This is a genomic window from Corynebacterium senegalense (assembly GCF_900411315.1).
Taxonomy (GTDB): domain Bacteria; phylum Actinomycetota; class Actinomycetes; order Mycobacteriales; family Mycobacteriaceae; genus Corynebacterium; species Corynebacterium senegalense.
Genome location: NZ_LS990887.1, coordinates 1,796,408 through 1,898,256, shown reverse-complemented (window position 1 = coordinate 1,898,256; position 101,849 = coordinate 1,796,408). Strand labels below are relative to the sequence as shown.

The 101,849-nt window shown below is 67.2% G+C and carries 107 protein-coding genes, 11 tRNA genes, 3 rRNA genes and 4 pseudogenes (1 of these 125 cut by a window edge); 62 read left to right on the top strand and 63 right to left on the bottom strand.

Annotation, left to right across the window (positions count from 1 at the left end; translation table 11 throughout):
- Nucleotides 1-53: 53 nt before the first annotated feature.
- Together DYZ02_RS09275 and DYZ02_RS09270 are read left to right on the top strand one after the other, a co-directional pair.
- A pseudogene (locus DYZ02_RS09275) lies at nucleotides 54-266 on the top strand (amino acid deaminase/aldolase); the annotation flags it as partial.
- The gene (locus DYZ02_RS09270; RefSeq protein ID WP_115685979.1) at nucleotides 263-1,564 is read left to right on the top strand and encodes a D-arabinono-1,4-lactone oxidase; all 1,302 of its coding nucleotides are present in this window, start codon (nucleotides 263-265) and stop codon (nucleotides 1,562-1,564) included. The pseudogene DYZ02_RS09275 and the gene DYZ02_RS09270, both read left to right, overlap by 4 nt.
- On the opposite strand, the gene DYZ02_RS09265 is transcribed toward DYZ02_RS09270, so the two are convergent.
- From DYZ02_RS09265 to DYZ02_RS09245, 5 genes are all read right to left on the bottom strand, one after another.
- Complete coding sequence (locus DYZ02_RS09265) at nucleotides 1,561-2,193, bottom strand: DUF8185 domain-containing protein (RefSeq protein ID WP_115685978.1); 633 nt, start codon at nucleotides 2,191-2,193, stop codon at nucleotides 1,561-1,563. The genes DYZ02_RS09270 and DYZ02_RS09265 overlap by 4 nt on opposite strands.
- Nucleotides 2,190-2,612, bottom strand: a complete 423-nt coding sequence (locus DYZ02_RS09260) for an acyl-CoA thioesterase (protein ID WP_115685977.1) — start codon at nucleotides 2,610-2,612, stop codon at nucleotides 2,190-2,192. Before DYZ02_RS09260 ends, DYZ02_RS09265 begins: the two co-directional genes overlap by 4 nt.
- 11 nt (nucleotides 2,613-2,623) lie before the next feature.
- The gene (gene ettA, locus DYZ02_RS09255; protein ID WP_115685976.1) at nucleotides 2,624-4,294 is read right to left on the bottom strand and encodes an energy-dependent translational throttle protein EttA; all 1,671 of its coding nucleotides are present in this window, start codon (nucleotides 4,292-4,294) and stop codon (nucleotides 2,624-2,626) included.
- A gap of 67 nt (nucleotides 4,295-4,361) precedes the next feature.
- Complete coding sequence (locus DYZ02_RS09250) at nucleotides 4,362-4,946, bottom strand: single-stranded DNA-binding protein (RefSeq protein ID WP_115685975.1); 585 nt, start codon at nucleotides 4,944-4,946, stop codon at nucleotides 4,362-4,364.
- Nucleotides 4,947-5,136: 190 nt separating this feature from the next.
- Complete coding sequence (locus tag DYZ02_RS09245) at nucleotides 5,137-7,155, bottom strand: bifunctional copper resistance protein CopD/cytochrome c oxidase assembly protein (protein WP_115685974.1); 2,019 nt, start codon at nucleotides 7,153-7,155, stop codon at nucleotides 5,137-5,139.
- A 112-nt stretch (nucleotides 7,156-7,267) separates the two neighbouring features.
- Here DYZ02_RS09245 and DYZ02_RS09240 point away from each other — a divergent pair.
- The 12 genes from DYZ02_RS09240 to DYZ02_RS09195 all read left to right on the top strand — a co-directional run bounded on the left by DYZ02_RS09240 (nucleotide 7,268) and on the right by DYZ02_RS09195 (nucleotide 13,074).
- Nucleotides 7,268-7,341, top strand: a tRNA-Arg gene (locus DYZ02_RS09240).
- Nucleotides 7,342-7,463: 122 nt separating this feature from the next.
- Complete coding sequence (locus DYZ02_RS09235; protein WP_115685973.1) at nucleotides 7,464-7,943, top strand: hypothetical protein; 480 nt, start codon at nucleotides 7,464-7,466, stop codon at nucleotides 7,941-7,943.
- A 76-nt stretch (nucleotides 7,944-8,019) separates the two neighbouring features.
- On the top strand, nucleotides 8,020-8,151 hold the full coding sequence (locus DYZ02_RS11685; protein WP_281268991.1) for a hypothetical protein: 132 nt from the start codon (nucleotides 8,020-8,022) through the stop codon (nucleotides 8,149-8,151).
- Nucleotides 8,152-8,153: 2 nt separating this feature from the next.
- On the top strand, nucleotides 8,154-8,288 hold the full coding sequence (locus DYZ02_RS11680) for a hypothetical protein (RefSeq protein WP_281268990.1): 135 nt from the start codon (nucleotides 8,154-8,156) through the stop codon (nucleotides 8,286-8,288).
- Nucleotides 8,289-8,436: 148 nt separating this feature from the next.
- Entirely contained in the window at nucleotides 8,437-9,819 is a 1,383-nt protein-coding gene (locus DYZ02_RS09230) for an MFS transporter (protein ID WP_425451019.1), read from the top strand.
- A 21-nt stretch (nucleotides 9,820-9,840) separates the two neighbouring features.
- Nucleotides 9,841-10,248, top strand: coding sequence for a hypothetical protein (locus tag DYZ02_RS09225; protein ID WP_147291503.1), 408 nt, complete (start codon nucleotides 9,841-9,843; stop codon nucleotides 10,246-10,248).
- Nucleotides 10,245-10,553 (top strand): transcriptional regulator, encoded by a 309-nt coding sequence (locus DYZ02_RS09220; protein WP_115685970.1) that lies wholly within the window; start codon nucleotides 10,245-10,247, stop codon nucleotides 10,551-10,553. Before DYZ02_RS09225 ends, DYZ02_RS09220 begins: the two co-directional genes overlap by 4 nt.
- 174 nt (nucleotides 10,554-10,727) lie before the next feature.
- A complete protein-coding gene (locus DYZ02_RS09215) occupies nucleotides 10,728-11,264 on the top strand; it encodes a hypothetical protein (RefSeq protein ID WP_115685969.1) in 537 nt (178 codons plus the stop codon).
- A 10-nt stretch (nucleotides 11,265-11,274) separates the two neighbouring features.
- Nucleotides 11,275-11,502: a helix-turn-helix domain-containing protein gene (locus DYZ02_RS09210; protein ID WP_181896990.1), complete on the top strand. Its 228-nt coding sequence runs from the start codon at nucleotides 11,275-11,277 to the stop codon at nucleotides 11,500-11,502.
- 13 nt (nucleotides 11,503-11,515) lie between these two features.
- Nucleotides 11,516-12,322, top strand: coding sequence for a mycolate reductase (gene cmrA / locus DYZ02_RS09205; protein WP_115685967.1), 807 nt, complete (start codon nucleotides 11,516-11,518; stop codon nucleotides 12,320-12,322).
- Nucleotides 12,323-12,952 carry an oligoribonuclease gene (orn, locus tag DYZ02_RS09200; RefSeq protein WP_425451018.1) on the top strand — a complete coding sequence of 210 codons (630 nt, stop codon included), beginning with the start codon at nucleotides 12,323-12,325 and terminating at the stop codon, nucleotides 12,950-12,952.
- Between the two features lie 49 nt (nucleotides 12,953-13,001).
- A tRNA-His gene (locus DYZ02_RS09195) sits at nucleotides 13,002-13,074 on the top strand.
- Between the two features lie 110 nt (nucleotides 13,075-13,184).
- On the opposite strand, the gene DYZ02_RS11675 is transcribed toward DYZ02_RS09195, so the two are convergent.
- The gene (locus DYZ02_RS11675; RefSeq protein WP_281268988.1) at nucleotides 13,185-13,688 is read right to left on the bottom strand and encodes an MFS transporter; all 504 of its coding nucleotides are present in this window, start codon (nucleotides 13,686-13,688) and stop codon (nucleotides 13,185-13,187) included.
- A gap of 236 nt (nucleotides 13,689-13,924) precedes the next feature.
- Nucleotides 13,925-15,073 (bottom strand): L,D-transpeptidase, encoded by a 1,149-nt coding sequence (locus DYZ02_RS09185; protein ID WP_115685966.1) that lies wholly within the window; start codon nucleotides 15,071-15,073, stop codon nucleotides 13,925-13,927.
- A gap of 316 nt (nucleotides 15,074-15,389) precedes the next feature.
- On the opposite strand from DYZ02_RS09185, the gene DYZ02_RS09180 reads away from it, so the two are divergent.
- Nucleotides 15,390-15,462, top strand: a tRNA-Lys gene (locus DYZ02_RS09180).
- Here DYZ02_RS09180 and DYZ02_RS09175 read toward each other — a convergent pair.
- The gene (locus DYZ02_RS09175) at nucleotides 15,428-15,730 is read right to left on the bottom strand and encodes a helix-turn-helix domain-containing protein (RefSeq protein ID WP_115686450.1); all 303 of its coding nucleotides are present in this window, start codon (nucleotides 15,728-15,730) and stop codon (nucleotides 15,428-15,430) included. The two genes, DYZ02_RS09180 and DYZ02_RS09175, sit on opposite strands and share 35 nt — an antisense overlap.
- Before the next feature lie 102 nt (nucleotides 15,731-15,832).
- Between DYZ02_RS09175 and DYZ02_RS11730 the strand changes: the two genes are divergently transcribed.
- From DYZ02_RS11730 to DYZ02_RS09075, 19 genes are all read left to right on the top strand, one after another.
- Nucleotides 15,833-16,027, top strand: coding sequence for a helix-turn-helix domain-containing protein (locus DYZ02_RS11730; RefSeq protein WP_115685965.1), 195 nt, complete (start codon nucleotides 15,833-15,835; stop codon nucleotides 16,025-16,027).
- The gene (locus DYZ02_RS09165; RefSeq protein WP_115685964.1) at nucleotides 16,024-16,332 is read left to right on the top strand and encodes a hypothetical protein; all 309 of its coding nucleotides are present in this window, start codon (nucleotides 16,024-16,026) and stop codon (nucleotides 16,330-16,332) included. The genes DYZ02_RS11730 and DYZ02_RS09165 overlap by 4 nt, the downstream gene beginning before the upstream one ends.
- Nucleotides 16,329-16,580 carry a hypothetical protein gene (locus DYZ02_RS09160; protein ID WP_115685963.1) on the top strand — a complete coding sequence of 84 codons (252 nt, stop codon included), beginning with the start codon at nucleotides 16,329-16,331 and terminating at the stop codon, nucleotides 16,578-16,580. The genes DYZ02_RS09165 and DYZ02_RS09160 overlap by 4 nt, the downstream gene beginning before the upstream one ends.
- A 634-nt stretch (nucleotides 16,581-17,214) precedes the next feature.
- The gene (locus tag DYZ02_RS09155; RefSeq protein ID WP_115685962.1) at nucleotides 17,215-17,505 is read left to right on the top strand and encodes a WhiB family transcriptional regulator; all 291 of its coding nucleotides are present in this window, start codon (nucleotides 17,215-17,217) and stop codon (nucleotides 17,503-17,505) included.
- The gene (locus DYZ02_RS11725) at nucleotides 17,450-17,773 is read left to right on the top strand and encodes an HNH endonuclease (RefSeq protein ID WP_425451017.1); all 324 of its coding nucleotides are present in this window, start codon (nucleotides 17,450-17,452) and stop codon (nucleotides 17,771-17,773) included. The genes DYZ02_RS09155 and DYZ02_RS11725 overlap by 56 nt, the downstream gene beginning before the upstream one ends.
- A 189-nt stretch (nucleotides 17,774-17,962) precedes the next feature.
- A complete protein-coding gene (locus tag DYZ02_RS09145; protein WP_147291502.1) occupies nucleotides 17,963-18,301 on the top strand; it encodes a hypothetical protein in 339 nt (112 codons plus the stop codon).
- Nucleotides 18,302-18,320: 19 nt separating this feature from the next.
- Nucleotides 18,321-19,685, top strand: a complete 1,365-nt coding sequence (locus DYZ02_RS09140) for a phage terminase family protein (RefSeq protein WP_245945755.1) — start codon at nucleotides 18,321-18,323, stop codon at nucleotides 19,683-19,685.
- 229 nt (nucleotides 19,686-19,914) lie between these two features.
- Nucleotides 19,915-20,979 carry a phage portal protein gene (locus DYZ02_RS09135; RefSeq protein WP_115685959.1) on the top strand — a complete coding sequence of 355 codons (1,065 nt, stop codon included), beginning with the start codon at nucleotides 19,915-19,917 and terminating at the stop codon, nucleotides 20,977-20,979.
- Nucleotides 20,976-21,707, top strand: coding sequence for a peptidoglycan recognition protein family protein (locus tag DYZ02_RS09130; RefSeq protein WP_115685958.1), 732 nt, complete (start codon nucleotides 20,976-20,978; stop codon nucleotides 21,705-21,707). Before DYZ02_RS09135 ends, DYZ02_RS09130 begins: the two co-directional genes overlap by 4 nt.
- A gap of 116 nt (nucleotides 21,708-21,823) precedes the next feature.
- The gene (locus tag DYZ02_RS09125; protein ID WP_115685957.1) at nucleotides 21,824-22,096 is read left to right on the top strand and encodes a hypothetical protein; all 273 of its coding nucleotides are present in this window, start codon (nucleotides 21,824-21,826) and stop codon (nucleotides 22,094-22,096) included.
- 903 nt (nucleotides 22,097-22,999) lie between these two features.
- Nucleotides 23,000-23,758, top strand: a complete 759-nt coding sequence (locus DYZ02_RS09115; RefSeq protein WP_147291500.1) for a hypothetical protein — start codon at nucleotides 23,000-23,002, stop codon at nucleotides 23,756-23,758.
- Between the two features lie 2 nt (nucleotides 23,759-23,760).
- Nucleotides 23,761-24,078, top strand: coding sequence for a hypothetical protein (locus DYZ02_RS09110; RefSeq protein WP_115685954.1), 318 nt, complete (start codon nucleotides 23,761-23,763; stop codon nucleotides 24,076-24,078).
- On the top strand, nucleotides 24,078-24,428 hold the full coding sequence (locus DYZ02_RS09105; protein WP_115685953.1) for a hypothetical protein: 351 nt from the start codon (nucleotides 24,078-24,080) through the stop codon (nucleotides 24,426-24,428). The genes DYZ02_RS09110 and DYZ02_RS09105 overlap by 1 nt, the downstream gene beginning before the upstream one ends.
- 5 nt (nucleotides 24,429-24,433) lie before the next feature.
- Nucleotides 24,434-24,904: a hypothetical protein gene (locus tag DYZ02_RS09100; protein WP_115685952.1), complete on the top strand. Its 471-nt coding sequence runs from the start codon at nucleotides 24,434-24,436 to the stop codon at nucleotides 24,902-24,904.
- Nucleotides 24,905-24,967: 63 nt separating this feature from the next.
- Nucleotides 24,968-25,315: an HK97 gp10 family phage protein gene (locus DYZ02_RS09095; RefSeq protein ID WP_245945753.1), complete on the top strand. Its 348-nt coding sequence runs from the start codon at nucleotides 24,968-24,970 to the stop codon at nucleotides 25,313-25,315.
- A gap of 1 nt (nucleotide 25,316) precedes the next feature.
- Nucleotides 25,317-25,583, top strand: a complete 267-nt coding sequence (locus tag DYZ02_RS09090) for a hypothetical protein (RefSeq protein ID WP_115685950.1) — start codon at nucleotides 25,317-25,319, stop codon at nucleotides 25,581-25,583.
- A 132-nt stretch (nucleotides 25,584-25,715) separates the two neighbouring features.
- Nucleotides 25,716-27,509, top strand: coding sequence for a phage tail family protein (locus tag DYZ02_RS09085; RefSeq protein ID WP_147291499.1), 1,794 nt, complete (start codon nucleotides 25,716-25,718; stop codon nucleotides 27,507-27,509).
- Nucleotides 27,500-29,026, top strand: a complete 1,527-nt coding sequence (locus DYZ02_RS09080; RefSeq protein ID WP_115685948.1) for a hypothetical protein — start codon at nucleotides 27,500-27,502, stop codon at nucleotides 29,024-29,026. Before DYZ02_RS09085 ends, DYZ02_RS09080 begins: the two co-directional genes overlap by 10 nt.
- A gap of 9 nt (nucleotides 29,027-29,035) precedes the next feature.
- Complete coding sequence (locus tag DYZ02_RS09075) at nucleotides 29,036-30,130, top strand: collagen-like domain-containing protein (protein WP_115685947.1); 1,095 nt, start codon at nucleotides 29,036-29,038, stop codon at nucleotides 30,128-30,130.
- Here the strand turns inward: DYZ02_RS09075 and DYZ02_RS11610 are convergent.
- On the bottom strand, nucleotides 30,127-30,555 hold the full coding sequence (locus DYZ02_RS11610; RefSeq protein WP_245945875.1) for a tyrosine-type recombinase/integrase: 429 nt from the start codon (nucleotides 30,553-30,555) through the stop codon (nucleotides 30,127-30,129). The genes DYZ02_RS09075 and DYZ02_RS11610 overlap by 4 nt on opposite strands.
- Between DYZ02_RS11610 and DYZ02_RS11605 the strand changes: the two genes are divergently transcribed.
- Both DYZ02_RS11605 and DYZ02_RS09065 read left to right on the top strand, forming a co-directional pair.
- Nucleotides 30,554-30,808, top strand: a complete 255-nt coding sequence (locus DYZ02_RS11605) for a hypothetical protein (RefSeq protein ID WP_245945898.1) — start codon at nucleotides 30,554-30,556, stop codon at nucleotides 30,806-30,808. The genes DYZ02_RS11610 and DYZ02_RS11605 overlap by 2 nt on opposite strands.
- A 341-nt stretch (nucleotides 30,809-31,149) precedes the next feature.
- Nucleotides 31,150-31,713 carry a nicotinamidase gene (locus DYZ02_RS09065; RefSeq protein ID WP_115685945.1) on the top strand — a complete coding sequence of 188 codons (564 nt, stop codon included), beginning with the start codon at nucleotides 31,150-31,152 and terminating at the stop codon, nucleotides 31,711-31,713.
- 73 nt (nucleotides 31,714-31,786) lie between these two features.
- On the opposite strand, the gene DYZ02_RS09060 is transcribed toward DYZ02_RS09065, so the two are convergent.
- The gene (locus DYZ02_RS09060; protein WP_115685944.1) at nucleotides 31,787-32,062 is read right to left on the bottom strand and encodes a DUF3618 domain-containing protein; all 276 of its coding nucleotides are present in this window, start codon (nucleotides 32,060-32,062) and stop codon (nucleotides 31,787-31,789) included.
- A 70-nt stretch (nucleotides 32,063-32,132) separates the two neighbouring features.
- On the opposite strand from DYZ02_RS09060, the gene bcp reads away from it, so the two are divergent.
- Nucleotides 32,133-32,606, top strand: coding sequence for a thioredoxin-dependent thiol peroxidase (gene bcp / locus DYZ02_RS09055; RefSeq protein WP_115685943.1), 474 nt, complete (start codon nucleotides 32,133-32,135; stop codon nucleotides 32,604-32,606).
- A gap of 9 nt (nucleotides 32,607-32,615) precedes the next feature.
- Here the strand turns inward: bcp and DYZ02_RS11415 are convergent, their stop codons facing one another.
- Nucleotides 32,616-32,756: a hypothetical protein gene (locus tag DYZ02_RS11415; RefSeq protein ID WP_181896941.1), complete on the bottom strand. Its 141-nt coding sequence runs from the start codon at nucleotides 32,754-32,756 to the stop codon at nucleotides 32,616-32,618.
- Between the two features lie 45 nt (nucleotides 32,757-32,801).
- On the opposite strand from DYZ02_RS11415, the gene DYZ02_RS11670 reads away from it, so the two are divergent.
- Complete coding sequence (locus DYZ02_RS11670; RefSeq protein ID WP_281268987.1) at nucleotides 32,802-32,933, top strand: hypothetical protein; 132 nt, start codon at nucleotides 32,802-32,804, stop codon at nucleotides 32,931-32,933.
- A 41-nt stretch (nucleotides 32,934-32,974) separates the two neighbouring features.
- Here the strand turns inward: DYZ02_RS11670 and DYZ02_RS09050 are convergent.
- A tRNA-Leu gene (locus DYZ02_RS09050) sits at nucleotides 32,975-33,056 on the bottom strand.
- A gap of 142 nt (nucleotides 33,057-33,198) precedes the next feature.
- On the opposite strand from DYZ02_RS09050, the gene DYZ02_RS09045 reads away from it, so the two are divergent.
- Both DYZ02_RS09045 and DYZ02_RS09040 read left to right on the top strand, forming a co-directional pair.
- On the top strand, nucleotides 33,199-33,627 hold the full coding sequence (locus DYZ02_RS09045; RefSeq protein ID WP_115685942.1) for a hypothetical protein: 429 nt from the start codon (nucleotides 33,199-33,201) through the stop codon (nucleotides 33,625-33,627).
- Nucleotides 33,628-33,641: 14 nt separating this feature from the next.
- A complete protein-coding gene (locus DYZ02_RS09040; RefSeq protein ID WP_115685941.1) occupies nucleotides 33,642-34,013 on the top strand; it encodes a DUF3817 domain-containing protein in 372 nt (123 codons plus the stop codon).
- A 44-nt stretch (nucleotides 34,014-34,057) separates the two neighbouring features.
- On the opposite strand, the gene DYZ02_RS09035 is transcribed toward DYZ02_RS09040, so the two are convergent.
- The 7 genes from DYZ02_RS09035 to DYZ02_RS09005 all read right to left on the bottom strand — a co-directional run bounded on the left by DYZ02_RS09035 (nucleotide 34,058) and on the right by DYZ02_RS09005 (nucleotide 39,263).
- Complete coding sequence (locus DYZ02_RS09035; protein ID WP_115685940.1) at nucleotides 34,058-34,435, bottom strand: hypothetical protein; 378 nt, start codon at nucleotides 34,433-34,435, stop codon at nucleotides 34,058-34,060.
- A gap of 9 nt (nucleotides 34,436-34,444) precedes the next feature.
- A complete protein-coding gene (gene rdgB / locus DYZ02_RS09030; RefSeq protein WP_115685939.1) occupies nucleotides 34,445-35,062 on the bottom strand; it encodes an RdgB/HAM1 family non-canonical purine NTP pyrophosphatase in 618 nt (205 codons plus the stop codon).
- Nucleotides 35,056-35,790, bottom strand: a complete 735-nt coding sequence (gene rph / locus DYZ02_RS09025; protein WP_115685938.1) for a ribonuclease PH — start codon at nucleotides 35,788-35,790, stop codon at nucleotides 35,056-35,058. Before rph ends, rdgB begins: the two co-directional genes overlap by 7 nt.
- Nucleotides 35,791-35,805: 15 nt before the next feature.
- Nucleotides 35,806-36,585, bottom strand: a complete 780-nt coding sequence (locus tag DYZ02_RS09020; RefSeq protein WP_115685937.1) for an MBL fold metallo-hydrolase — start codon at nucleotides 36,583-36,585, stop codon at nucleotides 35,806-35,808.
- Nucleotides 36,586-36,699: 114 nt separating this feature from the next.
- On the bottom strand, nucleotides 36,700-37,533 hold the full coding sequence (murI, locus tag DYZ02_RS09015) for a glutamate racemase (RefSeq protein WP_115685936.1): 834 nt from the start codon (nucleotides 37,531-37,533) through the stop codon (nucleotides 36,700-36,702).
- A gap of 7 nt (nucleotides 37,534-37,540) precedes the next feature.
- Complete coding sequence (locus DYZ02_RS09010; RefSeq protein ID WP_425451016.1) at nucleotides 37,541-38,290, bottom strand: rhomboid family intramembrane serine protease; 750 nt, start codon at nucleotides 38,288-38,290, stop codon at nucleotides 37,541-37,543.
- A gap of 10 nt (nucleotides 38,291-38,300) precedes the next feature.
- Complete coding sequence (locus DYZ02_RS09005) at nucleotides 38,301-39,263, bottom strand: P1 family peptidase (protein WP_115685935.1); 963 nt, start codon at nucleotides 39,261-39,263, stop codon at nucleotides 38,301-38,303.
- 190 nt (nucleotides 39,264-39,453) lie between these two features.
- On the opposite strand from DYZ02_RS09005, the gene DYZ02_RS09000 reads away from it, so the two are divergent.
- Nucleotides 39,454-41,073, top strand: coding sequence for an inorganic phosphate transporter (locus DYZ02_RS09000; protein ID WP_115685934.1), 1,620 nt, complete (start codon nucleotides 39,454-39,456; stop codon nucleotides 41,071-41,073).
- Nucleotides 41,074-41,777: 704 nt separating this feature from the next.
- On the opposite strand, the gene DYZ02_RS08995 is transcribed toward DYZ02_RS09000, so the two are convergent.
- On the bottom strand, nucleotides 41,778-42,317 hold the full coding sequence (locus DYZ02_RS08995; protein WP_115685933.1) for a DUF2017 domain-containing protein: 540 nt from the start codon (nucleotides 42,315-42,317) through the stop codon (nucleotides 41,778-41,780).
- Between the two features lie 15 nt (nucleotides 42,318-42,332).
- Nucleotides 42,333-42,620, bottom strand: coding sequence for an ATP-dependent Clp protease adapter ClpS (gene clpS, locus DYZ02_RS08990; RefSeq protein WP_115686447.1), 288 nt, complete (start codon nucleotides 42,618-42,620; stop codon nucleotides 42,333-42,335).
- A gap of 168 nt (nucleotides 42,621-42,788) precedes the next feature.
- On the opposite strand from clpS, the gene DYZ02_RS08985 reads away from it, so the two are divergent.
- Together DYZ02_RS08985 and DYZ02_RS08980 are read left to right on the top strand one after the other, a co-directional pair.
- Nucleotides 42,789-44,126: a nicotinate phosphoribosyltransferase gene (locus tag DYZ02_RS08985; RefSeq protein ID WP_115685932.1), complete on the top strand. Its 1,338-nt coding sequence runs from the start codon at nucleotides 42,789-42,791 to the stop codon at nucleotides 44,124-44,126.
- Nucleotides 44,127-44,159: 33 nt separating this feature from the next.
- The gene (locus DYZ02_RS08980; protein WP_115685931.1) at nucleotides 44,160-46,118 is read left to right on the top strand and encodes an ATP-dependent DNA helicase; all 1,959 of its coding nucleotides are present in this window, start codon (nucleotides 44,160-44,162) and stop codon (nucleotides 46,116-46,118) included.
- Here the strand turns inward: DYZ02_RS08980 and DYZ02_RS08975 are convergent.
- The 4 genes from DYZ02_RS08975 to nrdF form a co-directional block, all read right to left on the bottom strand.
- Nucleotides 46,096-46,836, bottom strand: a complete 741-nt coding sequence (locus DYZ02_RS08975; RefSeq protein WP_115685930.1) for an aminoacyl-tRNA hydrolase — start codon at nucleotides 46,834-46,836, stop codon at nucleotides 46,096-46,098. The two genes, DYZ02_RS08980 and DYZ02_RS08975, sit on opposite strands and share 23 nt — an antisense overlap.
- Complete coding sequence (serB, locus tag DYZ02_RS08970; protein WP_115685929.1) at nucleotides 46,836-48,089, bottom strand: phosphoserine phosphatase SerB; 1,254 nt, start codon at nucleotides 48,087-48,089, stop codon at nucleotides 46,836-46,838. The genes DYZ02_RS08975 and serB overlap by 1 nt, the downstream gene beginning before the upstream one ends.
- Nucleotides 48,090-48,240: 151 nt before the next feature.
- Entirely contained in the window at nucleotides 48,241-50,031 is a 1,791-nt protein-coding gene (gene ctaD, locus DYZ02_RS08965; RefSeq protein WP_115685928.1) for an aa3-type cytochrome oxidase subunit I, read from the bottom strand.
- A 284-nt stretch (nucleotides 50,032-50,315) separates the two neighbouring features.
- Complete coding sequence (nrdF, locus tag DYZ02_RS08960) at nucleotides 50,316-51,317, bottom strand: class 1b ribonucleoside-diphosphate reductase subunit beta (protein WP_115685927.1); 1,002 nt, start codon at nucleotides 51,315-51,317, stop codon at nucleotides 50,316-50,318.
- Nucleotides 51,318-51,449: 132 nt separating this feature from the next.
- On the opposite strand from nrdF, the gene DYZ02_RS08955 reads away from it, so the two are divergent.
- On the top strand, nucleotides 51,450-52,187 hold the full coding sequence (locus DYZ02_RS08955) for a FadR/GntR family transcriptional regulator (protein WP_115685926.1): 738 nt from the start codon (nucleotides 51,450-51,452) through the stop codon (nucleotides 52,185-52,187).
- A 33-nt stretch (nucleotides 52,188-52,220) separates the two neighbouring features.
- Here the strand turns inward: DYZ02_RS08955 and nrdE are convergent, their stop codons facing one another.
- The 4 genes and pseudogenes from nrdE to ykgO all read right to left on the bottom strand — a co-directional run bounded on the left by nrdE (nucleotide 52,221) and on the right by ykgO (nucleotide 55,724).
- The gene (gene nrdE / locus DYZ02_RS08950; protein ID WP_115685925.1) at nucleotides 52,221-54,395 is read right to left on the bottom strand and encodes a class 1b ribonucleoside-diphosphate reductase subunit alpha; all 2,175 of its coding nucleotides are present in this window, start codon (nucleotides 54,393-54,395) and stop codon (nucleotides 52,221-52,223) included.
- Between the two features lie 127 nt (nucleotides 54,396-54,522).
- Nucleotides 54,523-54,945 (bottom strand): annotated as a pseudogene (gene nrdI / locus DYZ02_RS08945) (class Ib ribonucleoside-diphosphate reductase assembly flavoprotein NrdI); the annotation flags it as partial.
- A gap of 88 nt (nucleotides 54,946-55,033) precedes the next feature.
- The gene (gene nrdH, locus DYZ02_RS08940; protein ID WP_115685923.1) at nucleotides 55,034-55,264 is read right to left on the bottom strand and encodes a glutaredoxin-like protein NrdH; all 231 of its coding nucleotides are present in this window, start codon (nucleotides 55,262-55,264) and stop codon (nucleotides 55,034-55,036) included.
- Nucleotides 55,265-55,601: 337 nt separating this feature from the next.
- Nucleotides 55,602-55,724: a type B 50S ribosomal protein L36 gene (gene ykgO, locus DYZ02_RS08935; protein ID WP_012732041.1), complete on the bottom strand. Its 123-nt coding sequence runs from the start codon at nucleotides 55,722-55,724 to the stop codon at nucleotides 55,602-55,604.
- Nucleotides 55,725-55,873: 149 nt separating this feature from the next.
- Between ykgO and nadE the strand changes: the two genes are divergently transcribed.
- Nucleotides 55,874-56,719: an ammonia-dependent NAD(+) synthetase gene (gene nadE, locus DYZ02_RS08930; RefSeq protein ID WP_115685922.1), complete on the top strand. Its 846-nt coding sequence runs from the start codon at nucleotides 55,874-55,876 to the stop codon at nucleotides 56,717-56,719.
- Here the strand turns inward: nadE and DYZ02_RS08925 are convergent.
- The 8 genes and pseudogenes from DYZ02_RS08925 to pgm all read right to left on the bottom strand — a co-directional run.
- Nucleotides 56,716-57,066 (bottom strand): annotated as a pseudogene (locus DYZ02_RS08925) (fructosamine kinase family protein); the annotation flags it as partial. The gene nadE and the pseudogene DYZ02_RS08925 sit on opposite strands and share 4 nt — an antisense overlap.
- Nucleotides 57,067-57,283: 217 nt before the next feature.
- Nucleotides 57,284-57,673: pseudogene (locus DYZ02_RS08920) on the bottom strand (fructosamine kinase family protein); the annotation flags it as partial.
- A 101-nt stretch (nucleotides 57,674-57,774) separates the two neighbouring features.
- Nucleotides 57,775-58,242, bottom strand: a complete 468-nt coding sequence (locus tag DYZ02_RS08915; protein WP_115685920.1) for a methylated-DNA--[protein]-cysteine S-methyltransferase — start codon at nucleotides 58,240-58,242, stop codon at nucleotides 57,775-57,777.
- A 57-nt stretch (nucleotides 58,243-58,299) separates the two neighbouring features.
- Nucleotides 58,300-58,375: transfer RNA gene (locus DYZ02_RS08910), tRNA-Ala, on the bottom strand.
- A 28-nt stretch (nucleotides 58,376-58,403) separates the two neighbouring features.
- A tRNA-Ala gene (locus DYZ02_RS08905) sits at nucleotides 58,404-58,476 on the bottom strand.
- Between the two features lie 114 nt (nucleotides 58,477-58,590).
- Nucleotides 58,591-59,340 carry a DsbA family protein gene (locus DYZ02_RS08900; RefSeq protein WP_115685919.1) on the bottom strand — a complete coding sequence of 250 codons (750 nt, stop codon included), beginning with the start codon at nucleotides 59,338-59,340 and terminating at the stop codon, nucleotides 58,591-58,593.
- A gap of 46 nt (nucleotides 59,341-59,386) precedes the next feature.
- Nucleotides 59,387-59,821: a MauE/DoxX family redox-associated membrane protein gene (locus tag DYZ02_RS08895; RefSeq protein WP_115685918.1), complete on the bottom strand. Its 435-nt coding sequence runs from the start codon at nucleotides 59,819-59,821 to the stop codon at nucleotides 59,387-59,389.
- Nucleotides 59,822-59,936: 115 nt separating this feature from the next.
- Entirely contained in the window at nucleotides 59,937-61,577 is a 1,641-nt protein-coding gene (pgm, locus tag DYZ02_RS08890) for a phosphoglucomutase (alpha-D-glucose-1,6-bisphosphate-dependent) (protein WP_115685917.1), read from the bottom strand.
- Nucleotides 61,578-61,683: 106 nt separating this feature from the next.
- Between pgm and DYZ02_RS08885 the strand changes: the two genes are divergently transcribed.
- The gene (locus DYZ02_RS08885; RefSeq protein WP_115685916.1) at nucleotides 61,684-62,013 is read left to right on the top strand and encodes a CrcB family protein; all 330 of its coding nucleotides are present in this window, start codon (nucleotides 61,684-61,686) and stop codon (nucleotides 62,011-62,013) included.
- Nucleotides 62,010-62,369, top strand: coding sequence for a FluC/FEX family fluoride channel (locus DYZ02_RS08880; RefSeq protein WP_245945744.1), 360 nt, complete (start codon nucleotides 62,010-62,012; stop codon nucleotides 62,367-62,369). The genes DYZ02_RS08885 and DYZ02_RS08880 overlap by 4 nt, the downstream gene beginning before the upstream one ends.
- A 24-nt stretch (nucleotides 62,370-62,393) precedes the next feature.
- Here DYZ02_RS08880 and DYZ02_RS08875 read toward each other — a convergent pair whose 3' ends face one another.
- The 7 genes from DYZ02_RS08875 to ramA form a co-directional block, all read right to left on the bottom strand.
- Complete coding sequence (locus DYZ02_RS08875) at nucleotides 62,394-64,937, bottom strand: ABC transporter permease (protein WP_115685915.1); 2,544 nt, start codon at nucleotides 64,935-64,937, stop codon at nucleotides 62,394-62,396.
- A 13-nt stretch (nucleotides 64,938-64,950) separates the two neighbouring features.
- Nucleotides 64,951-65,715, bottom strand: coding sequence for an ABC transporter ATP-binding protein (locus DYZ02_RS08870; protein WP_115685914.1), 765 nt, complete (start codon nucleotides 65,713-65,715; stop codon nucleotides 64,951-64,953).
- A gap of 135 nt (nucleotides 65,716-65,850) precedes the next feature.
- Nucleotides 65,851-65,968, bottom strand: a 5S ribosomal RNA gene (gene rrf, locus DYZ02_RS08865).
- 130 nt (nucleotides 65,969-66,098) lie between these two features.
- Nucleotides 66,099-69,175, bottom strand: a 23S ribosomal RNA gene (locus DYZ02_RS08860).
- Between the two features lie 367 nt (nucleotides 69,176-69,542).
- Nucleotides 69,543-71,061 (bottom strand): 16S ribosomal RNA (locus tag DYZ02_RS08855).
- Together the 16S, 23S and 5S rRNA genes form the textbook arrangement of a ribosomal RNA operon.
- Before the next feature lie 602 nt (nucleotides 71,062-71,663).
- A complete protein-coding gene (gene murA, locus DYZ02_RS08850) occupies nucleotides 71,664-72,914 on the bottom strand; it encodes a UDP-N-acetylglucosamine 1-carboxyvinyltransferase (RefSeq protein ID WP_115686445.1) in 1,251 nt (416 codons plus the stop codon).
- A gap of 24 nt (nucleotides 72,915-72,938) precedes the next feature.
- The gene (gene ramA / locus DYZ02_RS08845) at nucleotides 72,939-73,778 is read right to left on the bottom strand and encodes an acetate metabolism transcriptional regulator RamA (protein WP_115686444.1); all 840 of its coding nucleotides are present in this window, start codon (nucleotides 73,776-73,778) and stop codon (nucleotides 72,939-72,941) included.
- Nucleotides 73,779-74,130: 352 nt separating this feature from the next.
- On the opposite strand from ramA, the gene cysK reads away from it, so the two are divergent.
- Nucleotides 74,131-75,066, top strand: a complete 936-nt coding sequence (gene cysK, locus DYZ02_RS08840) for a cysteine synthase A (protein WP_115685913.1) — start codon at nucleotides 74,131-74,133, stop codon at nucleotides 75,064-75,066.
- An 87-nt stretch (nucleotides 75,067-75,153) separates the two neighbouring features.
- A complete protein-coding gene (gene epsC / locus DYZ02_RS08835; protein ID WP_115685912.1) occupies nucleotides 75,154-75,741 on the top strand; it encodes a serine O-acetyltransferase EpsC in 588 nt (195 codons plus the stop codon).
- 20 nt (nucleotides 75,742-75,761) lie between these two features.
- On the opposite strand, the gene DYZ02_RS08830 is transcribed toward epsC, so the two are convergent.
- The 5 genes from DYZ02_RS08830 to DYZ02_RS08810 form a co-directional block, all read right to left on the bottom strand.
- On the bottom strand, nucleotides 75,762-76,052 hold the full coding sequence (locus tag DYZ02_RS08830; protein WP_115685911.1) for a GNAT family N-acetyltransferase: 291 nt from the start codon (nucleotides 76,050-76,052) through the stop codon (nucleotides 75,762-75,764).
- A gap of 111 nt (nucleotides 76,053-76,163) precedes the next feature.
- Nucleotides 76,164-76,236, bottom strand: a tRNA-Phe gene (locus DYZ02_RS08825).
- A 25-nt stretch (nucleotides 76,237-76,261) separates the two neighbouring features.
- Nucleotides 76,262-76,335 (bottom strand) — tRNA-Asp (locus DYZ02_RS08820).
- A 250-nt stretch (nucleotides 76,336-76,585) separates the two neighbouring features.
- Nucleotides 76,586-76,659 (bottom strand) — tRNA-Asp (locus DYZ02_RS08815).
- Nucleotides 76,660-76,701: 42 nt separating this feature from the next.
- Nucleotides 76,702-76,774: transfer RNA gene (locus DYZ02_RS08810), tRNA-Glu, on the bottom strand.
- A 136-nt stretch (nucleotides 76,775-76,910) separates the two neighbouring features.
- Between DYZ02_RS08810 and DYZ02_RS08805 the strand changes: the two genes are divergently transcribed.
- Together DYZ02_RS08805 and DYZ02_RS08800 are read left to right on the top strand one after the other, a co-directional pair.
- Nucleotides 76,911-77,231, top strand: coding sequence for a metal-sensitive transcriptional regulator (locus DYZ02_RS08805; RefSeq protein ID WP_115685910.1), 321 nt, complete (start codon nucleotides 76,911-76,913; stop codon nucleotides 77,229-77,231).
- A complete protein-coding gene (locus tag DYZ02_RS08800) occupies nucleotides 77,231-77,815 on the top strand; it encodes a CG0192 family protein (protein WP_115685909.1) in 585 nt (194 codons plus the stop codon). Before DYZ02_RS08805 ends, DYZ02_RS08800 begins: the two co-directional genes overlap by 1 nt.
- A gap of 45 nt (nucleotides 77,816-77,860) precedes the next feature.
- On the opposite strand, the gene DYZ02_RS08795 is transcribed toward DYZ02_RS08800, so the two are convergent.
- A complete protein-coding gene (locus tag DYZ02_RS08795; RefSeq protein WP_147291498.1) occupies nucleotides 77,861-78,466 on the bottom strand; it encodes a hypothetical protein in 606 nt (201 codons plus the stop codon).
- 344 nt (nucleotides 78,467-78,810) lie between these two features.
- Nucleotides 78,811-78,883, bottom strand: a tRNA-Lys gene (locus DYZ02_RS08790).
- A gap of 151 nt (nucleotides 78,884-79,034) precedes the next feature.
- Between DYZ02_RS08790 and DYZ02_RS08780 the strand changes: the two genes are divergently transcribed.
- Nucleotides 79,035-79,643, top strand: a complete 609-nt coding sequence (locus DYZ02_RS08780) for an ABC transporter substrate-binding protein (RefSeq protein WP_147291497.1) — start codon at nucleotides 79,035-79,037, stop codon at nucleotides 79,641-79,643.
- A 59-nt stretch (nucleotides 79,644-79,702) separates the two neighbouring features.
- Here DYZ02_RS08780 and scpC read toward each other — a convergent pair whose 3' ends face one another.
- Entirely contained in the window at nucleotides 79,703-81,205 is a 1,503-nt protein-coding gene (scpC, locus tag DYZ02_RS08775) for a succinyl-CoA:acetate CoA-transferase ScpC (RefSeq protein ID WP_115685906.1), read from the bottom strand.
- A gap of 391 nt (nucleotides 81,206-81,596) precedes the next feature.
- Here scpC and dusB point away from each other — a divergent pair, with 391 nt between their 5' ends.
- Both dusB and DYZ02_RS08765 read left to right on the top strand, forming a co-directional pair.
- A complete protein-coding gene (dusB, locus tag DYZ02_RS08770; protein ID WP_115685905.1) occupies nucleotides 81,597-82,772 on the top strand; it encodes a tRNA dihydrouridine synthase DusB in 1,176 nt (391 codons plus the stop codon).
- Between the two features lie 82 nt (nucleotides 82,773-82,854).
- Nucleotides 82,855-83,550: a phosphate signaling complex PhoU family protein gene (locus DYZ02_RS08765; RefSeq protein ID WP_245945873.1), complete on the top strand. Its 696-nt coding sequence runs from the start codon at nucleotides 82,855-82,857 to the stop codon at nucleotides 83,548-83,550.
- A gap of 40 nt (nucleotides 83,551-83,590) precedes the next feature.
- Here the strand turns inward: DYZ02_RS08765 and pstB are convergent, their stop codons facing one another.
- The 5 genes from pstB to mshD all read right to left on the bottom strand — a co-directional run bounded on the left by pstB (nucleotide 83,591) and on the right by mshD (nucleotide 88,875).
- On the bottom strand, nucleotides 83,591-84,364 hold the full coding sequence (gene pstB, locus DYZ02_RS08760) for a phosphate ABC transporter ATP-binding protein PstB (protein WP_115685903.1): 774 nt from the start codon (nucleotides 84,362-84,364) through the stop codon (nucleotides 83,591-83,593).
- A gap of 43 nt (nucleotides 84,365-84,407) precedes the next feature.
- The gene (pstA, locus tag DYZ02_RS08755; protein WP_245945872.1) at nucleotides 84,408-85,238 is read right to left on the bottom strand and encodes a phosphate ABC transporter permease PstA; all 831 of its coding nucleotides are present in this window, start codon (nucleotides 85,236-85,238) and stop codon (nucleotides 84,408-84,410) included.
- A 148-nt stretch (nucleotides 85,239-85,386) separates the two neighbouring features.
- Entirely contained in the window at nucleotides 85,387-86,490 is a 1,104-nt protein-coding gene (gene pstC / locus DYZ02_RS08750) for a phosphate ABC transporter permease subunit PstC (protein WP_115685901.1), read from the bottom strand.
- 179 nt (nucleotides 86,491-86,669) lie between these two features.
- Complete coding sequence (gene pstS, locus DYZ02_RS08745; RefSeq protein WP_181896940.1) at nucleotides 86,670-87,833, bottom strand: phosphate ABC transporter substrate-binding protein PstS; 1,164 nt, start codon at nucleotides 87,831-87,833, stop codon at nucleotides 86,670-86,672.
- A gap of 172 nt (nucleotides 87,834-88,005) precedes the next feature.
- Entirely contained in the window at nucleotides 88,006-88,875 is an 870-nt protein-coding gene (gene mshD, locus DYZ02_RS08740; RefSeq protein WP_115685899.1) for a mycothiol synthase, read from the bottom strand.
- A 34-nt stretch (nucleotides 88,876-88,909) separates the two neighbouring features.
- Between mshD and DYZ02_RS08735 the strand changes: the two genes are divergently transcribed.
- Nucleotides 88,910-89,683 carry an LmeA family phospholipid-binding protein gene (locus tag DYZ02_RS08735; RefSeq protein WP_245945742.1) on the top strand — a complete coding sequence of 258 codons (774 nt, stop codon included), beginning with the start codon at nucleotides 88,910-88,912 and terminating at the stop codon, nucleotides 89,681-89,683.
- A 28-nt stretch (nucleotides 89,684-89,711) separates the two neighbouring features.
- Nucleotides 89,712-90,386, top strand: a complete 675-nt coding sequence (locus tag DYZ02_RS08730) for a heme-binding beta-barrel domain-containing protein (protein ID WP_115685897.1) — start codon at nucleotides 89,712-89,714, stop codon at nucleotides 90,384-90,386.
- 15 nt (nucleotides 90,387-90,401) lie between these two features.
- Here the strand turns inward: DYZ02_RS08730 and DYZ02_RS08725 are convergent, their stop codons facing one another.
- Nucleotides 90,402-91,325, bottom strand: a complete 924-nt coding sequence (locus tag DYZ02_RS08725) for an aminodeoxychorismate lyase (protein ID WP_115685896.1) — start codon at nucleotides 91,323-91,325, stop codon at nucleotides 90,402-90,404.
- A gap of 19 nt (nucleotides 91,326-91,344) precedes the next feature.
- On the opposite strand from DYZ02_RS08725, the gene ygfZ reads away from it, so the two are divergent.
- Nucleotides 91,345-92,457 carry a CAF17-like 4Fe-4S cluster assembly/insertion protein YgfZ gene (ygfZ, locus tag DYZ02_RS08720; protein ID WP_115685895.1) on the top strand — a complete coding sequence of 371 codons (1,113 nt, stop codon included), beginning with the start codon at nucleotides 91,345-91,347 and terminating at the stop codon, nucleotides 92,455-92,457.
- Nucleotides 92,458-92,603: 146 nt separating this feature from the next.
- Nucleotides 92,604-92,792 (top strand): DUF3073 domain-containing protein, encoded by a 189-nt coding sequence (locus DYZ02_RS08715; RefSeq protein WP_115685894.1) that lies wholly within the window; start codon nucleotides 92,604-92,606, stop codon nucleotides 92,790-92,792.
- Nucleotides 92,793-92,886: 94 nt separating this feature from the next.
- On the opposite strand, the gene purM is transcribed toward DYZ02_RS08715, so the two are convergent.
- From purM to DYZ02_RS08700, 3 genes are all read right to left on the bottom strand, one after another.
- Complete coding sequence (purM, locus tag DYZ02_RS08710; RefSeq protein WP_115685893.1) at nucleotides 92,887-93,963, bottom strand: phosphoribosylformylglycinamidine cyclo-ligase; 1,077 nt, start codon at nucleotides 93,961-93,963, stop codon at nucleotides 92,887-92,889.
- A 3-nt stretch (nucleotides 93,964-93,966) separates the two neighbouring features.
- Nucleotides 93,967-95,472 carry an amidophosphoribosyltransferase gene (gene purF, locus DYZ02_RS08705; RefSeq protein WP_245945869.1) on the bottom strand — a complete coding sequence of 502 codons (1,506 nt, stop codon included), beginning with the start codon at nucleotides 95,470-95,472 and terminating at the stop codon, nucleotides 93,967-93,969.
- Nucleotides 95,473-95,541: 69 nt separating this feature from the next.
- Nucleotides 95,542-95,931 (bottom strand): sterol carrier family protein, encoded by a 390-nt coding sequence (locus DYZ02_RS08700; RefSeq protein WP_115685891.1) that lies wholly within the window; start codon nucleotides 95,929-95,931, stop codon nucleotides 95,542-95,544.
- A 52-nt stretch (nucleotides 95,932-95,983) separates the two neighbouring features.
- Here DYZ02_RS08700 and DYZ02_RS08695 point away from each other — a divergent pair, with 52 nt between their 5' ends.
- Entirely contained in the window at nucleotides 95,984-96,988 is a 1,005-nt protein-coding gene (locus tag DYZ02_RS08695) for an acyl-CoA thioesterase (protein WP_115685890.1), read from the top strand.
- A gap of 89 nt (nucleotides 96,989-97,077) precedes the next feature.
- On the opposite strand, the gene DYZ02_RS08690 is transcribed toward DYZ02_RS08695, so the two are convergent.
- A complete protein-coding gene (locus DYZ02_RS08690) occupies nucleotides 97,078-97,761 on the bottom strand; it encodes a LysE family translocator (protein WP_115685889.1) in 684 nt (227 codons plus the stop codon).
- A gap of 96 nt (nucleotides 97,762-97,857) precedes the next feature.
- Here DYZ02_RS08690 and DYZ02_RS08685 point away from each other — a divergent pair, with 96 nt between their 5' ends.
- Entirely contained in the window at nucleotides 97,858-98,310 is a 453-nt protein-coding gene (locus DYZ02_RS08685) for an Lrp/AsnC family transcriptional regulator (protein WP_115685888.1), read from the top strand.
- On the opposite strand, the gene trhA is transcribed toward DYZ02_RS08685, so the two are convergent.
- Nucleotides 98,311-98,994, bottom strand: coding sequence for a PAQR family membrane homeostasis protein TrhA (gene trhA, locus DYZ02_RS08680; protein ID WP_115685887.1), 684 nt, complete (start codon nucleotides 98,992-98,994; stop codon nucleotides 98,311-98,313).
- A gap of 167 nt (nucleotides 98,995-99,161) precedes the next feature.
- Between trhA and DYZ02_RS08675 the strand changes: the two genes are divergently transcribed.
- Both DYZ02_RS08675 and DYZ02_RS08670 read left to right on the top strand, forming a co-directional pair.
- Nucleotides 99,162-100,112, top strand: a complete 951-nt coding sequence (locus tag DYZ02_RS08675; protein ID WP_115685886.1) for an NAD-dependent epimerase/dehydratase family protein — start codon at nucleotides 99,162-99,164, stop codon at nucleotides 100,110-100,112.
- On the top strand, nucleotides 100,109-101,849 hold the 5' portion of the coding sequence (locus DYZ02_RS08670) for a glycosyltransferase family 2 protein (RefSeq protein WP_115685885.1). The gene runs 122 nt beyond the window's last position; 1,741 of the gene's 1,863 nt are visible here — the first part of the coding sequence; it begins with the start codon at nucleotides 100,109-100,111; the stop codon falls past the right edge of the window. Before DYZ02_RS08675 ends, DYZ02_RS08670 begins: the two co-directional genes overlap by 4 nt.

Below are 101,849 nucleotides of genomic sequence, written 5' to 3'. Positions count from 1 at the left end.
CCACCGAGTCGCTCGTCGCCAGCGTCAGGTGTGTCTAAGAGCCGGCCGCCCCCCCGCCCGGCCTGCGCCACTCGGCCACCGAGGGCGCCGGCGAAGTGCAGACCCCGCTTCGGGGCGGGGACCTCCGCATCGGCGACCTAGTCTGGTTCCGCCACGCCAAGGCGGGCGAGATGACCGAGCACGTCGACCGGCTCACCGCCGTCCACCCGGACGGCACCCACGAAACGTGGGACACCTACCGAGGCCAAGGATGGACCTTCCGATGACCCGCACCCGCTTCCGCAACTGGTCCGGCTCCGTCACCACGAACCCGGCGGCCTTCCACTACCCCGCCACCGTCGAGGAGGTCAGCGCGCTGGTGCGCTCCCTCGCGCCCGGCGAGAGCATCCGCCCCGTCGGCGGCGGGCACTCGTTCACCCCCTGCGCCGCCGGCGAGCAGCACATGCTGAGCCTGGACAGGCTCTCGGGGGTGGTCAGCGTCGACCGCGGGCGCAAGCGCGTGCGCTTCCTCGCGGGGACGCGGCTGCGGGACGTCGCGAAGCTGCTCGCCCCCTTCGGCCTGGCCCTGGCGAACCAGGGCGACATCGACGTTCAATCGGTCGCGGGCGCCGTGTCCACCTCCACCCACGGCACGGGCATCGCCTGGACGGGCTTCGCCGGCACCGTCACCGCGCTCACGCTTGTCGACGCCACCGGCACCCTCCGGGAGTACTCCCTCGACGACGACCCGGACACGCTGCACCTGGTCACCGTCGCCCTCGGCTCCCTCGGCATCGTCGTGGAGGTGGAGATGGCCTGCGTCGATGCCTTCGACCTGCTGGCCGAGGAGGGCACCGACAACATCGACGACGTGCTGGATTCGTGGGACGAGCGCACGCGCGCCGTCGACCACTTCGAGGCCTTCTGGTTCCCCCACACCGACCTCGCGATGGTGAAGAACAACACCCGCCTCGAGCCCGACCCGGAGCAGAAGGGCCGCGGCTGGCTGACCCGCGTCTTCGAGGAGGAGGTGGTGGGCAACGGCGCCTTCGCCGCCGCCCTCGCGGTGGGACGGGTGGCGCCCCGGGCGGTGCCCTTCCTCAACGGCGTGGCCGTCGGGGCGATGGGCGCGTCGACCTACCGCTCGCGCGCCCACGAGGTCTTCGCCACGCCGCGGCGCGTGCGCTTCCACGAGATGGAGTTCGCCGTTCCGCTCCAGGCCGGCCCGGACGCCGTCCGCGAGGTCCGGGCGGAGATCGAGCGCCGCGGCTGGCTCATCCCCTTCCCCCTCGAGCTGCGCTCCACCGCCGCGGACGACGTCGCCTTGTCGACGTCCACCGGGCGCGAATCCATGTACATCGCCATCCACGTGCCCAAGGCCATGAACCCGGCGACCTACTTCCCCACCTTCGAGGCGATCCTGCGCGCCGCCGACGGGCGGCCGCACTGGGGCAAGATGCACACGATGGAGCGCGAGGACTTCTCCCCGGCATACCCGCGCTTCGACGAGTTCTGCGCGCTGCGCGAGCAGATGGACCCGCAGCGCCGCTTCGGCTCGCCGTACCTGCGCGGCCTGTTCGGCTAGGCGAACAGGCCGAGCGAGGTGGAGCGGTAGACGCTGCCGAAGGGGGCGTCGACGCGCACCCACCGCCCCGCGGTGGCGACGCGCAGGTGGCGCGGCACCTCCACGGGCGCGGCGAAGCCGGGGATGAGCCCGAGCGCGGTGCAGGTGAAGATCATCCGCATGGGGATCTCGACCGGGTCGGCGGAGTCGGCATCCGCCGTCACAACGGTCTGGTTGAGCAGGGAGGACGGCGGGCCGAGGGGCCCGGAGAACTGGCGGGCCAGGGCGCGGCCTTCGTCGGCCAGCTGGCGCACCCCGCCGACGGGGATGGTGTCGCGCTCGACAAATCCGCTCTTCGGCGGCAGCGCGCCGGGCCAGTTCGGGTCGCGCGGGGTGCCCACCTCCGCGCTGTTGCTGTTCAGCGCCTCCAGCAGGTCGGAGGCGGCCACGACCGCGCCGTCGCGGGAGGCGACGGCCTCGACGCGCCGTGAGGCGACGCACTCGAAGGGCGTGGTGACGAAGACGTCGACGAACTTGTCCCCCAGCACGGAAAAGCGCGCCGACGCCGCCGCGTCGAGGCCGGTGGCGCGGCCGACCAGAGAGGTCAGCCCCGCCCCGCCGCGGTAAACACGCAGGCTCTCGGTTCTCACTGCCCGTCCTCGGCTGCGCTGCGGGTGAGGATGCCGATCTCCTTCTTCGTGATCGCGCGCGGCGTGGCCGTCGCCATATCCACCACAACGAGGACGCTGGTGACCGTGCAGCAGACGCTGCCGTGGCGGTCGAGGATCTCCTGGCGGGTGGTGAACGAGGTGTTCCCCACGCTGACCACCTCGGTGCGCACGGTGACCTCGGTGGTGTCCGGCATGATCGGGCGGTGGTAGTCCGCCTCGATGTGCCGGACGAAGACGGGCAGGCCCGTGCCGCCGCCGAAGTGCTTCACCCCGAAGGCGATGCGCGCCTCCTGCGAGTACTCGATGTAGGTGATGTTGTTGACGTGGCCGAACCTGTCAACGTCGCCCCAGCGGACGGGCAGGGTGACCTCGTCGGTCAGGTTGGTGGTGTCAGTCACGGGCGCTCCTCCTAGCGGGTCAGGCGGCGGTGGGTGACGCGCGACGGCTTCGCGGCTTCCTCACCGAGGCGCTCGACCTTGTTCTTCTCGTAGTCGCCGAAGTTGCCCTCGAACCAGAACCACTTACCTTCTTCCACGTTGCCCTCCCAGGCGAGGATGTGGGTGCAGGTGCGGTCCAGGAACCAGCGGTCGTGCGAGATGACCACGGCGCAGCCGGGGAACTTCTGCAGCGCGTTCTCCAGCGAGCCGAGGGTCTCCACGTCGAGGTCGTTAGTCGGCTCGTCGAGGAGGATGAGGTTGCCGCCCTGCTTGAGCGTCAGCGCCAAGTTGAGGCGGTTGCGCTCGCCGCCGGAGAGGACCTTCGAGGGCTTCTGCTGGTCCGGGCCCTTGAAGCCGAAGGCGGAGAGGTAGGCGCGCGAGGGCATCTCGTTCTGGCCCACGTGGATGTAGTCCAGGCCGTCCGAGACGACCTCCCACACCGTCTTCTCCGGGTCGATGTTGGCGCGGTTCTGGTCCACGTAGCTCAGCTTGACCGTCTCACCGATGCTCACGGTGCCGGCGTCCGGCTCCTCCAGCCCGACGATGGTCTTGAACAGGGTGGTCTTGCCCACGCCGTTCGGGCCGATGACGCCCACGATGCCGTTGCGCGGCAGGGTGAAGGAGAGGTCCTTGATCAGCACGCGATCGTCGAAGCCCTTCTGCAGGTGATCCACCTCGACGACCTTGTTGCCCAGGCGCGGCGGGGTCGGGATCTGGATCTCCTCGAAGTCGAGCTTGCGGTACTGCTCCGCCTCGGCGGCCATCTCCTCGTAGCGCTCGAGGCGGGCCTTGTTCTTCGCCTGGCGCGCCTTCGGGGAGGAGCGGACCCAGTCCAGCTCGTTCTTCAGGCGCTTCTGCAGCTTCTGGTCCTTCTTACCCGCCACCTCGAGGCGCTCGGCCTTCTTCTCCAGGTAGGTGGAGTAGTTGCCCTCGTAGGGGTAGAGCTTGCCGCGGTCGACCTCGCAGATCCACTCGGCGACGTTGTCGAGGAAGTAACGGTCGTGGGTGATAGCCAGCACGGCGCCCTTGTAGCTCTGCAGGTGGCGCTCCAGCCACAGGACGGACTCTGCGTCAAGGTGGTTGGTCGGCTCGTCGAGGAGCAGCAGGTCGGGCTCCTGCAACAGCAGCTTCGCCAGGGCGACGCGGCGGCGCTCGCCGCCGGAGAGGTGGGTGACGGGCTCGTCGGCGGGCGGGCAGCGCAGGGCGTCGAGCGCCTGGTCGATCTTGGAGTCGACCTCCCAGGCGTCGGCCGCGTCGAGCTCCTCTTGGAGCTTGCCCATCTCCTCCATGAGCTCGTCGGAGTAGTTGGTGGCCATCTCCTCGGCGATCTGCTCGAAGCGCTGCTTCTTCTCGAAGATGTCGCCGAGGCCCTCCTCCACGTTCTGACGGACGGTCTTGTCCTCGTTCAGCGGCGGCTCCTGCAGCAGGATGCCCACGGAGGCGCCCGGGTCGAGGAAAGCCTCGCCGTTGTTCGGCTGGTCGATTCCCGCCATGATCTTGAGCAACGACGACTTACCCGCGCCGTTGGGGCCCACGACACCGATCTTGGCGCCGGGGTAGAAGGCCATGGTGACGTTGTCCAGAATGACCTTGTCACCGATGGCCCTGCGAACGTTCTTCATCGTGTAGATGAACTCAGCCACGTGTAATCCCCTTTAGAGTCGAAAGAATTCTCCACTCAGGGTACATCACCTGCGCACGGTGCGATTTTTAGAACGGCGGCGTCTCCTCGTCCTGCCCGCTGCCCGCGTGACCTGCGGCGTTGGCCGCGGCGGGCGCAGGGGACAGCGCCCCGTCCTCGGCGCTGACGCGGGCCTCGGCGGTCTCCACCGCGAGGTCCTCCGCGGTCTTCAACGCCACCGGCTCCTGGCCCTGGAGCGTGTTGCCGGCCGAGTTGGTGCGCGCCGAGGAAACCTGGAAGTTGCTCAGCTCGAAGGCCACCTTGCTCGCCCTGATCTTGGTGCTGTAGCGCGAGGTGGTGGCCATCTCTCCGTTCTCGCCGGGCGTCTCCTGGTCCCACACGTCCGTGACCAGGTAGCCGGAGACGAGAACGGGGAAGCCGCGGCGCAGGGACGCGGCGGCGTTGACGGCGAGCTGCCCCCAGCACTCGACGTCGATGTAGAGGTTGTCGGTGTCCTGCCAGACGGTGTTGTTCTTGGCGTCCTTCTCGTTCGTCGGGTAGCGGCGGGACGTGGCAACGCGCAGCTTGCACAGTTGGGCGCCGCTGGCGTCGAAGCGCCGGAACTCCGGGTTGGCGGTGAGGTTGCCGCTGATGGTGATGGGCATCTGGGTCATGGAAGTAAGCCCCCCTTATGTCGGTGAATCCATGTGCCGTTGTGTTTCGGTGTTGCGGTGGTGACGTGCCGCGGGCGAGGTGCCGTGGCGGTTTCCAGGGTGGCGTCGAGAAGCGAAAAGCGAAAGGGGGACGAAAAAAGCCTGTGGACAACGCGGAAAGCTGTCCACAGGCGGGAGGAATTTGGCGGTTTTACTTGCCTTGGCCGCCGGCCTGGCTGTATTGGGCGAGCATCTCGTTGTAGCGGCGCCACTCCTCGTCGTCGTCCTCGTCGGCGCGGCGGTCGATCTCCCGCGTCTCCGCCTTGTCCTCGGACAGCCAGAACCAGAAGAGGTAGCCGAAGACGATGACCAGCGGGAAGGAACCGGAGGCCCAGGCGATGCCGCCGCCGTTCTTCTGGTCGTCGAGCAGGTCCGGGTTCCACGGCAGGGCGAGCGAGCGGTAGAACTCCTCCCCCATCACCACGTTGAGCTGCATCAGGTAGACGCCCATGAACAGGTGGATCGGCATGGACACCCACAGCCACGCCAGGCGCACCTTCGCCGAGGAACGGCCCTCGATGTGGTCGGGTCCGATGAGCTCCCAGAAGTAGAAGTACCCGGACAGCAGGAACACCGCGTTCATGATCACGTGCCCGGCGTGCTCGGAGATCATCAGCTCGTAGAGGGGGATGACCAGGTACATGATGTAGAAGAAGAACACGAACTGGGCCAGGGACACCGGCGGCCAGGTGATGATGCGGAGGAAGCGGGAGCGCTCGAAGGACTCCGCCCACAGCCGGGGGTTGAACTCGCCGGCCGGGTAGGCCCGCTTGACCAGGCTCAACGGCGCGCCCAGCACGAGCGCCACCGGAACACCCATGGACAGGATCATGTGCACCACCATGTGCGCCGAGTACGCCGCCGGCATGTGCATGCCGATGCCCGAGGACATCGTCGCCACCACCGTCGCGCAGCCGACCAGCCACCAGACGGTCCTGCCCACCGGCCAGTTGTCCACCCGCCGCAGGAGGTGGAGGTAGTACCCGGCGAGCAGCACGGCGATCGCGCTGTAGAGCAGCTCGGGGCGCCACAGGCCCAGCCAGTTCCAGGTGGTCAGCGGCTCGGTGAGGTTGTAGCCCATCTGCACCTGCATCTGGGACAGGTCGGTGTCGCGCGGAGGCGGCGGCGGGGTCCGGCCGAGCGTGACGGCCAGGCCGCTGATGGCGGCCATGAGCAGGACCTCGGCCGTCGCCAAGCGTGTGAAGGCCCTGCGGTCGCGGCGGATCTGCGGGATGACCACCTGCCTGTGGGCGAAGCCGAACAGGCCGAGGGCGAGCAGGCCGACGAACTTGCCCACGAGCACCCAGCCGTAGCTGTAGGTGGTCAGGTCCTCCGGGCGCACGCGGATCGCCGCGTTGACCACGCCGGAGACGAGCATCACGAGGAAGGCGAACAGGGCGATGCGCGAGTAGCGCTCCACGGCGAGCGGCAGGCCTGGGCCGAGCCTGCGGCCGTGCGCGACGAGCGCCATGAGCGCCCCGACCCAGACCAGCATGAACACGAGGTGCCAGATGTAGGAGTTGGTGCCGAAGTCGTGGTCGCCGCCGGCCGCGGAGTGCCCGGTGAGCCCCAGCGGCATGATCGAGACCACCGCGCCAAGAAACAGCGCGACCTGCGACCACCACGAATGGACCACCAGCGCCGCCACCCCCACGACCAGCGAGATCCCCGCGACGATGAGCCACACCCGCGCGTCAGAGACCTGGCTCAGCGCGAGCTGCCACGACGCCGGCTGCAGCACGACTTTGCTGAAGGGGGTGCCCGAGACGTCGGAAAGCACCAGCGGGATCATGAGCAGCGAAATGAGGGCCACGCCTAACGACGCCCACCCACCCGTCCGGGACGCAATATGCCCGTCAACGGTGAGCCGCGCACCGTTGAGGTCCTCCCCGGTCTGGCGGGGAGGGATGAGGAAGGCCGAGAACATGAACGACCCCGCCGCCAGCGCGGTGAGCACCCACGCCGTGCCCCGGAGGGCCGGCAGGCCGAACGTGGTCGTCGCCCCCGGGTCGGGGATGCCCAGAGCGGCGAGCGACTCGGAGAGGAACATCTCGGAGATGGCACCCGCGACAAGCGCGGCGATCGCCACGGCCGCGACATAGATGGGCCACGCGGAGCGCACTTTGCCCGAAGGACTGGCAGGGCGGGGCCTGGTCACCGTTTCTGACATGCCTTCACCCTACTTTCGTTGGACATGACGGCATAACCGGCGCGAAGCGGGGTGCCCGGAGGCCGTGCGCTACACTGTCTGCGCTGCCCCGGCTTGTTTTGCGGGGCAGCATGCCTCCGTAGCTCAGTGGATTAGAGCAACCGGTTTCTACCCGGCTGGTCGCGGGTTCGAATCCTGCCGGGGGCGCTTTTTCATCATTTCGGCAGGTAGGACACCCTAACCTCACGCAGCATCACGGGGGCGAACTCGGGGCTTTTTGACGGTTTCCTGTCAGCCCCCTGACCGCCGAGTCCGTCACACTGATCCGCATGACCATGTATATCGGCGGCGTGCCCGCCCACCCGCTTGTCGTTCACCTCGCCGCCGTTGCCATCCCCCTCGCCGCCGTCATGTGCCTAGTGTGGGCGCTTCGCCCGGGGCGCTTCTCCCCGTCGTGGCGCCTGGCCACCGTCGCCACCACGACCGTGGCGGCCGTCTCCCTCCTGCTCGCCCGGTGGACGGGCGAGGGCCTGCTGGCGCCCATGGGGCTGAGCGAGGAGAACTTGGGCGACGTGGCCCAGCACGCCCAGTACGCCAACGCCTCCACCGTGGCAACGCTCGCCCTGTTCGTTGTTGCGGTGCTGCTCTACGCCGTCGGCCTGCCCCGGTTCTCGGCGAAGGCGCCCGCGTGGGCGCCGGCTGCCCTGAGGGCCCTGGTGGCCGTGGCGGCGGTCGCGGCGATCGTCGCGGCGGTTCTCGTGGGGCACGCCGGAGCGCAGCTGGCCTGGGCGGATTTCCCGCGGGGCTAGAAATTCCGGGGGCGGCGGGGGAAACGTCGCTAAGCTTGCTTGCATAAGAACCCGACAATCTAAGGAGGCCACGACGATGACCACCCCGCACAAAGACAAGGACAGCTCGCCGGTCCGCGAGGACAGCATCAACGACCTGGGCGATCCGGACGCCGACGGCCAGTTCCAGCGCGAGGTGTCCGCCGAGGACGACAGCGAGGAGGAGTAGGCATGACTGAACCCAACAGCGAGCTCGACAAGCTTCTCGACGCCAGCACCCACCGCATCGGCAACGAGCCGGGCGACCCGAATTCTCTGGCGGAAAGCGAAGAAAAGCACCCGGACCCGGAGGCCGAGGAGGAATAATCCCCCGGTCGCCTGCCCCGCACCGACTAGCGCCACGCGCTGTCCGGAGCGGGGCGTTTTTCTGTTTCGACCCCTTTTCGCCCGCCCCGCGTCCCACTGTGCAAGAATGTTGTTCCATTCACTGAAACAGCGATTCCACAGAGAGGACGTGACAACGGTGGCCACACCCGTGCAGAAGCAGCAGACCACCCCGCAGGATGCCCCGCGGCACACCACCCCGGAGGAGCGCCGCCGCGTGCGCTTCGCCTCCACTATCGGCACGACGATCGAGTTCTACGACTTCTACGCCTACGCCACTGCGGCCGTGGCGGTCTTCCCCTTCCTCTTCTTCCCGAAGGCGGAGAGCTCGACCGTCGCGCTGCTGCAGTCGTTCGCCACCTTCGGCTTGGCGTTCATCGCCCGCCCGCTGGGCTCCGTCGTCTTCGGCCACTTCGGCGACCGCATCGGCCGCAAGGCCACCCTGGTCGGCGCCCTGCTGACCATGGGCATCGCCACCTTCATCATCGGCCTTTTGCCCACCTACGCGCAGGTGGGCATCTGGGCGCCCGCACTGCTGGCGCTGATGCGCTTCTGCCAGGGCCTCGGCCTCGGCGGCGAGTGGTCCGGTGCCGCCCTGCTGTCCACCGAGACTGCCGCGAAGGGCCGCCGCGCATGGGCCGCGATGTGGCCGCAGCTCGGCGCCCCCTTCGGGTTCCTGCTGGCCAACGGCCTGTTCCTCATCCTGGTCACCTGGCTGGGCCACACCCGCGGCGATGTCGAGGGCGCCTTCATGACGTGGGGCTGGCGCATCCCCTTCCTGATGTCCGCCGTCATGGTCGCGGTCGGCCTGTGGGTCCGCCTCCAGGTGGAGGAGACCCCGGTCTTCCAGCAGGTTCTGGAGAACGACCAGAAGGTGTCCTCCCCGCTGTCCGAGGTCTTCGCCAAGGCGTGGCGCCCGCTCGTGCAGGGCACGCTGATCATGGTCAGCTGCTACACCCTGTTCTACATCGTGACCACGTGGTTCCTCTCCTACGGCATCGGCAACGCCGCCGAGGGCGTCGGCCTGGGCATCCCCTACGTTGACTTCCTCAAGCTGCAGCTGATCTGCATCTTCGGCTTCATGATCGGCATCCCCGTCGCCTGCCATCTGGCCGACACCCACGGCCGCCGCCCGGTGCTCGCCTGGACCTCCGTGGCGATGATCGCCTACGGCGTCAGCTTCCGCTGGCTGCTCAACCCCGAAACCTTCACGATGGTCTCCCTGGGCATCTTCCTCTTCATCGGCATGGTGCTCATGGGCCTGATCTTCGGCCCGATGTCCGCCATCCTGCCCGAGCTGTTCCCCTCGAACGTCCGCTACACCGGCTCCGGAATCTCCTACAACGTCGCCTCCATCCTCGGCGCGGCGATCGCCCCCTTCATCGCCACCGCGCTCAACGCCTCCTACGGCCCGCAGGCCGTGGGGATCTACCTGGTCATCGTCACGGTGATCTCGCTGGCCGCGATCCTCTGGTCGCCGGAGACGAAGCACACGGAGATGCACGAGGTGTAGTTCGGCGGTATGTTTTCCAGTGTGGAAAACAAGGAGGCACTCGAGGCGCTGCAGACGGTCCGCGACGTAGAAGCGCGGGCGGCCGCGGCGCCTTCGACATGGCCATGGACGGTGGTCGCGAGTGCCCTTCTGGGCCTCATGATGTTCTGCGCGAAGCAGGAGCTGTGGTTGTGGGCGTTCGGGATCTTCGCCCTCGCCGTCCCGGCCATGCTCGTGGCCGACCGCCGCACACGCGGGGTTCGCTTGGCGATGAAGCAGGAGGTGCGCCCGGACGAGTGGTCGCGGCGCGGTTCCTTCCTGCCGTCCGTGTTCGTCCTCGCATTGATGTTCTTCACCCCCAACGGCAACGTCTGGATCTCCGCCGCGGTCGGAGCGGCCACCGCAGTGGGCACGATGATCTTCGTCGCCAGGGAGCTGCGCCGCCCATGACCCTCGACCCCGTCATCCACCCCATCAACCGCCTCACCATCTGTGCCGCGCTCAACGCCGCGGGCGCCGTCGAGGGCGACACCCGCTACGAGATGAAGTTCGCGCGCCTGCGCGAGATCACCAAGCTTTCCGACGCCACCCTCTCCAAACAGCTGGGAGCCCTCGAGCAGGCCGGGTACGTTACCCGTTTCCGCGAGTACGGCTCAACCCGGGCCAAGGACACGGTGTGGGTCACACTGACCGTCCAGGGGCAGCAGGCGCTGGAGGGCCACCTCGCCGCGCTGCGCGAGATCGCCGGAGAGTAGGCGCTCCACGGCCCGTGCCACTCGACCGATATGCTTTTCGCCGAGCGAAACCCCAGGACGCCCTGCACATCCGTCGAGTGCGCCCGCAAAAAGCGCCCCCTCCCCCTTGCGTGCATATCGATTAGCGATATTATCGAATTACGACAATATCGACTTTCGATAGGAGTAACTTCCATGACCACGACACCCCGCAACGACTTCGCGCAGTCGCTGACCGCCATCTTCGTCGGCACCGTCATCTGGTGCGTCCCCGAGATCATCCACATGGCCCGAACCGGGTCGTTCATCACGCGACTCTCCCCCGCCCTGCCCCAGGGACTGCTCGCGAGCGAGCTCTCCACCGGCGCGGCAACCTTCCTCACCGTCGCTATCGCCCTGAAGTTCGCCGCCCTCGCCGTAACGGCGGCATTCATCGCCAAAGCACTCGTCCCGATGATGAAGGGCCGCGTCTTCGCAGCCTCGAACGCGCGCGACCTCAGCATCGCCACCTGGGCGATGGGCGCGTGGATCGTCGTCCGCCTGGGCGTGGAGGGCATGGCGAACAACATGGCGGCCCACGAGCTGGGCGTGGAGCACTGGTGGAACACGGGCTCCGGGACACCCCTGTCCGACATCGCCCCCGCATTCGCGCTGATAATCACCCTGGGCGTCCTCGTGAGCGTCGTGAAGCGCGGCACGAAGCTCGAGGAGGAGGTCGACGGGCTTGTCTAAGGAACCCCGCGTGGTCTGCCACCTCGACGAGCTCATCGAGGCCCGCGGCATCACGGGCGCGGCGCTCGCCGAACAGGTGGGGATCACCCCGGTCAACCTCTCGGTGCTGCGCAACAACCGCGCGAAAGCAGTGCGCTTTACGACGCTCACCGCGCTGTGCCGGGCCCTCGACTGCCAACCCGGCGACCTGTTCACCGTCGAGCCCGGAGAACCCGACGAGCTCACCGAGCACGACTAGTACGCTGGTTCCTATGAGTTTTCCCTCCCCAAGCATCGACTCCTACGCGCTGGTCACCGGCGCCTCGCAGGGCATCGGCGAGGCCATCGCCCGCGACCTCGCCTCCGCGGGCTACAACCTCATCGTGGTCGCCCGGCGCGAGGAGGTGCTCATGGCGCTCGCGGACGAGCTGAGCGCCACGCACGGCGTCAACGTCGAGGTCTTCGCCGCGGACCTGTCGAAGGAACGCGACGTCACCGCTCTTCTCGACCACATCTCGCAGCGCACCGTCTCCATCTGCATTAACTCCGCCGGCATCGCCTCCTTCGGCCCGTTCATGAAGCAGGACTGGGACTACGAGACGAACCAGTACAACCTGAACGCCACCGCGGTGTTCCGCATCACCAAGGCCGTGCTCGACCAGATGGTGCCGCGCGGGGAGGGCGCGCTGTGCAACGTAGGCTCCGCCGCCGGCAACATCCCGATCCCGAACAACGCCACCTACGTCTTCACCAAGGCGGGCGTGAACACCTTCACCGAGGCCCTCCACTTCGAGCTGAGGGACTCCGGCGTGCACGTCACCCTGCTCGCACCCGGCCCGGTGCGCGAGGCCCACGTGCCCGAGGAGGAGCAGACCATCGTGGACAAGGTGGTGCCCGACTTCCTCTGGACCACCTACGAGTCCTGCTCGCGCGACACGCTCAGCGCTTTACGACGCAACAAGCGCCGCGTCGTCCCCGGGCCCCTGTCCAAGGCCATGGACGTCGTCTCCACCTACGGCCCGCGCGGTGTGATCGCCCCCATCGTGGGCAAGTTCTACGCGCAGATGGGAGAGGAGTAAGTGAACGTGCCCGCCAAGAACGACCGCATCGTCTGGGTCGACCTGGAAATGACCGGCCTCGACCCGGCCCGCCACGTCATCGTGGAGGTCGCCGCCCTTGTCACCGACGCCGAGCTGAACATCCTCGACGAGGGCGTCGACCTTGTCGTCCACGCCACCGAGGCGGAGCTCGCCGAGATGGACGACTTCGTCCGCAACATGCACTCCGAAAACGGGCTGCTGGCCGACATCAAGGCGTCGACCGTCTCGATCGCCGAGGCTGAGGAGGCGGTGCTCGGGCTCGTCGAGAAGCACTGCGACCCCAACCACCCCGCGCCGCTGGCCGGCAACTCCATCGCCACCGACCGCTCCTTCATCCGCGCCCACATGCCGAAACTCGATGCGGCGCTACACTACCGCATGATCGACGTCTCCACCGTCAAGGAGCTCACCCGCCGCTGGTTCCCCAAGGCCTACTACAAGCAGCCCGCGAAGGGGCTTGCGCACCGGGCGCTGGCGGACATCGTCGAATCCATCCGCGAGCTCGACTACTACCGACGCTCCGTCTTCGTCGCCTCCCCCGGCCCCGGCACCGAGGAAGCCGCCGCCTTCGCAACGGAGGCAACCGATGCCTACCAGCGGTTTTTGTAAAATTACCGCACCGTACTAAGGTGTACTCCGCTGCCAAAAAGCAGCGATGGTGGCTGTAGTTCAGCTGGTAGAGCACCAGGTTGTGATCCTGGGTGTCGCGGGTTCAAGTCCCGTCAGCCACCCCGAAGAACCCCCGGTTCCGCGTCATGCGCGGGTCGGGGGTTTAGTTTTCGCGGCCGCGCCCTACACCGCGCCGGGCGGGCTTCGAGAAGCTCGACGAGCCCGGGGAAACTCAGCCCTGCTCCGCAGCCTTGCGCCGCACCACCGTTGCGGCGATCAGGCCAATCGCCAGCGCCACCACGGAGGCATAGAGCGACCACTTCGCGGCCTCGGCGAAGACCACCGCGAGCTGGCCGGTGATCTCCTCGGGCGCGCCGGACGCGCGCAGGCCCGCGATGAGCAACCCCGCGGAGGTGGACAGCGCGGCGAAGGCGGAACCCGCCACGAACACCACCAGCCCGACGAGGAAGAGCGTGCGGCGCCCGAACTCGTCACCGGCCCGCCCGGCCGCCAGGAGCAGCGCCGCGAAGATGACCGAGTACGAGCTGGTCACCCACTGCGCGCCGGCGATGTCCAGGTTCAGTTCGTTGATGATCGTCGGCATGGACACGCCGACGATGGTGCCGTCCAGGACGATCAGCGCCAGCCCCACGGCCAGCACCGCGAGCGCGGCCCACCGGGTCTTCTGTGTCCTGAACTCCTCAAGCTCCTCAGGCTCCTGCGCTGCCGTAACCACAACCCACACCTTCTGCGGCCCGCCCCGGCGCAGCAGCCGCCAGGTGATATTCGTTCAAACATCACCATTGTTCGGAGCGGGGTCCGCCTCCCGCGTCGACCGAACGGTCGATTTCTGGGAGCAGGTTCGTGGACGGGCATCGCGGGTTGATCTCACCGGACTACAGGGCATCTTTCTCGGCGTAGCGCGCGTCCCAGCGCTGCGCGAGGGAGGGTTTTTCCGTCATGGCCCCCACCCTAGAGATTGGGGTTGCCCGCCTCCCACTGGTCCCAGGGGATGTTCCAGTAGCCCAGCCCGTCGGTGCCGCTCAGGGTTCCGCCGTAGGTGTTGACCACCTCGACGGGGTCGCCGCGCTTGACGTTCTGCAGGAACCACGCCGCGTCCGCGGGGCTGGCGTTGATGCAGCCGTGCGACTGGTTCCTCGACCCGAGGGCCCACAGCGCCCAGGGCGCCGAGTGGACGTAGATGCCCGAGTAGGACAGCTGGGTCGCGCTCTTCACGTCCGTGACGTAGCCGCCCGCGTCGAGGCTCAGCCCGTAGGTGCGCGAGTCCATCACAAGCGCCTCGTGCTGGTCGCCCACCACGTAGGTGCCGTTCGGGGTGTCCCACCGGCCGTCAGTGCCCATCGAGACAGGGAAGGACTTGATCACCTCCCCGTTGCGCTTCACCGTCAGGGTCTTCGTCGCGTTGTCCACGGTGGTGATCACCTCGTCGCCGATGGTGAAGTTCGTCTCCGCGTCCTGGGCGCCGTACACCCCGCCGCCCAGGTTCAGCCCGTAGAGGTCCGCGCGCACGGAGACCGCGGTACCCGGCTGCCAGTAGTTCTTCGGCCGCCACCGCAACTCGTAGGGGTCCAGCCAGTAGAAGTCGCCCTCGGTGTCGTTGGACGTCTCCACGGCGATCGCTTTCTCCACCGCGTCGCGGTCGCTCGGCGCGACGGAGAAGCGGATGGTCACCGCCTGCCCCACCCCCACCTCGGAGCCCTCGAGCGGGCCGAGGTAGGCGTAGGTCTGCGCCGCCGGGGAGACGGTGGTGAACGACGAGTCGACGCGGTTACCCGCCCGGTCGACCCCCTCGAAGGTGTAGGTGCGGCCGTAGCCGAGCTCCTCCGTGGTGGACCACTGCGTCATGTCCGCGTTGAAGGCACCCTCCACGCGCTTGCCGGCGTCATTGGTGAGCATCAGCGAGGCCAGCCCGGCGGGCGCCGAGACGGTGACCTCCCGGCCCGGCTCGACCCCCGTTTCCCCGTCTTTCACCGATACCTCCGGGGGCTGGACCTCCTCGGACTCGGCGGCCTGCGAGGTCTCCTCCGAGGCGGCCCCCGGGTCCCCGATCGTGCACGCGGCCAGGGACATCCACGCAACAACCACGCCCACAGCGGCCATGGACCGACGCAACCCACGCGACTTCATCAAATTTTCAACCTCAACGAACGCACCGAAAGCACTGAAAGCACGGGCCGCGCATCACCGACCGCCCCTGCCATCTGGCAACTCGGGGTATTCTATCGCGGCGCTTGCGGGAAAATCTAGTCGTTTCCCAATGACCTCCCTCGCCCGCACCATCACCCGCCCAACGCATGCGAAAAGGTCTGTGAGCAGCGGATTTCATGGACTCAAGCTAAGGTGCTATATTTTTCTTCGTTGCCGAGAGAGCAGCACAGGGCCGGAAGGAATCCTCCGGACCACAACAACAGAATAAGCGCTACTAGCTCAAGTGGTAGAGCAACTGACTCTTAATCAGTGGGTTCGGGGTTCGAGTCCCTGGTGGCGCACCGCACTACCCCCGTCGGGTTCCCCGGCGGGGGTTTCTCCCGTTTCCAGCCAGTTGAAATCGACGCCCGTCGCGAAGGCAATGGCAATCAGTGACGCCCTTCGCGGCGTGCCTTTCCCGCGCTCGATCCGCGCCACAGTGGCGCGGCCGACCCCGGCCTTCTCGCCGAGCTCGTCCTGCGTAAGACCCGCCACCTCGCGCGCCTTCCTCACCCGATCGCAAAGATCGAATTGAGGAACGAAACCGGCCATGTGAATCGCTTTAGTCATATGGCCAATTGTGCCCTTATGCTGGACAATGAGTCAAGTGACTCACGCGCAATGACACTTTTGACTCATTTGATCTTGCAGAAGACGCGGCAAACGACTTAAATGAGTTGTATGACTCATTCCGAACTGATGGGAACCGCCGAAGTAGCGACCCTCCTCGGGAAGTCCCGAGCCACCATCAACCGGATGGTGGAAGCGGGGGAACTCGCCCCCGCTGGGGTAGTCGGCTCCCGCCGAATCCGTGTGTTTGACCGTGCAGAGATCGAGCGCCTGACTTCCGAGGAGGTGCGGGCATGAACAATCCTTACGCCGCCGATGTGCCGGGCCGGGGCCCGGAATCAGAAATCATCCACGAGTACCTGATTCCGACCCTGACCTACGCTGAACAATCATTCAAGATGCTCAATCGCGGTAGCGAGCGCCTTAACCGCCTTGGCGAGATCTGCGATCGCCTCGTCGGTCCTGTGACTATCGGCGTTGCTTTCGGCGTTGCGTGCGTGGCGTTGGGCGTCACGCGCCGCGTTGATAGCCCTGTAATCCATGTAATCACCCCCTCTCTGCTTGGCGTTGACTCTAGCGCTCTGAAGGGGGTGGGGGCATGACCACGCACCCGTCGATCCAGCCGGCGCTGACCCGCTCGAACGTCACGACCCTGATCCGTTTCATCCTGAATGAACGGGACGATGTTATGGCCTGCCCCGAGTCTGCCGGCAACACCGATAACACCGGCTACGTTCGGGGCCTTCAGTACGCGGTGGATGCAATCACCACTATGTGGGCATCCGCTGTTATCGCCGCCGACGCCCACGCCCAGGACCTCGCGAACGCCCTTGACGAGGACGATTCCTAATGCTCCCCATGACTCACAACCGCAGGGAGTGGGCCCCGCGCCGAGCTGATCCCGAGCACCGGAAGTGCGGGTGCTGCCGGCGAACCTTCTACGCGGGATCTCTCCCCCCGGACGGGCCTGAAAAGTACGGCCCGTTTGCCGGCCACTACCTCTGCCGGGACTGCCGCGCCGCCCTGGCACCCAAGGAGGATCCCGGCGAGCCGCTGTTCTAAGCCCCATCCCACCGCCCCGGTGTGTGATGTCCCCGCACCACTGTCGTTCCCAGTGGTGCCGGGTCATGGCATTCCGGTGCCAGACCACAAGACCATCGGCAGCTTTACCTACACGAGTTCCTGCCCATCAGACGAAACCAACAGACCGTGTCCCGTACGAGCTTTCACGCCCCGCGAGGGGTAGCCCAGGTGTAACGGGCCCTGGGCGGCGTCCCTCAACCTGATCAGTTGAGGGGGGTCAATGTTGCGAAGCCGCATGCGCCACCACGGGCCATGCGGCTACTCGCCGTGGGGTGACGACGGAAAGCGGAAAAAACTGGGAAACCGGAACTGGGGGGTCACCAAGCCGGGCCCCCCTTGGGGGGTCCTTCAGGCTACCTCACTTCCCCGCTACCTCTCCCCTGACTGAAAGGCCCCAAGCAATGATTGATCCCCGATCCTGGATCACACGGGCTAAGTGCCGTGGTGCTGACCCTGAACTGTTCGATCTGTCTGCCCGTGCCTACGCCGAACACCGCGAGGAGGTAGCGCAGGCCCTGTGCTCGGGGTGCCCGGTGATCCGCGAGTGCGCGATGGATGCGATGGATCCGCTCGCGGTGGGCACTGTGCGGGCGGGACTGTGGATCCCGTTGATCGCGATGGAGGGGGCGCGCGGCCGTGAGCAGGTTCGCCGCCTGGCCGTGGCGGCTGGGATCGGGGCCGGCCGTGGGTAGGTACGGCGGCCGGGTAGTCACCGAGCTCCTGGTCCTCGTGTTCGCCACCTACGGGACTCGCTGCCACCTGTGCGGTGAGGAGGGAGCGGACACGATGGATCATCTGCTCCCGCGCTCGATGGGTGGCGACCACTCGCTCGAGAACCTTCGGCCCGCGCACCGCTCGTGCAACTCCGCGCGTGGTGCGATGCCGTTGTCCGAGTGGTTCAAGGCTCACCCGTTGCCCGTCGCGGGTGATCGCGCGCCGCCTTCGCGCGAGTGGCTGTGATCGCCGAGGAGTTTTGGATAAACGCCCTGGTGGGCAGCCCCGCGCCCAGCTCTCTTTTTCTCCCGGATCGCACGAACCGGGGGGTAGGTACACAACGAAACACGCAGGTAAAAGGAGGTTTTACCCATGCCACGCCCTGATCCGCGCCGCCCTCGTGAGGGGCAGGAGTCATTGTTCGAAGCCGAAGCCGTGAAGCAGCCCGATATGGTCCTGCGCGGCCGGCACTCGGAAGCTATCGACCGGGCGATCGCTGCCGCGAAGGCAAACGATCTGCTCGATGATGTGGACGATGCCCTGTTGACCGTCCTCCGCGCCGGCGGGTGGGCCCTGGACTCGTTCGAATCCCAGAACAAGCCCTACGGTCCATCGAAGGTGATTGACCCGCTCGTCAACGCGCTTCGGGAAGCCCACCTAACCCCGGACTCGCGCGCCGAGTCCACGGACGAAAGCATCAAGGAGCTTTTGCATGATCTCGGCACTGCCACCGTTAGCGACTCCGCGATACATGACCCCACGCACGCCGGGTAGTGCGACTCTCGGCCCCCGCGTGGCGAAGATCGCGACCAGACTCGGGCGGCCACCGAAGCGGTGGCAGCGGATGTGGTACGACCTGGCCCTCGAGCTTGACGAGAAGGGCCGGCGGCGCTACCACACCTGCATTCTGTCGATTCAACGGCAGGCAGGTAAGACCACGGCCGACAACATGATGGGGATCCACCGCGCGCTGATCCAGCCGGAAGCTCGTGTGTGGTTCACGGCGCAGACGGGGCAGGCGGCGCGCGAGCGGTGGATCGAGGAGACCGCGACCCCCGCCGAGACGGCGCTCTCCTCGCTCGTGAAAGTGAAGTACGGCGCGGGTGACACCCGCCTGACGATCCCGGCGAACGGATCACAGTTCCGGCCTATGCCCCCAACCGCCGACTACCTGCACGGATCTCAATCAGACCTAGTGATGATCGACGAGGGATGGGTCCACTCGGAAGCAGCCGGCGCGGCGTTGCTTCAGGCGATCGTGCCGACGCAGACCACTCGCCAGTTCCTCAGCATCGGCCCGCAGGTGGTGTTCTCCTCAACGATGGGGGATGCGTCCTCGACGTGGTGGCACAACAAGCTCGCCGATGCGATCGAGAATCAACCGCCCGGTGTGGCGATCCTCGACTTCGGGATCTCCCCGGACACTGACCCGACTGACCTGGAAGCGGTCGCGAGGGCACACCCCGCATTCGGTGAGGGGGTCACGATGGAAACACTCGCCGAAGCCGCCGAAACTCTCTCCCCGAGCGAGTTCGCTCGCGGGTACGGCAACGTCGCCACCCTCGCGACCCGCTCGCTGATCGACGCTGCCGTCCTGGACGAGCACGAGACCGATTCCCCGCTCGATGCCGGCCCCGTCCACATCGGCGTCGCCGTGGCATGGTCTCACGACCTGACCGCGATCACCGCAGCCGGGCGGATAGACGGTGCGCCAGCGATCGAGGTCATTACCGCCCGCCCCGGCACCGCGTGGGTCCCGGACGTGCTCGCCCACCTCGCGCGAACACAGGAACCCGCCGCGATCATCCTCGACCCCCACGGCCCCACCGGATCGATCGAGGACAAGATTCGCGACGTGCTGCCCGCCGGTGCACCGCTGGTCCTCGCCAACGCCGACGATCTGATTCGCGGCACCGAAGCGCTCCTCGCGGGGATGGACTCTCCCGCCCCGTCCGTCTGGATCCGCCGCGACCCTGATCTGCGAAACGAGATCGCCGGCGCTGCCCTGCGCTCAATCGGAGATCGCGGCCGCGTGGTCTCCCGCAAATCGTCCCTCGGATCCATCGCCCGACTGGAAGCCGGGATCCTCGCCCTGCGATCACTCACCACCGTTGCCCCGTCAATCCCCGCCCCTATGATTTGGAGTCCCGATGCCTAAGAAGAAACGAACCCCGATCGATTCGACCCCGTACTCGACCGTTGTGGTCTGCCCCCACGAGCGGTGCCCGTGGCGCGAGATAACAAACGACCGCCACCGAGCGTGGTATGCCCTCGCCCGGCACCTGAAGCACTCGCACGGCGATCTTCAGGCCACCAAGCGAGCCCGCCAAGCAGGCTGGGTCCTGGAAAAATCGGCGAAACTCGACACCTAGCCGCAATCTTTCGGCATGGGACTTCTATCCACCGTGCGCGATGCCCTGGCACTGCCCTCGGCGGCATTCAGCCAGCCGGTCGGCATCGCTTCGCCGTGGGGTGATTCTAACCACCTCCTGCCGATCACTGGCACCGAGATCCTGCGCGACCGCGAGACCGGCCCCGTATCGCGCCGGCTCGCTATGTCCGTCCCCGCCCTCGCCCGGGCCCGCCGCCTGATCGTCGGATCCATCGCCCGCCTGCCCCTGGAAGCCACGCGCGGCGGCGAGCTCCTGGACGAGCAGCCCCGCTGGCTTAGCCGCACCGATGGGCCCGTCTCCCCCTTCCACCGAATGCTTTGGACAGTGGACGATCTCATGTTCTATGGGTGGTCCCTCTGGGCTCTCGAGCGCGATGCTGCCGGCATCGTGATCGCGGCCGATCGAGTCCCCTTCGACCTCTGGGCCTTCGGGCATGACGGATCCATCACCTACGGCGGGGAACCCGTGGACTCTCGGTCCGTGTGTCTGATCCCCGGTGTGGACGAGGGGGTGCTGATCGACGGGGCAACCCCGATCCGCCACGCCGCAGACCTCGGCCGCTCCGCCGCCCGCGCCGCCCGCACCCCCATCGCGCACACCGAACTTCACCAGACCGGCGGCGCTCCGCTCAATAACAAAGAGATCTCGGATCTCGTAAGCGGCTGGATCGCGGCGCGCCGCAGCCCAGACGGCGCGGTGAGTTACACGAACCCGAGCATCGAAGTCAAGACCCACGGAACGTTCGACTCGACTCTCCTCGTTGAGGGCCGCGCCGCCGCTGCCGTGGACATTGCCCGGGTCACCGGGATCCCCTCTGTCATGCTCGACGCCGCCGCCGCCGACTCGACCATGCGGTACAGCAACGTGGACGCACGTAACACCGAGTTCATCGATTACTGTCTCGCCCCGCTCATGGCCGCGATCACCGCCCGCCTGGGAATGGACGATATGGTGCCGCGCGGCACCGCAATCCGATTCAACGTTGAGGACTTGACCGGAACGTCACTTACCGATGTTGATACCCCCGATGATAACTACCCCGAGGAGAGCCCATCATGAAGGACTGGAACGCACTCGAGCCCGATAAGTACGCATTGGTCGGCGGCCACCGATTCACGCGGGGCCGCACCCGCCCGATTGATCGCATCGTGATCCACCACAACGCCGGTGTGAACCTGACCACCGAGGACTGCCGCGATCTGTGGAATAACTCTCGAGAAGCATCCGCGCACTACCAAGTCGAGCGCGACGGCACGATCGGCCAACTCGTCAACGATGGTGACACCGCGTGGCACGCCGCCAACGCGGACATCAACGCTCGCTCGATCGGAATCGAACACGCCAACATCGGCGGCCCGCCGCGCTGGCAGATCAGCGACGAGACGATCGAGAACGGCGCGCGCCTGGTCGCCGCGCTCTGCCGGGGGTACAACCTCGGCAGACCGACGTGGGGCCGCAACGTTTTCCCCCACTCCGCCTACGCCAGCACCTCGTGCCCCCATCAGCTTGCCCCCGGCGGCGAGGACCATGCGACCTACATGGCCCGCGCCCAGTGGTGGTTTGACAACTGGAACACCCCCAACCCCTCCCCGAAGGAGCCCGACATGTCCCCCGAAGATCGCGCCCTGCTCATTGAAACCCGAGACCTCTGCCGCTTCATCCGCGATCAGCTTGCCGGCCCCGGCGGCTCCGGCGGCTGGCCGCAGGGCGGTAAGCGCACGCTCTACGATCTCGCATCCGCGATTGCGGAGATCGAAGGCGTCCCCAACACCCGCGACACCCTCTAAGGCGATGATTGCAATGACACTCCTGTACCTCGCGGGCGTGCTCTCGGGCATCGTGCTCGTCATCATCGCACTGGGAACGTGGATCCTCCTCGCCGCACGAAAACTCAAGGAAATCCATGACTCACCGACTCCCCGAACCACCCCAGCCCACGCAGGTGCGACGCCCCTGGCGCGCCACCGTGCGCACCGCCGCCGTAACCACCCTGGCACTCCTGCCCGCGCTGCCTGAACTAGCCGACGCCGCGAACATCGACACGATTCCCGCTGTGGTGAGCATCCTCGCGATCGCCGCCGCTGTCCAGCGCATCATCACGATCCCCGAGGTAGATCAGGCACTCTCGCGAATCCACCTGGGATCCGCAGACCGAAAGGACTATCCCCTTGACTGATAACGACACTGTGACGGAAAACGAGACCGTCACCGTCTCGATGGACGATACCCCCGCCGCCCTCGCCCTGGCCGCTGACGCACGCACCATCTCGGGCCGCGTCCTGCCCTTCAACGAGCCGGGCCGCACCTCTGCCGGGGAACTGATCTTTCCCCCGGGATCGATCTCGATCCCCCAGGACATCTCCCGCGTGAAGCTTCTCGCCTGCCACTCCCCGGCCGGGATCCCTGTCGGCGTCGCCACCTCGTGGGAAGCGAAGGACGATGGGGTCTACATGACCTTCCAGCTCGGAAGCTCCACCGCATCCGATGAAGCGATCGCGCAGGCACGAGACGGCGTGATCGACTCGTTCAGCGTTGAAGCGATGGGAATCGCCAAGACCGGCCGCACCGTGAACAGCTCGGTCCTGAAGGCAGTTGCCCTCGTGCCGTTCCCGGCTTTCGCAACCGCCCGCGTCGCCGAGGTCCACGCCGCCGCCGAGGACACCCCGCCCGCCCCCACCCCGGGCCCCTTTTCCGCGCCCCCCGCCCCCGCCGCCCCCCCCGCCACTGCCAGTGCCACTGCCTCCGACTTCTGCGCCCGTCTGCGCCGCGAGCTGCTCGCCCACCGCGACGGCGCCGAGGTGGTCATCGCAGCGGTGTCCCAGCCCGCNGGCGCGCCGGAGTGTCGCTCTAGAGGGGGGCCTGGGGACGCCGGTCGCGGGGGCAAGGGCGGGGCGGCGGCGGTGGGAGGGCCCGGCAGATGGGTATCAGACACGGGGAGGAGCGCTGCGGGAGACTATGATCCGCGGGCAGCGGGGGAGCAGCGGAGCCCGGCATCGGCGGGTGCAGCCCCTTCGGTCGACCCCGCGAAGGCGAGCCCACCGAAGCGCACGCCGCCCTGTCCGATATCACCCTCTCGGGCATGACCACCGCAATCGCCCCGCAGTGGCTCGGCGAACTGTGGTCCAACGTCACCTACCAGCGGCGCATCGTCCCGCTGCTCTCCTCCGCCCCCCTCACCGGAATGAAGGCGAAGGGCTACCGTTGGAAGGACCGCCCCGGCGTTGAGAAGTACGCGGGCGACAAGGCGGAAATCCCCTCCAAGCCCGCATCCGTTGAATCCGTCGAAATGGAAGCCCAGCGCTGGGCCGGCGGCAACGACTTGGATCGAGCCTTCTGGGATTTCAACGAGACCGAGATCCTGCGCGCGTACTGGGCAGCAATGGCCGAAAGCTACGCCAAGGAAACCGACCTCGACGCCGCCGCCTGGCTGATCGAGCAGGCCACCACCATCGAAACGCCGGCCCCCGATCTGATCCGTGGTATCGCCCGCGCCGGCCTGGACGTGCTCAACAAGACCGATCAGGATGCCACCTTCGCGCTCGTGAACCCGCTCGACATCGAATCGCTCCTCGACTTCGCCGAGCTCGACGCGCCGAAGTTCATGGATGCCGTTCCGATCGCCAACCCGAACAAGTGGACCACCTCGAACGCCGTCACCCGTGGCACCGCGATCGTGGGAACCAAGTCGGCGGCCACCTTCTACGAGCTGACGGGCTCCCCGCTGCGCGTGGAAGCCGAGCACATTGCCCACGGCGGGCGCGATGCCGCGCTGTTCGGCTACACCGCGCACCTGCTCAACAAGCCGGGCGGCATCGCCAAGATCACGATCGGGGCGTAAGAATGGCCACCCGCGTCACGACATCCGAGGTCCTCGCCCACCTGGGCCTGAAGGATGCGGACACCGAACAGCTCGAAATGGCGGTAGCCGCAGTAAACGAACAGGTCACGCAGTGGCACGGGTACGATGCTGCCGACGATTTCAGCAAATCGCACCTCCTCGGCGGAACCATGCTCGCCGCTCACCTCTACCGGCGGCGCAACACGCCAGGCGGTGTTGAGCAGTTCAACGAGCTTGGCATCGCCTACGTTCAGCGATCCGATCCGCACGTCTCCCAGCTCCTCGGGCTCGGGGCCTGGACTCCGCCGAGGGTGGGATAATGCGCGCAACTGAAATCACCTCCGCGCTGGAAACCCTGGCAGCGGATCTCACCGCCGCCGAGGTCCCGGCTACCACCGATCCCACCAAGATCGAGGTCCCGGGCGCGTGGGTCACCGTTGACACCCTGACCCCCGAGCTCATGTGCGGTGAGTTCACCGCCACGACCGCGATCTACCTCATTGCCCGCGACAACGGGCACTCCGCAGCCCTGGCCGATCTCGCCGAGATGCTGGACCGGATCGCCGAGATCGTCCCCTCGATCACCGCCGCGCAACCGGATTCTGTCTCTCTGCCCGGCTACTCCGGCCCGCTGCCGGCCCTTCGCACCACCGCAACGATTGGAGACTAACCACCATGACCACCCCCACCCCTCCGAAGCGTAAGCTCCTCACCCTCGGCCCGGGATCCTTCATCATCGGCGATATCGGATCCACCCTCGATCTTTCGTGCCAGCTCACCGCCTTCTCGATCGAATGGGAAGTAGACGCCGAGGACCCCGAACCCACCCTGTGCGGCGGGATGATCGGCGGGGCCCGCGCCTACACCGCGACCGCGAAGGGCACCGTCTTTCAGGACATCGAAGCAGACGGCGTTATCGATTGGAGCTGGAAGCACAAGGGCTCCGAGGTGCCGTTCAAGTTCGTCCCGGCCGAAACGGAAAAGGCACTCGTCACCGGCCGCGTGGTCGTTGATCCGATCACCCTCGGCGGTGATGTGCGGACCCGCAACAAGTCGGATTTTGAGTGGGGATGCGTCGGCGATCCTACGTTCGATGCTGACTCCACCGATGGATCCACCCAGGCACTCCCCGGATCGACGGGCTAACCAATGGCACGGGTGCACGTTGAGGGAGCGGCGCGGCTTCGCCGCACCCTCAAGGACTCGGGGATGGATCTCAAACAGCTCCGCGACGCTAACCGCGAAGCGGCCCGCTCGATCCTTCCCATCGCGATCGGCATGGCACCCGTGGGCACACCACCGCCCCCGCACTGGAACGCCCCGCCGCCCGGCCGACTAAAGGCATCACTCCGAGTCGCCGCCACCAACCGGGCCGGCATCGTCCGAGCCGGCCGCAAGGCAATCCCCTACGCCGGCGTCATTCACTGGGGGTGGCCCGCCCGCCACATCCGCCCCCACCCGTGGATCATGCGCGCCGCCCAGGACAACGAAAACGTCTGGATGCGCGTCTACATGGACCACATCGATGACATCCTCGACCAAATCAAAGGAATCTAAAATGCAGCAGATCACCGTCAACGTCCTTATGGTGGACGGCACCGAGCACCGGGACGTGAAGATCATCCTCGCAGATCAGGTGGCATTCTCGACCACCCGCCAGCGCCACAAGTGGCCCACGATGGAAGATGATCCCGTCCTCTTCGGCAGCTTCGTCGCCTTCTCCTCGCTGAAGCGCACCGGCGCATTCACCGGCACCTGGACCGAGTTCACCGAGCAGTGCGCCCAGGTGGAAGCAGTGGAAAACGAGGAACCCGAGGTTTTTTAGATAGCGACCCCGCCCGCCTGGTCGCCGCCCTCGCAGTTCGGCTAGGCGTGCTCCCCTCGGCAATCCTGAACGAGGATCCGGCGATGGTCGCCACCATGATCGACATACTAAGCAACGAGGAAGGATAAAGCGGTGGCAGGCAAGACAGCGATGGTCTCGATCCGCATCGTTTCCGACGCGAAAAACCGGGGATTCAAGAAAGCCGCAGACGGCGCGCGTCGCATGTCGGCGTCCTTCGCGAAGGCTATCCCGAAAATGACCGCGATCGCCGCCGCCGCCGGCGGCATCGCTGGGGCAGTCGGAAACGTCGGCTTGGGCCTGCTCGCCGTGGGTGCGCTCGGCGGCGCGGCCCTCGCCCCGCTCGCCCTCGGATTCGAGGGGATCAAAGCCGCCGCAGGAAGCGCCGCCGAGGGATTCAACCAGCTTAAATCGGTCTCGGCTGCCGCCCTCCAATCGTCCATGATCCCCGGGTTCGAAGCCCTTAACGGGTTCATGCTCGAGATCGCCCCCCAGATGGAAACTCTGGCGACCGCAGTGGGAAACACCTTCAGCGGAATTGCCAAGCACATCGCATCCCCCGAGATCACCGCAGGGTTCCAAGCCCTGCTCGCGGCGTCCGGTGACTTCATCACCGCCACCCAGGGCGGAATCAACGAACTGATTACCGGCTTCGCCGCGCTCGGCCCCGCCCTGGCTCCCGTCGCCGCAGACCTCGGCGCAGCCTTCGGAGACATGATCGGATCCATCGGGCGGGGGATCTCCGAGCTGGCATCCTCCGGCACCCTGACCCAGCTCGCCGCGAGCTTCACTTCCGTCATGACGGGCATCGGAGATGTGATCCAACCTCTGATCGTGGCGCTGGGGCAGGCAGGCGCAGCGATCGGGCCGGGTCTCGGCGCGGCCCTCTCCTCGCTCGGCGGTGCTGTCTCCGCAATCTCCGGGCCACTCGCCCAGATCGCGGGAATCGTGGGCACCACCCTCGCATCCGCCTTCGCCGCCCTGGCCCCCGCCGTTGGCCCGATCGCATCCGCCTTCGCCGCCCTCGTGGGGGCCGCCGCGCCGCTCGTCGCCCCCCTCGCGCAGATCGCCGCGACCCTCGGCACCGCCTTCGCCGGTGCCGTCATGGCCGTCGCCCCCCTTCTGACGCAGATCGGGGATCTCCTCGGGACTGTGCTCCTCGGCGCTCTGAATGCGATCGCCCCGATCTTCCCGGTGATCGTCTCCGCGATCTCGCAACTGGCGACCGCGCTCATGCCGGCGATCCCCCCGCTGACGCAGCTCGCGCAGGCACTGTTCCCGGCACTCGCCGCGATCATCGCCGCAGTCGCCCCGCTCATCACCCAGCTAGCCGGCGTGGTCGCGCAACTGATCTCGGCGATCGTGCCGCTGATCGGCCCGCTGACACAGGTGGCAATGGCGCTCATGCCCGCACTCGTCGGCGTTGTCCAGATCGCCGCGTCCGTCCTGTCACCGCTGATCGGGATCATCGGCCGTGTCGCCGGTGTGCTCTCCGGGGTCCTCGTCGGCGCGATCGGATCCGCCCTCGGGGCCTTCCAATCCATCGCCGGGGCGATCTCGACTGTAGTGGGGTGGGTCCAACGACTGATCGGTGCCCTTAGCTCGATCCGGTGGCCCTCGCCCCCGAAGTGGCTGGGATCCATGTTCGGATCCGCCGATACCAGCGGGCTACTCCTGGCCGCCGCAGATGCCAACCAGCTCGCTTACGGGAAGTTCGCCGCCGGTGGGCTCGTGGGGCTCCTCGGCAGCTCGACCCCCGCGCCTGCCGCCGGCACCACCGTCAACATCACCGTGAACGGCGCTCTGGACCCGCGCGCGGTCGCCGAGCAGATCCGGGGCATCCTCCGAGCCGATGATCGCGCGCGTGGTCTCGGCGTCGCCGCAGGGCGGGGTGTGACATGGGCGTAATCGTTTCACCCACCATCACCATCGACGGCCGCGCGGTAGCCTGCACCGCCGACCGTATCGACTCCGAGCCGGTAGCGATCCGCGGCCTGTCCATCGACTGGGGCCGAACGGACTACCACGATTCGGAGACCTCCCCGTCCTCGCTCACGATGATGCTCACCGACGCTACCGGCGAATGGGCCAACCGCATCAAGACCTCCGCCGCGATCGGCCGGAAGGTCACCGTCACCGTCACCGCACGGCCCACCACCTCGGGACCTACCAAGACCTGGACCATGTTTCGGGGCCGGATCTCGACGGCCACCGCCACACCCATGACGCAATCCACCAAAGACGGCCGGCGGCGCTGGCGAATCGAGCTCGTGGTCGCGGACCGCACCGCCGAGATGGGGAACGCTATCGCGGGACCCGAGGAGTGGCCCGTCGAATCCATGCTGACCCGCGCGATCAAGATCCGCGACCTGGGGCTCTCCGCCGGCTCCGAGATCGCACAGGTCTACTTTTGGCCCGGATACGTTGAGATCAACGCCGGCCCCCTGGACGTGAAGGGCAAATCCGCTCTCGAGCTCATGGGGGAGCTCTACCGCTCGATGGGCAACGACAGCTACGCCTACGATCACGGCGCGAATGTCGTTCGCCAGGCGATCCGTCTCTCTCAACCGATGAAGGTTCACCTTGGCAGCTTCGATGATTCCCAAGGTGCCGTGCTCCCCGTGGTAGGCGACATCACCGTGGACAACGTGGTCTACCCCGGGATTGCCCTCGGCGGCTGCGAACTTCTCGGCGAACCATCGATTCACGCGGATCCGTCCACCGACATCAACCGTCTGGAGTGCACCTGGCCGGACTGGTCCATCGAGTACAAAGACCACACCACCGTCACCGAGAACGTCGCCCCGGGCGACTCCCGCCGCGTCATGGCATGGGATTCCTGGCTATCCGTCGGCGAAGCGATCGACCCCACCCTCGAGAACGTCTGGAACCGCGTGCGCGAGGAAGGCCGCCGCCCCCGCCACCCCGAGATCCGCACCCCACCCAGCCACGAGTTCGTTACCGAGCGCATGGCGAGGTGGATCCTCGCGTGCTGGGAAAACACCCGCCCCGCCTACATCGCCGGATCCCTGCCCTATCAGTGGCTCATGGGCTCCGATCCCGCCTACCCGCCGATCGTCGCCCCCATCGGGGGCACCACCACCTTCGACCCCGAGACCGGATGGAGCGCGACCCTGCGCGTCCACTGGATCCACAACCAAACACCACCCGCGACGCCCGCGACCTGGACCAGCATTCGCCAGATCAAGACCACTACCACAACCCCCAGCGTGCCGTGGTGGTATGCCCTCCTCGGGATCCCCGCACCCCCGCCGGTGACAGTCGGATCACCCACCCCCGAACGCGATCTGACATGGGGCGAAGCCGGTGAGGGCGTGGGCTACCGATGGGCCGACTCCGTCACCTGGGGCGACCTTCAGCACGTCCCCACCACAGGAACCCAGATCATCGACCACCTGGACTAAGGAACCGCAATGCCGCAGTACACCGCGAACTACAAGATCCCGTACCCGACCGCCGGCGATCCCATCCATCAGGGAGCAGCCCAGATGGAAGCCCTCGCCAAGAAGGTCGACGCCACCATGATCGGCGTCTCCGGGATCCCCGGGCCCGCAGGCCCCCAAGGCCCCCAAGGCCCCCAAGGCCCCCAAGGCCCGAAGGGAGACATAGGCGCACAGGGTCCGCAGGGCCCCACGGGTGCCAGCGGCGCGAAGGGCGACACCGGGCCCGCCGGACCAACCGGCCCCCAAGGCCCCGCCGGAACAGGGTTCACCCTTCTCGGGTCCGTCGCCACCGCCGCCGCGCTCCCCGCCGGCGCGAATCCAGGCGACGCCTACCTCCTCGACTCGGACAAGACCGTCGCGGTGTGGTCCGGCACCGCCTGGAAGAACGTCGGATCCATCCAAGGCCCCCAAGGCCCGAAGGGAGACACAGGCGCACAGGGACCGCAGGGCCCCACGGGCGACACCGGCCCCCAAGGACTGAAGGGCGACACCGGCCCCCAAGGACTGAAGGGCGACACCGGCGCACAAGGGCCGACGGGTGCGACGGGTCCGCAGGGCCTGAAGGGCGACACCGGCCCCCAAGGCCCCCAAGGCCCCGCCGGACCCGTGGACACCCCCGCATCCTGGAACACAACGGGTGTAACGCTCCGCGACAACGGAACGATGACCCTCGGCACCGGCGGCACGCAAACGTACCGCTGGCGAGTGGATCGCGGAATCTTTCAGCTGTACTTTGACATTCGGTGGGGCACGAACGCGACATCGAGGGGCGGGTCTGTCCGCCTCGTGCTCCCCCGAAGCGCAATCACCGGCCTTGAGTTCGTCGGCACCGCGTCCTACTGGAGCGCCGGGGGCGATTTCGGCATGATTATGACCCCCTACGTCCGCTCCGGCACCGGCACGATGTACTTCCTCGTTCACAAGAGCGGCGGCGATAACACGCAGGCCGATTTCCGCATCTGGGACGGCAGCAACGGCAACGGCACCGCTGTGCCCGCGAACCCGGGCTACAGGGCGGACGCATCTGGCACGTCGCTCAAGGGATTCATCGAGTTCCCGGTCTAGGACACGATCCGCCACGCCGAGACGGCCACGTCCCGGACGGCGGCATCGTCAACCGCCGTATAGACCTGCGTAGTAGCAACCGATGCATGGCCCAACAGTGTTTGAACGGCCCGCAGGTCATGGGTGTGCCCGTAAGCAACTGAAGCGTAGCGGTGCCGAAGGGTGTGCGCGGTGCCCCCGTCGCCGAGGGCCCGTGAGACCTGCTTGCCTAGCCACCCCGGAGACACATGCCCCCGTTGCCCGCCGGGAAACACCCAGCCACCACGCCGCGCCCTGATCCGCCGCGCGAGGTGCGGGGGGCACGGAACCACTCTCTCGTGCCCGCCCTTCCCCACAACCCGCAGGGTCCACCCCTGACCCACCGCGATCACATCATCGACGCGCAGGCACGCGCACTCCGCGCGGCGAAGCCCGCACGTCGCCATGAGCTCGATCGCCAGGGCCACCCACGGGGGCGCGGACTGGATCGCTGCCATAACGTCGAAATCGGCGGCGGGGCGTGGCACCGCGCGGGGCACCGCGACGATCGGAAGCGACTCGGCGGCGTGCTCGTCCTGGCCGTGCTCCTCGGCCCACCACCTGAAGAAGCTACGCAGCGACGCCCTCACCCCGCGCCGCGTCGTTGGTGCCCAATCCTGGCCCGCGAGCCACCTCACGAGATCCCGCCGGCTCACCTGATCGACGGGTTTCCCGATCGCGTCTAAGCACCGGCGAACGTGGCTCAACCTGACACTGATCGTCCCCTTCGTGCGGCCGGCGGCTTCGAGCTCTGCGCGCCACCCCCGAAGGGCGTCCCGATTAACTTTACTCACTGTCATGCATTTATTTAACCTGAGTCACATTGCCCACGTTACGCGGGCACGGATCTTAACCAGTGGGTTCGGGGTTCGAGTCCCTGGTGGCGCACAACAGCAGGCAGGCTGCGGCGATTTCGCCCGGCCTGCCTTTCGCTTTCCCAGGCCCCTGCCGCACCCCCGCGCCGCCCGCGCCCGGGCCACGCGCCGCTACACTCTGACGCTATGACTACGGCACTGCTCATCGTCGACGCCCAGAACGACTTCTGCCCCGGGGGAGCTTTGGGCACCGACCGCGGCGACGAGGTAGCCACCAAGGTCGCCGAACTCATCTCCACCCCGGACAGCCGTGCCCGGGAGTACTCGCACGTCCTGGCCACGCAGGACTGGCACATCGACCCCGGAGCGCACTTCTCCGAGACCCCCGATTTCCGCGACTCGTGGCCCGTCCACTGCGTCGCCGGCAGCGCGGGCGCCGAGATCCGCGGGCCGATCGACACTTCGCTCATCGACGCCTTCTTCCGCAAGGGCGAGTACTCCGCCGCCTACTCCGGTTTCGAGGGCTCCTCCGACGGCACCGAGCTGGCGCAGTGGCTGCGCGCCCACGGCATCGACACCCTCGACGTCTGCGGCATCGCCACCGACCACTGCGTGCGCGCCACCGTCCTCGACGCGCTGAAGGAAGGCTTCGCCGTTCGCGTCCTGCGCGACATGTGCTCCCCCGTCGACCACCAGCGCGGCGTCCGCGCGCTCGAGGAGATGCGCGACGCCGGGGCCGAGCTGTCGTAGGAACCCCCTGGGGGCGGAAGAACCCCCACAACGGGAAAACCCCCGCCGGGGCGGGGGTTGGGGCGTCGACAAGCTAACGGCGGGCGAGGAGCTTCTGCAGCTCCTTGAGCTCCTTCTTGCGCTTGCGGCCGTTGAGGATCTTCACCGCGACGAGCGCCGCTACGCCCGCGCCGACGCCCATGAGGACCTTCTGCACCTTCTCATCCTGCAGGAGGCCGGCGGCCTGCCCCTTCGCGTTGTCCGCGAGGGTGGAGGGGCTGGTGCGGGCGGCGAGCTCGTCGAGGGTGCTGGCAAGCTGTCCGCGGGTGCGCTCAATGTCGCGCTCGATGTCGTGAATGTCTCGTGCCACGGTGATGAACTCCTACGTTGAGATTTGTCTAAAACGTGTCTTTACCCACAGTAGTGTAAAACGGGCAAGTATGACTGAGAACATCCGCCTTGAAGCTGGCGACATCGCACCCGCGTTCAGCCTCCCAAACGACAAGGGCGAGACGGTCTCGCTCGCGGACTACGCGGGCAGGAAGGTCGTCGTCTACTTCTACCCCCGCGCCAACACGCCCGGCTGCACCACCGAGGCCTGCGACTTCACCGAGCGGCTCGAGGACTTCAACGACGCCGCCGTCGACGTCATCGGCATCAGCCCCGATACCCCCGAGAAGCTGGCGAAGTTCCGCGCCGACCACGACCTGCGCATCACGCTGCTTTCCGACGCCACCAAGGACGTCATGAAGGCCTGGGGCGCGTTCGGCGAGAAGCAGAACTACGGCAAGACCGTGCAGGGCGTGATCCGCTCGACCTTCCTGGTCGACGCCGACGGCACCATCGCGCACGCCCAGTACAACGTGCGCGCCTCCGGCCACGTCGCCCGCGTGCTGCGGGACTGGCCGCTGTAGGGCCGGGAGCTAGAAGAGCCCCAGGGCCGAGGAGGTCACGGCCGAAAGCGGGGCGAAGAACTGGGGGAAGGGGCCGAGAATGCTGGTGACCGCGTCAATGAACGGGTCCCAAAGTTCGGGGGTGAAGCTTTCAACGAAGCTCGATAACATGTAACGTTCCTCTTCCGTGAACTGTTGGTGAACTGTGAACTTTCTATGGTTTGCCCGCGCGGGATCAACCACGAGGCGAAGTTCTACCCGCAGGGCACCCACAACTGGAACTCGTTCGCCTGGGCGGTCGGCGACTCCTGGCAGACACTCGGCCGGGCCCTGGGCAAGATCGACTAGCGGGCCTGACTGGCCGAGCCGGCAGCGCCGGCCGGTAGTTGTGCGCCCGGCGAGACTTGAACTCGCACGTCCGTAGACACTGGAACCTAAATCCAGCGCGTCTGCCAATTCCGCCACGGGCGCGTCGGTGGTGGGGGCGGCCGGGGCCGCCAAAAAGCACGTTCACACTCTACATGCGCGCCGCGGGGGCCGAGAAACCGGCGGGCCCGGAGCGTTTATCCACCTTTCGGAGGACTTGCTAGAATCACCTGGTGTGAGTGACCCGATGAGCGCCAACGACGGCGCACCCGCCGACGCCCCGGCCCCGAAGCGGCAACGCATCCGCGTCCGGGCCTGGCACATCGTGTTGCTCGTCGCCGCCGTGATCTGCACGTTCCTTCTCGCCTGGTGGCAGTGGACGCGCTTCCGCTCCGGCTCCGGCACCTTCCAGAACCTCGGCTACGCGCTGCAGTGGCCCTTCTTCGGCGCCTTCTTCGTCTACGCCTACCGCATGGGCATCAAAATGGAGAACGAGAAGATCGACGCGGTCAACGAGGGCCGGGCGCTGGAGGACCTCTACGAGGCGGATCTCGCCCGCTTCGGCGGCGGGAAGGACAGCACCACCATCGACGAGAGCTTTCTCCCCTCCCGCCCGGACATGGATGTCGAGGAATTCAACGCCCTCAACACGCAGCGCCGCGGCGGCCGGGAGTAACAGAGAGGACTGACATGAGCACCCCCACCACCGGCACCCAGCCGACCCCGAAGATCCACCCCGAGCGCCAGCGCCGGGTGAAGACGGCCCTGCGGTTCTTCTCCGTCGCCGCCTGGGTGACAGGCATCCTGCTCCTGCTCCTCACGGCCCGCATGATCATGCAGTACCTGCTGGGCATGGACGTCTCGGCGCTGGCGTGGGTCGCGCGCGTGCACGGGCTGGCCTACATTGCCTTCCTCATGGCCTCGCTCAACCTGGGCCTGAAGGCCCGCTGGGCCGCCTCGACCTGGGTGGTCACCGCGATCTCGGGCGTCGTGCCCTTCCTCTCCTTCTGGGTGGAGGCGAAGCGCCGCCGCGAGGTCACGGAGAAGTTCCAGCTCGCCTAAGCGCTTCTCGACGCCCCTCTAGCCCCCCGGCCCCCGAACAGCGGCTACTTGGAGGACTTGGTCAGCACCATCGTGCCGATTTCCTTGGCGCTGTCGCCGTCCGGCGTCAGCGTCAGGGTGTCGCCGCTGACGGTGCCCTTGTACTTGAGGTCCTTGCCGGTGAGCGGGTCGGCCATCTTGAACTCGTCGCCGTCGCGCTCGCAGCGGGCGTCGTTGGTCTTTCCGTCGGCCTCGGTGAGCTCCCACTCGCAGTTGCCGCCCTTGACGGTGACGGTGGCGGTGCCGGAGGCGGCGCCACCCTGCCCGGAGGTGACCTCGCCGGTCCAGGTGCCCTTGTAGTCGCCCGCCGAGCCGCAGCCCGCGAGCAGCGCGCCGGAGAGGAAGATGGTTGCCGTTGTTGCGATTGCCTTGTTCTTCTTCATGCCCCCACCTTAAAGATCCGCTGTGAGTCTCGCCAGGTGCGGTGCCAGCTCCCGCAGCGCAGCGCCCCTGTGGGAGCGCCGGTTCTTCTCCTCCGGGCTCAGCTCCGCGGAGGAACGCCCCGGGGCGTCGGCCGGCTCAAAGAGGGGGTCGTAGCCGAAGCCGTTTTCCCCGCGCGGGGAGCGCAGCAGCGTCCCCTCCCAGCGGCCGGTGGCGGTGAACTCGTCGCCCGTGGGGGTGACCAGGGCGCAGCAGGACACGAACGCCGCGTCGCGCAGGGCGATGTCGCTCATCTGCGCCAGGAGCAGGCGGTTGTTGGCCTCGTCGTCGCCGTGCGAGCCGGACCAGCGGGCCGAGAGCACCCCGGGCATCCCGTTCAGGGCGGTGACGGAGAGGCCGGAGTCGTCGGCCACGCAGGCCAGGCCCGTCTTCGCCGCCCCGGCGCGGGCCTTGATCAGGGCGTTGTCCTCGAAGGTCAGGCCGTCTTCGACGGGTTCGGGGTAGGGGGTGACGTCGCGAAGCGAGACGAGCTCGATGCCCCCGATACCGAGGTCGGCGAGGACCTGCTCGAGCTCGCGCAGCTTCTTGGGGTTGTTCGAGGCGACGAGGACGCGGACCGCCGCTACCACCCGAGGGCCGCCTTCTGCGCCTCGATCAGCTCGCGGCAGCCCTGCTGCGCCACGTCGAGCATCGCGTTGAGCTCCGCGCGGCCGAACAGGCCGTGCTCGCCGGTGCCCTGAATCTCCACGAAGTTGTCGCCCTCCTGCATCACCACGTTGAGGTCCACCTCGGCGCGCGAGTCCTCCTCGTAGGGCAGGTCGAGGGCCACGTTGCCGTCAAGAAGCCCGACGGAGACCGCCGCGACTGGCTTGAGCAGCGGCGTGCCCGGCACGACGCCGCGCTCGGTGAGGAAGCTGATCGCGTCCGCCAACGCCACGTACGCGCCGGTGATCGAGGCCGTGCGGGTGCCGCCGTCGGCCTGGAGGACGTCGCAGTCGAGCTGGATCGTGTTCTCCCCCAGCTGGGTCAGGTCCACCGCCGCGCGCAGGGAGCGGCCCACCAGCCGCGAAATCTCGTGCGTGCGCCCCTTGACCTTGCCCTTCATCGACTCGCGCGGCATGCGCTCGTGCGTCGCCGAGGGCAGCATGGCGTACTCGGCGGTCAGCCACCCCTCCCCGGAGTCCTTCTTGAAGCGCGGCACGCCCAGCTCCACGGAGGCGGTGCACATGACGCGGGTGTTGCCGAACTCCACGAGCACGCTGCCGGCCGGGTTGGAGGTGAAACCGCGGGTGATGCGGACGGGGCGCAGCTCGTCGAGGGCGCGCCCGTCGGCGCGCCGGAAAACAGATTCAGTCATGCCACCCAGCGTAACTTAAAGGTCGAACACGTCCCCCGCCCGACCGATCGCGATCTCGCCGTCGAACTCCGCGCTCGCGGCCGCCCGCGTCTCCTCCGGGTCGCTCCACGGCTGGATGTGCACGAGCACAAGCTTGCCGACGCCCGCCTCCCGCGCAATCCGTCCCGCTTCCTGCCCCGACAAGTGCATGCCCGGGGCCTTGCCCTCCGAGGTCGGCCCCCAGGCGGCCTCGCAGAGGAAGACGTCGGCGCCGCGGGCGGCGTCGACAAGCGCGGGCGTCATCCCCGAATCCCCCGAGAACGTGAGCACCCGGCCCGACTCGCGCGACTCGACGCGCAGCGCGTGGGACTCGGCCGCGGGGTGGACGACCGGGACCGGTGTGACGGTGACCTGCTCGATGTCCACCGGCTGGCCCGGCTCCCACGGGCGGAAGTCGAAGGTGTCCGAGATGTCGTCGAAGCCGTCCGGGCCGTCGGCGCTCATGCGGCCGAAGTGCACCGGCGAGTGCGAGGGCCCGTACATCAGGTTGCGGCGCGCCGCGGGCGCCGTCGGGTGGAAGCGGCGCCAGACGAGCAGGGAGGGAAAATCCGAGCAGTGGTCGGCGTGCAGGTGCGTGAAGATCACGTGCGCGTTGGCCGGGTCAAAGACCGGCTGCAGCGCGGCGAGCGCCCCGGGACCGAAATCCATCAGGATACCTGGGGTTTCGGGGCTGCCCGGCGACGTGATCAGGTAGGAGGACCCAGGATTGCCCGGCGCGCCCAGGCTCCCGGAGCACCCGAGAATGGTCAACCTCATGGGATAACTGTGCCACGAAAGCGGGGCGAAATCTAACCAGACCCGGCCGATTCGCCGCCCCGGTTCCGGCTCACGGGAGGCTCACGTGAGGCTCAAGGGCGGCTCGGGCGGGGCTCAGTGGCCCACGGCGGTGACGCGGGGGCCGAGGAAGCGCGCGGAGAGCTCGTTGAACACCTCGGGGTCGCCCGTGGACTCGAAGACCCGCGTCGGGGTGCTTCCGGGCGGGGCGAGCATGTCCCGCTCGGTGAGCACGCGCAGGACGTCCTTCGCGGTCTCCTCCGCGGAGGAGACGAGGGTGACGTCGTCGCCGATCGCGAGCTGCACGACGCCCGAGAGCAGCGGGTAGTGGGTGCAGCCGAGGACCAGGGTGTCTACCCCGGCGGCCTGCAGCGGCTCGAGGTAGCCCTGGGCCACGCCGAGGATCTGGCGCCCCGAGGTGATGCCGCGCTCGACGAACTCGACGAAGGCAGGGCACGCCGCGGCGGTGACCTCCAGGCCGGGCTTGAGGTGGAACAGGTCCTGGTAGGCGCCCGACTTGATGGTGCCCTCCGTGCCGATCACCCCGACCCGGTTGTTGCGGGTGGTGGCGATGGCGCGGCGCACGGCGGGCTTGATCACCTCGACCACCGGGACGTCGTAGCGCTCCCGGGCGTCGTGGAGGAAGGCGGCGGAGGCGGTGTTGCAGGCGATGACGAGCATCTTGCACCCGCCCTCGACCAGTTCGTCGGCGATGCGGGTGGCGTGGCGTCGGACGTCCGCGATGGGCTGCGGCCCGTAGGGGCCGTGGGCGGTGTCGCCGATGTAGCGGATGGACTCCTCCCCCAGCTGGTCCATGATGGCGCGCGCCACCGTCAGCCCGCCGACGCCCGAATCGAATACGCCGATGGGCCTCGGGTCGCCGCCCGGGGCGTCGTTTCCCGCGTCCGCGGCTTCACTCACGCTGTTCAACACGGCTTTAGATAGTACCTCGCGGCCCCGCCGGGCCCGGCGGGCGGCGCCGGGCCTGCCGCTGCAGCCGCCGCGCCACCAGCTCGGGCGGGTCGTCGGAGGTGATGATCATGCCCGCGAGCAGCCCGCCGAGCGCGCCGAAGAGGTGGCCCTGCCAGCTCACCCCGGGCGTGCCGGGGAAGATGCCCCAGATCAGGCCGGAGTAGAAGAAGCCCAGGACGAGGCCGAGGAAGATCTGCCGCGCCGAGCGGTTGAAGATGCCGCGCACGATCAGGTAGGTCAGCCAGCCGTACACCAGGCCGGAGGCCCCGATGTGGTTGGTGCCGATCCCGCCGAACAGCCACGTGCCCAACCCCGCCGAGAAGGCGCTGAACGCGGTGACCTCCCAGAACACCTTGGAGCCGGAGTAGCCGATGAGGAAGCAGAAGATCGCCCCCGGCACGCTGTTGGAGACGATGTGCCCGATGTCGGCGTGCAGCAGCGGGGCGAGGAAGATCCCCAGGAAGGAGGAGGTGTCCAGCGGGTGGATGCCGAGGTTGTTCAGGTACCCGCCGAAGAAGATGAAGTTGACCAGGAACACCGTCCAGATCGCGGCGAGGTAACCGAAGGCGTAGCGGAAGGCGGTGGAGCGCTTCTCGCGCCGGGTCTTGGCCACCTGGCGCGGGCTGAGCGGCTGCAGGCCTGGGCCCACCGGGTAGCCGGCCGGGCCGTACCCGTAGGGCTGCGCGGGTCGCTGGGGGTACTGAGAGTAGGACACCGCCCAGAGTTTAGTTGGCGATCTCACTCCACGCCGCGACACCGTAGCCGGGCCCGGCGGACGTGACGGCCTCGACGATCGCCGCCTCCACGGCCTCCGCCGCGGCGGCGCACAGCTGGGCAAGCTTCTCGACGTCCACCCCGGCCCCCACCTCACCCGCCGTCGACACGGCGAAGAGCGTGTCCCCGTCGAGGGGCGAATGCGCCGGCCGCACGGCCCGGGCGATGCCGTCGTGGCCGGTCATCGCGAGCCGCTGCAGCTGGGCTGGCGGCGCGGGGGCGTCGGTGTAGACCACGCCGATCGTGGTGTTGAGCTTCGGCGTGGGCCGCTCGAGCCCGCGGTAGCGTTCGAGGTCCACGGCGGGGCGGGCGGGGTCGCCGAAGAGCCGGCCGGTGTGCGGGTCGATGACCTCGCCGACGGGGTTGGCCACCACCGCCGCGCCCACCGTGTGCTCGCCCACGCGCCGCTCCACCAGCCCGAACCCGCCGCGCAGGACCCCCGCCGTGGCCCCGCACCCCGCGCCGACCGAGCCCGCCGCAGCTCTCCCGACGTTGTCGGTGCCGTCGAGTGCGCGGGCCACCGCCGCCGCCCCGTCGGCGGCCGTCGGCCTGTGCCGCGGGGAGCCGACGGCCAGGTCGAAGATCACTGCGGCCGGCACGATGGGCACCCGCGGCCCGGGCGCATCCTCCCCGAAGACGGGGAAGCCCACCCCGCGCCGCTCCAGCTCGAGCATCGCGCCGTCCGCCGCTGCCAGGCCGAACGCGGAGCCGCCGGTGAGGACAACGGCGTGGACGCGCTGCACGGTGTTGTGCGGGGCGAGCAGGTCCGTCTCCCGGGTTCCGGGCCCGCCGCCGCGCACGTCGACGGCGGCCAGCATCCCGGCCGGGTCGGCGGCAACCACGGCCGTGACCCCCGTGTCTCCCATGGAGTGGTGCCCGATCCGCAGCCCCGGGCTGGGCAGATGAGTGCTCATGGCCACTCAGCCTAGGTCGTTTCCGGTTTTGGGCGGCCTGTCCCCGTTGCATATTGGCAGCGGGTCGGGTCGCTCGGCCGCGATCCGGCGCTGAATCTTCCTGCCTCCCGCTCGCGGGGCTGTTCGCCGGCCGGAGGGGAACGGAGCTGCGCACCCCACGCACACCAACCGCAGGAAAGCGAGTCCCCCTATGACCCACAACATCACCGAGGCGGCCCGCCACCCGGAGCCGACGGCGACGCTCACGGGAGCCGACGAGGCTGCGATCGAGGAGGAGGCCAACGGCGGCAAGCTCCACGCCGTCTTCGGCGGGCTCCTCTTCGTCACCGTGCTTTTGTTCTACTTCTGGGCGCGCAACCAGATCGGGCCCGGAAACCACACGATCCTGCTCATCGTCACCATCGCGCTGGGCGTGTTCATGGCCTTCAACATCGGCGGCAACGACGTGGCCAACTCCTTCGGCACCTCGGTGGGGGCGGGCACGCTCTCGCTGCGCCAGGCGCTCATGGTCGCCGCGGTCTTCGAGGTCGGCGGCGCAATCCTCGCGGGCGGCGAGGTCACCGAGACCGTCAAGTCCGGCATCGTCGACCTCAGCGGGGTAGACATCCAGCCGATGGACTTCGCCTTTGTCATGCTCTCCGCGCTCTTCGGCGCGGCCGTCTGGCTGCTGGTGGCCACCCGCATGGGCTGGCCCGTCTCAACGACCCACTCCATCGTCGGCGCGATCGTCGGCGGCGCCTCCCCCTGGAGCATGGTGCAGTGGGACGAGATCTCCAAGATCGTCATGAGCTGGTTCATCTCGCCGCTGCTCGGCGGGCTCGTCGCCTACGCCCTGTTCCGCTTCATCACCCGCTCCATCCTCGTCTACAACGAGCGCGCCGAGCAGAAGCTGGAGACGCTCCGGCAGCGCCGCCACGACCACCGCCGCGCGTTCCGCGACCGCTTCATCGCCATGCCCGAATCCGAGCAGATCCGGGAGAACGGGGCGATGGCCCGCGGCGCCGTGACCACCACCGGCTCGGACTTCGCGCTCGAGGACCTTGAATCGGACTACTACCGGGACCTCTACACCATCAACAAGGAGGCCGAGGACGTCGACGCGCACCGCGCGCTCATCCGCTTCGTCCCCATCGTCGCCATGGTCGGCGCCGGCATCATCACCGCGATGATGCTGTTCAAGGGGCTGAGCAACACCGGCATCAGTCTGCACAGCCTCGGCACGGTGCTCATCATCCTCATGGTCTCCGCCGCGGTGTGGATGGCGGTCTACATCTTCACGCGCACCATGCGCAGCACCAACCTCGAGCGGGCGACGTTCTTCCTCTTCTCCTGGATGCAGGTGTTCACCGCCTCAGCCTTCGCCTTCTCCCACGGCTCGAACGACATCGCCAACGCCATCGGCCCCTTTGCCGCCGTCCTCGACGTGCTGAAGGAGAACTCGGTGGTGGAGAAGTCCGAGGTGCCCACCGCCCTCCTCGTCACCGCCGGCGTCGGCCTGGTGGCCGGCCTGTGGTTCATCGGCCGCCACGTCATCGCCACCGTGGGCACGAACTTGACGGAGATCCACCCGGCCTCCGGCTTCTCCGCCGAGCTCTCCGCCGCGGCCGTGGTCATGGCGGCGTCCCTTCTAGGCCTGCCCGTCTCCTCCACCCACATCCTCATCGGCGCGGTCCTCGGCGTCGGGCTGGTCAACCGCAACGCGAACTGGGGGCTGATGCGCCAGATCGGCCTGGCCTGGATCATCACGGTGCCCGTCTCCGCTGCCCTCGGTGCAGTCGGGTTCGTGGCCATCCGGGCGTTCTTCGGCTAGCGCGTGTTTGATTGGTGTTTGAGCCGGGCGGCCATCGCTCCGGCCCGGTAGGTGACGACTGGTTCGTCGTAGCGGGTCGCCGGGCCTCACGGTTGCGTCCGCTGGCGTGGTGTATCTGTGACTGTTGGTGTGAAAGCAGGTCAGAGACCACGTTCCATTGGCCATCAGTGAGCAACTGACAGCGCGCCACGGAAACGGAATCGCGCGCCGCACCCGGCCACTTTCTCGGACGCGCTCTGGGCTGTCAGACTTGTAGTTTTGCCCAGGTGGAGTGTGGGGTTTGGGGAAATGTGGCAGTGGCCGGTGCCAAAGTTGGTCTTTGGGCCGGTGTGGGGAAGCGTTTGCCCAGGTGGGGTGGCGAGCTTCCGAAAATGTGGCACTGGCCGGTGCCAAAGTTAGCCTTTCGGCCGGTGCACAGGAGCGTTTGCCCAGGTCGGGTCGCGAGCTCGGGAAAGTTTGGCACTGGTCCCGAAACTCAATCGGCGGGGCGGGTCTCAGGCATCCCCAGTGACAGATTTGAGCCTCGCGCCGCCAATGTTGTCACTTTGCCCAGGTGGGTCAGCGAGCTTCCGGAAATGTGGCACTGCCCAGTGCCAAAGTTTGCCTTCGGGCCGCCGCGGGGAAGCATTTGCCCAGGTCGGTCGGTGAGCTCCCGAAGCTTTGGCACTGGGTCCCGAAACTCAAGCGGCCAAAAATTGGCCGGGTCAGCCCATCATGGCGTCGAGAAGCGAATCCTGGCAGAAGGAGAGCCACTCGAGCAGGCGCGCGCGGTCCTGCTGGGCTGCCTCGCCCCCGCGGTCGTCCTCGGAGACGTAGAGGCGCATGTCGTTGAGCGCCGCGACGAAGCGCTGCGCGTCCTCCTCGTCGATGCTCACGTCGACCCCGCCGGTGGGGCCGAGGGCCTCGTTGATCACCTGGAGATTCATCAGCTTCGCCTTGATGATGTCGTTCTCGTGCAGGCTGCGCAGGAGCCCCGCGTCGCCGTCGAACTCCTCGTCGCCCTCGCGCTGGAAGTCGGGCAGGAGGCGGCGCACCTTTGGGTCCTCGGGAGGCTCGGAGTGGCCCGCCGCCAGGCCCATCATTTCGGCGAACTCGTCCTTCGGCGCGGACTGGGCGCGGGCGATGAGCGCCTCCGAGACCGTCGCGGTGAGGTCTCCGATCACCTCCCGCTCCAGCGGATCGAAGCGGGTGGAAAACTTCGCGCTCGAGCGCATGATGCCCTTCTTGCGGCGCCACGGTTGCATGCTGTCGCTACTCCCCTATCCTGCCTGCTGCATCGTGGCCCACAGGCCCGCCGTGTGCAGCTTCTTCACGTCGCCTTCCACCTTGTCCTTCTCGCCCGAGGAGACGACGGCCTTGCCCTCGGTGTGGACCTGCATCATCAGCTCGTTGGCGCGCTTGCGGTCGTAGCCCAGCACGGTCTGGAAGACGTAGCTGACGTAGCTCATCAGGTTGACCGGGTCGTCCCACACGATGCACATCCACGGCAGGTTCTCGCTGGCCGCGACGTCAACCTCGATCTGCTCGTCGAGCTCCGGGGTGGCCATGGGCGAGCCCATGGCGCGCACTGCCGTGCCGGGGGCGCCTACGGAACCTGCGTGTCCACTGCGGGAAGGATTCATGGTGCCCACCCTACCCACTGTCGCGCTAACAGCGCAGCGCCAGGTTGCCCGTTTCACCGCACGTCAACAACCCCACGGGTAACCTTGGGCGCCATGACAGACTTTGAGGCCCACCCGCACCACTCGACGGCGTTTCTCACCGACATGTACGAGCTGACCATGCTCGACGCCGCGTTCAAGGACGGCACCGCCGACCGGCAGTGCTCCTTCGAGGTGTTCTCCCGCAAGCTCGTCGGCGAGCGGCGCTACGGGGTCGTGGCGGGCACGGCGCGCGTTCTGGACGCCATCTCGCGCTTCCGCTTCACCAGCGAGCAGCTCGAGGTGGCCGACTTCCTGTCCGACCGCGCGAAGGACTACCTGTGCAACTACTCCTTCTCCGGCCAGATCGACGGCTACCGCGAGGGTGAGCTGTACTTCCCCTACTCGCCCATCATGACGGTGCGCGGCACCTTCGCCGAGTGCGTGATCCTGGAGACGATCATCCTGTCCGTCCTCAACTCCGACTCGGCGGTGGCTTCCGCGGCCTCGCGCATGGTCACCGCGGCTGATGGGCGCCCGATCATGGAGATGGGCTCGCGGCGCACGAACGAGCGCGCGGCCGTCTCCGCCGCGCGGGCGGCCTACATCGCCGGCTTCGACACCACCTCCAACATGGAGGCGGCGAAGCAGTACGGCATCCCGCCCGCCGGCACCGCCGCGCACGCCTGGATGCTGCTGCACGTCGACGAGAACGGCGTGCCCGACGAGAAGGCCGCCTTCCGCTCCCAAGTCGAGTCCCTCGGCGTGGACACGACGCTGCTCGTGGACACCTTCGACATCACCCGCGGCGTGGAAAACGCCCTCGAGGTCGCGGGCACGGACCTCGGCGCGGTGCGGATCGACTCGGGGGACCTGGGCATCGTCTCCCGCCGCGTGCGCAAGCAGCTTGACGACGCCGGGGCCTACAACACCCGCATCATCGTGTCCTCGGACCTCGACGAATTCGCCATCGCCGGGCTGCGCGGCGACCCGGTCGACGGCTTCGGCGTGGGCACCTCCGTGGTGACCGGCTCCGGCACCCCCACCGCGGGGATGGTGTACAAGCTCGTGGAGGTGGAGGGGCACCCCGTCGCGAAGCGTTCCAGCGGCAAGGCCACCTACGGCGGTACGAAGAGCGCGTTGCGCGCCTACCGCAGCTCCGGAGTGGCCATCGGCGAGGTCATCTGCCCCTTCGACGCCGAGGTGACCCCGCGGCCGCGCCTCGACTACCGGCGCATGGACATCCCCCTCATGCGCGACGGCGCGATCGTGGAGGGCCTCAACGACCTGGCCGCCACCCGCGCCCACCTCGCCGCGGCGCGCACGACGCTGCCCTGGGAGGGCCTGGCCCTGTCGCGCAACGAACCGGCCATCCCGACGCGCTTCGTGGGCTTCCCCGAGCCGACGGAGTAGGGCCGCTTGCGCGACCCCCTAGACTGGTGAGCCGTGAGTGATCAGCCCCTAAGCCCGTCCACCCCGGAGCTGCTGCAAGCAGCCGTGACCGCCCTCGGCGGCGCCGAGCGGCCGGGCCAGGTCGCGATGGCCAACGCGGTGACCAAGGCGATGGACTCCGGGCGCCACCTCGCGGTCCAGGCGGGCACGGGCACCGGCAAGTCGCTGGCCTACCTCGTCCCCGCGATCCGCCACGCTCAGGCCACCGGCACGTCGGTGGTCGTCTCCACCGCGACGATCGCCCTGCAGCGCCAGCTGGTCGAGCGCGACCTGCCGCGGCTTGCCGACGCCCTCGAGCCCCTCCTCCAGCGCCGCCCGACCTTCGCCATCCAGAAGGGGCGCAACAACTACGTCTGCCTGCACAAGCTCTCCGTGCCCGAGGACGCGCCAGAGGCGCTCATCGAGGAGGACGACATCTCCTGGCTGGGCCGCCACGTCAAGCGGGTCAACGAGTGGGCGCAGGAGACGGAGACGGGCGACCGCGACGACCTCGAGCCGGGCGTGCCCGACCTGGCGTGGCGCCAGGTGTCGGTGACCTCCAACGAATGCCTGGGGGCGACGCGCTGCCCGCACGGCGAGGACTGCTTCGCGGAGCTCGCGCGCGAGCGCACCCGCGACGTGGATGTCGTGGTGACCAACCACGCGCTGCTCGCCATCGACGCGCTTTCCGACGCCGACATCCTGCCCGAGCACGCCATCACCGTCATCGACGAGGCGCACGAGCTCGACGGGCGCATCACCTCGGTGGCCACGAACGAGATCTCCGCGCGGGCGCTGACTCTGGCGTCGAGACGCGCCGACAAGCTAGGGGCGAAGAAGGGCGAGCTGGAAGGCGTCGTCGACGACTTCACCGCGGCGATCGACCTGGAGGAGCCGGGCCGCTGGGAGAACATCTCGGACACCGCGCGCACCGGCTTCGTCGCCGTGCGCGACGCGGTGTGGCGCACGCGCGAGGCCATTGCCCGCGGCCCGGAGGGGGAGGCCGCCAACCAGCCGGAAACCTTCGCGGAGCGGGAGAACCTGAAGAATCACCTGGAGGACCTGCACGACGCCGTCGTCCGCATCCTCGGTGTCTTCGACGAGGACGACCCGGCGAAGCACACCGACGTCGTGTGGCTGACCCGCTCGGAGCGCCACGGCGATTCCGTCGCCGTCGCCCCACTCTCCGTCTCCGGCCTGCTGCGCGAGCGCCTCTTCGCGGAGCAGACCGTCGTGCTCACCTCGGCCACCCTGAACATCGGCGGCAACTTCAACGCGATGGCCGCCGCGTGGGGCCTGCCCGACGGGACCTGGGACAGCCTCGACGCCGGCACGCCGTTTCACCCGCGCAGCTCCGGGATCCTCTACACGGCCCGCCACCTGCCCGCCCCGGGCCGCGACGGCCTCGCCCCCGAAACCCTCGACGAGATCGCCGAGCTCATCACCGCCGCCGGCGGGCGCACCCTCGGCCTGTTCTCCTCCCGCCGGGCCGCGGAGCAGGCCGCCGAGGCGATGAAGAAGCGCCTCCCCTTCGACATCCTGGTCCAGGGCGAGGACTCCACCGGCGCGCTCGTGGAGAAGTTCGCGGCCAGCGAGAACGTGTGCCTCTTCGGCACCCTGACCCTGTGGCAGGGAGTGGACGTGCCCGGCCGGTCGCTCTCGCTCGTGCTCATCGACCGCATCCCCTTCCCCCGACCCGACGACCCGCTCCTCCAGGCGCGCTCCAAGGCCGCCGACGCAGCCGGCCGCTCGGGATTCATGGAGGTCTCCGCCACCCACGCCGCGCTGCTCATGGCGCAGGGCGCCGGCCGGCTGCTGCGCTCGGTGGACGACAAGGGCGTCGTCGCCGTCCTGGACAGCCGGCTGGTGACCAAGCGCTACGGCTCCTACCTGCGCCGCTCCCTGCCGGACTTCTGGGAGACCACGGACCCGCAGGTCGTCCGCGGCGCCCTCAGGCGCCTGGTCGCGCGGTAGCGGGGGCAGGGACCGCCACCACCGTCTGAGAGCCGGGCGCGACCTCGGTGTACCCGGCGTCGCGCACGACCACCGCGCCGTGGGCCGCCGCGTGGCGCGCGAGCTCCGCAGCGGCGACCTCCCGGATGTTCACCAGGTAGCCGCGCCCCTCCCACTCCCGCACGCTCTCCACCGTCATCGCCGCGGCGAGGAGCATCGAGCCGTGCCCCGCCTGGGCGGCCGCTTTGCCCGCGCTCATGTGCAGGTCGGCGTTGATGTAGAGGGTGGGCAGGGTGGCGTCGTCAGGCGACGGTGCGGACGGCGGGACGTCGGTGCCCTTGACCTGCAGCTTGCTGATGGGCTTGGGCACCTCGCTGACGGCCGAGGGGACGAACGCGCGCACGCAGCCGTGAGTGACCCCGGGGAGGGCCTGCACGTCGGCCCACGCCTTGTTGCGCGCCCGCCGCGCCACCTTGCGGATCCGGTGCGAGTACCACCGGTCCAGGCCATCGCGCCAGAAGCCGTCCTCGCCCGCGCGGGGGTCGAGGCACAGCTTCACGACGGCCACCGCGGCGTCCCTCAGCACTTCCTCCCGCGTCGGCGGCGCATCCCTGGGCAGGTTGATGGCCAGCTGCATCGCCTGGACCGTGGAGGGGTCCTCCGGGTCCTCGGTCCGGGCGCGGTAGTCGCTCTCGAGCCGGTCGACCAGGAGGGAGTGCGCGGCGGCGAGGGAGTCCATCAGGACAGGGCCACCCGCCCGCCGGTCCCGGCCTCCTCGTCGGCGGAGTCGATCTCCTCGCGCGGGATGCCCAGCATGTAGAGCACGGAATCGAGGAAGGGGTGGTTGACGGAGGCGTCGGCGATCTCCTTGAGGGCCGGCTTGGCGTTGAAGGCGATGCCGAGGCCGGCGGTGGAGAGCATGTCGATGTCGTTCGCGCCGTCGCCGACCGCGACGGTCTGGCCCATCGTCAGACCCGAATCGGCGGCGAACTCGGCGAGCAGGCGGGCCTTCGCCTGCCTGTCGACGATCTCCCCGACCACCCGGCCCGTCAGCTTCCCGCCCACCACCTCGAGGGTGTTCGCCCGGACGTAGTCGAGCTCGAGCTCCTCCGCCAGTCCCTCAAGGACCTGGATGAAGCCGCCGGAGACCACGGCGGTGCGGTAGCCCAGGGAGTTGAGCGTGCGGATCGTGGTGCGCGCGCCGGGGGTGAGGGTGATGTCGGCAGCGACCTCGTCGATGACGGAGGCCTCGAGGCCCGCCAGCGTGGCCACGCGCTCGCGCAGCGACTGTTCGAAGTCCAGTTCGCCGCGCATGGCGCGTTCGGTCACTTCCGCCACCTCGGCCTCCTTGCCCGCGTGCGCGGCAAGCATCTCTATGACCTCGCCGGTGATGAGGGTGGAGTCGCAGTCGAAGCAGACGAGGCGCTTGGCACGGCGGTGCAGCCCGGCGTGCTCGATGGCCAGGTCGATGCCCATCTCGGCGGACAGCTCGGCCAGGGTCTTGCGGATCTCCCTGCCGTCGCCGGGGCTGTAGTCCGGCAGGGTGACGCGGAACTCCAGGCCCGTCACCGGGTAGTTGGAGATGCCGCGGATCCGGTCGATGTTCGCCCCGTAGCCCGCGAGAGCCTGGCCGACGCGCGAGACCTGGCCGGCGGTGACGGGGTTGCCCAGGGCGACGAGCACGTGGGTGGAGCGCGGACGGGAGATGGAGCGCACCTCCGCCCCCGTCTCGATGGTGACGCGCTGGCCGAACTCCCACAGGCCGGCCCGCAGCTCGCGCTCGATGTCCGCCAGGGCGAGGGGGTCCATTCCGACGAAGGCCGAGAGCATGAGGCGGCCCCGGAAGTCGACCTGGGAGACGTCGAGAAGCTGCACTCCGTGCGCGGCGAGGACGCGGAAGAACGCGGCGGAGACTCCGGGGCGGTCGGGGCCGGTGGTGGAGACCACGGCGTGCTTCAGCCCCGCTTGCAGCTCAACTTCGAAGGCGGTCATGGCGTGGGAGGGGGTCCTTTCGTCCTCGGGCGGGCGCTTCTGAGCTGTCATGTTACCCCACACGCAAAACACCCCTCACCAGTGCGGTGAGGGGTGTGCGCGTCAGGAAGGTGTCGTCAGGCCACGCCTTCGCGTGCGCGACGTCCCGGCCTTAGCGGCGCAGGTCGTTTGCGTTGGCGCGCGCTTCGGCTTCGTTGCCCGAGGGGTCGAACTCGTGGGACTCACCCTTCCAGGTGGCGGGGGTGTCCGCGTTGTGCCCGGTGTGGGCCTCACGGCGCAGGCGCTCCACCATGTGCGGGTAGTGCAGCTCGAACGCGGGGCGCTCCGAGCGGATGCGCGGCAGCGAGGTGAAGTTGTGGCGCGGCGGCGGGCAGGAGGTGGCCCACTCGAGGGAGTTGCCGTAGCCCCACGGATCGTCGACGGTGACGATCTCGCCGTAGCGCCAGGACTTGAACACGTTCCAGATGAACGGCAGCATACCGATGCCCAGGATGAGCGCGCCGATCGTGGAGATCTGGTTCAGGAGGGTGAACCCGTCGCTGTCCAGGTAGTCGGCGTAGCGGCGCGGCATGCCCATGTTGCCCAGCCAGTGCTGAACCAGGAAGGTCATGTTGAAGCCGATGAAGGTGAACCAGAAGTGGATCTTGCCCAGGCGCTCGTCGAGCATGCGTCCGGTCATCTTCGGGAACCAGAAGTACACGCCGGCGATGGCGGAGAACACCACGGTGCCAAAGAGGGTGTAGTGGAAGTGCGCGACCACGAAGTAGGAGTCGTGCAGGTGGAAGTCCAGCGGCGGGGAGGCCAGCATGATGCCGGTCAGGCCGCCGAAGAGGAAGGTGAACAGGAAGCCCATCGCCCACAGCATCGGGGTCTCGAAGGTGAGGTGGCCGTTCCACATGGTGCCCAACCAGTTGAAGAATTTCACGCCGGTCGGGACGGCGATGAGGAACGTCATGAAGGAGAAGAACGGCAGCAGGACCGCGCCGGTGGCGAACATGTGGTGCGCCCACACGGCCATGGACAGGCCGGCGATGGCCAGGGTTGCGAAGACGAAGCCGATGTAGCCGAAGATCGGCTTGCGGGAGAACACCGGGATGATCTCAGAGATCATGCCGAAGAACGGCAGGGCCAGGACGTAGACCTCGGGGTGGCCGAAGAACCAGAACAGGTGCTGCCACAGGATGGCGCCGCCGTTGGCGGTGTCGTAGATGTGGCCGCCCAGCAGACGGTCGTAGAGAACGCCGAGCGCGGCGGCCAGCAGCAGCGGGAAGATCATCAGGGCGATGATCGAGGTGACGAAGACGGTCCAGGTGAACACCGGCATGCGGAACATGGTCAGGCCCGGCGCACGCAGGGTGAGCACGGTGGTGACCATGTTGATCGCAGAGGCGACGGTGCCGATACCGGTTGCGCCCACGCCGACGATCCACAGGTTCGCGGAGACGGACGGGGTGTGGGTCGCGTCAGCCAGCGGCATGTACATGGTCCAGCCGAAGTCGGCCGCACCGCCCGGGGTGAGGAAGCCGGCCAGCATGGCCAGGACGCCCACCTGGGTGATCCAGAAGCCGAAGGCGTTCAGGCGCGGGAAGGAAACGTCCGGCGCGCCGATCTGCAGCGGCAGGACGAAGTTGGCGTAGCCCCACACCACCGGGGTACCGAAGGCGAGGAGCATCACGGTGCCGTGCATCGTGAAGAGCTGGTTGAACTGCTCGTTGGAAAGCATCTGCAGGCCCGGGCTGAACAGCTCGGCGCGGATGAGCAGTGCCATGAAACCACCGACGAAGAACCAGATGAAGGACATCATGATGTAGTAGATGCCCAGCAACTTGTGGTCAGTCGTCGTCAGCAACGAATAAAGTTTCGAGCCTTTACGGGCGTGCCCCGTCGGCTCGGGACGTGTCGGCGGGACATAGTTGTCCAGCCTTGGCGCCACAGCGGTCATACGATCCTCCTGACTTACAGCACGGGCTAGTCGGCGGCATTTGCCGTCAACGTCACTCGTGCCACAACTGATACCGACCCATCATAAGCGATCGGCACATGGAATTTCCAGCCATTACAGGCGGGCTACAGCAAAGAGTGTAGACCCCGGGGGCGGTCTCCGGGGGCCTCAGCGTTTTACCTGTGTCACACCCGTTCCGGTCTCCCGCTGCCCCGGGGCGCGCGAAAACCGGACCACCCCGGTCGGGGTAATCCGGTTCGCGGACGGACGGTGGAGCCGCAGCCCTAGAAGTCCCAGTCGTCGTCCTGGGTGTCCTCGGCCTTGCCGATGACGTAGGAGGAGCCCGAACCCGAGAAGAAGTCGTGGTTCTCGTCGGCGTTGGGCGACAGGGAGGCGAGGATGGCCGGCGAGACTCGCGTCTCGTCCCCCGGGAACAGCCCCTCGTAGCCGAGGTTGTTCAGCGCCTTGTTGGCGTTGTAGCGCAGGAAGCGCTTGACGTCCTCGGTCCATCCCAGCGGGTCGTAGATGTCCTCGGTGTACTGGATCTCGTTTTCGTAGAGGTCGTAGAGCAGGTCGAAGGTGTACTCCTTGAGCTCGTCCTTGCGCTCCTGCGTCTCGCCGCGCAGCCCCACCTGATACTTGTAGCCGATGTAGTAGCCGTGGACCGCCTCGTCGCGGATGATCAGGCGGATGATGTCCGCGGTGTTGGTCAGCTTGGAGTGCACGGACCAGTTCAGCGGCAGGTAGAAGCCGGAGTAGAAGAGGAAGGACTCGAGCATCACAGAGGCGATCTTCTTCTTCAGCGGGTCGTCGCCGCGGTAGTAGCTCTCGATGATCTTCGCCTTGCGCTGCACCTCCTCGTTCTCCTCGGTCCAGCGGAACGCGTCGTTGATCTGCGGGGTCGACGCGAGCGTCATGAAGATGTTGGAGTAGCTCTTCGCGTGCACCGACTCCATGAAGGCGATGTTGGTGTACACGGCCTCCTCGTGCAGCGTTTTCGCGTCCGGCAGAAGCGACACGGCGCCGACGGTGCCCTGGATGGTGTCCAGCAGCGTGAGGTTGGCGAAGACGCGCATGGTGGAGAGCTTCTCGTCATCCGTGAGCGTCTTCCAGCTGGGGATGTCGTTGGACACCGGGATCTTCTCGGGCAGCCAGAAGTTGCCGGTCAGCCGGTCCCAGACCTCGAGGTCTTTCTCGTCCGGAATGTCGTTCCAGTTGATCGCCTTGGCAGGGCCGGGGTGCTCGGCGAGAAATGCGTCGTAGTCATGCTCAGTCACACGCCCCATACTACGTCGCCCGACCGCGCCCGGGGCAGGCAACCCGGGTGCGGTTGTCGGCGGGCTGCGGTTCCGAGCCGCGCGGCCCTCGGGTTATCCTGAGCGGCGAACGTATTAACACTGCACACGCGAGGTGTTCGAATGGTTTTGTCCCCCGCCCCACGGGAGGCATCCGTGCCTCCCCTGCTCTCCGCCGTGCTTGACCAGCTGGGCCAGGACATCGTCTCGCGGAAAATGCCGGAGGATCACACCTTCACCCTCCGCGATCTCTCGGTGCGCTTCGGCATCTCCCGCACGGTCGCGCGCGAGGCCATGCGCGCCCTCGAGCAGCTGGGGCTCGTCTCCTCCTCGCGGCGCGTGGGCATCCGCGTGCTGCCGGAGAGGGACTGGGCGGTGTTCGACCGCGCGGTGATCAAGTGGCGCTGGGCCTCGGAGGCGCACCGGTCGCGCCAGCTCCACGAGCTCAACCAGCTCCGTTACGCGGTCGAGCCCCTCGCCGCGGGCCTTGCTTCTCGACGCTCCACCCCCGCCCAGGCCCAGACCCTGCTCCAGGTGGCGCAGGAGATGGAGGGCCTCGCGGCGCGCCCGGACGCCGACACCGAAGAGGTGCGCGCGCAGTTCCTCGAGGCCGACAAGCGCTTCCACACCCTCGTGCTGGAGGCCTCGGGCAACCACATGTTCGCCGCGCTCGCCCCCTCCATCCTGCTGCAGGTGGAGGCCCGGACCCGCTACGGGGACCTGCCGGTCATCCCCTCCCCCGCCTCGCTGACGGCGCACGCGGACGTCGCCCGCGCCATCGCGGCGGGCGACGCGGCGGCGGCCGAGGAGGCCACCCAGCGGGTGATGCACGAGTTCGAGCACACCATCTACGACTCGTAGGGGCGCTGGGGTGGCGTCGTCAAGCGCGTGCCCCTAGAGCATGCAGGAGACGCAGCCCTCGATCTCGGTGCCCTCGAGCGCCATCTGGCGCAGGCGGATGTAGTAGAGCGACTTGATGCCCTTGCGCCAGGCGTAGATCTGCGCGCGGTTGATGTCGCGGGTGGTCACGGTGTCCTTGAAGAACAGCGTCAGCGACAGGCCCTGGTCGACGTACCTCGTGGCCACGGCGTAGGTGTCGATGATCTTCTCGTAGCCGATCTCGTAGGCGTCCTTGAAGTAGCCGATGTTCTCGTTGTCCATGTGGGGCGCCGGGTAGTAGACGCGGCCGATCTTGCCCTCCTTGCGGATCTCGATCTTCGAGGCGATCGGGTGGATCGAGGAGGTCGAGTTGTTGATGTAGGAGATCGAGCCGGTCGGCGGCACCGCCTGGAGGTAGCGGTTGTAGATGCCGTCGCGGGCGACGTCCGCCTTCAGCTTCGCCCACTCCTCGGCGGTCGGGACCGCCGCCGACGAGGCGGCGAACAGGGCCTTGACCTTGGCGGTCTTGGGCTGGAAGTCCTCCGGGTTGTAGCGGTCGAAGAACTCGCCGGTGGCGTACTCGGACTTGGCGAAGTCCTCGAACGCCTCGCCCTTCTCCACGGCGATGGCGTGGGAGGCCTTGATGGCCTCGTACATCACAGCGGCGAAGTAGGCGTTGGTGAAGTCGAGCCCCTCCTCGGAGCCGTAGTCGATGTGCTCGCGGCCGAGGTAGCCGTGGAGGTTCATCTGGCCCAGGCCGATGGCGTGGGAGGCGTCGTTACCCTCGCGCACCGGGGGCACCGAGTCGATGGCAGTCTCGTCCGCCACGGCGGTCAGGCCGCGGATGGCGGTCTCGACGGTGCGGGAGAAGTTGTCGGAGTCCATCGCCATGGCGATGTTGAGCGAGCCCAGGTTGCAGGAGATGTCGTGGCCGACCTCGGCGTAGGTGAGATCCTCGTTGAGCACCGACGGGGAGTTGACCTGGAGGATCTCGGAGCACAGGTTGGACATGTTGATCCGTCCGGTCTTGACCGGGTTCGCCCTGTTCGCGGTGTCCTCGAACATGATGTAGGGGTAGCCGGACTCGAACTGGATCTCGGCGATGGTCTGGAAGAACTGGCGCGCGTTGATTTTCGTCTTGCGGATGCGCGGGTCCTCGACCATCTCGTCGTACTTCTCGGTGATGGACAGGTCCGCAAACGGCACGCCGTAGACGCGCTCGACGTCGTAGGGCGAGAAGAGGTACATGTCGTCGTTGCGCTTGGCCAGCTCGAAGGTGATGTCCGGGATGACCACGCCGAGGGAGAGGGTCTTGATGCGGATCTTCTCGTCGGCGTTCTCGCGCTTGGTGTCCAGGAAGCTGAGGATGTCCGGGTGGTGTGCGTTGAGGTACACCGCGCCGGCGCCCTGGCGCGCGCCGAGCTGGTTGGCGTAGGAGAACGAGTCCTCGAGCAGCTTCATCACGGGGATGACGCCGGAGGACTGGTTCTCGATGTGCTTGATGGGCGCGCCGGATTCGCGGATGTTGGACAGCAGCAGCGCGACGCCGCCGCCGCGCTTGGACAGCTGCAGCGAGGAGTTGATGGCGCGGCCGATGGACTCCATGTTGTCCTCGATGCGCAGCAGGAAGCAGGAGACGAGCTCGCCGCGCTGAGCCTTGCCGGCGTTGAGGAAGGTCGGGGTGGCGGGCTGGAAGCGCCCGGTCATGATCTCGTCGACGAGCGCGCTGGCCACGTCCTCGTTGCCGCTGGCGAGGAACAGGGCGGTCATGGCGACGCGGTCCTCGAAGCGCTCCAGGTAGCGGCGGCCGTCGAAGGTCTTGAGCGTGTAGGAGGTGTAGTACTTGTACGCGCCGAGGAAGGACTGGAAGCGGAACTTGTAGGAGTAGGCGCGCTTGAAGGTGTCCTTGACGAAGTCCCACTCGTAGGCGTCGATGACGTGCGGCTCGTAGTACTTGTTCTCGATCAGGTACCGCATCTTCTCTTCCAGGTCGTGGAAGTAGACGGTGTTCTGGTTGACGTGCTGCAGGAAGAACTGGTTCGCGGCCTCGCGGTCCTTGTCGAACTGGATCTGCCCGTTCTCGTCGTACAGGTTGAGCAGCGCGTTGAGCGCGTGGTAGTCGAGCTGGTCGGTTGCCCGGGCCGGCTCGGGAACGTTCCTGCCGTGCTTTTCGGTGGTGGGGGTGGACACTGTTCAAACGCTCCTATGCTGATTTCCTGTTGCTGTATTTCTCTCGCAGCCGCGCCAGGCGGGCCGCGCTCTCCCGCTCGGCGGCGTCGTCTTTCGCCCTGAGCTTGTCGACGTCTTCCCTGGCCAACGGTTCGAGCCCCAGCCTCCCGGCGTGGGCGATGAGCTGATGGCGGACGTGTGCGGCGTCCCCCTCCGCGCCCATGAGCTCAAAGCGGAAGAGGTACGGCACCTTGCACTTGGCCGATATTACTTCACCGGCCAGACAGAAGTCCGGGCCGAAGTTGGAGTTGCCCGCCGCGATGACCCCGCGCAGCAGCTCCCGGTTGCGCTCGTTGTTGAGGAACCCGATGACCTGCTTCGGCACCGGACGCGTGTTCTCGTGGGAGATGGACGCTCCCCCGCCGTACGTCGGGCAGATCAGCACGTAGGGCTCGTCGACGGTGAGCTCCTCCTCCCACCGGTACAGCGGGATCCGCCGGGCGGGCAGGCCCACCTTCTCGACGAAGCGCTTAGTGTTTCCTGTGGCGGAGGAAAAATAGACGATAAGCATTGTTTTCTCGCGGGTTTCTCACGCTCGTGTCGGGTGCCTCACGCGAAAAAGCCGCCCAGATCGAGACGGCTTTCGGGCGGCGGGGACGTTAGGCTGCTGCCTGCAGGCCGCGGATGCGGTCCGGGCGGAAGCCGGACCAGTGCTCGCCGTCCACCTCGACAACGGGGGCCTGCAGGTAACCGAGGGCCATGACGTAGTCGCGGGCCTCGTCGTCCACGGAGATGTCCACGAGGTTGTACTCGAGGCCGGCCTTGTCCAGGGCCTTCTTCGTCGCGGTGCACTGGACGCAAGCGGGCTTGGTGTAAACAGTGATGGACATAACCTGTTGGCTCTTTCTCTGCGAAGTTTGTGTTCTTCCCTTGGCGCCGAACCCGTCGGCGTGACACTGATAAACACTATACTTTGTGGCAGGTTTCGGCAACCGATACTGTATATAGTAGTTACACTCGTGATATTCCCAGGACAGGCCACGCTAATCACCCACATGTAGTTCGCTATAACCAGTTGCGCCTGAAACCGAAGACCTCAGCGCGGTTCGGGGCCCTATTTTGCCCGCCGAAACGCGCTGAGGTCTTCCGTTCCCCGCGCAATGCACAGCAAAGCGAACACCCCGCCCTCCGGGACCGGAGAGGCGGGGTGTTCAGGGATGCGCGGGACTAGCCCTGGCGAGCCTTGAAACGCGGATCCTTCTTGTTGATCACGAAAACCTTGCCGTGGCGGCGCACAACCTGAGCGCCCGGCTTGTTCTTCAGCGACCGAAGCGACTTGCGGACCTTCATCGGGCGCTCCTTTCTGAGTGAGGTTTCATCCATTACGGCGACTCCTCCCCGGCGCGGGCCAGGCCCAGGCCGGTCGGGTCGCGACACGGCAGGTCATATTACCTGATGAGCCGCCGTGCTCAAAATGCCCCGCCGCCCGGCGCGCTACGATGGCGCCCATGTCTACCAACAACGGCACCCTGCAGGCGGGCATCATCGCGGCCCTCGGCGTCTCCCCCACCATCGACGCGGCGCGGGAGGTCGACAGGCGCGTGGCCTTCCTCGCGGACTACCTGGCGGCAACCGGCGCGAAGGGCTTCGTCCTGGGCATCTCGGGCGGCCAGGACTCGACGCTGGCCGGGAGGTTGGCGCAGCTTGCCGTCGAGAAGCGGCGCGCGGAGGGCGGCGAGGCGAGCTTCGTCGCGGTGCGGCTGCCCCACGGAGTGCAGGCCGACGAGGCGGATGCGCAGGCGGCGCTGGAGTTCATCCGGCCCGACGAGCGCGTCACCGTCGACATCGAGCCGGCGACGACCGAGATGTCCCGCGCTGTCGGCGCTGCCCTGCGGAAGGACGCTCTGGGTGACTTCAACAAGGGCAACGTGAAGGCCCGCATGCGCATGGTCGCGCAGTACGCGATCGCCGGCGAGCGCGGCATGCTGGTCATCGGCACGGACCACGCGGCGGAGAACGTCACGGGCTTCTTCACCAAGTTCGGCGACGGCGCCGCCGACCTGCTCCCCCTCGCCGGGCTGAACAAGCGGCAGGGCGCGGCGCTGCTTGCCCACCTCGGGGCCGAGCGCAGGCTCTGGGAGAAGGTGCCCACCGCCGATCTGGAGGAGGACCGCCCCTCGCTGCCCGACGAAACCGCCCTCGGCATCACCTACACGGACATCGACGACTACCTGGAGGGCAAGCCAGTCCCGGACGCCGCCCGCGAGCGCCTCGAGCACCTCTGGCGCGTCGGGCAGCACAAGCGCCACCTGCCCCCGGGCCCGGCCGAGACCTGGTGGTGCTAGCCCACCAGGTCCAGGGTGCGCCGCGCCGCCTCCTCCAGCGCCCGGCCGTAGGAGGGCCCGTGGGTGTAGGCGTGCACCGCCAGCGGGTGCATCTGGTGGAGGGGGATCCGCTCGCGCCAGCCGTCGGGCAGTGAGTAGCCCGCGCAGATCTCGTCGAAGTGGGGCGCGCCGAACAGCTCCAGCATCGCGATGTCCGTCAGCGGGTGCCCGCCGTGGGCCGCCGGGTCGATGAATCGCGGCCCCTCCGGGGAGAAGAGCAGGTTGCCCGCCCACAGGTCGCCGTGGATGCGCGCCAGCGGGGCGTCCTCATCCTCGGCGAGCAGCGCGTCGCACGCCCGCTTCACGACGCCCCACCCCTGTCCCTTATACACATCTGACGCTGCCGACGATCTACTCTGTGTAGATCTCGGTGGTCGCCGTATCATTAAAAAAAAAAAAGCCTATCACCCTGTCTCTTATCCACCACTGCCCCTTCCGACCGCACGGCAGCGTTAGCTACCGCGGACCGTCACGCCCCCTACCTCGAGAGTGAGCGAATCTGCTTGCCGCGTCTCACGNGCCCCACCCCTCCCCCGACAGGTTCCCCGCCCCGCGGGCCTTCTCCGCGAAGGGCAGCACCCGCTGGTGCACGTAGAACGGCGCCCAGCGCGGGGTGGGCGTGCACTCCTGCTGCACGCGGCCGATGAAGTTCGGCCCCTCCCAGCCGTCCGCGGGTGCGCCGAAGGCGGACGCACCGCACGCGTGGATCCTCGCCAGCTCCCGCCCGGCGCGCCGCGCGGCCTCGGGGGTGGGGCGGGCTGAGTCGACCCGCTCGATCGTCAGGGTGTTGGCGGCGTCGTCGACGGCGTAGACCTCGACGACTGCCTCGCTGCCCTCGCGCAGCCACCGCAGGTACGCGGCCTCCGCTGCCGCGGCGCCGGGGGCGCTTCCGGTTTTGGTGAACGTTGGCCTCATGCCGCGCCACCGTACCCGAAGTGGCCCAGCCTCAGGGCAAGAACAAAAGGGTAAGAATCCGCCATGTCAGCCACAGAAACCGGATTCTTGCCCTTCCGTTCTTACCCGGAGGCGCACTCCAGCTCCAGCAGCCACCGCTTCGCCTCCGGCCCGCCCCGGTAGCCGCCGAGGGAGCCGTCGCTGCGCAGCACCCGGTGGCAGGGCACGACGATCGGCAGCGGGTTCGTCGCGCAGGCGGTCCCGACCGCCCGCACCGCCTTCGAGTTGTCCACCTGCCGGGCAAGCTCGCCGTAGGAGCGGGTCTGCCCAAAAGGAATCTCAAGCAGGGCGCGCTGCGCCTCCCGGCGGAACCCGCTGCTGAAGCGCCAGTCGAGGGGCAGGTCGAACTCGCGCCGGCGCCCCGCGAAGTACTCGCCCAGCTGCTTCTCGGCCTCCGGGTAGGCCGCCTCCTCCCCTTCCCGGGCGGCGCCCTCTGTCCCGAAGGCCACCCGCGCCAGGCCGAGCTCGGAGCGCACCAGCACGAGCTCGCCGATCGGGGTGGCGAGCGTGCTCCACGTGAAAGTGCCCATGGGCGCCCAGTCTAGACGCGAAGCACCCCCGGCCCATGCTCGGACCGGGGGTGCGGATGGTGGAGCTAACGGGATTCGAACCCGTGACCCCCACACTGCCAGTGTGGTGCGCTACCAGCTGCGCCATAGCCCCATTGCGGAAACGGTATGAAGTTAGGGAGTGGAGCTAACGGGATTCGAACCCGTGACCCCCACACTGCCAGTGTGGTGCGCTACCAGCTGCGCCATAGCCCCGTTGCGCCGAGCCTGCGCTCGAACAACTTCGATCAATATACACGCGGGCCGCGAGGGCAACCAAATCGCTCCCGCGGCCCCGGGAAAGCGCCCGGTTGGGCGTCGATAAGCGTGCTAGCTGGTGGCCGCCTCGAGCCACTGCGTGATGTCGCCGCCCGGCACCTCGAGGTCCTTGTCATCGCGCATCACGCGCGGGGTGTAGGCCTCGCCGGTCTTCTCGTTCTGGTAGTCGAGGTTGGCCTTGCCCATCTCCTCGGCGACCGGCACGTACTTGCCCTCGCGGATGTCCTTGACGGCCTGCTCGCTCGCCCCGAAGTCGCGGGCCTGGTCCGCGAAGCCGTTGTGGTCCAGCTTGTTGTAGAGGCCCTGCTGGTTCTCGAAGAGGGTGACGCGCAGGTTCCACATCGCCTTGACGTCGTTGTTCGCCGCGAGCGCCAGCTCCGCCGCGAGCGCGCGGGTGGAGTGGCCCTGCTCGTACTGGGCGCCCTGGCCGTCGAGGAAGGTCATCGGGTGCAGGTTCACGGTGACATCGCCCGCCTGGATCTTGTCCAGCATCTCGCCGTCCGTGGCCTTGGCCAGGTCCGCACAGTGCGAGCAGGAGAAGTCCTCGAAGAGGTCGACGGAGGGGGTGCCCTCGGCCGCCTCAGCGCCGGCGAGGACGAGGTACGGGTCGCCCTCGTTGTAGCTGACCGTCAAGTTGTCCACGGCGATCATCTTCTCGGCGATCGCCTCGTTGCGCTGGGTCCGGCCGTTGAAGAAGACGAGGCCGATGACGACAGCCGCGATTACGACGATGGCGAGAAGCGCCCAGATGAAGCCTGCCCCGCCCTTGGCGTTGGGGTTTTGCACTTTGCGAGTGGTCACGTTTTTCAACCTTTGCTTGTCAGGGGGATGTGCGGACGCACCGATTCTAGGGGTAGAGCGCGAATTTCCGGTATGGACGGTAGATCATGAACAGGGTGATGAGGATGTAGCCGACGTCGCGCCCGATGGTCATCACCAGGTTCGTCCCCTCCTCGCCCTCGCCGGGGCTGAAGCAGCCGCAGTCGATGACGAGCCCGCGCGACCAGGCGGAGGCCAGCCCGATGATGAACAGGCTGAGCACGCCGATGGAGACCCACCCCGCCGGGCGCAGCTTGATGCCCAGAAGCAGCAGCAGGCCGCCCGCGATCTCCAGCGGCCCGATGAGGGTGGCCAGGAGGTCCGACCAGTCCGGGGTGAAGATCTCGTAGGCCATGATCGTCTGGGTGACGTCCATGTGGACGCCGATCTTCGACGCCCCCGCGGAGATCCAGATGTACGCCATGAAGAACCGCGCCGCCGCCGAGAGGACGTCCAGCACCATTTCCCGCGTACCGAGTGTGTCACTTTCTTTCGTTGTCACATACACGACCTTAGCCCACGGCCGCCGCGCCCAATACCGGCGACGACTGTGGGCTGTATCGCTAAATGCTGGGTGTTTACTCCCCGAGCACCGCCGCCACGAGGTTCTGGGCCTCTTCCTGCACCTGCGCGAGGTGCTCGGCGCCACGGAATGACTCGGCGTAGATCTTGTACTTGTCCTCGGTGCCCGAGGGCCTTGCTGCGAACCACGCGTTTTCGGTGGTCACCTTGAGCCCGCCTATCGACGCCCCATTGCCCGGCGCCTCCGTCAGCTTCGCCGTGATCTCCTCCCCGGCCAGCTCGGTGGCGGAGACCTGCTCCGGGGACAGCTTCTTCAGCACAGCCTTCTGCTCGCGCGTCGCAGGGGCGTCGGTGCGGGCGTAGGCGGGCGCGCCGAACTTCTCAGCCAGCTCGGCGTAGCGCTGCGAGGGGGTCTGGCCGGTCACGGCGGTGATTTCCGCGGCGAGGAGGTCCATGATGAGCCCGTCCTTGTCAGTGGACCAGACGGTGCCGTCGGTGCGCAGGAAGGAGGCGCCGGCGGACTCTTCCCCGCCGAAGCCGATGGTGCCGTCGAGAAGCCCCGGCACGAACCACTTGAAGCCGACGGGGACCTCAACGAGGGTGCGGCCGAGCGAGGCGACGACGCGGTCGATCATCGAGGAGGACACGAGCGTTTTGCCCACCGCGGTGGACTCGGCCCAGCCGGGGCGGTGGGAGAAGAGGTAGTCGATGGCCACGGCGAGGTAGTGGTTGGGGTTCATCAGCCCGGCGTCGGGGGTGACAATGCCGTGGCGGTCCGCGTCGGCGTCGTTGCCCGTGGCGATGCCGTACTTGTCCCGGTTGCGCACGAGCGAGGCCATGGAGTTCGGCGAGGAGCAGTCCATGCGGATCGCGCCGTCGGTGTCGAGCGTCATGAAGCGCCAGGTGGCGTCCACCTCGGGGTTGACCACGGTCATGTTCAGGCCGTGGGTGTCGGCGATCGCCCCCCAGTAATCCACGCTCGCCCCGCCCATCGGGTCGGCGCCGATGCTCAGCCCGGACTCGCGGATCGCCGCGAGGTCCACCACGTTCGGCAGGTCCTGCACGTAGTTGCCCAGGAAGTCGAACTTCTCCGCGCGCTCGTCGAGCACGCCGCTTACCGAAGCCCTCTGAACCCCCCTCAGGCCCGCGGCGATGTACTCGTTGGCCCGCTCGGCGATCCAGTCGGTGGCCTCCGCCCCGGCCGGGCCGCCGGTGGGCGGGTTGTACTTGAATCCGCCGTCGCGCGGCGGGTTGTGCGAGGGCGTGACGACGATGCCGTCGGCGCGTCGCGCCCCCTCCGCGGCGGCGTTGTGGCGCAGGATGGCGTGGGAGACGGCCGGGGTCGGGGTGTAGCGTCCGGCGGCGTCGACGCGCACGTCCACCCCGTTCGCGAGCAGCACTTCGAGGGCGGAGACCATCGCCGGCTCGGACAGGGCGTGGGTGTCGCGGCCGATGTAGACGGGCCCCTCGATGCCCTCGCCGCGGCGGTAGTCGACGATCGCCTGCGTCGTGGCCCAGATGTGCTGCTGGTTGAACGCGTTGTCCAGCGAGCTGCCACGGTGCCCCGAGGTGCCGAAGGACACCTGCTGGGCGGGGTCGTCCGGGTCGATGTCACGCGTGTAGTAGGCGGTGACGACCTCGGCGATGTCAATGAGGTCTTCGGGGCGGGCCGGCTGGCCTGCTCGGTCGTGAGCCATGGTGGGGCACTCCTTTGACGGTGCTATGTGGTTGCAGTCTCTCCACCCATCTTCCCCGCGCGGCGGCTTTTCTGCCACGGCTGGCAGGGGTCTAGGGTGGGAGGACGTGTGGAAAGATGCTCTCCTCGTCGGCCTCGGCGCGGCCCTCGGCGCGACAGCCCGCTACGCGGTCTTCCTCGAGGCGCCGCTTACGGGCATCGAGGTGCACGTGTTGACCACGCTGGTCAACGCGCTGTCGTGCTTCGCGATGGGCTTTTTCGCCCCCGGCAAGTTCTGGGGGATGGGCGTCCTCGGTGGCTTTTCCACCCTCTCGGCGGTTTCGCTGGCGGCGGCGCAGTCCTCCCCCGCCGGGGCCGCCGCCACCCTGGTGAGCAGCTTCGCCGCCTGCATGGCGGCGTGGTTCGCCGGCGACGCGTTGAGGGGGCGGCGCGCGTGAACACGTTTCTGCTGGGCGCGGCCGCCGTGGCGGCAGGCGGGTTCGTGGGCGGCGTGGCGCGCTGGGCGCTGGTCCGGCTCAACGGGAACTACCGCCACCCGGGCACCTGGGCGGCGAACGTGGTCGGCTCTGCCGTCCTAGGCTTCTCGCTGGCCCTACCGGGCATCCTTCCCCTCCTGGTGGGCACCGGCTTCGCGGGGGCGCTGTCCACGTGGTCCACGCTGGCGCGGGAGCTGGGCGAGCACCTCAAGGCCCGCCACTGGGCTCAGGCGGCGCGCTCCGCCCTGTCGACGGCCGCCGTGACCGTCGTCGCCGCGTACTTCGGCATGGTCTACGGCCAGCGCGCCTTCGGCTGAGCGCCGCCACCCCCGAGGGGGAGATCAGTCGGCGATGGCGTCGAGGGGCGGGGTCGCGGCGGCGCGCTGGGCGGGCCACAGGGCCGCGAGCACGCCCACCGCGACCGAGCCGGCGAGCATGGTGGCCACCAGCGCCCACGGGATCTGGATGCTCTCCAGCCCCTGGTCGCTCAGGACGGTGAGGAACGCCCACCCCAGTCCGAGGCCCATGAGGATGCCGGAGAGCGCGCCGAACACCGCCATCTGCACCGACTCGAGGATGATCATGATGCGCACCTGGCCGCGCTGGGTGCCCACGGCGCGCAGCATGCCGATCTCCTGGCGCCGCTCGATCACCGACAGCGTGAGCGTGTTGATGATCCCCAGCACCGCGATCACGACAGCCAGCGACAGCAGCGCGTAGAGGATGAACAGCATCTGGTCGATCATGCCGCTGACCTCGCCGCTCATGTCTGCCGTGGAGCGGACCTGGACCACGATGAAGGGCCGCACGACCTCCTCCAGGTTGGTACGCAGCTGCTCGTCGGTCACGGAGCCGTCGCCGTTGGCGCCGACCACCTGGATGGTCAGGGCGCTTTCGGGCAGGACCTGCAGCGCGGTGTCGCGGCTCACCACCGCGCCCGTGACCACGTTGGAGGGCTCGAAGATTCCGCCCACCGTGGCCTCGGCCGTGTTCTGGGAGAGACCGGGCGCGGCGACGGTGACCGTGTCCCCGACGGACCACCCGTGCGCCTCCGCGTAGTCGCGCGGGGCGAGCACGGTTCCGGCGCCCAGGTCCGGGCTGCCCTCCGTGACGTCGAGGATGAACAGATCCCCCGGGTTGCCCGCGAAGACGGGTGTCGCGCCGTAGGTGCCCATCGCGTAGCTGTACTCCCCGTCGACGGTGACGGGCGCCTCGCTGTAGGAGACGACCTCGCCCACCCCCTCGGCGGCGTCAACGGCCGCGGGCACCTCCGCGGGCACCGGGAAGGCGCCCGAGGTCGGCCCGGAGAGGACGTAGTCGGCGGTGACCTCGCTCTCCGAGATGTCTGCGACCGACTGCTTCATCGTCGCTCCCAGCATCCCGATGACCGTCACCAGCGCAATGCCCAGCAGAAGCGCGAACGCGGTCGCGCTCGTGCGGCGCGGGTTGCGGCGGGTGTTCGTCGACGCAAGCTTGCCGACGGCACCGAACGGCGCCCCGATGACCCGCCCGAGCGGCGGGACGACCGGCAGGCTGAGCGCGGGGCCCGCGAGGAATGCCCCGCCGATCACGGCGACAGCCGCCGCGCCGACCAGCATCGCGCGGTTGCCCGTCGACCCCTCCGACCACGCCATCCCGCCCGCGGCGGCGGCCACACCGAGGGCGATGAGCACCCCGCCGGCGACGGTGCGCGCCGTGAGGGGCTGCGGCGCCGCGGACTCGCTCGAGCGCATCGCCTCGACCGGCTGGACGCGGCCCGCCCGCCGCGCCGGCGCCCAGGCGGAAAGCATGGTCACCGCCGTGCCCACCACGATCGGCACCACGACGGCGTCGGTGGACAGCCCGAGTCCGCCCTGGGGCAGCTCCATGCCGTTGGCGCCCATGACCGCCTTGATCACCGCGACAAGCGCGGCGCCGGCGACGACACCGAAGGCGGAGCCGAACACGCCGACCACGAAGGCCTCCACGGCGACCGAGCGGGTGATCTGGCGGCGGCTGGAGCCCAGGGCGCGCAGCAGCGCAAACTCCTTGGTGCGCTGGGCGACGATCATCGAGAAGGTGTTCGCGATGAGGAAGGTGCCCACTAGGAGGCCGACGAGGCCGAAGGCGATGAGGAAGTAGCTGACGAAGCTCAGCCCCTCCTTGATCGCCTTCGACGCCTCGTCCGCCTTCGCCTCTCCGGTGTCGATGGTGTACTCGGGGTAGGCGCCGCGGAGGGCGTCGACAAGCTGCTGATCCGTGGTCCCCTCGCTCGCGCGCAGGGTAAGCTCGGGCACGGTGGTGCCGTCGGTGTAGAACTCGTTGTAGGTCTCGGGGGACACCTTGAAACCGAGGGAGGATGCCTGGGTGAGGCCGTCGTCGTAGAGGCCCACCACGGTGTACTCCCGGCGGCCCGCGGGATCGACCACCGTGAGCTTCTCGTCGAGGCCCACCCCGTACTTCTCGGCGGCGTTGCTGTTGAGGATCGCCTCCCCCACAGCCTCTGGGGCGCGGCCCTCCACCACCTCGGGGGCCGCGGCGACGGAGGACTCCACGTCGTAGTAGATCCCCGCGGAGGACGCGCCCTGCCCCGTCTGAATCGCCGTGCCGTCGGACTTTGCGGCGACCACCGTCGTCGTGCCGCTCTCGTTGACCGCCGCGACCCGCCCGTCGGCCTCGAGCTCCGAGACCACCTCGAGGGTCGGCGAGGCGCCCGACTCCCCGGCGGAGACGACCGCGTCGACGCCGTCGAACTGCGAGCTGACCGCCTGGTCGAAGGTGCGCTCGAGCATGTTCGTGAACATGAGCGAGCCCGCGATGAAGGCGGTGCCCAGCACGACCGCGAGGACCGTCAGGGCGAGGCGAAGCTTGTGGGCGCCGATGTTGCGCAGCGACACCCGTGTCATAGTCGAGGCCACGCTATCCCTCGATCCCGGACATGACCTGGAGGATCGCGTCCATCGTGGGCTCGTAAAGCTCGTCGACGATTCGGCCGTCGCGCAGGAAGATCACGCGGTCGGCGTAGGAGGCCGCGCGCGCGTCGTGGGTGACGATGACTACCGTCTGCCCGTCCGCGTCGACCGCGTTGCGCAGGATGTCGAGCACCTCCCGGCTCGCGTTGGAGTCGAGGTTGCCGGTGGGCTCGTCGCCGAAGATGATGTCGGGCCGGCTCACGAGGGCGCGGGCGCAGGCGACGCGCTGCTGCTGCCCGCCGGACAGCTCGCTCGGGCGGTGGGAAAGGCGCTCCGCCAGGCCGAGGCGACGGGTGATCTCCTCGAACCACTCCTGGTCGACCTTCCGGCCGGCGATGTCGGTGGGGAGGGTGATGTTCTCCGCCGCGGTGAGGGTGGGAACGAGGTTGAAGGACTGGAAGATGAAACCGAGCCTGTCGCGACGCAGCGCTGTCAGCTCCTTGTCGCTGAGACCCGCCAGGTCCGTTCCCCCGATGTAGGCGGAGCCCGAGGTGAACGAGTCAAGGCCCGCCATCGCGTGCATCAGCGTGGACTTGCCCGAACCCGAGGGGCCCATGATGGCGGTGAACTCGTTCGCGGCGAAGTCGACGGACACGCCGTCGAGGGCGACCACCTGGGTCGCGCCCTGCCCGTAGGTCTTGACCAGGTCCACGGCCCGGGCAGCCGCTTCACGACGCTCCCCCTGCGTCTCTTCCAAAGAATGATGTCCCATGTTGTCCGCTCCCGCGCGTCGGTGGCAATTGCTCACTACACGCTACATGGGGCGGGTCCTTCGCACAGGGCTCGGGTGAAGCAAAAGCGCCTGTCCCGGGTGGGGTCAGGCGCTTTTGTTTTTGTGAAGTTGTTGGGTCGGCGGTAACTTACTCTCCCACTCCCTCCCGGGGGCAGTACCATCAGCGCGGGCGGGCTTAGCTTCCGGGTTCGGAATGGGTCCGGGCGTTTCCCCGCCGCCATCAACCACCGACACACTTGTTGGGTTGATCATGTTGGGTTCATGTTCAATTATTGTTCTGGCCTCCACACACGCACTGGTTGGTGGTGTGGTGTGTCAGATACTGCATAGTGGACGCGGGCACGATTCTTGGTGCTCAGTGTTTGTTGTGTTTGTTGGTGTATTAGTACCGGTCACCTTCGCGCATTGCTGCGTGTCCAGATCCGGCCTATCAACCCCATAGTCTGTGGGGAACCTCAAAAGAAACCTCATCTCAAAACAGGCTTCCCGCTTAGATGCTTTCAGCGGTTATCCCTTCCGTACGTAGCCAACCAGCCGTGCTCCTGGCGGAACAACTGGCACACCAGAGGTACGTCCGTCCCGGTCCTCTCGTACTAGGGACAGCCTTCTTCAAGTTTCAACGCGCGCGGCGGATAGAGACCGAACTGTCTCACGACGTTCTGAACCCAGCTCGCGTGCCGCGTTAATGGGCGAACAGCCCAACCCTTGGGACCTACTCCAGCCCCAGGATGCGACGAGCCGACATCGAGGTGCCAAACCATCCCGTCGATATGGACTCTTGGGGAAGATCAGCCTGTTATCCCCGGGGTACCTTTTATCCGTTGAGCGACACCACATCCACAAGTAGGTGCCGGATCACTAGTCCCGACTTTCGTCCCTGCTCGACTAGTCAGTCTCGCAGTCAAGCTCCCTTGTGCACTTACACTCGCCACCTGATTGCCAACCAGGCTGAGGGAACCTTTGGGCGCCTCCGTTACTCTTTGGGAGGCAACCGCCCCAGTTAAACTACCCACCAGGCACTGTCCCCAACCCAGATCATGGGCCAAGGTTAAGGTATCCACTACGGTCAGAGTGGTATTTCAACAACGACTCCACAACCACTGGCGTGGCCGTATCACAGTCTCCCACCTATCCTACACAAACCGCACCGAACACCAATACCAAGCTATAGTGAAGGTCCCGGGGTCTTTTCGTCCTGCCGCGCGAAACGAGCATCTTTACTCGTACTGCAATTTCACCGGGCCTGTGGTTGAGACAGCAGGGGAGTCGTTACGCCATTCGTGCAGGTCGGAACTTACCCGACAAGGAATTTCGCTACCTTAGGATGGTTATAGTTACCACCGCCGTTTACTGGGGCTTAAATTCTCCGCTTCGGCACAACATGCCTAACAGGTCCTCTTAACCTTCCAGCACCGGGCAGGCGTCAGTCCGTATACATCAACGTAAAAGTCTTCGCACGGACCTGTGTTTTTGATAAACAGTCGCTCCCCTCTATTCTCTGCGACCCCACCACGCTAACCACCGTAAAGATGGCGCACACAGCAGGGTCCCCCTTCTCCCGAAGTTACGGGGGCAATTTGCCGAGTTCCTTAACCACAGTTCACCCGACCGCCTTAGTATTCTCTACCTGACTACCTGTGTCGGTTTCGGGTACGGGCCGTGTACACACTCGCTAGAGGCTTTTCTCGACAGCATAGGATCACCACCATCACCCCACAAAGGGGCTACGCATCACGCCTCACACATAATGAGCCCCGCATTTAACAAGGGCCCGTGCCACACGCTTGCACCGCAATCCATTAAGCGGCGTAGCTACCTTCCTGCGTCACCCCATCACTGACCTACTACGGATCAGGCCCCACACCTCGTCCCACCACACCACTCAAAGAGCAAGTGACAGCAGCACTCGGCGTGGTTAGTATCACCGGTCCAGTCTTGGGCGCGTATACACGGGTACGGGAATATCAACCCGTTGACCATCGACTACGCCTGTCGGCCTCGCCTTAGGACCCGACTCACCCTGGGAAGACGAACTTGACCCAGGAACCCTTAGTCATCCGGCGGATAAGATTCTCACTTATCACTCGTTACTCATGCCTGCATTCTCACTCGCACACAGTCCACAGCCCCTTCCGGTACTGCTTCACCCCATGCACGACGCTCCCCTACCCATAACACATGTTATGCCGCGGCTTCGGCGGTGTACTTGAGCCCCACTGAATTGTCGGCGCGGAACCACTCGACCAGTGAGCTATTACGCACTCTTTCAAGGATGGCTGCTTCTAAGCCAACCTCCTGGCTGTCTTCGCGATCCCACATCCTTTTCCACTTAGTACACCCTTAGGGGCCTTAACCGGCGATCTGGGCTGTTTCCCTCTCGACTATGAAGCTTATCCCCCACAGTCTCACTGCCATGCACCACTTCAACCGGCATTCGGAGTTTGGCTGACATTGCTAAGATGATAGTCCCGCTCAACCAACCAGTAGCTCTACCTCCGGCAAGCTAACATGACGCTGCACCTAAATGCATTTCGGGGAGAACCAGCTATCACGGAGTTTGATTGGCCTTTCACCCCTACCCACAGCTCATCCCCTCAGTTTTCAACCTAAGTGGGTTCGCGCCTCCACAACCTCTTACAGCTGCTTCACACTGGCCATGGGTAGATCACCCCGCTTCGGGTCCAGGACATGCCACTTGCAACACCCCATTAGGATTCGCTTTCGCTACGGCTCCCCCACCAACGGGTTAACCTCGCGACATGCCGCTGACTCGCAGGCTCATTCTTCAAAAGGCACGCCATCACACACACGAGGTGCTCTGACGGATTGTAAGCGCACGGTTTCAGGAACTATTTCACTCCCCTCCCGGGGTACTTTTCACCATTCCCTCACGGTACTATCCACTATCGGTCACACTGAGTATTTAGGCTTACCGGGTGGTCCCGGCAGATTCACAGCAGATTCCACGAGCCCGCTGCTACTCGGGAAACACACAACACACCAACACACGCCTTCACGTACAGGGGCTCTCACCCACTACGGCGCACCATCCCAGGCAACTTCCGCTAACACGCGCTGAATGTGCACAGGCATGACAGTACCTGCAACATGCATCCCCACAACCCCACATGCGCAACCCCTGCCAGGTATCACACACACATGGTTTAGCCTCATCCGCCTTCGCTCGCCACTACTAACGGAATCACAATTGTTTTCTTCTCCTACGGGTACTGAGATGTTTCACTTCCCCGCGTCACCCCCACACAGGCTATGAATTCACCTGCAGGTCACACCACACAACTGGTGCCGGGTTTCCCCATTCGGACATCCTCGGATCAACGCTTTGTTGGCAACTCCCCGAGGCTTAACGCAGCCTCACACGTCCTTCATCGGCTCAGCATACCAAGGCATCCACCGTACGCCCTTAAAAAACACTAACAACACGCACCCACCACAAGGCAGGCACGCACACAAGAATAAAGATGCTCGCGTCCACTATACAGTTCTCACACACCACACCCACACACCAAAAACACACCACACGGACGTGCCCAAGCATGCAGGGCCTAAGGAAACAACACACAAACGCGTATCATCCCAGACACCCGACAGCGCACCAACATACCCGTCCACAAAAGACCACTCGCTTGCAGGCAACAATTGCACACCACACGCACAAAGCACCACACACAATGATGCCGGCATGCCTCCACCCGGATTTCAACAAAAAACGCGGCAGCACCACACACGGGCACTCAACCACACACCCCACAACCGTGGGGCACACAAAAACAAAAACTCCTTAGAAAGGAGGTGATCCAGCCGCACCTTCCGGTACGGCTACCTTGTTACGACTTCGTCCCAATCGCCGATCCCACCTTCGACAGCTCTCTAACGAGTTTGAGCCACTGGCTTCGGGTGTTACCAACTTTCATGACGTGACGGGCGGTGTGTACAAGGCCCGGGAACGTATTCACCGCAGCGTTGCTGATCTGCGATTACTAGCGACTCCGACTTCATGGGGTCGAGTTGCAGACCCCAATCCGAACTACGACCGGCTTTCAGCGATTAGCTCATCCTCACGAACTCGCGCACGCGCTGTACCGACCATTGTAGCATGTGTGAAGCCCTGGACATAAGGGGCATGATGATTTGACGTCATCCCCACCTTCCTCCGAGTTAACCCCGGCAGTCTCTCATGAGTCCCCACCACAACGTGCTGGCAACATAAGACAAGGGTTGCGCTCGTTGCGGGACTTAACCCAACATCTCACGACACGAGCTGACGACAACCATGCACCACCTGTACACCAGCCACAAAGGGAAAGACCATCTCTGGCCCGGTCCGGTGTATGTCAAGCCCAGGTAAGGTTCTTCGCGTTGCATCGAATTAATCCACATGCTCCGCCGCTTGTGCGGGCCCCCGTCAATTCCTTTGAGTTTTAGCCTTGCGGCCGTACTCCCCAGGCGGGGCGCTTAATGCGTTAGCTACGGCACGAACCCCGTGGAAGGGACTCACACCTAGCGCCCACCGTTTACGGCATGGACTACCAGGGTATCTAATCCTGTTCGCTACCCATGCTTTCGCTCCTCAGCGTCAGTTACTGCCCAGAGACCTGCCTTCGCCATCGGTGTTCCTCCTGATATCTGCGCATTTCACCGCTACACCAGGAATTCCAGTCTCCCCTACAGCACTCAAGTTATGCCCGTATCGCCTGCAGTCCCACAGTTACGCCGCGGACTTACACACACGACGCGACAACCCACCTTCTAGCTCTTTACGCCCAGTAATTCCGGACAACGCCCGCACCCTACGTATTACCGCGGCTGCTGGCACGTAGTTAGCCGGTGCTTCTTATCCAGGTACCGTCACTTACGCTTCGTCCCTGGCGAAAGGAGTTTACAACCCGAAGGCCGTCATCCCCCACGCGGCGTCGCTGCATCAGGCTTGCGCCCATTGTGCAATATTCCCCACTGCTGCCTCCCGTAGGAGTCTGGGCCGTATCTCAGTCCCAATGTGGCCGTACACCCTCTCAGGCCGGCTACCCGTCGACGCCTTGGTAGGCCATTACCCCACCAACAAGCTGATAGGCCGCGAGCTCATCCCATACCGCAAAAGCTTTCCACCACACCACCTACGATGCAGTCCTATCCGGTATTAGACCCAGTTTCCCAAGCTTATCCCGAAGTACAGGGCAGATCACCCACGTGTTACTCACCCGTTCGCCACTCGAGTACCCTGCAAGCAGGGCCTTTCCGTTCGACTTGCATGTGTTAAGCACGCCGCCAGCGTTCATCCTGAGCCAGGATCAAACTCTCCACAAAAAATGCTTCAGAAGAAACAGGCCGTGAAAAGCCCAAAACCCAACCAAAACAAACCACCACACCCAACACCCACCAAAAAGCAGGCACCAAGCGCGCTGGCAATCCACAAAATTACCGGCCACCCCTCCCCACCCTGACGAGGGAAAAAACAGGGAAAGGCAACCAAAAAAAGTATCTGTCACAAACGCGAATCAATCACGCACCATGCAAACACCAACAAAGCCGCGCCCCATCAAATGGTTCAGGCACAACCCACCGGCACACACCCACCACCACCAAAAAGCAGCAGCAAGCACACACAGCACACAACCAACCCACAAACAAAAAAGTACATTGGCACACTATCGAGTTCTCACACAACACACGCACACCCAACACAACCCAGCAAAAACCAGGCCAGTCAAAGAGGCGAATTGAATACCAGCGATAGTTTTCCTGCCCGCCAACTCACCACACTCACTGCGGCGGGGCGCTGTCGGTCTCGCTGACTCACATAAAGCTACACACACCCACAACCAAACACAAATCCCCAGCTCAACGGGCATAAAGAAGGCGGGACAAGCAGCGCTTGTCCCGCCTTGATTGCACCGTTTCCGGAGCCGCTAAACCCTCTCGATCGAGGCGCCGAGCTCGTTGAGGTTTTCCACGAAGCGCGGATAGCCGCGGTCGATGTGGGAGACGTCGTGGACCGTCGTCACGTCGTCGGCGACCAGGCCGGCCAGGACGAGGCCCGCCCCGGCGCGGATGTCCGAGGCCCAGACGTCCGTGGAAGACAACTGCTCCACGCCGCGGAGCACGACGTGGTGCCCGTCAACGTTGGCGTCGGCGCCGAGGCGCAGCATCTCGTCGACGAAGCGGAATCGCGCCTCGAAAACGTTCTCGGTGATGACGGAGACGCCGTTCGCGATCGCGGCGATGCCGATGGCCATGGGCTGCAGGTCCGTCGGGAAACCCGGAAAGGGCAGGGTCTGGTAGTCAACCGCCTGGGGGCGGCCCTGCATGCGGACGCGGAAGCCGTGGTCGTAGGTCTCCACGTCGGCTCCGGCGACGCGCAGCTTGGCCAGCGCGAGGTGGAGGTGCCGCGGGGCGATCCCCGTGACCGTGACGTCACCCTGCGTCATGGCCGCCGCGTAGGCCCACGTGCCGGCGACGATCCGGTCCCCGACCACCGTGTGCTCGGTGGGGCTGAGCTTCTCCACTCCGTCGATGGTCAACGTCGAGGTCCCGGCTCCGGAGATGCGGGCCCCCATGGAGTTGAGCATGTCGCAGAGGTCCACGATCTCCGGCTCGCGCGCGGCGTTGTCGAGCACGGTCCTGCCCTCGGCGAGGACAGCGGCGGTGACGATGTTCTCCGTGGCCCCCACCGAGGGGAAGTCGAGGCTGATGTTTGCGCCGACCAGCTTGTCGGCCTTGGCCACCACGGCCCCGTGCTGGATGTGGGTGGTGGCCCCGAGCTTCTCCAAGCCGGATTGGTGCATGTCGAGGGGACGCGAGCCGATGGCATCGCCGCCGGGGAGCGCCACGTACGCCTCGCCACAGCGGGCTGCGAGGGGGCCGAGGACGGCAACCGAGGCGCGGAACTGCCGGACCGCCTCGAAGTCGGCGTGCGGGGAAACTTCGGCCGGTGTCGTGATCGTGACGACGGGGCCGTCGATGTCCACCTCGCAGCCCAGGCCGACCAGCACGTCGCGCATAAGCGGGACGTCGAGGATCTCCGGGCAGTTGTGCAGGACGGTCGTGCCCTCGGTGAGCAGCGTGGCCGCCATGAGCTTCAGGACGCTGTTTTTCGCCCCGTCAACCCCGACGACGCCTTCGAGCCGCGTTCCTCCGTTGACCAGAAATCTTTCTTTCACGCCGTCCACAGTACCGAAGGGCGGCTAGGGCAGGGCTCCGATACGGCGCGCCGCGTTGACGGCCTCGTAGCGGGTGTGGGCTCCCAGTTTGCGCATTACGCTGCGCAGATAGGATTTGACCGTCTCGGCCCCGATCCCCATCTCCTCCGCCGCCTCGACGTTGGTGTGGCCGAGCGCGACGCAGGAGAGCACGTCGAGTTCCCTGGCGGAGAGCTTGGTCGACTGCTTGATCCGCACCGGCGAGACCATCTGGTCGCAGAGCTGCTCGAGCTCCTTGCGCAGCGCCTCGTCATCGACGCGGTTGGCCAGCATGCGCAGCTTGGAGTGCGTCGAGCGCACCTGCTCCCACTCCGCGCCGTTCATCACCCGGCCGGCCTTCGCGGTCCCCTTGGCGCCGTCGGTGCGTCGTAAAGCGGAGTTGACCGCGAGGTCCTGCTCGAGGGTGCGAGCGGTCATGGTGACCTCCTCGATCACCTTGTCGCCGAGCCGCACCGGCGAGTGGACACCGACGTAGAGCACGCCCCGGATCTCGCGCTGGACGATGACCGGGACCGCGACGATGGAGTGGAGCCCCTCGTCCTGGATCTGGCGGTCATACTCGTGGGAGATCACGTTCGCCCGGGTGTAGTCGGAGATGCCCACGGCCCTGCGCGTCGCCACGACCCGCCCGCCGACGCCGGACCCGGACTCGATCACGAGGTTCTGCAGGGCGGGGGTGCGCAGGCCGATCCACTGGGTGATCTGGAGCCGATTGTCGGCGAGCAGCGTTCCGTACATCGCCACGGGAATCCCCGTTGCGGTCTTCAGCGCCGTGAGTGCCGCGCGGATTGCGTCGTCGTCATCCCTGATTCTCTGGGCGTCCATCATCCATCATCGATCCTTAGAGCCTCCACCCCTGCGGGTGTCCCCGCGGGGGGACATGTCACGTCCGAACTTGACTGATCCTGCCATCGGATAGGCATCATCATATCGCGCTTTCGGGGGTAGCCAAATCTCACCCCGCCCGCCGCGCGTCGCCCACGGCCGGGGGTGGGGCGAACGTCTGACCGGCAACTTATAGACAGTACGGTCTATTTAATTCATACTTGGCTGTTCAATAATCGGGTGTACACTATCGTCTAGCAACCGCGCCCGCGCCTACTTCCGGCGCGCCCCGCAGCGGCTGTCACGAACGCGACAGCGGCTAGAACACAGGCCGCGAAGGAGAAAAGAAACAATGAGCAAGATCGCCAACAACGTTCTCGACCTCGTCGGCGGCACCCCGCTCGTCGAGCTTCACGACGTCACCGGCGGCGCCAAGGCCCGCATCCTGGCGAAGCTGGAGTTCTACAACCCGGCCAACTCGGTGAAGGACCGCATCGGCAAGGCCATCGTCGAGGCCGCGGAGGCCTCCGGAGAGCTCAAGCCCGGCGGCACCATCGTCGAGGCGACCTCCGGCAACACCGGCATCGCCCTGGCGCTGGCGGGCGCCGCGAAGGGATACAAGGTCATCCTCACCATGCCCGAGACCATGTCGACCGAGCGCCGGGTCATCCTGCGCGCCCTCGGCGCCGACATCGTGCTCACCCCCGGCGCCGCCGGGATGAAGGGCGCGGTGGAGAAGGCCGACGAGATCGTCGCGGAGAACGACAACGCCATCCTGGCGCGCCAGTTCGAGAACGAGGCCAACCCGAAGATGCACTACGAGACCACCGGCCCGGAGATCTGGAACGACACCGACGGCGAGGTCGACGTCCTCGTGGCGGGCGTGGGCACCGGCGGCACCATCTCCGGCGCGGGTGCGTACCTGAAGGAGCGCAAGCCCGACGTCAGGCTCGTGGCGGTAGAGCCCGCCGCCTCCCCGCTGCTGTCGAAGGGCGAGGCGGGCCCGCACAAGATCCAGGGCCTCGGCGCCAACTTCATCCCCGGCACCCTGAACCGCGGGATCCTTGACGAGATCATCGCGGTGAGCAACGAGGACGCCGTGGAGACCGCCCGCGAGCTCAGTCGCGCCGAGGGCATCCTCGGCGGCATTTCCGCCGGCGCGAACCTCAAGGCCGCCCTCGAGGTGGCGCAGCGCCCCGAGAGCGAGGGCAAGACCATCGTGGTCATCATCCCCGACTTCGGCGAGCGCTACGTCTCCACCATCCTCTACGAGGACATCCGCGACTAAGCTCCCCGAGACAACGCCCCGCCCGGTGCGGGGCGTTTTCCGTCTCCGCACCCCTGCTTGCCCGCAGCGCTGTTAGACTGTGCCCTCATGTGGAAGGTCCTGACAACGATCCGCGAGGATCTGCGAAACGCCCGCGCTCACGACCCGGCCGCCCGTGGCGACCTGGAGAACGCGATCGTCTATTCCGGTCTCCACGCCATCTGGATGCACCGCGCCTGCCACTGGATGTGGAAACGCGACATCAAGGGCCCGGCCCGCATCCTCGCCCAGATCAACCGCTTCCTCACCGGCGTGGAAATCCACCCGGGCGCGACGATCGGCCGGCGCTTCTTCATCGACCACGGCATGGGCATCGTCATCGGGGAGACCGCCGAGATCGGCGACGGCGTCATGCTCTACCACGGGGTGACGCTGGGCGGTCAGGTGCTCACGCAGACGAAGCGCCACCCCACGGTCGAGGACAACGTGACCATCGGCGCCGGTGCCAAGGTGCTCGGGCCGGTGACCATCGGCGCAAACTCCGCCATCGGCGCCAACGCCGTGGTGACCAAGTCGATCCCCCCGAACTCCATCGCGGTGGGCATCCCCGCCAAGGTGCGCGAGCGCCGGACCGAGGAGACGAAGCACCTCGTCGACCCCGACAAGTACTTCGACCCCGGCAGCTACATCATCTGAGCAGCCCCTCCCCCGAGCGACTAGGCCACGAGGTCCCGGTACTCGGGGTTCTTTTCGATGTAGCCGGCGACCGCCGGGCACGCGGGGATGACCTTCAGCCCGTCGGAGCGGACGTCGTCAAGCGCGAACTTGATCAGCGGCTTCGACAGGCCCTTGCCCTGGAACTCCTCCTCGACAACTGTGTGCGGGAGCACGCGCGCCTCGCCGCGGTCCTGGTAGGTGGCAAAACCCGCGACCTTGCCGTCGACGTGGATCTCGTACTGCCCGCGCTCCTCGTTCTTCACTATCTCGTAGTTGGGGGTCTCTGCCATGTCTTTCGCCTCCGATTTCCGTTGGACAACTGTGCCCACCACCCTAACGAAAAACGAGGCCCCGGAACGTGAGAAAGCCCCCTCCCTCTACCGGGAAGGGGCTTGGTGATGTGGCCAGAGCCAGGATCGAACTGGCGACCCCACACTTTTCAGGCGTGTGCTCTACCAACTGAGCTATCTGGCCGGAACCGCTCCGAGAAGCTGTTCTGCGACCCTGACGGGACTTGAACCCGCGACCTCCGCCGTGACAGGGCGGCGCGCTAACCAACTGCGCCACAGGGCCTTATTCTCTTGTTCTTGCCCGCTTCAGAGCTTTCACACTGTCGCTTGCACGAGATGTAACTCTACACAGACCCGATAAACGAGTACAAATCAGCAGGTTAACCAGCTTTTCTGCGCTTTTCGACGCCCCTCCCGCCCGCAGGGAACCCACAACGCGCGGCACCGCCCGCCGACAGGCAGGCGGGCAAGCAGGGGCAACAAAACGAAAAGGCCCGAAGCACCGGATACCGATACTTCGAGCCTTCGCACTGCGACCCTGACGGGACTTGAACCCGCGACCTCCGCCGTGACAGGGCGGCGCGCTAACCAACTGCGCCACAGGGCCATGATTTTGCTATTAACTTGTCGAACCCACCGGGGGTTCTCGTACCCCCAACGGGATTCGAACCCGTGTTGCCGCCGTGAAAGGGCGGAGTCCTAGGCCTCTAGACGATGGGGGCCCGCTATCCCACGCACCGGGCGGTGCACTCAGGCAGCTTGAACATCATAAACCAGCGCCAAAGCAGACTCCAAACCGCTTTCCTTTGCCCCCGTGACCTGCGTCGAACGCTTGACGGCGCGGGTATCCTCTGCACTATGGAGCAACACGGTTACACCGCCGACAGGGCGCGCTACATCGCGCGCATGAAGCGCATCGAGGGCCAGGTCCGCGGCGTGGAGAGGATGATCGAGGAGAACAAGTACTGCATCGACATCCTCACCCAGATCTCCGCGATCACCTCCGCCCTCGAAAACGTGGGGCTCGCGCTCCTCGACGAGCACCTGAAGCACTGCGTCACCGGAGCCGTCACGGGTGCCGCGTCCGACGCCGCCCCCGGCGAGCACGGCGGCACCGCGGCCGTGGACGCTAAAATCGAGGAGGCAATGCAAGCTATCAAACGAATGGTGAAAAGCTGATGCCTACTGCTGAAATCTACGATGCCGAACTGAACCCGACGAAGGACGAGGTCGCCGCCTCCCACTCGCGGATCCTCGCCGTCGACGGCTCCTACCGCGCCGTCGATCCCGACAACGTCGTCGGGATCGAGATCCTCGTGGGCAAGGACGCGGACGGCAACCTCGCCCAGCTGGGCCTGAGCTACCGCCCCGCCGACCGCGCCCTCGACACCGAGCTCCTGCGCATGCAGCACTCCGAGCTGGGCGAGCGCTCGGTGGCCTACCTCACCGACGACGCCGTCGCGGTCCGCGAGATCATGAGGATCATCCTCACCGGCTCCCACGGCGCGGACTTCGACAACGGGGAGCCCATCTTCGACGTCCACGGCAACGGGCAGACGCCCGAGGCCACGGTCTCGGAGGTGGAGATCCAGGAGAGCAACGGGTGGACGTCGATAGGCACCGCGAAGATCGACGGCGAGAACCACGGGTTCCAGCTGCGGATCCAGAAGGTCGTGCAGGAGCAGTCCGCGGCCGATGAGGAGGAGCTCGCCCTGGTCAAGGAGGGCGGTGCCACGCTCATGCGCCTCGAGGTCTGGCGCTAAATCCTCCACAACACGACGGCCGTCCCGGCGCACGGGGCGGCCGTTCTATGCCTTCTCGGGCAGGCGGACGCGCCCGTGGTAGCCGACATAAATCGCGGCGGTGAGCGCGACGGAGACAGCCGGCGCCACGATGAGATACGGCAGGACGAAAGCGAGCGCAGACACAACCATGATCAGCAGCCCGAGGATCCCCAGAACGATGAGGGAGGCGACGTCGCGCTTTGCCCACCTCGCTGTGGCCTTCATGCCGTCACCTATGGATAGTTCGGACGTCAGCAGCATCAGAGCCGGAGTGGCTCCGAGAAGAATCACCACAACGATCCCCGGAATGATCAGGAGCACGAAACCCGCGACGGTGAGTATGCAGGCGAGCACCGAGGCGATGAACGGCTTGATCACGCCGCGAACGTCAAGGAAGCTTTCCAGAATGATGCGCTCGCCCCGGAAGGCGCGGTAGGCGTTCCGGTACGTGTTGAGGGAGACCAGCTGGTCGATGACGAAGACAACCAGCATGGCTGCCTCCGCAATCACCTGCTGCCAGGCGTTGAGTCCGCCCGTTTCCCCGTTGAGCGGGTCGTAACCCGAGGGGTCGATCCCCAGCATCCGCTCGATGCCGTAGAGGACGATCAGGGCAAGACACGTGATCAGCATCGAGCCCACCCACACCCACGGCTGACGGAACACAGTTTTGAAGCCAATTTTCAGGGATTCCGTCACCGAGAATCTCCCGGGTTGTAGCGTAGCGGCGGGGTCGCGGGGCCCGTCCCCTGGATCGGTCGCGGCGGAAACGCTGTCGTACGAGCCGGCGGCATTCGCGGGGTTACAGGGGATACTCGGGATGCTGGGGGCAGTCGTTCACTGGGCTCACCCTACGCCGGTCCGCGGACTACGCCCGCTGAGCTTCGCCGCGATGCGGGATCGTTACGGAGAGAAAGTCGCCGCGCCCGACCCGGACTCGCCCGGGGCGCCGCGTGCACGCCGGGAGAAAAATGCGGTGGGCCCTGTGGGGCTCGAACCCACGACCTGCGGATTAAAAGTCCGTAGCTCTACCAACTGAGCTAAAGGCCCGTCCCCGCTGTACAACGGGGCGACGCGGGCGCGCTGCGCTCGCTGCGTGACATTCTAGCGCCCGCGAGGCGCGCGGCTAAATGGGGGCCCGCGCGGCCCTTTATTGAAATACGTTTCCAATACGGCCAATTTCGTATCACCCTTTTGGGCCGTGAACCCTTTCCCCCGGCGAGCCCGCGTCGGCGTGGCCTACCTCGTCGCCGCCATCGCGCAGCCGGAGAACATCGCCGTCATCAGCGACATCGGCCCCTCCACCCCGAGCGGGCCGCGCGTGTTCAAGGGCGACTACAGCGTGGACCCGGAGCAGATCCTGAGCGCCGAGCCCGACCTCGTCCTGCTCACAACCCGCCACGGGCAGGAAAAGGACGCCAGCAACCCCGCGCCGCGGGTCCTGGCGCTGATGTCGCGTGGCCAGCAGCGCATGGTCGCCCCCTCCACGACCCTCCTCCACGGCCTCATCGCGGAGGCCAGCGGCGAACCCGTCACCGGCAACGCCTCCGGGCGCGGTCCGGTGCCCGCCGACCCGGAGCTCATTGCCTCGCTCAACCCGGACGTCATCCTCGTCGAGGACTTCCGCGGGCGGGGCCGGGCTGACTTCGAGGCGATCCTCGGCAACCCCAGCCTCCGGCAGGTCTCGGCCGTGGCCCGCGGGCGCATCCGCTACCTGCCCAGCGACCAGGTCACCGCTGCCGGCGCCGCCCGCGTGGGCGAGGGCCTCGTGGCGGTCACCGACGCGGTGTGGGGCGGGGAAAACAACTAACCCCCTGCCCGCGGCCCTGCGTGTGCGGGGCGCGGGAGGGGGCGTCGTGAAGCGAAGTGCTACTTCTGCATCGTGCCGGTTTCCTCGATGCGGGTGTGGAAGTCGAAGGCGTGCTTCAGGTCGTGCGGGGTGGCCTGGAACTTCGACTTCGCGGCGAGCTCGACGTACTCCTCGAGCAGCGGGCGGTAGGTCGGGTGGGCGATGGAGATCATCTTCTGGACGCGGTCGCGCGGGGCCAGGCCGCGCAGGTCGGCGACGCCGTACTCGGTGACGAAGACCATCGCGTCGTGCTCGGTGTGGTCAACGTGCGAAACCATCGGGACGATCGCGGAGATCGCGCCGTCCTTCGCCACGGACGGGGAGATGAAGGAGGAGATGTAGGCGTTGCGGGTGAAGTCACCCGAGCCGCCCAGGGCGTTCATCAGGCGGGAACCGTTGATGTGGGTCGAGTTGGCGTTGCCGTAGATGTCTGCCTCGATCATGCCGTTGGAGGCGATCAGGCCCGTGCGGCGGATGACCTCCGGGTGGTTGGAGATCGACTGCGGGCGCAGGATGATCGACTCACGGTAGCGCGACGCCTCGGCGTTCATCTTCTCCGCGTACTCCGGGGACAGGGAGAAGGAGGTGGCGGAGGCGACGGTCATCTTGCCGGCGTCGATGAGGTCGACCATGCCGTCCTGGATGACCTCGGTGTAGGCCTGGATGTTCTCGAACTTCGAGTCCATCAGGCCCGCCATCACGGCGTTGGGGACGTTGCCCACGCCGGACTGCATGACGTAGCCGTCGTAGGAGAGGCGGCCGGCCTTCACCTCGTGCTCGAGGAAGTCGAGGAAGTTCGCGGCGATCTTCTCGGAGGTCTCGTCCGGCGCCTTGAACGGGGCGTTGCGGTCCGGGTCGTTCGTTGTGATGATGGCGACGACCTTTTCCGGGTCGATCTCGATGTAGGTGGTGCCGATGCGGTCGCCGCACTTGGTGATCGGGATCGGGATGCGGTTCGGCAGCGGCGGCACGAGCCAGATGTCGTGCATGCCCTCGAGCTCCTCGGACTGCCACTCGTTGACCTCGATGATGATCTTCTTGGCGGCGTTGAGGAACTCCACGGAGTTGCCCACCGAGGACGTCGGCACGATGTTGCCCTCCTCGGTGATGCGCACGGCCTCGACGATGGCGAGGTCGACGTCGCCGAAGAAGCCCTCCTCCACCATCATGCCGGAGTGGGACAGGTGGATGTCCTGGAACTTCATCTCGCCGGCGTTGATCTTGGCGCGCATGGTCGGGTCGGACTGGTACGGCATGCGGTAGCGCAGGGCGTTCGCCTCGGCCAGGACGCCGTCGCACTCCGGCGCGGTGGAGGCGCCGGTGAACAGGTCGATGCTGAAGTCGCGGCCCTTGTCGTGCTCGGCCTTGGCCTTCTCCGCAATGGCGGACGGCATCGCCTTCGGGTAGCCGGCGCCGGTGAAGCCCGACACGCCGACCTTGTCGCCGTGGTTGACAAACTGGGCGGCTTCCTCGGCGGTCATTACCTTGTCGCGCAGCTTCGCGTTAGCAATGCGATCGCTCATGAACCTCTCCTTCGCTAGTGGATAACACCATCACCTTATTGTGATCTACCTTTCACTGCCATACGCGGATTTCGCGCTCGCATTCCACCCCTCGCCCCCAATCTTCGCAAAATTGTTAATAAGGCAGGTGAAAGAACGTCGCGCGGCTTCGCTTTCCTGCTAATCGACGCCCCCTCGCCCCGCCCCTTATACACATCCGGCGCCCCTTATACACATCTGACGCTGCGATCTGTGGTCCCCCTATCCCCAAAAAATAAACAACGAACACTTTGACCACATCTACGGTCGCAGCTCCCACATCTAGANCACCCCCTCACCCCCGAAAGTGCCTAGCCCCGACCGGCGCGAGAAATTGGACTCGAACTGCGCAAAAAGGGACAATGGACCCACTATGACTGAGACACTCTCGCCGCCGACGCCCGCGCCACTGCGCATCGGGGGCTTCGAGCTCAACTCCCCCGCCATCCTCGCGCCGATGGCGGGGGTGACCAACATGCCCTTCCGCGTCCTGTGCCGCGAGATCGAGCAGGAGCTCACCGGCACGACCTCCGGGCTCTACGTCTGCGAGATGATCACCGCCCGCGCGCTCGTGGCCCGCAACGAGAAGACGCTGCACATGACCACCTTCTCGCCGAGCGAGAGGCCGCGCTCGATGCAGCTCTACACCGTCGACCCCAAGTTCACCTACGAGGCCGCCCGCATGATCGTGGAGGAGGACATCGCCGACCACATCGACATGAACTTCGGGTGCCCGGTGCCCAAGGTGACCCGCCGCGGCGGGGGCTCCGCCATCCCCTACAAGCGGCGCCTCTACGCCAACATCGTCGCCGCCGCCGTGAAAGCCACCGAGGGTACGGACATCCCGGTGACCGTCAAATTCCGCGTGGGCATCGACGACGAGCACCACACCCACCTCGACGCCGGGCGCATCGCCGCCGAGGAGGGCGCCGCCGCCGTCGCCCTGCACGCCCGCACCGCCAGCCAGCGCTACTCCGGCACCGCCGACTGGGGCGAGATCGCCCGCCTCGTCGAGCACATGGACGGCACGGGACTGCCCGTCATCGGCAACGGCGACATCTTCGCCGCCGAGGACGCCGCGCGGATGATGAGCGAGACCGGCTGCCACGGCGTCGAGATCGGGAGGGGCTGCCTCGGCCGGCCGTGGATCTTCTCCCAGATCGGCGCCCTGCTGCGCGGCGATGAGGTCCCCCCGGAGCCGACGCTCGGCGAGGTCTCGCGCATCATCTACCGCCACGCGGAACTGCTCGCGCTTCACGACGGCGAGGAGCACGCGTGCCGGGACATCCGCAAGCACACCGGCTGGTACCTGCGCGGCTTCCCCGTCGGCGGTGAGTTCCGCAAGAACCTCGCGAAGGTGGAATCACTCTCCCAGCTGCGTACACTTCTGGACACCATCGCCGACTCCGACGCGCGCGCCGAGCACGCCGACGATGCCCGCGGCCGCCAGGGCTCCTCGTCCAAGGTGGCCTTGCCCGAGGGCTGGCTCGACGACCCGGAGGACGAGACCGTCCCCGTCGGCGCAGAGATCGAGAACAACGGAGGTTAACAACGTGGAAGACGGAAAGATCGCCCCGCGGCGCACGGTGTACCGCGACCACCTGGAAGCTTTCTCCAGCGACCTCCTGGACATGTGCGACACCGTCCGGGACGTCATGTCGAACGCCTCGGCAGCGCTACTCACGCAGTCCCTCGACCAGGCCGAGGAGGCCCTCTCCAGCGTCGACGGCCTGGAGGAAACCAGGCAGCGCTGCGAGGACCGCAGCATGAAGCTGCTCGCCCTGGAAAACCCGGTTGCCTCCGACCTGCGCCAGGTCGTCTCCTCCATCTACATCGTGGAGGACTTCCAGCGCATGGGGGCGCTCGCGATGCACATCGCGAACACGGCGCGGATGCGCCACCCCGCGCCCGTCGTCCCCGACTCGATGCGGGCCTTCGTCGCCGAGCTCGCCCGCCTCGCGGACGACCTCGGCACCAAGACTCACGAACTGCTGGTCAACCCCGACGCGGAGGTCGCCCTCGGGCTGCGCGCGGATGACGACGACGTCGACGCGATGAAGAACTACATCCTCAACGTGCTCACCCACCACGAGTGGGAGCACAGCGCCCGCGAGGCCGTCGACCTGGCCCTGCTGTGCCGCTACTACGAGCGCTACTCCGACCACTGCGTCAACGTCGCCGCCCGCACCGTGTTCCTCATTACCGGCCTCAAGCCCGACGCCTACCTGGAGAAGCAGCGCGCAGGCGACGGGTTCGAGATGGACGAAAAATTCGCCGCCATCGAGCGCCGCTTCCGCCTCAACCGCAGCCAGCGGCCGAAGCTGTAGTGGGGGCGGCGCCGCGAGGCGGCGTCGTCACGCGGGTGCCTTAGCCGAAGCGGCCCGCGATGTAATCCTCGGTCTCCTTCTTGCCCGGGTTCTCGAAGATGGTGGTCGTGTCGTTGAACTCCACGAGGTGGCCCGGCTTGCCGGTGGCCTCGAGGGAGAAGAACGCAGTCTTGTCGGACACGCGGGCGGCCTGCTGCATGTTGTGGGTCACGATCACGATGGTGTAGTCGTTCTTAAGCTCGTGGATCAGGTCCTCAACCGCGAGGGTCGAGATCGGGTCCAGGGCCGAGCACGGCTCGTCCATGAGGAGGACCTCGGGGCGCACCGCGATCGCGCGGGCGATGCACAGGCGCTGCTGCTGACCGCCGGAAAGGCCGCCGCCCGGCTTGTCGAGGCGGTCCTTGACCTCCTCCCACAGGTTCGCGCCGCGCAGGGACTCCTCCGCGACCTCCTTCAGCTTCTTCCTGTTCTTCTCGCCCGAGAGCATCAGGCCGGCGACGACGTTGTCCTCGATGGACATCGTCGGGAACGGGTTGGCCTTCTGGAACACCATGCCGATGGTGTTGCGCACGCCCACCGGGTCGACCTTCGGGCCGTAGATGTCGTGGCCGTCGAGAAGGATCTCACCGCGGACGCTGGCGTTCGGAATGACCTCGTGCATGCGGTTCAGGGTGCGCAGCACGGTGGACTTGCCGCAGCCGGACGGGCCAATGAAGGCCGTCACGGCCTGAGCCGGGATGTGCATGTTCACGTTCTGCACGGCGTGGAAATCGCCGTAGTAGATGTTGACGTCGTTGAGTTCGAGCTTGGACATCGGGGGTTCTCCTCTGAGGTGGTGTGAGTCGGTGGCTGCGCGGTTACTTCTTCACCGAGAAGCGCGACGCGATGAGACGGGCGAGCAGGTTCAGGGTGATGACGAGGATGACGAGGGTCAGGGCTGCTCCCCAGAGACGGTCCATGGACGGGCCGGTCGCACCGGTCTTCCACATGTCCAGCATGAACAGCGGCAGGGACGACTGCGGTTGGCCGAACAGGCCGAGCCAGTTCAGCGCCGGGGTGGAGCCCACCAGGATCAGCACGGGGGCGGACTCGCCCATGACGCGGGCGACGGCGAGCATGATGCCGGTGACGATGCCGGACAGGGCCGTCGGCAGGACAATGCGCGCGATGGTCTTCCACTTCGGCACCCCGAGGGCGTAGGAGGCCTCACGCAGGTCCATCGGCACGACGCGCAGCATCTCCTCGGTGTTGCGGACGACGATCGGAACCATGAGGAGAATCAGCGAGAGCGACACGGCGAAGCCGGAACGCTGCTGGCCCAGGATGGTGATCCAGAGCGCGTAGATGAACAGGGCGGCGACGATGGAGGGGACACCCGAGAGGATGTCCACCATGAAAGTGGTGATCCGGCCGAGGCGGTTGCCGTTGGAGTACTCCACCAGGTAGATCGCGGTGAACACGCCGATCGGGATGGAGATGATCGAGGCGACGAGCGTCTGCATCAGGGTGCCGGCGATGGCGTGCAGCGCGCCGCCGCCCGCGGCGCGGGCGCGGACGCCGACCATGTCCTGGGTCCACCAGGCAGGGTCGAGCACGGCGCTCCAGCCGCGGCCGATCACGGTGACCAGCAGCCAGAGCAGCGGGATGAGGGCGATGATCATGCAGGCCCACATGAGCAGGCCCATCATCGAGTTGGTGGTCTTGCGGCTGCTCGAGATACCGGTGAACGGGTTCGAGGTCGCTGCGTCCGCGCGACGCTCCGCGGTGGCGGTGGCGTCGCCGGCGTTTTCGCCCGGAGTGTTCGGAAGTGCGGTGCTCATATTTCGCGTCTCCCCTTTACTTCTTCTTGTTGACGATCGCGCGGGCGATCGAGTTGACGATAAAGGTCAGGATGAACAGCACGAGGCCCGCGGCGATGTAGGCGCCGGCGCTGGTCGGGTTGTTGAACTCGGCGGAGGCGTTGGCGATGTGCGTCGCGAAGGTGGAGCCGCCGTCAAAGAGCGAGGCCCGGTACATCAGGCCCGGAGAGACGACCATGTAGAGTGCCATGGTTTCGCCGAGCGCGCGGCCGAGGCCGAGCATGGAGCCCGCGATGTAGCCGGAGAGACCGAAGGGGATCACGGTCATGCGGATGACTTCCCAGCGCGTCGCGCCCAGCGCCAGCGCTGCCTCGATCTGGCCGGGCGGGGTCTGGACGAACACCTCTCGGGCGGTCGCGGCAATGACCGGGAGGATCATGACGGCGAGGACGATGCCACCGGTGAGTATGTTGCGGCCCGTCGCGAAGGAAGGCGAGTTCTGGTAGTGCGCGAAGAGGAAGAATCCGCCGCCCCAGGAGTTGATCCACTCATAGAACTTGCCGAGGAAGGGGCCGAGGATCTGCGCGCCCCAGAGGCCGAACACGATCGAGGGCACGGCCGCGAGCATGTCCACCAGCGTGCCCAGCGGGCGGACGAGCCGCTTCGGCGCGTAGTTGGAGAGGAACAGGGCGATGCCGAGCGCGACCGGCATCGCCAGGATGAGGGCGATGAGGGAGATCGTGACTGTGGAGAAGAACAGGTTCGGGATACCGAACTGCATCGCGTCCAGGTTCGCCGTCTGCCACTGGCCGGTGTAGGTGAAGAAGCCGAGGAGACCACCCTCGTTGCGGATCAGCGGCGGCACCGCCTGGATGAGCAGGAAGACGCCGATGGCGGCGATGATGATGGTGATCAGCGTCGACGAGGCGGTGGCGAAGAATTCGAACACGCGGTCGCCGGGGCGCTTCACACCGGAGGAGGCGGCCGCGACGGGCGCCGCCGCGGTGGCGTCGTCGGTCGCGTCATCGGGTGCGAGGGTCGGGGTGCCGGTGGAGCCGCCCGGGAGTCCGGTTTCGTTGGCCGTGTCGAGGCCGGCGCGGCGGTCGTCGTGGTGGGATGCAGGCAGGTCGTTGTCAGCCATAGTCACGAGTCCTTATGTTGAGCTGCTTGGTGCGGAAGCTGTCGTTCCCGCAGAGAACGCTGGCGTTGCCGGGGCGCGGCCCCGGCCTGGCCAGTACACGGGATTGCCCCCCAGGCCACTGGTGACCGGACGGGGGGCAATCTCTCGCTCTACAGAGGTGCGGAGCGTGGATTCGGTACTTAGCCGATGGCGTTGACGGCCTCGCGCAGGCGGTCGGCGTGCGCACCCTTCACCGGGATGAAGCCCTCCGCGGCGAGCTCGTCGTCCTGGGAGTCGAGGGCGACGTTCAGGAAGTCCTTGACCATGTCGGAGGTCTGCTTGTCGTAGCCGGCGGAGCAGACGATCTCGTAGGTGGTGAGGACCAGCGGGTAGGTCTCGGCCTCGTTGGAGGCGAAGAGGGCGGCGGAGTCGACGACCATGTTGTGACCCTCGGTCTTGAAGGTCATGGTGTCGAGGGCCTTGCCCACGGTATCCGGGGTGAGCTCGACCGGGCCGTTGCCGAAGTCGATGTTCGCCTTGTTCTCGGCGAAGCCAGCCTCGACGTACGTGATGGCGCCCGGGGTGGAGTTGACCTGCTCGGAGACGCCGGTGGAGCCGTTGGCGCCCGCGCCGACGGCGGCCGGGAACGCCTTGCCGGAGCCCTCCCACTTGCCGTCGGAAGCGGCGGCGAGGAACTTCTGGAAGTTGTCGGTGGTGCCGGACTCGTCGGAGCGGTAGACCACGGAGATGTTCTCGTCCGGGAGCTCGGCGTCCGGGTTGGACTCGGCGATCTTCGGGTCGTTCCACTTGGTGATCTTGCCCTGGAAGATCTCGACGATGTTGTCGACGGTCAGGTTGAGCTCGTCAACGCCGTCCAGGTTGTACGCGATGGCGACCGGGCCGATCACGAACGGCAGGTGCCACGCCTCGTTGCCGCCGCAGCGGTCGGCAGCCTTCTGAACCTCGTCGTCCTTGAGGGCGGAGTCCGAGCCGGCGAAGGTGGCCTGGTTGGCGATGAAGTTCTTGATGCCGTTGCCGGAGCCGGTCGCGTTGTAGGCGAGGTTGGCGCCCGGGACTTCCTCGGAGTAGCGGGAGCCGAAGTAGTCCATCGCGTTCTGCTGGGAGGTAGCGCCCTCGGCGACGAGCTGGCCGGTCTGGCCGGTGAGATCGGAGGCGCCCTCAGACTCGGAGGAGGAGGCGGACGCGGAGGAAGAGGAGGAAGCGGTCCCCTCGTCGGAGGAGTTGCCACAAGCAACCAGGGAGGCGGAGGAGACGGCGACGACGCCGATCACGGTGGCGGTGCGCTTGAAGTTGCGGATCACGGGGTACCTTTCGGGTGCTAAATCAAGTGATAGTCCGAGCATCGGCCCGCGGGCGGGGAGAAGGTGGCGCTGGCGTCCCGCGCTCGGCGCACAGGCGTAACCCAGGCAACCTTCCGATTGCTCACACTCGGTAAGGTACGAGGCACCGGTTAACCGGCGGTAGCGGATCAAGTGAACAGTACGTTAATTTTAAAATTCTACTGCGTTCCCGCTGCTAAAACGCTGTTTTCCTGTACATGACGTGGGATTCCCGGACTGTGAAGCCCATCTCATCGTATCGGTGGACGGCGGGACCGTTGTCGGACTCCACGTAGAGAATCACCTGTTCCGCGCCCCTTTCCACCAGAGACTCCAGGCCCAGCGACAGCAGGGGCGCGCCCAGGCCCTCCCCCCGGTAGGGGGAGGCGAGCCCGATCACATAGACCTCTCCGACCCCTCCTGCACCATCCGTGTGAACTTTCGTCCAGTGGAATCCCGCCAGTTCCTCTCCGCACAGGAGGAACCACACTCCCTCCGGGTCGAACCACTCGGCCCCCATCGCTCGGTGAAGCCGCGCCTCGTCCCATCCGCCCTGCTCCGGGTGCCAGGAGAAGGAGTCGTTGTTGACCGCCAGCCACTTCGCCTCCGCGGCGTCCCTCCCCCAGCGCTCCACGGCTTGGGTGTACGTCAGCGCCTCGTAGCCCGCTGGAATTTCGGGCCGCGCCGCGCGGCGCAGGTCCTCGCCCTGCAGCTCCATCACGAGCAGCTCACGCACCTTTTCCAACCCCATCGCCCGCGCGGTTTCCTGCGCGTCGGTGGTGTTGCCGTGCGCCCACAGGCCCGCTTCAGGGGTGCGCTCGAGGACGGCCGAGATGAGGGCCGCGCCGTGGCCGCGGCGGCGGACGGCGGGGTGCACGACCAGCTCGGCCGAGCCGTCCGGGGCGAGGGCCGCGAGCCCGGTGAGTTCCCCGTCGCTGCGCCTCTCCACGTGGACGTGGCCCAGGTCTTCCCGCAGCCCGCGGACGAAGGCCTCAGAGAAGGGGGCGACGCCGTCGAACCTTTCGGCCTCGTCGAGGAGCTGCTGTCGTTCGCCGTTGGTAGTCATGCCCCCAGGCTACGGTAGAACTAATAGCGTGAGGTTGAGTTCCATTCTGGCGGCGATCCGCTCCCGACGGTGGCGGACGGGCGCGGCGGCAGTAGCTGCCGTCATCCTGGCTGCCCTCGCCGCGGACAACGTCGCCGCGTCGCGCGCGGAGGCGCGCCTCTCGGCCGCGGCGCAGGCCTACGATCACCTCGCGTACCCGCCCGACACCTACATCGGCGCCTTCCCCTTCACCGCGACGCTGCTGACGGATTCCGTCCCGCGGCTCAGCCTGTCCACTTTGGACGCCCCCGTCGAGGACCTGGGCGTGGTCAACGCGACGGCCGAGGCCTTTGACATCGACATCCCCGGAAAGCGCGTCCTCGCCGCAGACTTCGAGGGCGGGGAGGCGACCCTGGTGCGCCGCCGCATCCGCCTCGACGGTGTCGCTTTCGGCCAGTTGCTCGGCATGACGGACCTGGACATCTCCAACCCCTACGACATCTCCCCGCTCGGCGGCGTGGCCAGCGAGGCCCATCTGACCGGCACCGTCCCGGGCACGGATCGCCCCTCCACCGTTGTGGTCACCCTCCGCATCGACAACGGCACCTTCGTCATGCGGCCGAGCATGCTTCTCGACGCCCCACCGGGCGCCTCCCCCGAGGACGTCCTCGCCGCCTTCACTCTCTCCCGCGACACCCGCGACCTGCCGCTCGGGGGCCCGGCGGATCTGGTCCAGGTTTCGGGCGGGTCGATCGAGTTCTCCCGCGACCGCATCAACGTCACCCTGACGGCCGACGACCTGACGCCGCTCGCGCCCACCAAACAGTGATGTCCGGCGGGTGGGTACGCTAAGTGCCATGAGCGACAACGAAAACCCCGTGCCCCCCTCCCCGGAGCAGTCTGCCGCGCCGTCGCGCGGCCTGGACGGCAACGAGGCGGTCAACCTCGCCGCCGAGCAGTCGAAGAAGACCGCGCACCGCAACATCCCCGGCCTCGGCTTCGAGGAGCTGCCGCTCGCGGACGACACCGCCAACCTGCGACAGGGCCCCTCGCTTCACGACGGCCTGCTGGCGCTTCTCCCCCTCGTCGGTGTGTGGTCCGGCTCCGGCCAGGCCAACGACAACGGTGAGGAGTACGCGTTCGGCCAGCACCTGGTGGTGTCCCACGACGGGGAGAACTACCTGCGCTTCGAGTCGCGGACCTGGCGTCTCGACAGCGAGGGCAACCCCGCCGGGGCGGACCAGCGCGAGGTGGGGTTCTGGCGCATCTCGCTGAAGGACGAGATTGAGGTGACGCTGACGAACTCCCGCGGCCTGGTGGAGATCATGTACGGCGAGCCCGTCAACGAGCGCGCCTGGCAGCTCGAGAGCGCCTCGACGATCGTCACCGCCACCGGCCCCGCCTCGCACGGCCCCGGCAAGCGCCTCTACGGGCTCATGCCGAACAACAACCTGGGCTGGGTCGACGAGAGGGTCGTCGACGGCGAGCTCGTCCCCTACATGTCGGCGGAGCTCAAGCGCGTCGCGGGCTAGGACGAGCGGGGCGCCCTAGGGGGTCTGGGCGGCGAGGGAGGCGTCGATAAGCTTGGCGATCTCTTTGACGTTGCCGGGGGTGGTGAGTTCCCTGCCGTCGAGGTGGGTGACGCGCACCCCGCGGCGCACCGAGCTGAGCAGCCACACCGACTCCGCCGAGTGGAGGTCGTCGACGTAGAGGGGCTTGCTCTTGCAGCGCCAGCCCTTGGCCGAGGCGTGATCGAAAAGCGCCTGGACCGTCGTGCCCGGCAGGATGTCCGGCCCGGCCTCGGGCGTGCGCAGGCGCCCGCCGCCCTTGACCACGAGCACCGTCGACGTCGCCCCCTCGAGCACGCGGCCGGTGGCGGGGTCAATGTAAATGACGTCGTCGAAGCCGTGCTCCCGCGCCCACCGCAGGGCGGCCATCGTGGCCGCGTAGTTCAGGGTTTTTGCACCCAGGGCGAGCCACGGCACCTCCGCGTCGCCGCGCTCGACGCTGAAGCCACGGCCGGTGGTCATCGCCTTCACCCCGCGCTTGCGCTGGCGCGCGAACTCGGGGTTCGGCGGGCGGACCGTCAGCCAGGCGGTGGGCACGCCGGTGGACTCGCGCCCGCGCGTCATCGTCCACACGCAGGACGCGTCGCTGGATTCGCCGGTGGCGTCGCCGCGCTCCCGGCTGTAGTCGGCGATCGCCTCCATCGTCGCGGCGAGCCAGTGGTCCCGACCCGGGTCGGGCAGGTCGAGCGACTGCGCGGAGCGGCGGAAACGCGCCAGGTGCTTTTCCAGGTTGACGGGTTTGCCGGAGCGCACGAGGATCGTCTCGAAGATCCCGTCGCCCCGCGTCACGGCGGCGTCGTCCCAGAAGATGTGGGGCATGTTGGCGTTTTGCCTGCGCACCGACCCCCCGAACGGTTCCACGAGGTAGATGACCGGCTGCGGCGGGAGAAGTGACTGACCCATGATCTCCGATTATGCACGTATGATCGGGCCCGTGAACGTCACGAGTGCCGAGAATCCCTACCGCTCCCCCCTGCTCCAGCGCCCCGGGGCCGTGGAGCTTCCCGACGCCGCCACCTCCCCCCTCGACGCGCGCGGCGTCGCCTGGCACTACGGCGACCCGCTCGGCGAGCAGCGCGCGCTGTCGTCCGGGCCCGTGCTCGTCGACCGCTCCCACCGCCGGGTGCTGCGGGTGTCGGGCCCCGACGCGCCGGCGTTCCTCAACAACCTGCTCTCGCAGAAGCTTGACGACGCCACCTCGGCCTTCACCGGCTCCGCCCTCGACCTGGACATGCAGGGCCACATCCTCCACCACGTCGGCGTGCACGGCGAGGGCGGCACCTTCCACCTCGACATGCCCGCCACCCAGCTGCCCACCTTCGAGGACTTCCTGCGGCGGATGGTCTTCTGGTCCGACGTGGAGATCACCCGCACCGACCTGGGCATCCTCACCGTCCTCACGCGCTCGGGGGAGGCGCACGCCGGGGGTGCGTACGTGCGCGTGGTCCCCGGGTGGGACGACCCGCGGCGCTTCGACGTCGCGGTGGAGCGCGGCGCGGTGTCGGAATACGCCGAAGAGTTCGTCCGTACGGGCGGGCGCCTCGCCGGGCTGATGGCGTTCACTGCCGAGCGGGTCCGGGCCGGCGAGCCCGAGCTCGGCGCGGACCTCGACGAGAAGTCCATCCCCCACGAGGCCCCCGCCCTGATCAACCGCGGCGGGCGGATCGGCGCGGTGCACCTGGACAAGGGATGCTACCGGGGGCAGGAGACGGTGGCGCGGGTGGAGAACCTGGGCCGCTCGCCGCGGCTGCTCGTCCTGCTGCACCTGGACGGCTCGGCGCCCGTGGAGCCGACGACCGGGTCCGAGGTCACACTCGGCGGGCGGGTTGTCGGCCGCCTCGGTACCGTCGTCCACGACGCCGACTACGGGCCCGTCGCCCTCGCCCTGCTGAAGCGCTCGGCCATCGGCCGGGGCGATCTCACCGTCGGCGGCGAGGCGCCGGTCTCGGCGAGCATCGACCCGGATTCCCTGCCGGCGGACGAGGGGGAGAAGGCGGGCCGGCGGGCCGTCGAGAAGCTGCGCGGGCACAGATGATTTCTTAATCCGGGCAGGTCGCGGCACGTTGAGGAATTTTTTTGGGCGACAGGCTATTATGTTGCACAGGACAATTCAGAAACGATTTATAGAGGCCGCCCATCAAACGAATGGGCCGCCCTCAACCACCTCAAGGGGGTCACGCCATGGGCCGCGGACGCGCCAAAGCAAAGCAGACCAAGGTTGCTCGCCAACTCAAGTACCACACTCCGGACATGGACCTCGAGTCGCTCCAGCGGGAGCTTGCGGGCCAGGCCCCCTCGCGAGGATGGGACGACCGTGACGAGGCAGAGGACCCTTACGCTGATTACGCAAACTGGGACAACCGCCGCTAAAGAGCATTCCTGATAACACGCCCGGCGTTTTCGCCGGGTGTTTTCCGCGCCCCGGGTTAGTCCGCCCGGGGCGCTTCTGCGCCCGGGGGCGGCCCTAGTACTGCGGGTGCGAGCCGGTGAGCTCGGCCCGCGCCGCCTCCCCGTCCTCGGCGCGGCGGACCTCGCCGAGCACCCAGCTGTCCACGTGGCGGGCGGCGAGGATGGCCAGGGCCCGGTCGCGGTCCTCCGGGGCGACGACGGCGACCATGCCCACGCCCATGTTGAAGGTCTTCTCCATCTCCTCGTCGGGCACCTGCCCGATCGAGCGGATGGTGCGGAAAATCTGCGCCGGGGTCCACGAGCCGCGTTTCATCTCCGCGACCTTGCCCTCCGGGATGATGCGCTCCATGTTGCCCACCAGGCCACCGCCGGTGACGTGGCAGAAGGTGCGCACGGTGCACTCGCTGGCCAGCTCGAGGCAGTCCAGGGCGTAGATGCGCGTCGGCTCCAGCAGCTCCTCGCCGAGGGTGCGGCCCAGCTCCTCGATGTGGCCGTCGAGCGGCAGGCCCGCCCGCTCCAGCAGGACGTGGCGGGCCAGGGAGTAGCCGTTGGAGTGCAGGCCCGAGGAGGCCATGCCGATGATCACGTCGCCGGCGCGGACGCGGTCCGGCCCGAGCAGCTCGTCGGCCTCAACGACGCCGACGGCGGTGGCGGAGACGTCGTAGTCCTCCGGGTCCATCACGCCCGGGTGCTCCGCCGTCTCCCCGCCCAGCAGGGCGCAGCCAGCCTGGACGCAGCCCTCGGCGATACCGGAGACGATCTCGGCGACCTTCTCGGGCACGACCTTGCCGATGGCGATGTAGTCCTGCAGGAACAGCGGCTCCGCGCCGCAGACCACGAGGTCGTCCACACACATGGCGACGAGGTCGATGCCGATGGTGTCGTGCTTGTCCATCGCCTGAGCCACGGCGAGCTTCGTGCCCACGCCGTCGGAGCCCGCGGCGAGCAGCGGCTCTCGGTACTTGCCCAGCGCGAAGAGGCCGGCAAAGCCGCCCAGCCCGCCGCGCACCTCGGGGCGGCTGGCGCGCTTGGCCAGCGGGGCGAACAGCTCCACCGCCTTGTCGCCGGCCTCGATGGAGACACCGGCGGCCTCGTAGGAGACGGGGGTCTGGTCGTCGTTAAGCCTGGTCATCGGCTAGTTCTCACCTTTCTGCATGCGGCGGACGAGGTCTGCGTTGGGGTTGCCCTGGGGAAGGCCCAGCGGGTAGTGGCCCGTGAAGCACGCCGCGCACAGGTTGTCCGCGGGCTGCTTCGTGGCGGCGATCATGTCCTCGGTGGACACGAACGCCAGAGAGTCCGCGCCGATCATGGTGCGGATCGACTCGCTGACGGCAGCCTCGTCGCCCCCGACGCCGTTGTTGGCTATCAGCTCGCCGGGGCTGGCGAAGTCGATGCCGTAGAAGCACGGCCACTTCACCGGCGGAGAGGCGATGCGCGCGTGCACCTCCGCCGCCCCGGCCTCGCGCAGCAGCTTGATCAGCTTGCGCTGGGTGTTGCCGCGCACGATGGAGTCATCCACGACCACCAGCCTCTTGCCCGCGATGATCTCGCGCACCGGATTGAGCTTCAGGCGCAGGCCCAGCTGGCGCAGGGTGTCCGAGGGCTGGATAAAGGTGCGGCCCACGTAGGCGTTCTTCATCAGGCCCTGCTTGAAGGGGATGCCCGACTCCTCGGCGTAGCCGATCGCGGCCGGTGTGCCCGACTCCGGCACCGGCATCACCAGGTCGGCCTCGACCGGGGAGACGCGGGAGAGGCGCTTGCCGATCTCGATGCGCGAGGCGTGGACCGAGCGACCCTCGATGATCGAATCCGGGCGCGCGACGTAGACGTATTCGAACACGCAGTGCGCGCGGGGGGTCTGCGCGAAGCGCTCCGTGCGGATCCCCGACTCGTCTATGCTGATGAGCTCGCCCGGCTCGATGTCGCGCACGAAGGTGGCGCCCACGATGTCCAGGGCGCAGGTCTCGGAGGCGACGACCCAGCCGCGCTCCAGGCGGCCCAGCGCCAGCGGGCGCACCCCGTGCGGGTCGCGGGCGGCGTAGAGGGTGTGCCCGTCGGTGACCATGAAGCAGAACGCGCCCTCGATGCGGGGCAGCAGCTCGCGGGCGGCGTCGAGCAGGGTCTTGTCGTCGCGGATGCCGTCGGACAGCAGCGCCGAGACGACGGCCGTGTCGGAGGAGGAGCCCTGCCCCTCCACGCCCTGAGCCGGGATGAGCTTGCGGGCGATGGCCTCGTCCTGCAGCTCCTGGTAGTTGGTCAGGTTGCCGTTGTGGGCCAGAGCCACGTCCGTCCCGTTGGGAGAGGTGCGGAACATCGGCTGGACGTTTTCCCAGCTGTTGCCCCCGGCCGTGGAGTAGCGGGTGTGGCCGATGGCCACGTCGCCCTGGAGGGCGTCGAGCACCGACTCGTCGAAGACCTGGGAGACGAGCCCGGTGTCCTTGAACACCACCACGTGCTCCTTGTCGCCCACCGCGATGCCGGCGCCCTCCTGGCCGCGGTGCTGCAGCGCGAAGAGCCCGAAGTACGTGAGCTTGGAGACGTCCTCGCCCGGCGCCCAGACCCCGAACACGCCGCATTCGTCGCGGGGTTCGTCGGTGGGTTCTGGGGTGAGCGGGCGCGTTTCTGCGCACCCGGAGGGCACGGCATCATTTCGCACGGGGTCCACGCGGGCCCCGGTGTTCACGGTTTGCACGTGCCCCACTTTAACGGATTACGCATTGTTGATGGCAATCACCGGCAGGCCCGCGGCCACCTCGCCGGCGCGGGATCCGCTGGCGTCGACGCGCCCGGCCGCCACGGCCGCGTCGAAGCTGTCCAGGCCCGTCGCGAGACGCAGCCACGTCTCCGGGTCGCACTCCACCACGTTCGGGGGCGTGCCCCGTGTGTGGCGGGGCCCCGCCACGCACTGCACCGCCACGAAGGGGGGAACGCGCAGCTCCACGGTGTAACCCGGGAGTTCCTCGGCCAGGGCGCGGGCGGTGCGTCGACAAGCATCCGCGAGCTCCGCGCGCTGGGGGCGCTCCTCGGACTCCCCGCGCAACCACGGCGCGACGCGCTCCACGGCCTGCCGGGTCTTCGCTGGATCGTTCTTCTGCGCCATGCCCCCATGATATGGAGGGCATGTGGGGTGGTTCATATTAAAGTAGGTGCCCATGTCACAACCTTCCGAGCCGACGGCCAAATCCCCCAGCGTCACCCTCCGCTTCATGGCGGCGCCCACCGACGTCCTCCTCGCGGGCGCGCCGGGCATCTCCGGGGGCCGGGTGCTGGAGTGGATCGACAAAGCCGCCTACGCCTGCGCCGTCCAGTGGTCGGGCACCTACTGCGTCACCGCCTACGTCGGCCACATCCACTTCACTCGCCCCATCCCATCCGGGCACATCGTGGAGGTGCGCTCCCGCATCGCCATGACGGGCCGCTCCTCCATGCACATCGTCAACGAGGTCTTCTCCGCGGACCCCCGCGACGGCGTGTTCACCCGCGCCTGCGACTGCCTCGTCATCTTCGTCGCCAAGGACACCGCCACGGGCAAGACCCAGGCCGTGCCCGAGTTCGTCCCCGAGACCGACGAGGAGCGCCGGGTCCTCGACGCCGCCCTCTCCCGCATCGACCTGCGCAAGGCCATCGAGACCGAGATGGAGCAGCAGACCTACCACGGGCCGAGCGAGGCTCCGCGCCTCATCCACCGTTTCTTGGCCAAGCCCACCGACATCAACTGGGGCGGCAAGGTCCACGGCGGCACCGCCATGGAGTGGATCGACGAGGCCGGCGCCGCCTGCACCATGGAATGGTCCGGCGAGCACACCGTCGCCGTCTACGCCGGCGGCATCCGCTTCTACCGCCCCATCGCCATCGGTGACCTCATCGAGGTCGACGCCCGCATGATGCGTACCGACGCCCGCTCCATGCAGATGTCCGTCCACGTCCGCTCCGGCAACCCGCGCGGCGGCCGCGAGAACCTGCTGACCGGCATCCACGCCACCGTCACCTACCTGGCGATGGACACCGACGGCAACGCGCTGCCCGCCCGCCAGTTCACCCCCCGCACCACGGAGGACGTCCGACTGGCCGAGCACGCCCAGAAGCTGCGCGAGCTGCGTTCCGAGTACGCCCCGATGCCGCTCGTCCCGCAGAGCACCCCGCTGCACATCGACTAGCCACCTCTGCAGGAACTGACCTAGATACACGTTGCCAACCGGGAGAATGCACGGAATTGAACGCTGTACAGGGGAGTTCCTGCACAGCGTTAGAGGAAGTGCTGCACCGCCATCCCTGTGGCGACGCACTTCATGGCGACACCGGCCACCCCGGTAAGGATGCGCGAGGCTCGCGCCGAGCCCGCCAGCACCTTCCCGGCGAAAACGCCCAACAGCGCGTAGACGGCCAGTGCCGAGGCGATGGACACCAGGCCGAGGACGAACATCTTCGTCCACACCGGCCAGCCGCCGTCGCCGACGAACTGCGGCAGCAGCGCGATGAAGAGCATGAGACCCTTCGGGTTGAGACCGCTGACCGCGGCGCCGGTCGCCAGCACCTTCGTGCGCTTCTCGACGCCCGCCTTTGCCCGCACCCGGGTGAACGTGGCCACTCCCCCGCCGCCCGACGCGGGCTCGGGGTCGGCGGTGCCGACCTCCACGGACACGGGGCCGTCGAGGGCCGCGCGGAGCATCTGCCAGCCGATCCGCAGCAGGACCACGATGCCGGCGAGGGTGACCACGGTGAGCAGAGCCGGGTGGCGGGCGACGAGAGCGCCGTGCCCGCCGGCGACAACGACGGTCAGCCCGAGGTAGCCCAGTGCGATGCCGAGTAGCGGCCGGATCAGCGAGCGACGGCGGAACGCGTGGCCGAGCACGAACGCCCAGTCCGGGCCCGAGGTGACGATCAGCAGCAGGCTGACCGCCCAGAAGCTCATGAGGTCCGTGATGTCCATGCCGGATATCGTGCCCGTCCGGCAGCCTGCGCGATACTTCCGGCCTCTTCATTCACCCGGAGGCTCAGACGCGGAGTTTATGACAGAATCAGACACATGGATGAGGTGGACCGCAAGATTCTGTCACTGGTGCAGTCGAATGCGCGGATCACCGCCGCGGAGCTGGCGCACCAGACGGGGGCGTCGTCGAGCACGTGCCTGCGGCGGCTGCGCGCCCTGGAACGGGACAAGGTGATCACGGGGTTCCACACCCGTCTCGATCCGGCGGCGGTGGGCTACGGGACACAGGTCATCGCGTTCATCACCCTCGACCGGGAGGACCGGGTGACCGTGGCCGCCCTCGAGGACGGGCTCGCCGCGCTGCCGCAGGTGCTCTCGGCGGAGCGGCTGTTCGGCGACCCGGACTTCTTCGTGCGGGTGGTCGCCCGCGATCTGGCCGACTACCAGCGGCTGCGCGATGAACACCTCAGTGAGCTGCCGGGGGTCGCGCGGATCACGTCGACGCTGGTGATGCGGGAGATCGTCAGGGACGGGCCGATCCCGCTCTAACTAGACCACCACCATCCACACGGCCACCTGGTGGACGGCCGCGGCGATGATGGTCGCGGTGTGGAAGTGCTCGTGATAGCCGTAGATCCGCGCCCGCCGCCCGGGCCAGCGGAAGCCGTAGACCAGGGCGCCGAGGGAGTAGATGACCCCGCCGGCGAACAGCAGCCACACCACTGTCGGCCCCGCGGTCGCCCACAGGGAGGGGATGAGGGGGACGATGAGCCAGCCGAGCACCAGGTAGACGACGACGTCCAGCCAGCGGGGGTGGGTGATCCACACGAGGTTGAGCGCGATACCCAGCGCCGCCCCGGCACAGGCGACGGCGATCATCGTCAGCGCCTGGGCCGCCGGGAGGGTGAGCAGACACAGGGGCGTGTACGTGGCGGCGATGAAGAAGGCGATGGTGGCGTGATCGGCCCGCCGCCACCACGCGACCGTGCGCGCCGAGCGCCAGTGCCCGAGGTGGTAGGCGGCGGAGACGCCGAAGAGGATGACGACGCCCCCGGCGTAGACCATGACCCCGAGGGCGTTACCCCAGGCCAGCGTCATCCACGCGTAGGTGGACAGGACGGAACCGCCGACGACGGAGGCCAGCGCCGCGAAGAAGTGGAACCAGCCGCGCGTCACGGGCCGGGGTCCCCGGTTGAACACCTCCCGGGTGAGGGTGATCGTCTCTGACACCATGAACCTTCCCTACCGTAAGTTACGGTTGCGTAGGCCACGGTGCATCTTCCCACCACCCCTTCCCATGGACAGTGCCCTGCGTAACACTTTTCACTAAGATGGCGATAACAGAGATATAAGAAATAAGCAGGCAGCTGACAGCGTTTATCAGGAAGGTTCTAAGGACCATGCGATGCGTCATCACCGGAGGTGCCGGGTTCCTCGGCAGCCATCTGTCCGATCTCATTCTCCAGCAGGATCACGAGGTGCTCGTCCTGGACGCCCTCATCACCGGGTCCCGCGCGAACATCGCCCATCTGCTCTCCCACCCGGGCTTCACCTTCCGGGAGTGCGACGTCCGGCACCCGCTGCAGGTCGACGGGCCGGTGGACATCGTCTTCAACCTGGCCTCCCCGGCCTCCCCGCCGGTGTACTCCCGCCGTCGGGTGGAGTGCCTGCTCATCAACTCCCTCGGCGTGCACCACGCCGCCCGCCTGGCACTCGACACGGGAGCCCGCCTGGTCCAGGCGTCGACAAGCGAAGTGTACGGCGACCCGCTGCACCACCCGCAGGTGGAGACCGACTGGGGCAACGTCAACCCCGTCGGCGAACGCAGCTGCTACGACGAGGGCAAGCGCTACGGCGAGGCACTTCTCACCGCTCTGCGCCTGGAGGAGGGCCTCAACTCGGGTATCGTGCGGATCTTCAACACGTACGGCCCCCGCATGCACCCGTACGACGGCCGGGTCATCTCCGGTTTCATCCGCCAGGCCCTCACCGGGGAGCCCCTCACCGTCTTCGGCGACGGTTCCCAGACACGCAGCTTCTGCTACGTCAGCGACCTGGTACGCGGCCTGTGGCTCATGGGTACCTCCGACCATCCCGGCCCCGTCAACCTGGGCAACCCGCAGGAACACACCATCCTGCAGATGGCGCACTACATCCGTGCGCTCACCGGCTCGGAATCGCCCATCGTCCATGAACCCCTGCCGGCGGATGACCCGGCCCGCCGCCGCCCCCAGATCTCCCGGGCGAAGGAGGTTCTGGGGTGGGAACCGGTTGTCGGACTGGAGGAGGGACTGCAGCACGTCATCGACTGGCAGCGCCGGACGCTGGGCGCCACGAAGCAGCCGGCATGAAGCCCGGGCCTCTGACCCGCCGCACCCGCGCCGCAGAGGCGGATGAGCAGCGGCGCGAGCTCGTCTCCGCAATCCGCAATCTCAGCGATCACTGGGTGGCGGACATCGACCCGAGCGGCCCGGTCCCGGCCCATCACGTCGACCGCGTCATCCGCCACGCCGACCCCACCCTCTTCGAACCCGCGGTGACACCGCTGCAGCAGCGCATCCTCGACCTGTTCGCCGTCCTGTGGTGGGTCCTGCTCATCGTCTTCGGCGTGTGGTGGTTCCAGCCCGCCCACGTCGGTACGCCGGTGGGGCTGGTGTTCAACTCCGTCGTCGTGTGGTTCATGCTGCTCATCCCCGCCGGCTTCGTCTTCCGGTTGCGCGGTCTGCGCCGGGTCCGCCGGGATCTCCCGCTTCCCGACCTCCGCGTCGCCATGATCACCACCCGCGCCCCGAGCGAGCCTTTCTCCGAGGTCCGCCCCACACTGGAGGCCATCCTATCGCAGGACACCGCCCTCCCCTACGATGCGTGGCTCGCCGACGAGGCCCCGACCGAGGAGATCCTCGCCTGGTGCACCGATCACGGGGTCCGGGTCTCCACCCGCCAGGGGGTCGAGGCGTACCACCGCAGCGAATGGCCCCGTCGAACCCGCTGCAAGGAGGGCAACCTGGCATGGTTCTACGACACCCACGGCTACGCTGACTACGACATCGTCGCCCAGTTCGACTGCGACCACGTCCCCTCCCCCGACTACCTCGAGGCCATCCTGCGGCCCTTCTCCGATCCGCGGGTCGGTTACGTCGCGGCCCCCAGCATCTGCGACCTCAACCGGGCCGAGTCCTGGTCGGGGCGGGGCCGCCTGTACGCCGAAGCCCACATCCACGGGCCCTTCCAGCTCTCCCACAACGGCGGTCTCACGCCGACCTGCATCGGCTCGCACTACGCCGTGCGCACCAGTGCCCTGGCCCGGGCCGGCGGGCTGGGCCCCGAGCTGGCGGAGGATTTCTCCACCTCCTACGTCATCCGCCTCACCGGCAGCGACGGTGTCTTCGCCGTCGACGCGCTCGCCCGCGGGCAGGGCCCACCCACCTTCGCCGCGATGATCACCCAGGAGTTCCAGTGGACCCGCTCCCTCTTGGTCCTCTTCCTCGGTCTGGTGCGGCGCACACTCCCGGTGTTCTCCCCACGGCTGCGCTTCCGCTTCACCTACGCGCTGCTGTTCTCCTCCCTGGTGGGGATCATGGCAGCGGCGGGGTTTTTCATCGCCCCCCTGGCGGTGATCCTCGACCAGCAGTGGATGACCATGAACTTCCTCGTGTTCCTGGGCCTGACCTTCCTGGTCACCCTGCCGCTCATCGGCATGACGTGGGTGCTGCGGCGGGCGGGGCTCCTGCGTCCCAACGACATCCCCCTCGTTAACTGGGAGTCAGGGCTGTTTCAGCTGGTGCGCTGGCCCTACCTCGTGCAGGGCGCGCTGGCGGGGGTGCGGCAGGTGCTGACGAACCGTCCGGTGCAGTTCCGGGTGACCCCCAAGGGGGACACCGGTCTGCAGCCGATCTCGCTCACCGTCATGGTCCCCTATCACCTGCTGACCGTGGCGATGACGGCCGTGGGGGTCTGGGGCACTCTCGCCGATCGCTCGATCGGTTACGCCGGGCTCACGCTCCTCGGGGCGCTGACCTACGGCATCGTCTCCTTCCTCGTCCCCTGGCTGCACCTGCGGGAACTGCCCCGTGGGGTGGGCACCCGGC

Bases quoted from the DNA above. Each gene is read 5' to 3' on its own strand.
- DYZ02_RS09270 (WP_115685979.1), top strand. From the start codon at position 263: ATGACCCGCACCCGCTTCCGCAACTGGTCCGGCTCCGTCACCACGAAC.
- DYZ02_RS09250 (WP_115685975.1), bottom strand. From the start codon at position 4,946: ATGACCCAGATGCCCATCACCATCAGCGGCAACCTCACCGCCAACCCG.
- DYZ02_RS09245 (WP_115685974.1), bottom strand. From the start codon at position 7,155: ATGTCAGAAACGGTGACCAGGCCCCGCCCTGCCAGTCCTTCGGGCAAA.
- DYZ02_RS09235 (WP_115685973.1), top strand. From the start codon at position 7,464: ATGACCATGTATATCGGCGGCGTGCCCGCCCACCCGCTTGTCGTTCAC.
- DYZ02_RS11685 (WP_281268991.1), top strand. From the start codon at position 8,020: ATGACCACCCCGCACAAAGACAAGGACAGCTCGCCGGTCCGCGAGGAC.
- DYZ02_RS11680 (WP_281268990.1), top strand. From the start codon at position 8,154: ATGACTGAACCCAACAGCGAGCTCGACAAGCTTCTCGACGCCAGCACC.
- DYZ02_RS09220 (WP_115685970.1), top strand. From the start codon at position 10,245: ATGACCCTCGACCCCGTCATCCACCCCATCAACCGCCTCACCATCTGT.
- DYZ02_RS09215 (WP_115685969.1), top strand. From the start codon at position 10,728: ATGACCACGACACCCCGCAACGACTTCGCGCAGTCGCTGACCGCCATC.
- cmrA (WP_115685967.1), top strand. From the start codon at position 11,516: ATGAGTTTTCCCTCCCCAAGCATCGACTCCTACGCGCTGGTCACCGGC.
- DYZ02_RS09185 (WP_115685966.1), bottom strand. From the start codon at position 15,073: ATGGCCGCTGTGGGCGTGGTTGTTGCGTGGATGTCCCTGGCCGCGTGC.
- DYZ02_RS09175 (WP_115686450.1), bottom strand. From the start codon at position 15,730: ATGACTAAAGCGATTCACATGGCCGGTTTCGTTCCTCAATTCGATCTT.
- DYZ02_RS11730 (WP_115685965.1), top strand. From the start codon at position 15,833: ATGAGTTGTATGACTCATTCCGAACTGATGGGAACCGCCGAAGTAGCG.
- DYZ02_RS09165 (WP_115685964.1), top strand. From the start codon at position 16,024: ATGAACAATCCTTACGCCGCCGATGTGCCGGGCCGGGGCCCGGAATCA.
- DYZ02_RS09160 (WP_115685963.1), top strand. From the start codon at position 16,329: ATGACCACGCACCCGTCGATCCAGCCGGCGCTGACCCGCTCGAACGTC.
- DYZ02_RS09155 (WP_115685962.1), top strand. From the start codon at position 17,215: ATGATTGATCCCCGATCCTGGATCACACGGGCTAAGTGCCGTGGTGCT.
- DYZ02_RS09135 (WP_115685959.1), top strand. From the start codon at position 19,915: ATGGGACTTCTATCCACCGTGCGCGATGCCCTGGCACTGCCCTCGGCG.
- DYZ02_RS09130 (WP_115685958.1), top strand. From the start codon at position 20,976: ATGAAGGACTGGAACGCACTCGAGCCCGATAAGTACGCATTGGTCGGC.
- DYZ02_RS09125 (WP_115685957.1), top strand. From the start codon at position 21,824: ATGACTCACCGACTCCCCGAACCACCCCAGCCCACGCAGGTGCGACGC.
- DYZ02_RS09115 (WP_147291500.1), top strand. From the start codon at position 23,000: ATGACCACCGCAATCGCCCCGCAGTGGCTCGGCGAACTGTGGTCCAAC.
- DYZ02_RS09110 (WP_115685954.1), top strand. From the start codon at position 23,761: ATGGCCACCCGCGTCACGACATCCGAGGTCCTCGCCCACCTGGGCCTG.
- DYZ02_RS09105 (WP_115685953.1), top strand. From the start codon at position 24,078: ATGCGCGCAACTGAAATCACCTCCGCGCTGGAAACCCTGGCAGCGGAT.
- DYZ02_RS09100 (WP_115685952.1), top strand. From the start codon at position 24,434: ATGACCACCCCCACCCCTCCGAAGCGTAAGCTCCTCACCCTCGGCCCG.
- DYZ02_RS09095 (WP_245945753.1), top strand. From the start codon at position 24,968: ATGGATCTCAAACAGCTCCGCGACGCTAACCGCGAAGCGGCCCGCTCG.
- DYZ02_RS09090 (WP_115685950.1), top strand. From the start codon at position 25,317: ATGCAGCAGATCACCGTCAACGTCCTTATGGTGGACGGCACCGAGCAC.
- DYZ02_RS09080 (WP_115685948.1), top strand. From the start codon at position 27,500: ATGGGCGTAATCGTTTCACCCACCATCACCATCGACGGCCGCGCGGTA.
- DYZ02_RS09075 (WP_115685947.1), top strand. From the start codon at position 29,036: ATGCCGCAGTACACCGCGAACTACAAGATCCCGTACCCGACCGCCGGC.
- DYZ02_RS11605 (WP_245945898.1), top strand. From the start codon at position 30,554: ATGAGCTCGATCGCCAGGGCCACCCACGGGGGCGCGGACTGGATCGCT.
- DYZ02_RS11610 (WP_245945875.1), bottom strand. From the start codon at position 30,555: ATGGCGACGTGCGGGCTTCGCCGCGCGGAGTGCGCGTGCCTGCGCGTC.
- DYZ02_RS09065 (WP_115685945.1), top strand. From the start codon at position 31,150: ATGACTACGGCACTGCTCATCGTCGACGCCCAGAACGACTTCTGCCCC.
- bcp (WP_115685943.1), top strand. From the start codon at position 32,133: ATGACTGAGAACATCCGCCTTGAAGCTGGCGACATCGCACCCGCGTTC.
- DYZ02_RS11415 (WP_181896941.1), bottom strand. From the start codon at position 32,756: ATGTTATCGAGCTTCGTTGAAAGCTTCACCCCCGAACTTTGGGACCCG.
- DYZ02_RS11670 (WP_281268987.1), top strand. From the start codon at position 32,802: ATGGTTTGCCCGCGCGGGATCAACCACGAGGCGAAGTTCTACCCGCAG.
- DYZ02_RS09045 (WP_115685942.1), top strand. From the start codon at position 33,199: ATGAGCGCCAACGACGGCGCACCCGCCGACGCCCCGGCCCCGAAGCGG.
- DYZ02_RS09040 (WP_115685941.1), top strand. From the start codon at position 33,642: ATGAGCACCCCCACCACCGGCACCCAGCCGACCCCGAAGATCCACCCC.
- DYZ02_RS09035 (WP_115685940.1), bottom strand. From the start codon at position 34,435: ATGAAGAAGAACAAGGCAATCGCAACAACGGCAACCATCTTCCTCTCC.
- rph (WP_115685938.1), bottom strand. From the start codon at position 35,790: ATGACTGAATCTGTTTTCCGGCGCGCCGACGGGCGCGCCCTCGACGAG.
- DYZ02_RS09020 (WP_115685937.1), bottom strand. From the start codon at position 36,585: ATGAGGTTGACCATTCTCGGGTGCTCCGGGAGCCTGGGCGCGCCGGGC.
- DYZ02_RS09005 (WP_115685935.1), bottom strand. From the start codon at position 39,263: ATGAGCACTCATCTGCCCAGCCCGGGGCTGCGGATCGGGCACCACTCC.
- DYZ02_RS09000 (WP_115685934.1), top strand. From the start codon at position 39,454: ATGACCCACAACATCACCGAGGCGGCCCGCCACCCGGAGCCGACGGCG.
- DYZ02_RS08995 (WP_115685933.1), bottom strand. From the start codon at position 42,317: ATGCAACCGTGGCGCCGCAAGAAGGGCATCATGCGCTCGAGCGCGAAG.
- clpS (WP_115686447.1), bottom strand. From the start codon at position 42,620: ATGGCCACCCCGGAGCTCGACGAGCAGATCGAGGTTGACGTCGCGGCC.
- DYZ02_RS08985 (WP_115685932.1), top strand. From the start codon at position 42,789: ATGACAGACTTTGAGGCCCACCCGCACCACTCGACGGCGTTTCTCACC.
- DYZ02_RS08975 (WP_115685930.1), bottom strand. From the start codon at position 46,836: ATGGACTCCCTCGCCGCCGCGCACTCCCTCCTGGTCGACCGGCTCGAG.
- serB (WP_115685929.1), bottom strand. From the start codon at position 48,089: ATGACCGCCTTCGAAGTTGAGCTGCAAGCGGGGCTGAAGCACGCCGTG.
- ctaD (WP_115685928.1), bottom strand. From the start codon at position 50,031: ATGACCGCTGTGGCGCCAAGGCTGGACAACTATGTCCCGCCGACACGT.
- nrdF (WP_115685927.1), bottom strand. From the start codon at position 51,317: ATGGGGCGTGTGACTGAGCATGACTACGACGCATTTCTCGCCGAGCAC.
- DYZ02_RS08955 (WP_115685926.1), top strand. From the start codon at position 51,450: ATGGTTTTGTCCCCCGCCCCACGGGAGGCATCCGTGCCTCCCCTGCTC.
- nrdH (WP_115685923.1), bottom strand. From the start codon at position 55,264: ATGTCCATCACTGTTTACACCAAGCCCGCTTGCGTCCAGTGCACCGCG.
- ykgO (WP_012732041.1), bottom strand. From the start codon at position 55,724: ATGAAGGTCCGCAAGTCGCTTCGGTCGCTGAAGAACAAGCCGGGCGCT.
- nadE (WP_115685922.1), top strand. From the start codon at position 55,874: ATGGCGCCCATGTCTACCAACAACGGCACCCTGCAGGCGGGCATCATC.
- DYZ02_RS08915 (WP_115685920.1), bottom strand. From the start codon at position 58,242: ATGGGCACTTTCACGTGGAGCACGCTCGCCACCCCGATCGGCGAGCTC.
- DYZ02_RS08895 (WP_115685918.1), bottom strand. From the start codon at position 59,821: ATGGTGCTGGACGTCCTCTCGGCGGCGGCGCGGTTCTTCATGGCGTAC.
- pgm (WP_115685917.1), bottom strand. From the start codon at position 61,577: ATGGCTCACGACCGAGCAGGCCAGCCGGCCCGCCCCGAAGACCTCATT.
- DYZ02_RS08875 (WP_115685915.1), bottom strand. From the start codon at position 64,937: ATGACACGGGTGTCGCTGCGCAACATCGGCGCCCACAAGCTTCGCCTC.
- DYZ02_RS08870 (WP_115685914.1), bottom strand. From the start codon at position 65,715: ATGGGACATCATTCTTTGGAAGAGACGCAGGGGGAGCGTCGTGAAGCG.
- ramA (WP_115686444.1), bottom strand. From the start codon at position 73,778: ATGGACGCCCAGAGAATCAGGGATGACGACGACGCAATCCGCGCGGCA.
- cysK (WP_115685913.1), top strand. From the start codon at position 74,131: ATGAGCAAGATCGCCAACAACGTTCTCGACCTCGTCGGCGGCACCCCG.
- epsC (WP_115685912.1), top strand. From the start codon at position 75,154: ATGTGGAAGGTCCTGACAACGATCCGCGAGGATCTGCGAAACGCCCGC.
- DYZ02_RS08830 (WP_115685911.1), bottom strand. From the start codon at position 76,052: ATGGCAGAGACCCCCAACTACGAGATAGTGAAGAACGAGGAGCGCGGG.
- DYZ02_RS08805 (WP_115685910.1), top strand. From the start codon at position 76,911: ATGGAGCAACACGGTTACACCGCCGACAGGGCGCGCTACATCGCGCGC.
- DYZ02_RS08800 (WP_115685909.1), top strand. From the start codon at position 77,231: ATGCCTACTGCTGAAATCTACGATGCCGAACTGAACCCGACGAAGGAC.
- DYZ02_RS08795 (WP_147291498.1), bottom strand. From the start codon at position 78,466: ATGCTGATCACGTGTCTTGCCCTGATCGTCCTCTACGGCATCGAGCGG.
- scpC (WP_115685906.1), bottom strand. From the start codon at position 81,205: ATGAGCGATCGCATTGCTAACGCGAAGCTGCGCGACAAGGTAATGACC.
- dusB (WP_115685905.1), top strand. From the start codon at position 81,597: ATGACTGAGACACTCTCGCCGCCGACGCCCGCGCCACTGCGCATCGGG.
- DYZ02_RS08765 (WP_245945873.1), top strand. From the start codon at position 82,855: ATGTGCGACACCGTCCGGGACGTCATGTCGAACGCCTCGGCAGCGCTA.
- pstB (WP_115685903.1), bottom strand. From the start codon at position 84,364: ATGTCCAAGCTCGAACTCAACGACGTCAACATCTACTACGGCGATTTC.
- pstA (WP_245945872.1), bottom strand. From the start codon at position 85,238: ATGATGGGCCTGCTCATGTGGGCCTGCATGATCATCGCCCTCATCCCG.
- pstC (WP_115685901.1), bottom strand. From the start codon at position 86,490: ATGGCTGACAACGACCTGCCTGCATCCCACCACGACGACCGCCGCGCC.
- pstS (WP_181896940.1), bottom strand. From the start codon at position 87,833: ATGCTCGGACTATCACTTGATTTAGCACCCGAAAGGTACCCCGTGATC.
- mshD (WP_115685899.1), bottom strand. From the start codon at position 88,875: ATGACTACCAACGGCGAACGACAGCAGCTCCTCGACGAGGCCGAAAGG.
- DYZ02_RS08730 (WP_115685897.1), top strand. From the start codon at position 89,712: ATGAGCGACAACGAAAACCCCGTGCCCCCCTCCCCGGAGCAGTCTGCC.
- DYZ02_RS08725 (WP_115685896.1), bottom strand. From the start codon at position 91,325: ATGGGTCAGTCACTTCTCCCGCCGCAGCCGGTCATCTACCTCGTGGAA.
- ygfZ (WP_115685895.1), top strand. From the start codon at position 91,345: ATGATCGGGCCCGTGAACGTCACGAGTGCCGAGAATCCCTACCGCTCC.
- DYZ02_RS08715 (WP_115685894.1), top strand. From the start codon at position 92,604: ATGGGCCGCGGACGCGCCAAAGCAAAGCAGACCAAGGTTGCTCGCCAA.
- purM (WP_115685893.1), bottom strand. From the start codon at position 93,963: ATGACCAGGCTTAACGACGACCAGACCCCCGTCTCCTACGAGGCCGCC.
- DYZ02_RS08700 (WP_115685891.1), bottom strand. From the start codon at position 95,931: ATGGCGCAGAAGAACGATCCAGCGAAGACCCGGCAGGCCGTGGAGCGC.
- DYZ02_RS08695 (WP_115685890.1), top strand. From the start codon at position 95,984: ATGTCACAACCTTCCGAGCCGACGGCCAAATCCCCCAGCGTCACCCTC.
- DYZ02_RS08690 (WP_115685889.1), bottom strand. From the start codon at position 97,761: ATGGACATCACGGACCTCATGAGCTTCTGGGCGGTCAGCCTGCTGCTG.
- DYZ02_RS08685 (WP_115685888.1), top strand. From the start codon at position 97,858: ATGGATGAGGTGGACCGCAAGATTCTGTCACTGGTGCAGTCGAATGCG.
- trhA (WP_115685887.1), bottom strand. From the start codon at position 98,994: ATGGTGTCAGAGACGATCACCCTCACCCGGGAGGTGTTCAACCGGGGA.
- DYZ02_RS08675 (WP_115685886.1), top strand. From the start codon at position 99,162: ATGCGATGCGTCATCACCGGAGGTGCCGGGTTCCTCGGCAGCCATCTG.